Source organism: Renibacterium salmoninarum ATCC 33209 (assembly GCF_000018885.1).
In the GTDB taxonomy this organism is placed as follows: domain Bacteria; phylum Actinomycetota; class Actinomycetes; order Actinomycetales; family Micrococcaceae; genus Renibacterium; species Renibacterium salmoninarum.
Map to the genome: position 1 here is coordinate 2,282,449 of NC_010168.1, position 111,868 is coordinate 2,394,316.

The window sequence follows — 111,868 nt, forward strand, 5'->3', positions numbered from 1 at the left end:
AATCTTCGAGGTATCGATAAAAACGATCCAGAATCCAGAAAAGCTCCCAGATCACCGTTACGTGGTCGCTTGGACAACCGGTCCAGCCGACCTTGAAAGGAACCCATCATGACAATCGACCTGCCAGCAAACGCCCCGACGAGCGACGAAGTCCTTGCCGAAATCACCCGCCTCATTGGCGAGCTTCTGGACGAATATAGCCTGGACGACGTCGAGGTAACCCGGGAGACCTTGTTCCAAGACGATCTGGAACTAGAAAGTATTGACCTCGTCTCGCTCGGCGGCCAGTTGCGCGAGAGCTATGGCGAGCGAATCAACTTCGCCGAGTTCATCGGCTCGATGGATCTTGACGAAATCATCAATATGCGGGTCGGCCAATTAGTCGATTACGTTACCGATCGATTGGCAACTACTTCATCGGAGGGCGCAGCATGAGTTTCAGCACGATTAATGGTCACCGGCTGCACTACGAAGTCTTGCCGGCCGCTGGCGTCCGCCCGGGTGAGCCCCGGGAAACGCTCGTTTTGATTCACGGAATGTTGTTCGACAACCTCTCCAGTTTCTACTTCACCGTGGCACCGGCTTTTGCCGAGGCTGGCTTTGATGTGATAATGTTCGATCACCGCGGGCATGGTAAGAGCAAGAAAATTGAGTCCGGCTACCAGCTGCATAATGTGGTTGATGATTTAGCCGCGCTACTCGATGAGATCCACGATGGAACTCCGGTCCATGTGATTGGCAATTCCTATGGCGGCACGCTAGCATTTTCCTTCGCGCTGCGCTACCCAGAACGCGTGGCCACGATGACCTCGATTGACGCCGAGCCACCGACCAAATCCTGGCTAAAGATGATTGATGATGGCATGGCCGAAGCCATGCGAGTCATCGACAAGCCCGAGGTGCAAAGCGATTTCCAAGCACAGTGGGGTCAGCAGGGAATGCGGTTGGGCCGAGCCGCAAAAAAGATCCTCGACGATACTCGATTCATGTACGAGATGACTGACACTCCGGCGGTTGCAGATGATGCGATTGCCAATCTGGATATGCCAGTTCTTGCCTTTTATGGCAGCGAATCCGAAGCTTTCAAACTAGAGCCGTTGATCCGTGAACTGGTACCGATCAATAAGACCGTGGTCGCTCAGGGCATTGGGCATATGGTGCTGATGGATGTCCCTGAACTCGTCGAGACTGAGGTCATCTCCTGGGTGCGCGAGCACCCCGCTGCAGAAATTGTGGCCCGGCGCGCACATGCCCAAGTTCCGGAAAATTCGATCTGATCGGTTGCTCATGCGCATTCTCATCGTCGTCCCGCCTCTAGTGGGACACAGCAGTCCGCCGCTTGCCATTGCTGAAGAACTCGAACGTCGGGGCCACCAGGTCGCCTGGGCGGGAGTGTCTGATTTCCATTCACGGTATGTACCAAATTCAGCAACCTTCTACGACTGCCGCACTGGTTGGGGTGAATCCGGCATGCCGGAGCGTCCCGCAAAGTTGATGGGTCCCGGCGCCCTGAAGTTTTTCTGGGAAGAACACGTGGTTCCGTTCGCTGACGGCTCAGCTGCCGACGTCGAAGCCGCCGTGCTTGATTTTGGGCCAGACTTGATGTTTGTCGATCAACAAGCTCTAGCCGGCTCGATGGTCGCCGCACGACTTGGCGTGCCGTGGGTTACCTCGGCAACGACTATGATCGAATTGATCAATCCAGTCTCTCGGCTGCCCAAAGTGCATGCCTGGCGAAACGAACTCTTCGCGGGTCTTCGACGTCGAATTGGCGATCCGTTAGCCAGACACAATCCGCTCTTCTCCCCCACCCTCACTGTGGCTTTTGGTATTGCTGGCCTCTTCGGCACTCGGGCTGACGTTGGCTCGCCGGTGGAATTTGTTGGCCCAGTGTTCCGGCCAGTTGTTGCCTCCGCGGAAAAAGCCGCTGAGAACGAACGAATTCTAAATTGGGCCAAGGCGTCAGTGAAGCCAACAGTGCTGATTGCGCTTGGTACGACCAATATCGGCGCTGGGGACAGATTTCTCCGTGCGGCCACCGAAGGGGTGCTGAAGGCCGGTTATCGGGCAATTGTTGCGGATCCGTCCCAGGCGCTGGCCGGTGTCAGCGATCCTGACCTACTAGCTGTTCCGTATGTGCCGCAGCAACAGTTACTTGCCCATGTGGATGCTTTTATCAATCATGGTGGCTATAATAGCGTCTGTGAATCGCTCTGGTACAACGTGCCCATTGTGCTTGCTGGCATCCGAGATGACCAGCCATTGATTGCGGAGAAAGCAGATGAATACGGCGTCGGAATCGCGGTTCGCTTTTCCCGGGCCACCCCGGCAAAAATATCCGAAGCAACTCGCACCGTCATTGAGGACAATTCTTATCGGGAGAACACTAAGCCATATGGCGATGCGCTCCGTGGCTCCGGTGGCGTGAGCGCCGCTGTCGATGCGATTGAGCGAGTCACCGCGAACAACCCGGTATTAGCTTGAGAATACTTATTTCGAGGAGGAATTTCAGATGCCGATCACTGTGATCAATGGACTCAAAATGAACTATGAGATTCTGCGAGCCACTGATCGCGGGCCAGAAGTTCCTCGGGAAACGTTGGTAGTCATCCACGGGATTGTCATTGACAATCTTGCGAGCTACTACCTCACCATTGCGCCAGCGATCGCCGCCTCGGGCATCGATGTAATCATGTTCGATCACCGCGGGCATGGAAAAAGCGAGAAGATCGTCAGCGGATATCAGCTCGAAAACATTGTTGATGACTTGGCAAAGCTTTTGGATCAAATCCATGACGGCACCCCGGTTCACTTAGCCGGAAACTCCTATGGCGGCACGGTGGCTTATGCCTTCGCGCTGAGTTTCCCGGAGCGAATCGCTTCGCTGAGTTCGTTGGAAGCGGAACCACCAACCCAGTTCTGGTCGGACAGCATCGCGCACACTTTCCGGCAAAACGACCAGGAGATGAATGAGGTCAGAACCATGGACCGCGTTTTCACTGACTATGGTCAGGGCGGGACAAAAATGCTGAAAAATGGCCGCAGAATGGCCGCAGAGACCAAGTTCTTCGAGGAATTGCCCTATCCACAATTAGTTGCGGATGATGCCATCAAGGATCTTCAGGTTCCGTTACTGGCCATCTATGGCAGCGAAAGTAGTTTAGTAGCGCAGGAACCCAAAGTACGCGAGCTGGTCAACGACGTGAAGACGGTAATTTTCCCCGGGGTAGGTCATTCCGTGCTAACCGATGCGCCCAGGCTGCTTGAAAGAGAATTGATTGATTGGGTTCTCAGCCACCCAGTCGGTTCGGCACAGGGGCAATTATTACAAGCGCAATCGTGAACAACGCCGCAGTTATTTGGCTTTAACCGGCGGCAAGTAAGCCGAGCCCGGGAACAATTTCGACGCCGGCCACCTGGGCCAGCACCTTGCCCGGCAAGATGCGCTTAGACTTGCGAATTCCAGAACCGATCAAGGCCAGCGGCAGCTCCAGCACCTCGGCGTCGACCAAGATCGGCCATTGCCCAGGCAGCCCCAAAGGCGTAATGCCGCCAAACTCCATCTCAGTCAGTTCGGTGGCTCGTTCACGCGATAAGAACGACGCCTTTCGCACATCTAGCCGGCGCTTGACCGCGTTATTTAATATCAGCGCGTTTGGTGAAGGGCACCAGACAGGCAGCAATCCGTTCCACACCCTCACGCTTACCCGCGACGATGACGCAATTGACCAGCATTTCATTGCTCAGCCCGTAGGCATCCTGGGTTGCCGCGGTATCAGAGAGTTCCGGATCGATTTCGACGACGCCGACCTGCGCTGCTGCAGCAAATCCTTGCAGAAACTGGGCCGTCGGTGTCGCGACCAAATCAAGCTGATCGAGTACCGAAGCTTTTTCCAAGCTGCCCGCAGTGTAATTTGCCATGGCTCAATCCTAAACAGTTCCGGCCAGGTCCCAGCTTTGCTAGATCACAAATAGTCGCGAGGGACTTTTACTGACATACTGTCGTCAAGATCAATTTTTAGTACTACGCTAGAACTCTAGCAAAGGTTAGCCTTACCTAATAGACTTTCTCTGTATCATTCTCACTCCAAGGGTATCCATGACCAGCAACACTGATTTTTCCCATGCTCTCCGCGAATCAACCCACGTCATGCATCAAAATGCCCACGATTCGCCATTTATTGCTGAACTGATGACCGGAAAACGAACGATTGCGGACTACACCGCGTTGGCTACCCAGCAGTATTTCTTTTACCTGGCCCTCGAAGAGACCGCAGCCAAGCTGCAAAGCAATGAAATCGCCGGCGGATTCCACTGCACCGAGCTGAGCAGAGTGCCGGAGATCGAAAAAGATCTAGCATTTTTGATTGGACCGCATTGGCGTGACGTGATCTCCCCTTTGCCTGTTACTCGCAGGTACACCGAGCAGATCGCTCAAACCGAAGCGTGGCCAGCAGGCTTTGTCGCTCATCACTACACCCGCTACTTAGGCGATCTCTCCGGCGACCAAATCATGCAGCGACTTTTGCAACGCCAATTCGGCTTAGACGTCGATGGTGTGCACTTTTACGCTTTCCCCGCAATCCCCAAAACCAAACCGTTCAAAGACCAATACCGGGCCAAGCTGAACACTCTGAGCTTCAACGCAGCAGAGCAAAAACAATTCATCGACGAGGTGACCACAGCATTCAGCCTCAACATCGCGGTATTCACTGATTTAGCAAAAACTACGGCAACCGCAGCTTGATCCAGTTATCGTGACCGAAACACCCGTGCGCCGCACTGCTCTACGTCGAATATTTAGCATTGCGTTGCCAGTATTGCTCCTTACCGCTGTGGTGCTATCTGCCATGCTCGGCCAAGTTATCACCGGACCCGAGCAGGTCATTGGCTCGGTACTTCGCGCTATTGGTCTTAACAATGATTGGGCTCCACAAGACCCACTGATCGAAAACACGCTTTGGTTGGTTCGCTTCCCGCGCATCCTGATGGGCATCGGCGTCGGCGCAGCCTTGGCCGTATCAGGTGCAGCCATGCAAGCGGTTTTTGGTAATCCGCTGGCGGAGCCCGGCGTCGTCGGGGTCTCCTCCGGTGCGGCTTTCGGTGCTTCGGCCGCTATCGTGGCGGTTCCGCTTTTGTTCTCTACTGCGGGTCAAAGTTCCGCTGGCCAAGCCGCGGCACCAAGTTGGCTCATCGCTGGTTTCGCTTTTTTAGGCGCGCTTGCCGCTGCGTTATTGGTCTATCTGGTCTCTCGATCAAATGGACGCACCGAGGTGACGACGCTTTTACTCACCGGCATCGCGATAAACGCCTTTGCCGGCGCTGGCATCGCCTTTATGCTGTTCTTAGCCAAATACCTCCAGCAGAGAACAGATTGTCTTTTGGCAGCTTGGCTCGCTCAATGGTTCACTGTGGCCGCAGGCAATACTGGTCGCCGTGGTGATGTTGCTAGGAACCCTGGCTGCTTGGGCGTTGGGTAACAAGTTCGATGTCCTTTCGCTCGGCGAACGCAGCGCTCGACAAGTCGGCATCGACGTTGAGTCGCTCCGAATGGTTTCAATACTGCTGGTTGCTTTACTCACCGGAGTTGCGGTGGCTTTTGCCGGAATCATCGCCTTCGTTGGTCTGGTGGTACCGCACATCATCAGGATGGCGATCGGGCCGGCACACCGACCACTGATTTTAGCCAGCGCTTTTGGCGGCGCCCTATTGCTTGTGGCTGCAGACCTTTTTGCCCGGACGCTGATCCGAGCCGCCGATCTGCCCCTTGGGATGTTGACCTCTTTGGTTGGTGGACCGTTTTTCTTCTATCTCTTGATCCGGCAACGACGCCGTCAAGGCGGTTGGTCATGACCGCGGCAGCGCTGAGCGCACATAACATCAGTCTCGCCTGGACTGGGCGGAAGATTCTGGACGATGTGACACTTACTGTTGAGTGCGGCGAAGTGCTCGCATTGATTGGCCCAAACGGTGCGGGCAAATCCACCTTACTCGGCGTACTAGCAGGCGATATTTCTGCAGACTCGGGCCAAGTGACCATTAGCGGCAAACCAATCAAAACGTTCAACCAGTTAGCGTTGGCGCGGGAACGAGCGGTCCTGCTACAGGACAACGCGGTCAGCTTCGCCTTTCGCGCCGCAGACGTGATCGCGATGGGGCGCACACCATGGTCACGCGCTCCACAACGCGAAGCAGACGAGGCGGCCATCGCGGCGGCTATTCAAGCCACCGATGTCACGCACCTACTCGATCGTCCGTATACCCAGCTCTCCGGTGGCGAGCGTGCGCGAGTGAGTTTGGCCCGGGTCTTGGCTCAACAGACCCAAATAGTCTTTCTCGATGAGCCAACTGCCGCTTTGGACCTCCGCCATCAAGAAGAGGTGATGGCCCTTGCGCGCAAACTAGCTGCGGCAGGCCGGGCCGTCGTCGTAGTCCTACACGATTTGTCGCTGGCAGGGGCTTTTGCGAACCGGATCGCATTGCTAGATCAGGGGCGGCTGATCCACTGCGGGACCCCAGCCGAAGTGCTGCAGCCGGCACAGATTACCGCTGTCTACGGACTCGACGTTGAGGTTATCGAACACCACGGCAGCTTGGTGGTTCTCCCTGTTCGCTGAAGTTGTTGCCTTATTCCGGAGCATAAACCGCTCGGGCAAGCGCATCCAAGATCTCGGCGCTGCGCGGGCCGAAGGAGAGAATGTCGCTGTCGGCCATATCGACAAACCGCTTATTCTTACCGGCATTACTCAAGGCGAGCGCAGGTTTTTGCGCTAATAGCCCGTCTACACCGCCAACAGAGGTGATCCCACCGCTCATCACCAGGATCAAATCCGGATTCATTTGTGCAAGTGCTTCATCCGTCATTGGTTTCATACCTTGCCAATTGATCTCCGCTGCAACATCGATGCCGCCCAGACCGGAAATAAGCGCATCTGCCCCGGATCCTTCACCGAACAGGTAATAAACTCCGCTACCGCCACGCAGGTAGAGGAAAGCCATTCGGAGTTTTTGTGCTGAAACTTTCGGTGCTATCGCGGCAATTTCAGCCTTTTTCTCGTTGACCGAGCTGCCAAGTTGCGCTGCCAGCTTGGCTCCGGAGTCCGGTACGCCCAGCGCTGCGCCGACTTGTTTGGCTAGCTCTTGTGCGCCCTCAAATGACGGCGCGTTCTTCACGAAAACTACCGGAATTCCAGATTGGCGCAATTGCGTGATGATATCGAGCGGCCCAACAGTGCCGTCTGTGATCACAACTGATGGTTTGAGCGCCAAGATGCTCTCCGCATTGACGGACTGCCCGTTAGGGGAGGTAACCAGCGGTAGGTTTGCTGCCTGCGGCAACGTCGTCGCAACATCCCGACCCACCAGTTTCTCGCCCAATCCCAGGCCGTAGACCGTGCCCGCTATTGAACCGGAAAGATCGAATGCCACAATGCGCTCAGTGCTCGTTACCTGCACGTCAACATCACCACCGCGATCGTGCGAAGCCACGCTGGCTGGCAGAGTCTGCCTCGGATTCGCCTCAACCGGGAGCACGGAAGCATCCGATAATTTTGCCGTTGAAATGCCCTGGAATGACTTTGGTTCGCGCAGCAGCTTCAGCGAAGACAATGCGGGCAAACTCGCCGAAGTCACTGCCGACGACGGGCTCCCGGAGTTGGCATCACCGGAACCCAAACCGCAAGAGCTCAACGCAAGGCTCAGCAGCGCTACCCCAGCTAAGCCAACTTTCGACCGCCGGTTCATCGTGTACTCACACTCAGCCGACGTCGGAGGAACAGAACCAGCAGCAGAACCAGGGCCGCCGCAATAATGGCCACGGGAATAGCCCAGAGTAGCCACCAGAGATCGCCCGGCTGAGCAGCACTACCGCCGTCCAAGCTGTTGACCGGCGGCGCTACGACGGGCGTTTTGGCCTCAGTTGGTTTGCCGCAGTCTGCCGGAACCGGGAAGCTGAAACTCACCGGATCGAAGGCAGCGCCTGACTCATAGTTCGGGAAAGCAATATGTCCTGCCGGCGTCAATGCCGACGGCGCAGCGGTGACTTTCATGGTGCCACCGTCAAACGAAGTGCTCACCGCTCCCAGATCTAACTTCACAAACGACGAGGCTTTATTATCGATCATCGCGCCGTCCATCGTGGCTCCGGAAACATCGAGCAGTAAGAACGCAGTTCGATCGTCCACGAGTTGGATCTGCGGATTGGCCACCGTGGTGTTCAGCACGCCGTCGTGACCAGTGAAATTGACCGAGCCGGTGAACTTCACCAAACCGGCTTTCGTGCTGGGGTTGATCGCACCGCTGCCTTGTGACCAGGCGAAATTCGGTGTCTGATAGCTTGCCCCGTTTGCTGTGGTCCAGTTACCGTTCGCGATAGTTGATTGGATGTAGGAGCGGAAAGACTCTTTGAACCCCCAACTCAGGTTTGCCCCATCAACCTTGCACTGGCCAGCCAGGTCTTGTTCGCCGATTTTCAGCGTCACGCCACGGTTGACGCTGCCTTGGAAGGTCAGGGTGTGCTCCCCCGTTAGATCAGCGGGTAAGGCCCCTGTCCAGCTGACATTTCCTTGTCCATCCGCGACAAGGTCATCTGCGAGCACTCGTGGCTCGGAGTAGATGACCGCTTTGATGTACTTTTCATTCGGCTGGAATCCGCTCGCGGTTGCCGTAATGGTGCTACCGGCTTGAAGCTTGAGCGGATCAGCGCCTTGCAGGGTAATACCTTCCTTAACGGGCGCTTCTGCCGGTGGCTTCCAGTCCTTGTTCGAGAATGCAGCAACCGTGGTCTTACCAGTTCCCGCTTTCGTGCCGTCGGGCCCGATAGCCGTACCTGGCGCTGGCGGCGATCCCACGGTGAAGGTCACCGGATCCATTACTTGGCCTGGCTGATAAAACTGGCTACTGCCGTAGCTGAACATCCGAGCTCCAGTTGCACTCAAAGTGACTGGCGCATTCGCATAGGAAACACCGCCGTCGAGTTCGGTTTTTGCCGCTGCCTCGAGGTTTACCGCAGCAATTGCCACAGGCCCTGAACCGTTGGCTGAAACAAACAGAGTGCCAGCGGTTGCGGAATCAATACTGAGCTGCGGGTTGCTAAAAGTTAGATTCAAAATGCCGCCGTGACCCCAGAACTGTACTGAGCCCTGATACCCGGTGCTGCCCGTGCCGCTCGCCACGTTCCACGTGCTGGTGCCGGTTTGGGCGAAAGTGAAGTTTTCCCGCCCGCTGGCACCGTTACTCGTAGCAATCCAACCCCGAGCGATCGAACCTGAGATATAGCTACGGAAACTATCTTTGACGCCCCAGGTCAGAAAACCTGCCACAGTGCTGCCCGGCCTGCTCGTCGCAGTTGGGTCAATGGGTAGTTGTGGTTCTGGAGCCTTTTCTGTAGTCACCGACAGCGCAGCAGGTTTCGTCGCAATAGCACCGGCCGGATTAGTGAACACTGCCCGGTACTGCACGCCGTCATCGAGCTGGCGAGCGCTAATGTTTAGCTCGGCTGCGGTAGCGCCGGGGATGTCTTTGAACGCCAGCACTCCCCTGGCTTTGGCTTGCCACTGCACGCTCGGCGCAGGTGAGGCGGAGGCCTCGACACGAAAAGTGGCTTGCACAGTTTGACTACCGGTTGGCACGTTCAGCGTCAGCGGAACCGGCTGCATGGAAATCCTTGGTGAACTAGCTAAGGAGAACGAAGCAAAGCCGAATAGCCCTTTACCGTCGTTTTCAATGCCTTGCTGCCTGCCATCGAAAGTTGCCGCATAAACCGAGTGATCAGCCGCGACCAAGGGTGGAAAGGGATTTTGGCTCAGGTAGGGCGAAGACAACGTGGTCAGCACGCCGCCGTTACGCACCGCACTCAGTGTCTGCGCGTTGCCGTCTTGAGCCCAAAGCGTGGCATTCTCGGGATCAATCGCGAACACCGAGGCCTTAGCTAAATCCGCCACAGGGTTGGAAACATAGAGTTGGCCGTTACCAGAACTATTGAGATTCTGAGCCAAGGCAGTGCCCGTTCGGGACGCTGCGCGCGTGAGATAAACACTGTTACCAGCTGCAAACGCGCCGTTGTAACCAGTATTGTTCTGCGTGCCAACGTCAGTTCCAGCAATCTCCTCAACAACCGCGGTACCGGGTGCCGGCAGCGTGATGCGTTGCGCTAACACCTTTTCCGGAACGCTCCCGCCTGGAAGCGGGTTAAGTTTGGCTCGGGGCAACAGTAAGGAGCCGTCGCTCAGCACAACACCACCAGCTAGCCGATACCAGGTGCCACCTCGGTCGGACCCGACTAGCGCTTTAGGCAATGCGTATTCGGTTGCCGTTGCAGCGCCGTTAGCGTTGATAACCCATTTGGTCAGCGTCCGTTGCCTGTTGTTTTGGTCTTTATCCCCCGGGGGTAGCTTTCCAGCTAACTGAAATGCTTCGCCCCGTGCCCCGCTCCACAAGAACTGCCCACTTGGAATGGGAATCGACAGTCCTTTCAACACGGAATAGGTCTGCCGAGCTGCATCCCATTGCAAAGCCGAGTCTATGTTGGCTCCTGGAGCCGTTGACGAGCGGAAATAGAGTCGTCCCGCAGCCGGATCGGCCATCGCCAAGCTGCCAATCTGGCTACTTTCCGCCCAGCTCAACGTCAACGAGCTGCCAATAAAACTGCGTTTGGCCAGATCGTAAGCTCGGTAAATTTTCGTCTGCGTTGTGTCATCGTTCGCCACGGTGTGGTAGATCCCCGAGCTGGGATCGGCCCAGAGCGTGCTGAGGTCGCGACCATCGATGAGCCGATTTTCAGCCATCACCAATTTGGGACTGCCCGGTAACGTCCAAGATTCGCTGACCACCGGTGCACCGCCGGGACCGGCGTAGCTGAATCCAACAGGATCAACTATTTGGCCAACCGTGTAACCAACCGCGTCGACTCCTTGCTGCGTCCAGGCTGTTTGAATCTCGGACCACGAGGTGTTTCCACTGTCCAGGACCGGCTTTTTCTCCGAAACATCGAGCTGCACTAGTGGCACGCGACCAAAATCGACCATTTGCCAGGTGTTGATGTTGCGTGAAACAACTTCCATACTCAACGTTGCACCATCGGCTCCGATAGTTACTGAGGGGTTAGCGAATGTCACATCCAGAACGTGAATATCTAATGGACCATTAGAGCCTGGCGGCGGCGAGATGAGGTTCTTCTCGTCCGGGTAGTAGTGACTTTTCCAATGCAAAGAACCGGAGAAATTCACTATGGTGGTGCCGCTAGTCGCATCAAAGCTGCCAGACGTTAGGGGGAACGTGAAATTGCCCCCGGGCGTCGGCTGGGCCGAGCCGCCCGCCAGTGCAGCAGGGCCAGCGTACTGTCGCCAACTTGCTTTAACTCCCCAGTTCAACGAACCCTTGCTGAGTTGAACTGCTGCCGCTGGGATGTTTTCCTGTTTGTCACCTGGTGCCGCGGTTGCAGGTGAGGTGGTGAGGAAAAGACCAGCAAACGCCAAGGCGATCGCCAAGACGCTAGCAAAAAATCGTTGGGTGGACGGCGAGTGTGCAGGCACAGAAAGCTCCAAAGGATACGAAAGATCAAGCGGCGAAAGCGAAGGCGACACCCTCTTGAGTGTCGCCTTCGCCCGTTAGTCGATCAACGGCATCGAAACCGGGTCGAGAAGCAGTCGAAATTAGTCGACGTAGACGTTCACAACGTCCGGCGCGCCCACCGGGACGTACTGTCCGGCCGGGGTTTTGCCGTAGTAAGAGACAACGATGGCGCACTGCTCGCCGCCATTGTCCTTAGCCGTGTTCAGACAGGTGGTGCTGCCGACGCCGGGCTGGCGAGTGGTGAAGTCAAAGTTATTGAAGTCGCCATCGATGATCACGGAGTTGGAGTAGCTGCTTGCCGCGGCGGTTAGACGAGTAGCCCGACCGGATTCACCGTTGCAGGCAGTTCCCGGAGTCTTAGCGACGTTGCAGCTAGAGATTGCATAAAAACCAGCCCCGGTAGGTACGGTTCCCTGCACAGTAACGGAGCTTCCGCTAACGACGGAAGAACCATTGACCGGGTTGGTTACGGCTGCCTGAGCAGGCATTGCACTGAGCAAACCCAAAGCAACTACGGCGACAGCGGCCGCTGGGACAGCGAACAGACGGGACTTCTTTTTGGCGTTCGAGGAGGTTTCGGCCAGCAAGGTGCGAGTCATCTGAGACCATTCTTTCTGCGATAGGCTGGCCTCGCAGCCTAGCCCTATGAAGGTGCCGCATTCGCGGCTCTATGTGGGTCGTACGGCGTCCGGGGCGGGATCCTTCGACAGTTTTCGCCCCGGTTCGCTGCACATCTAACAAGGTCGTAAACCTTGAGTTCGGCCATTGCATGGAATCTGTTCGACCGACAGATTCGAGGCTAATCGACAGCCTTTACTTAGGCAAGGCAAGGCTAAGCTAAGCTAATTAAAAGCTGATGTGATGCTCGTCGCATTTCGATACTTGAGCACATTTCTCACTGCTGCCAGAACGCAAAGTTGCGGTGCCAAAGGCACCGCCACTTCAGAGTAAAACTGAGCTAATTAGTTGCTAAATCAGGCCTTAGTAGTTCGCTAAAACCAGATCCGTTTTGAAGGCATTTTCATGCAATAACCGGCCAAGGCCATCAAGGGTTTTGATGACGTCAGAGCGAATCGCCGTCGCATCGCCGAGCTTGGTCGCATCCGCGCTGACCTCAAGATAGCTGTACGAGCCATTTTGGGACTTCATCGGCGTCAGCTGAAGATCAACAGCGTGCCCGCCAATGGTCGCCGAGTAGTTTGACTGCCGTACCGGACCATAGATCCGCGATTTGTCGATCACGGAGCTCACCCAATTATTCGACCGCCATTTGCTCAACTTTCCGGGAAGATTCGACTGAACTACGTCGATAGAATCCGCACCACCGGGCAGCTGGTCGTCATTGAGGCTGTCCGCAGAAGCCTTCTTTTTATTAGAGAAATCCAAGGTGGAAATTGTGTAGCTCATGTTTACTTGCGCATCATAATTAGTGTCCGAGGAGCTGAATCCCGAGTCATTGGCGGTATCCAAAGTGGCATTGATGTCCTTCGCAGCGGTGCCTCCATTGGCAATACTGAACCGCTTCTTATAGGTCAGTTTTTGATCGCCAGCGCCGTTGTCCCGCTTGATTCGCATGCTCCAACCTTCGCTTGCAAGGTCCTGCGCACTGTCATCAATGTACTGGGCCAGCTCATATCCTGACTCTGAGCTAATGCTCAGCTTGCTGCTCGACGTCGCGGTGAATTTGCCGTTTGAGTCAAGCACCTTTGCCGGGTCCAAACGCAATTTGATCTGGTAGGTAGGGCTGGCATTAGAGGCTGCCCGAGCCGAAAGCGGTGACTCGAGGGCCGCGGGGCCGCTGATCGTTGCCGCGACGACCGCAGCTGCAGCAAGTAATGCAGTCCAGCGCGGAAGCCGCCGCTGTGCTGCTGAAGTGGTTTGAATATTCGCAAGTTCGATAGACATGAATTTATTTTCACTAACCAACACGTCCGGAGGCTCTCAACAGAGTGAACGTTTAATGACTCCAAGCTGGGAATTCACCCCAAATCGACCCACCCCACAATAAACGCTGCACCACTTTTGGTCGTTATGAAGGCCGTATAACGACCAAAAGTGGTGCAGCGTTTTCGATTAGTTCAGCGTGATGACGATTTTGCCGCGCAGATGCCCGCCTTCGGCACGCACATAAGCTTGCTGAACCTGGTCGAAGGGGTAACGCGAATCAATAGGAACTTCGACGTCGCCAGCGGCCACCAAAACGGCAAGCTCGGCAAGATTTTCGTTACTTGACTGAGCACCGCCAACAGAATTCGCGCCTTGCAACTCATCACCGTGCGCTGCTGCCGAAGAGATTCGGTTCAACGGAATGCCCAGCTCCAAAGCTGCCGAAATCGTCGCTGCCCCCTGAGCATCAATCACGCCGGTAATCCCCTGCGGCGCTGCGGCACGGATCCGGTCCGCCTGCCCGTCGCCGTAGCTGACCGGCACGACGCCGAGTCCTTGAAGGTACGCATGATTGGCTTCGCTAGCGGTACCAATTACTGTCGCACCCTTACGCTTTGCCAGTTGTGCTGCGATGACGCCGACGCCACCGGAAGCTGCACTGACCAAGACCGTATCTTGCTCACCCAAATCGAGGGACTCCACCAACGCCCAGGCTGTTCTGCCCGCAATCCACAAGCTGCCTGCTATCTCCAAGCTGAGGCCCGCCGGCACTGGGAGCACCGAAGACACTGGCACCACCGCGAAGTCCGCGATTGCCTCATTTCGAGCTGCCGCAAATACCTCATAACCTACTGCGAACTCTGAAACACCCTCGCCAACCTGATCCACAACTCCAGCAAGATCATTGCCGACGCCGGATGGCAGCGAGACACCGAACGCCGCCGCAATAGGACCGCCATGGAAAAGCTTGAAGTCCGCTGGATTCAGCCCGGCATAAGAAACCTTAATCCGAATTTGTCCCTCCCCAGCCTGCGGCTCCTCGACATTAACGACTTGCAGGACCTCGGGTCCACCAAACTCTTCGTACTGAACGAACCTAGACATCACAACTTCCTTCGCAATAGGACTCGCGCAAGCTCCTGCGCTCACTGAGGCTAACCGTCATGAGCCAGATTTCATTTCCGATTCCGTCCCCTGCAAACGCTGCACCACTTTTGGGCCTTAAACCCATGGAATAAGGCCCAAAGTGGTGCAGCGTTTGGATACGGGGTAAGCCAGATTTGACTATGCAAGTAATTGCATATGAAACTTGATGCATGGCATTAAAGCATGCAGTTCTGGTTTCACTCGCAGAAAAGGTCGCGAGTGGCTACGAGCTGGCCAACCGCTTTGATAAGTCCCTTGGCTTCTTCTGGAAAGCAAGCCATCAGCAGATCTATCAGGTGCTTGCGAAATTAGAGGCTTCCGGCGAAATTAGCTCGGAAGTACACCCCGGCGATGGCAAACCCGATCGAAAAGTTTATCAACTGACTGAGTCCGGAAAGTTAGCGCTCACGGCATGGACCGCAGAGCCGACGCCGGTTGAACAGCAGCGCAGTGAATTCGCGATCAAGGTTCGCGGCATGGCGCATGGTAACCGAGCCGCCGTCATCAAAGACATTCGACGTCAACGTGAAGCGTATCGAGAGCGACTCAATTACTATCTGGCCGACGCCGAACGAAACTTCCCCGAACCACGCAAACTCAGTGCCGAGAAGTTACCGCTTTATCTAGTGCTCCGGGGCGGAATCCGCACCGAGCAAGGCTATCTGGACTGGTGTGCAGAAATGCTCGACCTGCTCGACCAAGCTAGCAATCCCCACGAACTGGAGAACCCATGAACTCCCCCCAGCTGCTCTCACCGTTGGACTTGGGATCGCACACGCTGCGCAATCGGGTCGTGATGGGTTCAATGCACACCGGCATGGAAGACCGCGCCAAGAACTTCCCGGAGCTCGCCGCGTATTTCGCTGAACGGGCTGCTGGCGGTGCAGCTCTGATCATTACTGGCGGCTTCTCCCCCAATATTGAAGGCTCTCTCTCCGGGAGGCTCCACCTTGCGCACCGGCCGGGCCGCGGACAAACACCGCGTGATTACCCGATGCGGTGCACGCCGAAGGCGGTCTGAGTGCGCTACAGATCCTGCACGCTGGCCGCTATGGTTACACGCCGCTCAACCGCGGCGCGTCCAACCTGAAGTCACCCATTACGCCTTTCAAGCCACGAGCGCTTTCTAGCCGAGGCGTCGAACGAACCATTGCCAACTATGTACGCGCGGCGAAACTGGCTCAGCTCGGTGGTTACGACGGCGTAGAGATTATGGGTTCAGAAGGCTACTTGATCAATCAATTCCTGTCTGAACACACCAATAATCGCAGTGACTCCTGGGGCGGCAGCGCCGAAAACCGGATGCGTTTCCCGGTAGAAATCGTACGCCGGGTGCGCGAAGCAGTTGGCACCGAGTTCATGATCAGCTACCGAATTTCATTGCTAGACCTGATTCCCAAAGGGCAAACCTGGGATGAAACGGAAGAACTCGCGCACAAGATTGAAGCCGCGGGTGCATCGTTTTTCAACACCGGCATTGGCTGGCATGAGGCGCGTGTACCCACGATTTTCACCTCAGTTCCTCGTGTGGCATTCGCGAGCTGGAGCGGGAAACTGCGATCCCAAGTGCACATCCCGGTGATGGCTTCCAACCGAATTAATACACCGGAAACCGCTGAGCAGATCCTCAGCGAAGGCAATGCTGACCTCATTTCCATGGCACGACCATTCCTGGCCGATGCCGAGTTCGTGAATAAAGCCGCAACCGGTCGGGCTGACGAAATCAACATTTGTATTGCGTGCAATCAAGCTTGCCTTGACCACACGTTCGCGAACAAGAAGGCCAGCTGCATGCTCAACCCTCGAGCGGGCCGAGAAACGACGCTCCGGTTGTTGCCTGTACCACCACAGCGACGCAAATCAATCGCCGTCGTTGGTGCTGGCCCGGCTGGCCTCGCCGCGGCAACCGGCTTAGCCGAGCGCGGCCACGCGGTAACGCTTTTCGAAGCTCGCGCAGAGCTTGGCGGCCAGTTCCGGCTCGCAATGTAGATTCCGGGCAAAGAAGAGTTTGCGCAGACGCTGAAGTTTTACACCAGACGCTTGGAAGTCCTGGGCGTGACGTTCAGACTGTCCACCAAGGCTGATCTCACCGCACTTGCCCCGTTCGACGACGTCGTACTCGCCACCGGCGTGCGTGCCCGAGTGCCAAAGATTCTCGGCGTCGAGCACCCGTCCGTGATTCGATACGACGAGCTGCTGCGTGGCGAAAAAGCCGCCGGTCCCCGGGTAGCGATTATCGGCGCTGGCGGCATCGGTTTTGACGTTGGCGAGTACTTGCTACACGATCCAGACGAGTCGATTCCAGCTTGGCAAGAACGCTGGGGTATCAGTAAGGATACCGACGTCGCTGGCGGATTAGGTACCGCAGTGCTTGCGCCGCCGCGACGCGAGTTGTATTTGTTGCAACGAAAAACCACGTCGTTCGGTGCTGGCCTCGGTAAGACTTCGGGTTGGGTACACCGGGCGGCCTTGCGAGCTGCTAAGACTGAAATGATTGGCGGCGTTGAGTACCAAAAGATCGACGACGCCGGACTACATATCCTGCTGTCCGACGGCAGCACTCGGATCATCGAGGTTGATTCGATCATTTTGTGCGCTGGACAGGACTCGGTTCGTGACCTGGTGGCCAATGAACCCGGAGATAAGGTCCACGTCATCGGCGGTGCTGACGTGGCCGCCGAGCTGGATGCCAAACGGGCTATCAAACAAGCAACTGAGTTGGCCGCGAGGCTATAGCCGGACTCTATGCCACGTCCGATTTCCGCGAGTAAATGTGCGCCAATGCCAGCAGAATAAACGAATGAGTATTCCGCAAAACCATCTCCGGATTCAGCCTGCCATCTTGTATTTCGGTACGCCGGTCGTGCTGATCAGCACACTCAACCCGGATAACACGGTCAACGTGGCGCCGATCTCTTCGATATTTTGGTTAGCCCAGCGAGCGGTGATCGGCATCAGCGCTAGTTCACAGACTGCGCAAAATCTCTTGGGATCAAAGGAATGCGTGCTCAATTTGCCTGCTGCCGAGCAAAGCGAACTAGTCAATGCCTTGGCTCTGACAACAGGAAACCCGGAAATCTCAATCAACAAAACGCGCCGCGGATATCGCTATGTTTCGGATAAGGCAGCCCGCGCAGGGATAAGTTTCCAAGCTTCCGAAGAGATCAAAACGCCGCGTGTAGCGCAGTGCCCGGTGCAACAGGAGGCAAAGCTGGTCCGAAGCGAGTCTTTGATGGCCGACGTCGCAGCGCAGGCTGGAAAAATTCTCACCATGGAGCTTGAGATTTTGGCCGTGCATATCCTGCCAGAGCTACGTATGGCCGCGAATCAGTGAATCGCCCCGGTGTGTCCGGAGACTTTCTTGTTTGAGAGGATCAGGACATGGCAGGGAAAACTACGACACGGTATCCGCAGGAGTTGAAGGATCGTACGGTGCGCATGGTGGCGGAGATGGAGGGTGCGTCTTCGGAGTGGGCGGCGATGCAAAAAGTTGCCCAGCTTTTGGGTGTGGGTGTGCCGGAAACGGTGCGTAAATGGGTCCGGCAAGCCGAGATCGATGTTGGTACTAGAACTGGAACAACGAGCACGGAATCGGCCGAGCTGAAACGGTTACGGCGTGAGAACGCTGAGCTGAAACGGGCGAACGCGATCCTTCGGAGTGCTTCAGCTTTTTTCGCGGTCGAACTCGACCGCCACAACACTGATCGTGAAATACATCAAGGACCATGCCGGTCACCGCGAGAATAATGGATTGCGGTGGGGTGTCGAGTCGATCTGCCAGGTGCTTACTGGGACGGGGTGAAGACCACCCCGTCCACGTACTACGAATGGGTGGATAAAACACGATCTCACCGAGAACAACGTGATGAGGTGCTCAAGCCCGTGATCCAGAAGGTGTATGCCGCTAATTACGGGGTTTACGGCACCAGGAAAGTCTGGTTGGCGATGAACCGTGAAGGTGTGCCGGTGGCCAGGTGCACGGTAGAACGGCTCATGGGGTTACTTGGCATACAGGGTGCGGTCCGTGGCAAGGTCAAACGCACCACGATCAAAGACTCGAAGGCAGCCCGAGCGAAGGACTTGGTCCGCCGTGATTTCACACCAACGGCACCGGATCGGCTATGGGTAGATGATTTCACCTATGTTTCGACCTGGTCCGGGTGGGTCTATGTTGCCTTCGTGATCGATGCCTACTCTCGGAGGATCCTGGGCTGGTCAGCGAGTGCTTCTATGAACACCGTGCTAGTGCTCAACGCAGTTAATCAGGCAATCTGGAGTCGTGAACGGGCCGGGGCTGAGATTTCCGGGGTGATTCATCATCACGATGCCGGGGCTCAATACGCCTCCTTGGCCTTCACCGAACGCCTGGCCCAGGCCGGTATCCGCCCCTCGATCGGTTCTGTGGGTGATAGTTACGACAACGCCTTGGCGGAAACCATCAACGGGCTTTATAAGACCGAGCTGATCAAACCCGGCAAGCCCTGGCGGACTCTAGAAGAAGTCGAAATCGGCACCGCTGAATGGGCCGATTGGTACAACCACCGAAGGCTCTACCAGTACTGCGGAGACATCCCACCAGTAGAGCTAGAAAACCACTACTACAATCACTACCAGAGCACGGCAGCCGCCGACAGGCTCATCGTCTGAGAAACCCTCCGGACACACCGGAGCGATTCAGAGCGGGGCGATTCAACCCGCCCCACCATCCCTGCCGGCGCCTATGCCCTGTCCGAACACCAAATTTTCTCCGGCTCCACCGCGACTAACGCCAACCCAAACACAAGCACACAGGTTTGGCGCTATACGGCGCTCCGTGGAACACCAATTCCCGTCCGGTCCGTTTCCGAGCGATCAGAGCTCATAGCATTCAATGGCTTACAAGTGCAGCGGCTCGACATCAACGGTCAACCGATTGAAACTTGGAACGGGACCAATTGGATTAGCGGACGCCTAGAAACGATGATCTTTTCCAATGGAGGATTCAGCTGGGGTGCAAACTCTTCTTGGGATGCTGGCACGTTGTCAGTTGACTCCTCGGCTGGGGCGTCATCTCAGCAGCTACCACCAGTAACACCATTTTCAGCTCCCGGCTCATTATCCGGAACGCTTAAATTTCTGATACCCGGCATCTACGACATCCGCTGGTATCACGCCCCTGATCGAGAGGTAGGAAATGGGGGCTATCGAATCAATATCTCAGGAACCTGGCCTGGGCCTCCAGACGCACCAAACGGAATCTCTGGCCATAACATGCACATGAACGGCGCTTCCTTCTATGAAACACAGATAGACGCGAATAATCTCGTAGTTCCGCAAGCAAACTTGGAAATCAGATTTACTGGCGCTCAAAACGTGGCTGCCACTTGCGTGCCAAGAATCAAAGTAACCCTCAAGCAGCGGCTCTGACGGTCCCATGCCTCAAGTGATCATCGACCTACTCATCTCCTGCATACCAGCCACCATCACCGCAATCATCGCCTACCTTGCCGGATCGAGCCGTCGTAAGCACGACATTATCGACCAGCTCCAAGAGGAACGCGAAGTACGAGAAACACAGATTGCGGCTCTTCAGACCCGCATCGACGCTTTTTACACGGACAAGCACGCCAGCCGAATCTACGTAGCCTCGCTACTCGATCACATCTGGCAGCGGAAGCCGCCACCACCACCAGACCCGCCCGCTGGTTATATCCCCTAAGCCCCAGACCTGGGCATTTTTTATGCCCAATTTGAAAGGCAAGAACATGGCATATACCGCCCAAACCCAATACACCTCTAGGAACTTTACCCCAGCAGCCCAGGTCCCAGCTGTGTTCGGAATGCCCCGCACTATTAGTGGCATCACGATTCATCATTGGGGATCGAACGGTCAAGACTTCGACAACGTGCGGAACTGGCTGTGCACTAATAACACCCCAACCAGCGCCCATTACATCGCACAAGCTGGGCTAGTTGCGTGCATCGTTGATCCAGCAAACGCAGCATGGCACGCAGGAAACCCTCGCGGAAACGCGACCACGATTGGTATCGAATGCCGACCAGAAGCAACCGACGCCGACTACGAGACAGTGGCCGAACTCATCCGTGAGCTACGGGCAGCGTATGGTGATCTGCCCCTCTACCCGCACAAGTACTGGACCTCGACGGCCTGCCCTGGAAATTGGGATCTAGCCCGGCTTGATGCACTCGCGCGCGGAACCGTGACGCAACCACCGGCTATCGTGCCACCCACTCCCGACGTCGTCACACCTCAGCCATCAAGCGAGGATATCCAATGGCTAGTCGAGTCCGGCGAGACGCTTTCGCAGGTGGCCGCATACTACAACGGGCCCAGCGCCGAGGAGATTGCCGTCGCGAAAGGGATCGCCGACCCGAACGCGATTCAAGTCGGACAAGTGCTCACCATCCCCGGCCCGCTGCAATGGGTAGTAGACCCCGGCGACACTCTTTCCAGCATCGCCGCCTACTACCACGTAAGTCCCGACTACATCGCACAACGCAACGGCATCAAGAACCTCAATTACATCCCCGCCGGGCAAGTCCTCACCATCAAATGAACCGCCCACCGAGCCCAGCAGCAATCGCAGGCTTGCTAGTCGTCCTGGCTGTACTTGGCGCTGCGTCCGCGTGGATCATCTACACAATCCTCGAAACCATTGGCGCGGCCATCGTCCGCACACTCGAGATCTCCTCAACCCTTTAGGAGCAATCGACCCATGATCACATTCGACCTACCACTATGGATCATCCTCCAAGCGCTCGCCGCCACCTTCTTACCGTTGCTCGTGGGTCTGGTCACCACACGAACCACGAATGCCGGAGTCAAAGCGGTCTTACTCGCAGCACTCGCAGTGGTGATCGCACTAGTTTCGCAAGTTGCAGACGCTCTGCAGTACGGCAAGCCGTACAACCTCGGCATTGCGCTGGTGACTGCCGCAGTGAGCTTTGCGATCAGCGTCGGGACCCACTTCGGCATCTGGAAGCCAACAGGAACCGCTCATGCCGCGCAGCGCGTCGGCACCGGGCGCCACGTCAACTAACTAACAAAAAAGAAATTCCCTCTTCTGCTACGTAGCAGAAGAGGGAATTTCTTTTTTGTTAGTTAGTTGCTTCGTCCTTGTTATCGATTCCAGCCTCTGCTGCCCGATTTTTTCGAGGAAGGTCGACCACGAACTTCACAATCCCAGCTATCACTACGAGGAGCCAAATCCACGCAACTATGCTGAGTATGTAAATAATTGAGAAAAATGTTGGCTCTCTCATCGAAGATTTCATCATGAGCGGCAAGCACAGCACGATGAGATTGAAAACTATGAAGCCTGCTACGCCGATAAATATGAGGCGCAGTCCCACGTTTTTCTTTTGTTTCGACAATTTTTCGACCATAGAAGTCACCCTACTGGCTTACGGGTTGGTATCCCAGCGATCCCCGTTACGCACGTAGAAAGTTACTGAAAGCGTTGTACCAGCGACACCACCAGAAACAGTGAAAGACCACCGGGCCCGAGCTGGATTGTCTCCCACTTGGTACTGTTCAAATATTTCTCCACGGCCTTCACCCGGGTTACCAGCCCCAACATACGATCCTCCGTAAACACGATCAATGCTCGCTGCAAATGCTTGGTTGCTGCCGTTAGATCTCTTACGCCCATCCGCGTAAAATTCGATCATGTAGGCGGAAACCTGGCTGGTTATTTTGCAGGCAGTGAACGGGAACACTCCTACACCATCCTGGTCCCGGCATTCCCCAATGCTTCTGGGCTGAACCGATCCAGGCGTTGAAGCTACAGGAGTCTGGAAAACTGTCTTCGACTTCGAACCATCAGCATAGGTCTTTAGCGATACATCGTCTCGACCCTGCTTTACCTGCTGTTCATCAACCACTACTCCTCCAATGGCGGACTGCGGCCAAATACCTTTTTTGAGGTTTTCAACAGTCGTATTCTGAACCTGGATTTACTCACCGAGAGCATTCGAGCGGTCTCTAATACCTTGAATTTGCTCATCACTCAGCCAAGAAACCTGCTGATTGGCATATGCAGTATCAGATGCTGGCGATGCGTGCGCAACGCCCGTCATACCCAATAAGGAGATTAGAACCGCGCCACCGACGATCGTTTTTGTTAGGACGTTCTTCATTCGGGTCAACCTTTCGGTAATTTTCACGTCTGTTTCGTAACAACAAAATCAAACCTATGGAACGGACAACAAGAAAGTCCATGATTTGGAGGAAACTCCCAGGTTTGTTATACCTCCAAAAACGGGGGTAAGGGTATCTGCGCCCCAATACCAGCGACGCGAATTGGCCACGGTGGACAAACGGCCCCAAAATCGAGAAGTGCTGAATTTTATCCACCCTTTAGGTTAAAATGATTTCAAGCGTTCCTATCTCGGCTACTGACAATGCCCCAGGCGAAAGAGCGCTCGATGCGCCCATCGGCCCCATACCCTTCCCCGGGTATGGGGCCATTTTCGTAGTTAATGGGGTGTAGAGAAATTGGTTCATTTTTGTAGCGGTTTTGTGGCGGTTCACTTCTGTCTGAACATTTCTACTTGTTGCAATCTAGGGCGGTTCAGACCGCCACAAAACCGCTACAGAACGACAAAATCCCCGCCATTCGGAACCTTAGTTCCTTGAATTGGCGGGGATTCTTACTGGTCGGGCTGACAGGATTTGAACCTGCGACCCCCTGACCCCCAGTCAGGTGCGCTACCAAGCTGCGCTACAGCCCGAACGTCGGCCTCGTCCCAGGAAAACCCGGCGAAAGCCAACTTGAAAATCATACAGTACGCCCGGCTCCAGTCCGTAACTGCGCCGTCGCTTCTACCCCAGCCACATACAATTCGATCGACACCCGATAGTACTCCTCCACGTCGTCGACCTCGGTCAGCGGCCCAGCTGCCGCGCTAATCCGCGGGTACTGCTCCTGCGAGAGCTCACCAATCCGCTGCAGCTTCATCGCTAATAACGCCTCCCGCTCCGCACCAGAAACGCCCGCTTCAGCACCCGGCTCCCCCGCGACGATCGTCGCGGCCAGCTGCATGCCATTCCGGGCAATCGCCGCCGCCTCTTGCACGGTAAATCCGGCCCACGCCAGTATCTCTAAAGCGCGCTCAGCCACCGCAAGCCCGCATTCCGAGGACAGCATCTGCGTATCCGCCAACGCCGCAACCGATGGATGCGCCCGCAATGCCCCCACCAGCACGGTCAACAACTCCCGCAATGACGCGTCCGGATCTAACTGCACCGAATCCAACAAGCTTTGACCCAAGGCCGCGAGCAGCTCTTCCTTATTTGCAAAGTGCCAGTACATCGCCATCGGCGTCACGCCGAACTCCCCCGCGATCCGGCGGATCGTCACCGCTGGCAGGCCCTCCTCGTCGGCAATAGCTAACGCTCGCAGCAGAATGGCTTCTCGACTCAAAGCGGTCTTGTTCACAACACAACTTTACCATGTATATTGACTCCTATGCAGCGTACAACAACCCTAAAGGAGCCGTCATGGCTAAGGCACTCGATTTCAGCAACCAAACCATCTTGATCACTGGCGCTTCCTCCGGCATCGGCACCGCTTACGCTGAGGCCTTCGCGCAAAGGAAAGCCAATCTGATCCTGGTCGCACGCAGTGGCGCGGTGCTCCGCCAGCTCGCCACCAAACTGGAACAGCAGCACAACATCCAGGCCGACGTGGTCGAACTAGACCTCTCGGTGCCCGGCGCTGCGCAAAAGCTCAAAGACCAACACCCGAAAATCGATGGCCTGATCAACAACGCCGGCTTTGGCACACACGGCTTCCTGCAGGATCAAGACCCGGAACGAGTCAATCAAGAAATCCAGCTCAACTGCGGCGCCCTGGTTGACCTCACCCAGACTTACTTGCCCAGCATGTTGACCAATAAACGCGGCTTCATCATCAACATCGCCTCCACGGCAGCCTTCCAGCCGATACCCAAAATGGCGGTCTACGGCGCCACCAAAGCCTTTGTCCTCTCCTTCACCCAAGCGCTCTGGAGCGAACTGCAAGGCACCGGCGTACATGCACTTGCCGTCTGCCCAGGGGCGACCTCCACTGAGTTCTTCAACGTGGCCGGCGCTGACGCCGCCGCAGGCAGCATGCGCACAGTCGACGACGTCGTGAAAACCACGTTCAAAGGCCTCGCCAAAAACTCACACACCGTAGTAGACGGCACCGTCAACGGCACGCTCGCATTCTTCGGCCGAGTCACACCACGCAAGATGATTATGCCGGTCGTTAGTCGAATGATGTCCGGCAACAAATAAACTCAAGAGTTCCCGGCTGGGGGTCATCGGCCAAGATTTACTAACCAACAGCTTTGACCCGAATCCACTCCCCGATACCCGGCACCGAGGCGTTGATCGCACCCAAGTGGTCAACGCCCGGAAGCACCGTCACCGAGGCGCGATTCGGTCCAGAGCTAGCCCCGTGAATGAAGTCAACAACCTTATCCGGATTGAAAACCTCGTCCTGCGCACCGATCCACACCCCAACGGGCCGGTTCATTGCGCCCAGCACGGCGGCAGCCGATGTTGGATTCTGCGCATTTTCCATCGTCGGTGTATACCGATTGACCCGCCCGGCCGAGGCAACGCTCTCCGCGGTATAGGCAAATTGCAAGGCCGGCACATGCGCGTCGACTAGGCCGTGTGAAAGCTTCTCCGAGACAAACGCTCGAGTGCAAATACTGGCGAAATTGGCCGCCCCGGAAGTCTGCGTGGTGGCCGAGTTCAAGCCCAGATCCGGCGAAACAAGCACATAGCCAGCGACCTTGTCCGCGACCAGCTGTTCACTGTTGATCACAGTGCCGTCCCCGGCCGAATGCCCGCCCAAAAACAACGGCAACGCTGGTTGCAAGCTCCGCACGGCATCCACAGCGCTGAGCGTATCCCGCCACACCTGATCAGTACTCGGCGCATCCCCACGCGGACCAGCCGAATTGCCGTGCCCGCGCAGATCAAACAAATACACTGCCACGCCATAGTCAGCCGCCAAAGACCTGGCAAAATCCAGGTACCCGGCATTGCTGTTCGCCCCGGAGCCATGGTAGAAAACCAAGCTCGCCACTGGCTTTTGCGGCACAAAAGCGTAATAGGCCAATGCGGTTCCATCACTCGCTGTGGTCGTACCCGTTGGCGGCATGTGTTCAGTTTGCGTGGTCGATTGTGAATTCAGCCCGGCGCTAGTCACCTCAGGAAAGCTACAAGGCAGTGCGGCAGCCGCCACTGCCGAACCGCCGACGACGACGAGCAACCCGGCTGCCAGCCCCACCGCACCAATCGCTGCACTCAGCCGACGGAACCAGCTCTGGCCACGTACCGCGGATTGCCGAGCATCCCGCAGATTTTGCCAGTCCCGCTGCGACATCTTCAGCCAGCGGCGCGCTGAACCCGAAAACAGCAACAACAGAGCGACCGCCGGAAGCGCAACCGTACCGAGCAGCCCGACCGTCAGCGCGGCACCACCGGCATCGAGTAGTTGTAGCAGCCGGAGAACAAGCTGCGCCAAGGTCGCGACGCCGATTCCAACCCAAGCCCGTCGCATTGGTCGACGAATCAACCACACCAGCAGCCAACAGCAAAAGCCGGTCACCAGCAACAACGCCCCGAGCGCCCGAGCAGCGAAAGCAGCCTCCGGGCCAAGGGCTAAAACACCGGTTAGTACCGCAATGAATCCGGAAAACAAAAGCAATAGCCGGGCTGCGGTCACGGTACGAGGTCTCATTTTTGCTCTTCCCGCGCGGACTCAGCCAATGCCTGGTCCGTCGGCGCAGAATCCTTCAGGGCCGAAATCAGTTCCTCGCACCAACTAATCGCATTGTCCGCAAAGCTTCGACCATACTCACGAATAGCCGCTGGAATCGTGGCTTCGTCCATTGGTTTATCGGATTGATCAGTTCCGCGCCGAATCACGATATTTTCGGCGAACCATTGGTAGCTCTGCTTGCGTTCGGCCAGCAATCGCCAGGCAATCTCGGGCTGGGAAGGCGAAGCGAAGAGCAATTTCACCAGATTCTCATCACGCATCCGTAAATGCTGAGATGGAGCTGCCAACCATTCGTTCAAGACGTCTCGGCCAGCACTAGTCAGTTCCCAGGCAACTCGAGCTTTCGGGCCAGCCCCGGATTCCCCTGGCAAGGAGGCAATCAAACCCTGCTCATCAAGCACCCGCAACATCGGATAAAGCTGCCCATCGCTGACTCCCCAAAAGAAGGCGGCCGAACGCTTTGCCGCTTCCCTGATCTCATATCCACTACGCGGTTGCAAGGCAAGATACCCCAACACGGTGTACGCCGTCGGGCTCAAGGCCTTCTTTTTTGGAATGATTTTCTTCACAATCTCGACTCCTATCTCTCCCAGAGATAAATGTACTTCTGGGAGAGATAGAAATCAACGATTAGGATACTCACATGCGAAGAAGCAGCGCGGCAAAGACCGGGCAGCCCCAGACAATAAAACCCGCCCAGGCCAGCAGAATGTCCAAGGGCGTCTTTTGGTTCTGCATTGGCACCGCGATTTTCTTGCTGCTTCTTGGCCCCGGCACGCTACTGATACCTAACCCAGAGCCGGAAAACCCAGACGCTCCTGCGATTACAGCGGTCGTGATCTCGGTAATTACTGGCCTGGCAGCGCTAGGCATCATCGGCGCAGCGTTTGCCGGCCGCAGTCAGGATAAACAGCTAGCGGCGCACGACGTTCCTGGCACTGGAATCATTCAAGAGATTCAACTAGTCAGCCGGGGCGACGGCGTGGACAACGTCATGAAGCTCTCGATATTGATCAGCCCACAACACCCCGGCGCATTTGAACCATTCCACGCCGAAGCGGAAAAGGACCGCGATAACTCGCTACAGATTGGTCACCAGCTAGCCGCCGTTGTGGACCCACGCGGCAAGCATTGGCTTTATGCCATTAAATGAATTGTTAAGCCAAAATTCTCAATTCGTCTTATCTTGAAATATTTCACAAAAAGCGTTTTGGAGTTAATTTATATTTCGCATAATTTTCTAATTATTCGTTTTTTCCGTTGGCTCCTATGCATGTCGAAACAACTTGAGCTCTCTTTCACCCGGCGCACCGCAATCCTCGGGGCACTCTCTGGCCTCGCCCTTGCCCTGTCTGCCTGTGGCGGCTCAAATTCGGCCGCCTCCCCCACCGAGCTGCGCTACCAAGGCGCAGCCAACGAAATTACGCTGCCTGAACTCGCGGCTGACCTAGGATTTCTTGGATCGCTGAAGTTGAAATGGGTTGGCAACACCATTAGCGGCCCGCAAGATATTCAATCAGTCGCCACCAACCAGACCGACTTTGGCGGCGCCTTCGCCGGTGCAATCGTGAAACTTGTTGAAGCCGGTGCTGCGGTGACCGGCGTCGTCAATTACTACGGCGAGGATCAACAAACGTTCAACGGCTACTTCGTCAAAGACGATGCACCGATCCGCAATGCCCGAGATCTGATCGGCAAGAAAGTCGCGGTCAACGCGCTCGGCGCGCACTTGGAAGCAGCGCTCACCACTTTTCTGCTCAAGAACGGCCTAACTGAGGCCGAAGCAAAAGAAGTCCAGCTTGTGCCACTCGCTCCGAACGATACCGAAAGCGCTATCCGGCGCGGCCAGGTCGACGTCGGCGCGCTGGGTGGTCCGCTGCAGTACCGAGCAATCGACGCCGGTGGCCTACGCCCACTCTTTAGCGACGTGGAACTCTTTGGCACCTTTGCCGGCGGCCAGATCGTCTTCCGCAACGACTTCCTCGCGAAGAAACCGGACACGGTTAAAACCTTCGCAACCGGGGTGGCCAAAGCAATCAAATAGTTAGGCCAACAGCCCAAAGCAGAAGTCATTGCCAGATTCACCGAGATCATTGAAAAACGCGGACGCAGCGAAAGCACCGCAGCCCTGAAATACTGGCGCAGCATTGCCGTGCCAGATAACGGTGCCGTACATAACCAAGATTTCAGCCGATGGGCAGACTGGCTGAAACTCGTTGGCGCAGTCAACGGACCTCTGGACCCCACAAAGTACTACTCCAACAAATTAAACGAGTTGGCGAGTGCATCCTCATGAGCGTAAAAATCAGCGTACAAAACATCAGCAAATCATTTGGTGGCCGTGCAGGAAAGCCCGCTACACAAGCTCTCGACCAGATCAGTTTGGACATTCACGACGGCAAATTCCTAACCTTGGTCGGCCCGAGCGGCTCCGGTAAAACCACCCTGCTTGACCTTCTCGCCGGGCTCAATCAGCCAAGCTCCGGCAACATTCTGATTGATGGCAACCCGATAACCGGCCCGGGCAAAGACCGCGCGGTGGTCTTTCAGCAGTACGCGCTCTTTCCTTGGCGCACCGCGGGCGCAAACGTCTCCATCGGCTTGGAAGGCAGCGGGCTTAACGGTGTCAGATTGAACAGGCGCGAGCGCCGAGCTGAAGCCGAAAAATACCTTGAACTGGTAGGACTTGCCGGTAGCCATGACCGTTACCCGGACGAGCTTTCCGGTGGCATGAAGCAGCGCGTTGCGATTGCCCGCGCCTTGGCCTATCAACCGGACATTTTGCTGATGGATGAGCCATTCGCCGCGCTCGATGCGCAAACCCGCGAACAGCTCCAAGACGAGCTGCTGCGCATCTGGCGCGCTACCGCTAAGACCATCATCTTCATCACGCACGGCGTCGAAGAAGCGGTCTACCTAGGCCAACGCGTCGCAGTGCTCAGCGCATACCCTGGCCAGCTGCATTCGGTGATCGACATTGACCTGCCCGCTCGAGGCGATGCCAGCCGCGATATTCGCTCTGACGCTGCATTCGCTGCGCTACGTCATCAAGTCTGGCAAGCGCTACACAGCGAATCCCCCGCTCGAAAGGCCGCTTGATGACTCTCGTTTCTGAGACGCGCGACGCCGTTCAGCAGCCCATCGCGCAACTGCTCCGACCGGTAGCGCCGCCACAAACCGGTGCCGCTACCAGCACCCGAGCCTGGCCCGTAAGAGTCCGCCGACTCGCTTGGGGATCGATCGCCGTCGTCGGCTTCTTTGCGCTGTGGGAATTTGGTCCCACTTTCGCGGACCCCACCAGCCGGGTGTTCCTGCCACCGCTGCATGAAGTAATCCAAGCCGGGATCAAACTGACATTAAATGGCCAGCTAACCACCCATATTGGCGCGAGTTTGTTCCGGGCGGCAATTGGCTTTGTAATCGCCGTCGCCCTAGGCGTCTCGGCGGGGTTACTCATTTCCTGGTACCGGCCGTTGCGCGAACTGCTCAATCCGCTCTTAGAACTGTTCCGCAACACGGCAGCCTTAGCACTACTGCCGGTCTTGACCCTGCTGCTGGGCATTGGTGAGGAATCAAAAATCACCATCGTGGTTTACGCCGCGTTTTTCCCGGTACTACTCAACACCGTGGCGGGCGTCCGCACAGTAGATCCTTTGTTTCTCACAGCGGCACGATCGCTCAATATTCGCGGCGTGGATCTGTTCCGTAAAGTCATTCTGCCCTCAGCCGTGCCAACTATTTTCACCGGAATTCGAATGGCCGGCACCAGTTCCATTCTGGTGTTGATTGCCGCCGAAATGGTGGGCGCAAAAGCCGGGCTCGGGTACTTGATTATCAATGCACAAAGTAGCTTCCTCATCCCAGACATGTACGCCGGCATCCTCGTCGTCGCACTACTGGGTTTGCTCACCAACACCTTGCTGATAGCGCTAGAACGCCGATTCTCGCGATGGCGCAGCGCAGTCGGCAACAAACTCGTCTAACCCATACCAAACTAAGGAGTAGCTATGAACCTCACCGCAGATGCCCCGATTGATACCAACAGCAATCAGCTCGTGTTCCGCAAACTCACCGCCCGGATCGGCGCCGAGATTCGCGGTTTAGACCTCACATCCGTTACCGAGGAACAGATCAAGCAGATCCGTGCCGCGCTCAATGAGCACAAGGCGCTGGTCTTCCGCGAAGCCAATGTGCACAGCAATGAAGAGCAAGTCGCCTTCGCCAGCAACTTTGGCCCCCTGACGCAGGCGCACCCGACCACCTATTCGGTTGACGGCGCACCGGAGGTGCTACCAGTTGATAGTGAAATCAGCGTGGCCAATACCTGGCACACCGATGTCACGTTTGTGGTCAATCCGCCACAGGCTTCCACACTGCGCAGCGTGACCTTGCCGGAGTATGGCGGCGAAACGCTCATTGCCAGCACGGTTGGCGCCTACGACGATTTACCGGTGGAACTGCGCAGTTTCGCGGAGAGTTTGTGGGCAATTCACTCCAACGATTACGACTACGTGAACCCTAAAAATCTGGAACACAAGAACTCCGAAGAGCAACGGAAAATCTTCACCCGGATCAAGTTTGAAACAGCACATCCGGTGGCTCGGGTACACCCCTTGACTGGCAAGCGGAACCTCTTCATCGGCGCCTTTGCGCAGCGGCTACGCATCCTTGGCGTATCCAATACCGAGTCCCGCGACCTGTTGCGCCTGCTGCAGGCGTATGTCACTCGGCCGGAAAATATCGTCCGGGTCAATTGTGAGCCCAACCAAGTAGTGCTGTTCGACAACCGGGCAACTCAGCACTACGCCCAGACAATTACGACGGAAAAACCCGGGCACTCACTCGCGTCACGATCGCGGGCGACATTCCGGTCAACGTCAACGGCGAATCAAGCTACTCCATCGAAGGCGATTCCTCGACCTACTCAGTGGTGGCACCGATCTAACTTGCCGCAAGCGCTGGTCCGGAGACCGCTCGCTCCGGGCCAGCGCTTGCGTTAACGCGGTTGAACTTAACGACGCCGCGCAAGCCAGGCAGTGCGACTCACCTTGGCAGTAAGATCAGCGGTCTGAAGCAAAGCGCTCGGGTCAGTACCGGCCAGCAGCGCGTCCAGTGTGACTAAGTCGTCGGCGGCAAGATGTTCCTGCACCGTGGGCCGAATCCGCTGCAAATACGTTTCCGCGTAATGCCGGGCTACCGCCGCGTCCTGTTGACCGGCGCTAACAAAGCCACGCCGTTCAACCAGCTCGAACCCGCTCTGCTCAATGAGCTCTTCCCATGCCAGCTGCTTGTTCCAGCCCAAATTGGTGAGTACCGCATGCACTCGACTTTCCAGACCTGGCTTGCCCAGCCCGACGTCGGCCGGCAAGAAACTGGGCAGGCTGTCCAACTCCAGAATCGCCAGTAGGCCGCCAGGCTTTAGCGCCGCATGGATATCGGCAAAGACCCGCGCCGGACGGGCAACTTCGTGTAGCGAGGAGGAGGCCCAGACAAGGTCGAGATTAGCCAAGCCGGGCCAGGCCAGGTCCAAATCGACCGAGACCGGCGTGACTCGTTCGCTGAGCCCGCGCTCAATTGCTGCGCCGCGCACCCTGTCCAGCATTAGCTCCGAGCGGTCGAACGCAGTCACCTTTGCGGTAGGAAACTGCTCCGCCAAGGCGAAGCTGCCGCCGCCAAGTCCTGTGCCGACGTCGACAATCAGCTGGGGCTCACTCACTACCTGCCACCGTAGCCAAGCCGTCGCGTCTGCTAGATAAGATCCGAGCAGCGTGGCATCCAACTCGAGGATCTCCAAAAGCCAGGTTTCGTTGTGGTCGTGGTGCCCGGAATGCGCTGAAGAAGTCATATGCTTTGAGAGTAATCGCGCCTTGCCCCAATAGCATATGATTTTGCGTATGACGCAAGATTTAGACGCCGTGATCCGACAACGTATTCGCGCTGCGCGGCTGGCTCGTGGCTGGTCGCTGGACTCGCTAGCCGCAAAATGTGCGCTCAGCCCCTCTACTTTGAGTCGAATCGAAACGGGAAATCGTCGGATCGCGCTCGACCAGCTGGTCCCGTTAGCAAAAGCGCTGGGCATGACGCTTGATGAATTAGTTGAATCCACTGATGAAGACAGCGTGGTGATTCGACCAGAGCCAGAACACACCCAAGGTCTGACTACTTGGCTGCTTTCACTCGAAAATATGCTCAACGGTGCCACGGTGGCGAAAATGCGAATTACTGCTGAGCGCCCGGCCGAGCGGCAACATCAAAAAGTCCACCCAGGCCGCGAATGGTTTGCGGTGCTTTCTGGCACCGTTCGGCTGCAATTGGCCGAGCGCACCGTTTTGGTACACACCGGCGAGGCCGCAGAATTTTCCACCATGGAGCCACATGTGATCGGCGCGCATGGCGGTCCGGTGGAGATTATTACGATCTTTGATCACGACGGCGAGCGCGCTCACCTACATGGCAAGCAGAGCTAGCTGAGCTCTTTGCTCCGAAAGCGTGGCAAAAATAGCCCACGAGCCTTAAGGTCAATCAGCATGATGTAAATCGCGGCTACGGCACCGATCAGCCCGGCGGGTATCAAGGCGTTGCCGATGCTCAGCCAACCGCCATTCTGGCCAAGATACGGGTAGATACTCAGCTGATCTGAAACCAAATACACCGCGAAGAAGGCCAGCACAAAGTACAGCAATTTCGTCTGCCAACCGTCCCGGATGCCGGTCACAGCAAAGAGCGGGATGAGCCAAGCTACGTACCAAGACTGAACCATGGGCAACAGGAAGACTATGCCGGCAAACGCCAAAGCCAATCGGCGCACGATGTGCTGGTAATTGCCGCGGAACATCAGCCAGATTGCCAGCAGCACGGCCAGGACTTTCGCCGCGTCCCAGAATAGATGCGTTGCGGCCCAGCCATCGCCGCCCAGGCTTGAAACCACTGCCATCACCAGATAGCAGAAGGCACCCATCGGAGCGTACCAAATCGAGGCGCTTCCTGGCGCAGAAAGACCCTTGATCCAGCCAAAACCGAAGCCGTTGAGCCAGCCCATCAGCGTCAGTAATGCCAGCGAAATCATCGCTGTGAAAAACCAGAAACTTAATTTCCTTAGCCAGCTGGTTTGTTTACCGGCCCATAACAGGCCAGCAAAGGGCAGCAGAATCACGGTGATCGGCTTGACCGCAATGGACAGGCTGATCAGCACAATACCGAGCACACCGCGCTTTGTTGCGGCGTAGTACAACCCAGCGAGCGCTAGGCCAATCATCAAGCCGTCGTTGTGCCCAGCGGCAATGAAATTGATCAGCATCAGTGGATTGGCTACCGCGAGCCATAGCGCCCGGTTGGGGTTGACGCCATGCAACTCGGCTAGCCGAACCACGTAGAAAGCGCAGAGCAAGATGCCCAGGGCGGAGACGACGCGAAACAATAAAATTGCCAGCTCGGGACTGCCCCCGCTGACCGCAACAACAGCTTGTTCAATCCATAAAAACACCGGGCCGTAGGGCGTAGGCGCCTCCGCCCAGAATCTATCCGTACCTAAGCCCAACCAGTTGGGTACGGACGAAATGCCATTGAGATAGGGATCCACACCTGCTTGGACAAGCCTGCCTCGCGCAATGTAGGCATAGACATCGCGGCTGGACAGCGGAATCGCCAACATCATCGGCAGGCCCCAAAGCACGATTACCCACCGAACAAGGCGCCCCGAGGCTGGCGGCCAAGTTTTGGCATATTGACCCAACCTGAGCCAGGACCGGAACAGCAGCAAACCACCAACGGCCAGGCAACAAATCGCTAGCAGCACACCGGATTGTTCCGTGCGAAACCAAATCAGAATCGGGCTCTGCCACAATACCGATGAGCTACCCAACCAGCCGATACCCAGCGAACCGATCATCAACAGAATTGCGCCGACGAAACCGGCAGTCAGCGGTTTCCAAGTAGCAACAAGTTGCTGATCAGCGTCGTCTCCGCGCGCAACGGCGTTCCTCTGAGTTGTCATCAAGGAGAATCCGATCCTGCTTTTCCGGGCAGCGGCCGAACGGGACCACTAGTTTAGCTCCCCTTACTCTACCGGCGAGCTACCCTACTGACCCTGACCTGCTGCCAGGCCTTGACCCGCAGCCCAGATAATTTCCACCGGCCCTTCTTTTTACCAAGGCAGCTCACCTTCAGCGTAGAAATAGCCGCCAGTGGGTCCATCCGCATCAATCTGCGCCATTTTCACGATGATTGCCGCGCCTTGCGCAACGCTCTGGTGCCCAGTGTTACCGTTGAGATCGGTTTTGGTAAAACCTGGTTCTACCGAATTGATCCGCCTCGTGGGAAAGGCTTTTGCGAACTGCACGGTGAGCACGTTGACCACGGTTTTCGACGCCGGGTCGCCACCCCAGGGTAGCTATAGCCAGGGGTCCCTGGCGTGCTCAAGACCGTGAGTGAACCCAAGCCGCGGCTCACATTGACCACCACGGGCGCGGTTGATTGCTGCAGTAGCGGCAAGAAGGCGTGCAGTACCCGCACCGTGCCAAAGACATTTGTCTCAAAGGTTTCGCGCATGATCTCCGCGGTAACACTCGCGGCATCGATTACCGCGTTGCCTTCGGCTCGTGCTTCGATGCCAGCGTTATTGATCAACACGTCCAGTCCGCCGTCGGCTTCGATGCTCCGCACTGCGGCGGCCACCGATGCGTCGTCGGTGATATCAAGCTGGACTAATTGTGCACCTAGCTCCGCAGCGGCCGCGGTTCCGCGCGCCACGTCACGGCTGCCCAGGTAGACCGTGTGTCCGGCGGCAATCAACTGCCGCACAGTCTCAAATCCGATGCCTTTATTTGCTCCAGTTACCAGAATCTTTTTCATGCCTTCAGCTTGCTGCCAATCAGTCGGCACAGCCACCCCCTCAATCTTCCTGGGGCTGGCAGGGCCAGGACGGCAAACTGGCTGCGGAGTACGCTGGCAAGCATGACGACGCCGGAATTCGGCAATGCAGTAAGGCAATGGCGCGATCGTGTGGCGCCAGGGGCTGCCGGTCTACCCAGCACCGGACACCGACGAGCCGCCGGCTCGCGACGCGAAGAGCTAGCCTTCCTGGCGGGGATTGCAGTGGACTACATCACCCGACTGGAGCAGGGCCGAGCGACCAACCCTTCCGGTCAAGTCGTCGAGGCTTTGGCCCGCGCGCTGCGCTTGTCCGGCACCGAGCGTGAACGGCTATTTCACACCTCCGGGCTCATGCCACCAGGGCAGGGCGCCGTGCCAGCATTTATCACCGCGAGCGTCCAGCGGATGCTGGATCGATTGATTGGCACCCCGGTTGCGGTATTCGATGCCGCTGGCAACATGCTGCTAGCGAATCCGATGTACGTCGCGCTCATGGGCGAACAGCTCGGCAAAGAACGCAATGCGGTCTGGCGAAATTTTCTCGGCTCGGGCACCCGCGTCCGGCATACGCCAGAATCCCAACTTGAACTGCGAGCAGCTCAAGTTGGCGACCTTCGCGCCAGCTCCAGCCGGTATCCCGCCGACGCGCAATTGCGGAGTCTAATTGCCGAGCTGCAGACAAAAAGTAGCCTCTTTGCGCAAATGTGGGAGGCCAATGAGGTAAGTTCACACCAATCGGCACGCAAAGCCATTGACCATCCACAAATTGGCACTTTGACGCTGGACTGCGACATGCTCGCCGTCATCGGTAGCGATCTACCCATCATGATTTACACCGCAGAACCAGGAACGCCAGATGCGCAAAATCTTGCGTTACTTGCCGTATTTGGCACCCAGAGCCTGGTTGGCTAAGACGCCTGCCCGTCATCGAAAGTCACATGGCAAGAAAAAGTAGATTCCTCAGGCAACTTTCTGCTCTTTCGTAGACATCAATCCTAATTTGATCCTCGGCACGCGTGTGTGTCATCTCACATTTTTGAGAGGATTAAGATGTCATCATCCCGAATTGCTAAGGCCGGACTCAGCGTCGCGTTCGCCTTGGGAATCGCACTGGTCGGCTCTGGTGCTGCCGTAGCAGCACCGCAACATACCAACAACGACGGCGGAGTCAGCACCGCTAGCCAGCCAAGTCACGAAAGTCATGCCGGCAATGGCACCAGCACCAACTGGTCCGGCGAAGTTTTCACGAACGCCAATTTCAGCAGCGTCACCTCTAGCTGGACGGTCCCCACGCTCAACTGCCCAAGTTCCGGCTTCCAGTCATCCTATTTTTGGGTCGGCTTGGGCGGCTGGAACGGCAACCGCAGCTTGGAACAGCTAGGAACCGCGCAATGGTGCGATAACGGAGATCCACATTACGGTCTGTTTGCTGAATTCTGGTCAAGCCCGCCTATCGCTGGTGACGGCGGCGAATACCCTGGATATCCAGTTGCTGCGGGCGATACGGTGACTGCGACGGTCACAAAGCTAAGTAACGGAAAATACCGAATTTACGAGACGTCAAGCCAGGGCTGGACCTACAGCAAGGACGGCAATGCGCCGGGAACCGACCCGGGTAACCTGACGGCCGAAGTTATTGCTGAAGCTCCTGGAGATGCAGGAACACCGTTAGCTAACTTTGGTAACAGCGGATTTAGCAATATCAGCTACAACGCCGATCAAAATGCCAACGCTGCCCTGTATGACATTAAGTACAACGGCGTGAAAAAAGACTCCACAAGCTACGACGGCTCAGACGGCCTTCAGGTTAACTGGCTGCATTCCTAATTGGCTGCACTCCTAGCCAAAATTAGCCCGCGGAGTTTTTCAGCCAATCGTCCATACCAACTTCTTGGAAATTGACCTGATCAACGTCAACCACTTTGATGTAGTCCGCGGGCAGAGTCCGTTCCGGTAGTGCAGCAAATTTGCTCACTGCCGGGGCGGACTCTTCTGGCGTTACTGGATTTTGCTCCATGGACTCAGATTACGGCCGACTGGCCTAGAAATCGCTATGTTTGCCCTGAGACTAAGCTAGCGCCGAATCATGCCGGCTTGGATCAATGCCATTCGCTGTTCCGGCAGCGGAATCGGCCCGCTCAACATCTGCACTGGCGAATCAGGATTCCGCAGACCCGCGAGCAATAGACTCAAATATCGCCGCCAAAGCTCCGTGCCAGCTTCTCGACTCATGTCGACTGCTGGTCCCAACATCACCAAAATCGCCGCAACATCTTCCGGCACGGCATCGGCACGAATCTGCTCGCTCGCTTGAACAACCTCAAAAAGCTCGGCTACTGCCCGGAATACGCCAGGCCAAATTTCAGACTGCAATTTGTCATCGCCTTGCCGCGACAATGACTCGTACAGTCCGCGATCTGCCGCCTGCCGGGCGGCCGTCGCGCTGAAAAACTGCACTAATCCTTGCCAGGGGTCTGCTGCGGCTAAAGCGGCCTGGGCGTCATCGGCAATAGCCTGGGTAGCTCCTGCAAGAACCACGGCTGCCAGCTCTGATTTATTGGCAAAATGCCGATAAGCAGTGCCAGTACCCACCCCAGCCTTTCGGGCCACCTCATCCAACGTAACGTTGAGCCCGCGCTCCGCAAAGAGCTTCTGTGCCGCGGCGACGAGTTTCAGCCGATTTGCCGCTGAATCTTTGCGCGGTGCGCGATTGGCGCCAGGCATTAGACGATCCCTCAATGCTGCAGGCCACGCGCAGCAGCCAACACCGTCTCCTGGGCAGGCCGGGCGTGCCAGCTCAGCAGCCACTGCGCCTTTGCGGTTGTGTGCTGATTTTTCCGGCCTAACGACGGCGTAACGGCCCGCATGCCGGAATCGAACAGCGCCACCGTTCGCACTAAAATATCTGGCAACTGCCGGGTCGAAACCTTTGCCCCGACCGCACCTAAATCGTCCCGAAGAATCTGTGCCATCTGGCGCATCCAGATAAAGTCCCCGGTGGCCAAGAAACGCTCACCAGCAGCTTCGGGGGCGTTCATGGCCCGAATATGGATATTCGCCAGATCTCGCACATCGACGACTTCCAGGCCTATGCGCGGCGCACCACGAAGCTTTCCTTGAATCATTCGAGCGATGATTTCCACCGTACCCACGCGGTCTGCGGCCAGGATTGGGCCAAAGACCGCACCGGGCAGGATGGTTACTAGCTTGTCCCCTCGACCCTGCGCGCGCATACTCCCAAGCAGCGAGCTCGGCCACCGTTTTGGATTTACGGTACGGGATCAGCTTCGGGTCCTCAGTGTTGGTCCATAATGTCTCATCGGTCACGCCTTCTTCGGCATATGACGATGGGCTGGCGGCATTGGCCGCCGAGGTCATCACCACACGCTTTACGTTATGACGTAGCGCCGCCCCGATAACCCGTAAGGCACCGTCGCGCGCAGAGACGATCAGCGCTTCAGCATCCTGGGAACGCTGATCCCCTAGCGGCGAAACTACGTGTAGCACGTAGTCAATGCCGGCCATTGCCCCATCCCAGCCGGCGTCGACGGTCAAATCCGCCTCGGCAAAACTCAATTTCGCCGGATCCGCTGCGCTGCTGACCCGCTGTACCACCGCAGCGCTCTTCACTGCGCTCCGTACTGTGGTGCGCACCTCATAACCGCGGTTGAGGAGTTCCACGATGCACCAGCTCGCCACATAACCAGTACCACCGGTGACGACAACTTTTTCTGCCATGATGCGCCTCCAGAACTCCAAGTGTTAAGTGGAGATTTGATCTCCGCTTAGTTTAATGCTAGATCGGCAAGAATATCCCACGGCTAAAGGCATCCCGGTGGGATAAAGCAGTTCTTCCCGCCGAGTATGGATACTCGACGGGAAGAAGTTGTAGCAAAATTAAAGAGCCTAGCGGGTGCGTTTGCGCTTTTCGCGCACGCGCATCGAAACTTCGATCGGCGTTCCCTCGAAGCCAAAAGTCTCACGCAGACGCCGAGTAATGAAGCGGCGATAACCTGGATCCAAGAACCCGGTGGTAAACAGCACGAACTTAGGCGGCCGGGACGATGCTTGGGTACCAAACAAGATGCGCGGCTGCTTACCACCACGAACCGGGTGCGGGTGCGCTGCAACGAGCTCACCCAGGAACGCGTTCAAACGACCGGTTGCAATGCGACGATCCCAGGATTCCAGCGCGGTGTCCAGCGCCGGTACCAAGCGGTCTTTGTGCCAACCGGTCTTTGCCGAGATATTGACCCGCGGCGCCCACTCAACGTGCGCTAAGTCCTGCTCGATCTCCCGCTCCAAGTAACGGCGGCGCTCATCGTCCAGCAGATCCCACTTGTTGAATGCCAGCACCAACGCCCGGCCGGATTCAATCGCCAGCTGCAAGATGCGCACGTCCTGCTCAGAGAGCACCTCATCAACGGCCAACAGCACGACGGCGACCTCGGCCTTTTCCAGAGCCGATTGGGTACGCAGCGAAGCATAGAAATCGGTACCCTGCGCCATATGCTGACGACGTCGGATACCTGCAGTATCCACGAAACGCCAAGTACGGTCGCCTAATTCGATGAACTCATCGACCGGGTCACGCGTGGTACCAGCCATCGGATCCACCACGACGCGCTCAGATCCAGCAAGTTTGTTCAAAAGCGACGATTTGCCCACGTTCGGCCGGCCGATCAAGGCAATTCGACGCGGTCCACCGCGACGGTCAGTCGTCTCCACCTCGGAGAACTCAGGCAGAATTTCCATGATCTTGTCAAGCAAATCGGCAACGCCACGACCATGCTGCGCGGAAACGGACCACGGTTCGCCCAGGCCCAAGCCCCACAACGCAGCAACGTCAGAATCAGTACGCGGATCATCGGCCTTATTGCCCACCAAGATGATCGGCTTCTTGGACCGGCGCAGCATCTTCATCATGGACTCGTCCATCGCGGTTGCGCCAACTGTCGCGTCAACAACAAAGAGCACAGCATCGGCCAGCTCAATCGCCATTTCAGCTTGCTCAGCAACGCGCTGGTGAATGCCTTTAGCGTCGAATTCCCAACCGCCGGTATCCACCACGGTGAATTCGCGGCCGTTCCATTCGGCGTTGTACATCACACGATCTCGAGTGACACCGGGAGTATCTTCCACCACGGCCTCGCGACGACCCAGGATGCGGTTGACCAAAGTGGACTTGCCCACGTTCGGTCGGCCAACAATGGCAAGCACCGGGTTAAGGCCACCTTCGACGTCGTCGAAATCACCGGAGTCCAGGCCTGCCAGCAGTGCGGCATCCTCTTCGTCCAGCTCGTAGTCCGCCAACCCGGCGCGCAATGACTCGGCCCGCTGATCAGCTTCGCCCTCATCAAGAGCCGCGAGTTTTTCCAGGATCTGGTCGTCGCCGGTGGGAACGTATTCTTCGTCAGTCATTGTCAACCTTGTCATCTGCAGGCAGCTCTTGCCCGGTCTGTTCGATCGCTTCGCGTATGTTTCGCGCGAGCGCCGCACGGATCTGCTCCGCCGCCGCATCCATTGAAGCACGCCCGGAAAGGCCGGGCACCCGTTCGATCCGCACTGGATCGCCAAAAGTCACGTACAACTGTCGGCGCAAGCGCGGGATATTGTCTTTGTGTTCACCGGTCACTCGGGTACCCAGCACCGCAACAGGCACTACTAGCGCGCCCGAGTTCAGCGCCAACCAGGCCACGCCGCTGTTCATCGACGCGGCATCACCGCTGCCCCGAGTTCCCTCCGGCAAGATACCGATGCAGTCTCCACGCTCCAGCACCGCTTTAGAGGCCTGTAGCGCTGCTCGATCACCGGCCCGGTCGATCGGAATCTGCCCCGAAGATCGAAGCACCCAACCGAGGAATCCCTTGAACATCGAGTCCCGTACTAGTACGTGCATATAGCGCGAGCTTGCGCCGACCATCACCGGGCCATCCAAATAGCTCAAGTGATTTGCCGCGAAGATTACCGCACCTTTGCGCGGAATTTTCTCGCGTCCGTAAACCTTGGTCCGGTACGTCACATGGTCCAAAACCCTGCCCAATGGACGGGACCACCAAGTACCCCAGGCAGCCGGGGTTCGCTTAATGCTCTCAGTCATCCGTTCCACCTACCGAAAAGCTCTCCTGCACTAAGCGCAGTACCGCCGCGACGGTCTGTTCAAAGTTCAGATCTGAGGAATCAATGGTCACAACACCGTCAGCGGCCCGTTGGAAATCCACCACGGTAGCATCTTTCGCGTCCCTCGCCAGTACCTGTTGCACCAGTTCTTCCGCACTCTGCTGCTCACCAGCAGAAGCTAACTGCGCGCCGCGTCGAGCCAGTCGGACTTCTTCCGATGCCGTCAGCAGTAACCGAATCTCAGCATTTGGCGCCACAACCGTGGTGATGTCGCGACCTTCAACAACCATTCGGCCGCGTACTGATTCGATTGCAGCGCGTTGTCTGCGGATCAGTTCAGTTCGGGCGCCCAAGTTGATGGCTACCGCCGATACTGCGGCCGAAACTTGTGGTTCCCGAATCTCATCGGTAACGTCTAAGGCGCGCTCGAAGTCGAGACCCGCCGCGACCATATCGATGCCCGGATCAAATGACTGTTCAAAGTAAAACCGTTTGGCGAGTTCTTCCACCGCGGCCTGGTTTTGCACCGCTACCCGGTTCTCTAGGCAGACCAAGGCAAGGGACCGGTACATTGCGCCGGTATCTTGATAAGCCAAGCCCAGCCGGTTCGCAATTTCTCGGGCGACTGAAGACTTCCCGGAACCAGACGGCCCATCGATCGCAATAACCAGCGACTTGCCAATTCGCAACTGCGAAGAAGCACTCATTGCAACACCTTCCAGCCTCGGACCGTCAACTCATCGATCAACATTTCCCGTTTGCCTGGCAGCACTGAAATCTCCACGATGCCGGCGTTACGACCAGATGAGTGATCCAGGCGTAAATCTTCTAGGTTCACGCCGATCTCGCCGATTTCAGTGAGTAACTGCGCAATTTGGCCGGGCTCGTCGTCGACCAGCACGCTTAGCCAGACATAAGGCTGCGCAGGGCCGCCGTGCTTGCCTGGAATCCGAGCTTGGCCAGCGTTGCCAGCACTGATCACTTTGGCCATCGCTAGACTGGCGCCCGGGGCGCTAGGTGCAGCCAATGTGCCAATGAGCTTAATTAAATCCTCGTGCAGATTGTGCAGGATTGCCACAATCGGCTCGGCATTGGCGGCCATAATCGGCACCCACATGCCAGCATCCGAGGCCGCGATTCTGGTGACGTCACGCAAGCCATTTCCGGCGAGCGACAACGCGTGCGGCTCCGCTTCCTGTAAACGCGCCGCAACCAGCGAGGACATCATTTGCGGAAAGTGCGAAACCAAAGCCACCGCGGCGTCGTGCTCGTCCGGGCTGAAGCTGCTGAGTACCGCTCCCAGATCCAAACCAAGGTTTTGCGCGGTCTGCACGGCAACTGGGCTGCCGCCCTCAGGCGCACAAACCACCCAGGGCATGGCATTGAAGAGCTCACCGCGCGCAGAAACCGCACCAGCTCGCTCGCGGCCAGCCATCGGATGCGTTCCAACGTAGCGGCTCAAGTCCAAGGGAGTCTTTACCGAAATCGCTTCCAGCTCGCGCAGGATCGCGCCTTTGACGCTAGAGACGTCAACGACGACGGCGGCTGGGAACCGCTCCAGCGCGTCCGCCACCACCCGGGCACAGACGTCCGGCGGCGCGGCAACAACTACTAGCTCCGGCCACGTTGTTGGTGCGTCCTTAAGCGGCGTACCCGCACCGATATCCACCGCGACCGAAAGCGCGGACGGCGAAGGATCGTCAAGCAGCACGGAAATACCGCGATGGCTCAGACCAAGACCGATGCTGGTGCCCAGTAGGCCCGTGCCGAAAACGACCACGGGGCCCTTGAGGTAGGTATCGCGGAGATTTGTGATGTGTTCAGCCATTTCGGCTCACACTCCGTTCTGGATCAGAGTCCAACGGAAGCGAGCAAATGACCCACTTCCTGTTGGCCAAGCGCGCGGATGCTGCCTTGTTTCTGATCTCCCAAGCGGATGGGGCCAACTTGCAATCTAACCAAGCGCTCTACCGGGTAGCCCACCGCATCAAACAAGCGACGCACAATGCGATTCTTGCCGGAGTGCAGTACTACCTCGACCAGCACGTGGCCCGGGGTGGAGTCAACGAGTTTGAACGCGTCAATTTTGGTGACCCCGTCTTCAAGTTCGATGCCTTTTCGCATCTGGTTACTGACGCCAGTTTCCATCGGGCCCTTGGTCTGTACCAAGTAGGTCTTAGGCACTTCGTAGCTCGGGTGCGTCAATCGGTTGGCCAATTCGCCGTCGTTAGTCAGCAGAAGTAAGCCTTCAGTTGCCTGATCGAGCCGGCCCACATGGAACAGCCGCTCGTGGGCGTACTTGTTCTTCAAGAAATCGCTGATGTTTCGGCGACCCTCCGGGTCATCCATCGTGGAGACCACACCGCGCGGCTTGTTGAAAACGAGGTAGATCATGTTTTCTTTGAGCTGCAGTCGAATGCCATCGACTGAAATCACTGCAGTCTCAACATTGACGCGTAATCCGAGCTCGGTGACGATGCTGCCGTCAACTTCAACTCGGCCATCTTCGATCATCTCTTCGCAGACTCGACGCGAAGCAACTCCAGCAGCGGCCATCACTTTTTGCAAGCGGACGCCCTCGGGATCGTGCATATCTTGGCCGGCATTCGGACGGCTGCGCGTGGGCGGATTCTTTACCGGGCCAAGGTTCTGGCCAAAGCGTTCCTTGCCGAAAGGACGCGACTTCGGCGCGAATTTTTTCGCGGCACCTGATTTGCCAGCGTCAGCTTTACCAACCGGTTTGCCGGCTGCACTGGCACGCTTTGCCGAACGCTCACCGAATGACTTGCTACCGGAGGTGGCAGACTTGCCACCAGATTGTGGACGCCTAGGACGTCCTCCATCGTTGCCACCTCGGCCTTGGGCACCTGAACGGGGGGTCGGGGTCATCCTACGTCCTTAATCTCGCAACTTCTCAGCTGTGGTTTTCCGGCTTCGCTTATTCGGCAGTCCGGGTTACTTCATCAAAATCTTCTAGGTTTTCTACTCCTGGCAAATGCGGTGCAATCTTGGGAAGCTCATCGACGCTGCCCAAGCCCAACCGCTCCAGGAAATAGCTGGTGGTTCCATACAGAATCGCCCCGGTTTCCGGGTCGGTTTCCAGCTCAGTTATCAATCCACGTTGGGTCAATGTCCGCACTACTGAGTCCACATTGACGCCTCGGATCGCGGAGATCCTGGCCCTAGATACCGGCTGCCGGTAAGCAATTACCGCCAGCGTTTCCAACGCTGCTTGCGTTAGTCGCGCCGTCTGACCTTCGAGCACAAACCGCTGTACCAAGGGTGCAAAATCGCTACGCGAATAGAACCGCCAGCCACCGGCAATGCTTCGTAACTCAAAGCCACGCGGTTGCAGATCTTCGTCAAAATCTGCATCAGAACCGCTACCAGTATACCCGTCGTACTCGCGTTGCAGCGCCACGAGCGCTTCAGTCACCTCGATAACGGGCCGCCCGACGGTGCTGGCGAGGTTCAGTTCACTGATCGGCTCATCCACCACCATCAGTATTGCTTCAAGGGCCGCAGGTAAGCCACCGGGCACCGAGCCGACGTCGAAAGTCTCCGGTTCTGGTTGGCTCAGGGCCGGTTGACTTGCCTCTGGCTGGCTGGCTGAATCTTCACTCATCGGCACCATCCTCGTCATACTCTTCAGTCATACTCTCCGCGCTCCAATCTTCCTGCGCTCCGGTCCAACGCACGGTGAGATCGCCCAACGGACTCGCTTGTTCAAAGGCAATAACCGCGTCCCGGAACATCTCCAATAATGCGAGGAATCGCGCAACAACCACCAAAGTTGTCTCGGCGTCTTGTACCAAAGTCCGAAAAGATAGCGCCTTGCCTGCTTTGAGTCTGCCGCCAATAATTTCGGCCTGTTCTTTGACGCTAACCGCTGGTGCGTGCAAATGGGCTAAGCCAACCTCGGTGGGCAACGGTTCGCGGGGCATAAGGGCTTTTGCCGCCAAGGTGGCAAATTGCTCTGGCGTGTACTTCCAAATTAGCTCAGGCAGTAGCGCGGCAAAAGGGGCCTCAAGGCTAACCTGGCGGGGAGAACATTGGCCTTCCTGCTCAAAGGTTCGCCCGAATAAGGTAGCCACCTGCTTCAATGCTTTGTATTGCAATAAGCGAGCAAACAGCAGATCTCGAGCCTCTAGCAGCGCAATATCTTCCTCATCCTCAACCTCGCCCTGTGGCAAAAGTCGGGCGGCTTTGAGGTCAAGAAGCGTCGCGGCAATGACGAGGAATTCACTCGCCTCATCGAGGGCGCCGATGGTCAGTCCAGCACCGGTCTCACCATCCGCCCGCTGCATTGCGCGGATGTAGGAGATGAATTCATCGGTAACGGTAGCCAGTGCCACTTCGGTGATATCCAGTTCATGCTTACCAATCAAGCCAAGCAGCAAATCAAAGGGGCCGGTGAAGTTATTCAGCCGGACTTCGAACCGAGTCTTGCTGACTGGCTCGGTAACCGGATCTGACAGCTCTAGGTCCCCGCGCTTTTGGTCAGGGAGCACCGCCACGGGCCACCAGCTCTTTGGCCAGGCGGCGATATGCCTCCGCACCCTGGTGGTTTCCGGCATAGGTAGTAATCGGCTCCGCAGCAACCGTGGCGTCAGCAAACTTGATGGTCCGCTTGATCACTGTTTCGAAGACTTTGTCACCAAAGGCCTCAACCAATCGAGAAATCACTTCGCGGCTGTGTAAGGTCCGCGCGTCATACATCGTGGCCAGCACGCCGTCGATCTGCAACCTCGGGTTGATCCGGTCCTGCACCTTTTCGATCGTCTCAACCAGCAACGCCACGGCGCGCAGCGCAAAGAATTCGCAGATCGACGGAATGATCACGCCGTGTGCAGCAGTAAGCGCGTTAACCGTGAGCAAACCCAGCGAAGGCTGGCAATCGATCAGAATAACGTCGTATTCGTCTTCAACTTTGCGCAGTGCGCGGTCCAGTACTTGCTCACGGGCCACTTCGTTAACCAACTGAACTTCAGCGGCGGAAAGATCAATATTGGCCGGTAGCAAATCCAAGTTTTCGGTTTCCGTGCGCTGGATGGCATCTTTGACATCAACTTTGCGATCCATCAGCACGTTATACACAGTGAGATCCAGCTCATGCGGATTGGTGCCAAGACCCGCTGAGAGGGCGCCCTGCGGATCAAAGTCGACCAACAGCACTCGCCGCCCTAGCTCTGCCAGTGCCGCACCAAGGTTAATCGTCGAGGTGGTCTTACCCACGCCGCCCTTTTGGTTGACCATCGCGATAACGCGGGCCGGACCATGCGAGGTCAGCACGGGAGGTTCAGGGAATTCTGTCATCGGCCGGCCTGTGGGGCCCAACACGGCTTCCAGATCCGTTCCGTCCAACGTTTCGCTGCTCACCTGTTCACGCTTTCTTCGTTGTTGCTGGTTCTTAGTGCAACGTTACCGCTCCGGAATGTGCAGACAAGGCAATTACCACAGAAGCAATTTCGAGCCTTTACCCTCCAGCTGAACTAGAAGGTTGGGCAGTGAGATCGGCCTACAGACTGATCCCACCGCCCAACGGCGTGTACTTGGAAACTCGAACGCTACTTCTTCGCCTCAGCAATGATGCTTTGTGCTTTGGACTTAGCCGCGTCGTAGCGGTCTGGGTAGGCAGAGCGTTGTACCTTCTGTGCCAGCTCGCCAGCAGCGACGCTTGAGCCAAGCTTCTTGTCCTGGGCGATTGCCTGGTCAAGGAACTTATTCGTCGCATATTTCACGTTAGTCACTTGAGCTTTGGTTCCCCAGCCCTGCGACGGACGCTGCTGGAAGACGCCAAGCGAATCCGAATCACCGCAGTTGAGATTGTTGACGTGCGATTCAACCCAAGCAGTTTCAAAGGTTGCCAAAAGTACCCGAGCGGAAACTTTGCGCTCTTGAGTGATTTTGTAGATTTCCTTGGCTACGCTGAGGTTTTCCTTCGAGGGAACTGCACAGCTGGCGGCGAGCGAAGCATTGGCTGCATCGCCCATGCTCGTCGCTACCGGAGCAGCCGAAGCCGCCGCTGCACTGCCAGCCAAAAGCCCAAGGGCCAAAACCGCGGCCGCTGCAGGCTTGACGAAAGCAGCCTTCATTGTTGATGCAGAAGTCACGAGAATTTCCTTTTCTCCGAAACAGTTCGCGTCCACTGATTGGGCCGCTGGAGCGCAAAGGCGATTGCCTATCGCGATAAGTCCGAGATCACCTTAGAGACTGTTAATCAGCAAAAAACCGAATTCCCAGTGAACTGCCAGTTTCATTTAGCTGGCAATTCACCGGGAATCGGCGGAAAAACTCTCTTTCAGGGCAGGTTCAGCTACGCACTAATGCCTCTGTAGGCTCAACTGCGGTATGCGAATCAGCATCCAAAACGGACTCATCGAAGGGTTCAGTTCCGGCCAGTACACGATCCACTTTCGCCCGATCGATCCATTTTACCCAGGTAACCATCAGCACCGTGGCCACGGCATTGCCGGTGAAGTTAGTCAGGGCGCGCGCCTCAGACATGAACCGATCGATGCCAACAATAACGCCGACGCCGTTGAGCAGCTCCGGTCGGTGAGCTTGCAAGCCGGCGGCCAAGGTCGCCAGCCCCGCACCGGCAACGCCGGCGGCACCTTTGGAAACAATGATCATGAAGACCAGCAACGAAATCTGCTCACCCAAGCCCATGTGCACACCGATCGCATTCGCCACGAAAAGCGAAGACATCGTGAGGTAAATCGCGGTTCCATCTAGGTTGAAGGAGTAACCGGTGGGAACCGTCACGCCAACAACCGGTCGAGAAACACCTAGATGCTCCATCTTGGCAATCAACCTGGGCAAAGCCGCCTCTGACGATGAGGTGGAGAAGATCAACAAGTACTCGCGGCCCAGGTACTTCATGAGCTTGAAAATAGTGACCCGGGTCACTAGGTATAGCACCGAGCCCAGCACCAACACGATGAAAGCAATGCAGGTGGCGTAGAAACCGAGCATCAAAAATAACATCGATTTAACTGCTTCAAAGCCAGTAGCGCCAACAACTGCAGCAATTGCCCCGAAAGCACCAATCGGCGCCACCCACATCACCATCATCAGGATGCGGAACACCAAGCCTTGCGCCGCCTTGACAACGCGCAGAATCGGCTCGCCAGACTTACCCATCCGCTGGACCGCGAAGCCAATCAGAATCGCGATAGATAGCGTCGGCAGCACTGGAATTCCCAGCGGAATAATATCGATCACAAAGTCGAATAGCGCATTGCCGGTGCCGCCGCTGGCTGCTGGTTTATAAGCCTGAAGTTTGAGTCCCTCGCCCGGGTGGAGGTAGTTGCCAACCACCAGGCCGATTGCCAACGCGAAGGTAGACATCACCAAGAAATAGACTAGGGCCAAGCCGCCAACTTTTCCGATCGTGGCGGCTTTCGCAATGGAGCCGATGCCGGTCACGATGGTGCAGAAGATGACGGGCGCGATGAGCATCTTGATGAGGTCAACGAAGATATCGCCCAACGGCTTCAGCGCGGTGGCGAAGTTTTTAGTCTCTTGGCCCGGCGTCGCCGTCGTCTGGGCTATCAAGCCAACAATAACGCCGAGAACTACCGCGGCAATTACCGCCATATAGAGCCATTGCGTCTTGTCTATCCGTTTCGTGCGCTTAGTCCCCTGCGCTGCAGTCTCTCCACGTTGAGAGCTCATTTTCATCCTCCGACATCCTTGGACGGCGACCGCCCGCCAGTCATTGCAAGACTAAGACTGCCTAGGATTGTGACTGAGGTCACTGTTGCGGTCATATTGTTCATAGAGACAACCCGTCGCAACCAGAAAATTTCCGGTAGCAGAAAGCGAGACTAGCGTGCAAGGTTGGAGCATCGCCCGGCGCCTCTTTCTCGGTCAGCTGCTTTTCATCATCATCTTGACCGCCTTTGTGGTGACGGCAGCCTTCATCGATTCGCGCGACCGCGCCTATACCCAAGTAACTGAACGGACGACGGCGATAGCGGTCACAATCGCCGACCCGAGTAGAATCTTGCAGCCCTATGCCACTGCGGTAGATCACGAGACAAAAGTTGATTTCATCACCATCATGGCCCCGGACCGGACCAGATGGACGCATCCCAAACCCAGCCGAATTGGGCAAACCCTATATCGGCTCGATCACTCAAGCACTTGCTGGGCACAGTTACAGCGAAGTCACCACTGGCACGCTAGGGCCCTCGGTGCGCAGCATCGTGCCAGTCAAAGATTCCGATGGGCAGGTCAAAGCGATGGTCGCCGTCGGCGTAACCGTCACCACGGTAGACATTGCGTTGAGCGGGCGAATTCCGGCATTACTTTTGCTGGGCCTGGTGTTGCTGGTCGCGGGCACCTTAACTTCCTGGCTTTTAGGCCGTTATTTGCGCCGGATCACTTTGGGCTGGGGACCAGAACGCTTGGGGCAGTTATTTTCCTACTACGAGTCGGTGAATCGCCCCGGCGTGTCCGGAGGGTTTCTCAGACGATGAGCCTGTCGGCGGCTGCCGTGCTCTGGTAGTGATTGTAGTAGTGGTTTTCTAGCTCTACTGGTGGGATGTCTCCGCAGTACTGGTAGAGCCTTCGGTGGTTGTACCAATCGACCCATTCAGCGGTGCCGATTTCGACTTCTTCTAGAGTCCGCCAGGGCTTGCCGGGTTTGATCAGCTCGGTCTTATAAAGCCCGTTGATGGTTTCCGCCAAGGCGTTGTCGTAACTATCACCCACAGAACCGATCGAGGGGCGGATACCGGTCTGGGCCAGGCGTTCGGTGAAGGCCAAGGAGGCGTATTGAGCCCCGGCATCGTGATGATGAATCACCCCGGAAATCTCAGCCCCGGCCCGTTCACGACTCCAGATTGCCTGATTAACTGCGTTGAGCACTAGCACGGTGTTCATAGAAGCACTCGCTGACCAGCCCAGGATCCTCCGAGAGTAAGCATCGATCACGAAGGCAACATAGACCCACCCGGACCAGGTCGAAACATAGGTGAAATCATCTACCCATAGCCGATCCGGTGCCGTTGGTGTGAAATCACGGCGGACCAAGTCCTTCGCTCGGGCCGCCTTCGAGTCTTTGATCGTGGTGCGTTTGACCTTGCCACGGACCGCACCCTGTATGCCAAGTAACCCCATGAGCCGTTCTACCGTGCACCTGGCCACCGGCACACCTTCACGGTTCATCGCCAACCAGACTTTCCTGGTGCCGTAAACCCCGTAATTAGCGGCATACACCTTCTGGATCACGGGCTTGAGCACCTCATCACGTTGTTCTCGGTGAGATCGTGTTTTATCCACCCATTCGTAGTACGTGGACGGGGCGGTCTTCACCCCGTCCCAGTAAGCACCTGGCAGATCGACTCGACACCCCACCGCAATCCATTATTCTCGCGGTGACCGGCATGGTCCTTGATGTATTTCACGATCAGTGTTGTGGCGGTCGAGTTCGACCGCGACAAAAGCTGAAGCACTCCGAAGGATCGCGTTCGCCCGTTTCAGCTCAGCGTTCTCACGCCGTAACCGTTTCAGCTCGGCCGATTCCGTGCTCGTTGTTCCAGTTCTAGTACCAACATCGATCTCGGCTTGCCGGACCCATTTACGCACCGTTTCCGGCACACCCACACCCAAAAGCTGGGCAACTTTTTGCATCGCCGCCCACTCCGAAGACGCACCCTCCATCTCCGCAACCATGCGCACCGCACGATCCTTCAACTCCTGCGGATACCGTGTCGTAGTTTTCCCTGCCATGTCCTGATCCTCTCAAACAAGAAAGTCTCCGGACACACCGGGGCGATTCACTTCGGCCGTTGCAGTGGACTACCGTTGGAATTGGTTTCGCGGCTGTTATTGAACTGACAATCGCCTACGGTCAACTGCCGTGGATTGCCCTGGTGCTTGCTTTCAGCTTTGGTGTTTACGGATTTGTGAAAAAACGAGTCGGTTCGCAAGTCACCGCAATGACTTCTCTAAGTGTTGAAACTGCGGTGCTGACGCCGTTCGCGATCGTCGTCGTTTCGATCATCGCGCTCAGCGGCGCCAGCACAATCGCCAGCGAAGGGCCAGCACACTTCTGGTGGATGGCCGCCTCCGGCGTCATTACCGCGGTGCCGCTGCTCTTCTTTGGTGCATCAGCACGACGGCTACCCATGACGACGATCGGGCTCTTGCAGTACTTTGCCCCGGTGCTGCAGTTTCTCATCGCGGTGCTTTTCTTGGGTGAACACATGGGCCCAGAACGTTGGATCGGATTCGGCATCGTCTGGCTCGCGCTGTTGCTGCTCACCACAGACATGGTGCTGTCCGTTCGCCGCAATGCTGGACTGCGAAAAGCCGCGTTGGTTGTTTAGACCTGCGAGTTAACTCGCTCGTAGTCACGCGGCACGACGACCATCGGCGCCGGCAACGCGCGCAAGACTTTGTTCGCTGTGCTGCCAATGAAAAGTAAGTTATTCTGCGCAAGTCGCGACGATCCGACAATCACGAGTTCGCCGTCGTCCCAGCCAATCGAATCTATCGCTTCTTCAATGCTGCGACCGTGTGCCACGGTAACGGTAGCTTCGCCAGCGGGCAGTTGCTCACCGGCTTTGGCCAGAATTGAATTCGCATGCTGACGTGCCGGGCTAAGGGCATTGTCCAGGTCAAAGTCCTGTTGGGTGAGCTCATCAAGTTCCACGAGTGAAACAAGCCGGAGCGGGATGGTTCGGCGACCAGCTGAATCGATAGCAACATCAATCGCCGCCTGCGCGCCCTGCCTAGTCCCCACCATCAAGGTCAGCCTGCTCAGCGTTTCCTTGCGTTGGTAGCCGCGGGGCGCAAGGGCCACCGGTACCGGTGAAGCGTGTAGCAAAGCATTAGCTACTGAACCGACAGTAAAGCGTTTGAAAATTCCATTGTTTGCTGCGCCGACGACGATCAACCCGGCTTCGTATTCGACGGCGGCCTCAATCAAACCATTGGCAAAAGACTCAGCTTCACGCACATGGAATTCAGCCTCGATGCCTTCCGGCACGTGCTTGAGCGCTTCACGACGTGCGGTGAGCACCTCTTGCTCTGCCGCGCTGACCCGGTTGCCCTGTGGGTTCAGCGCCACATACGGTGCGCCATCCTTCACCACATAAACCAGATCCAAATGTGCGCATTGTGTCTTCGCGATGACGGCGGCTAACGCTACCGCATCTGCCCCACGTTCGTTGGGGGTGTAACCGACTACGTACCGCATTGAATATCCTCCATCGACGCAAGACAAAACCACTAGACGCACAACTGCTCACACTTTACACAGAGCGCGGCTCCAAACGTCAGATAGACATTTGGAGCCGCCTACGTGCCTGACGATTCGTCTTACGAACGGAAAGGATCGTCAACGTGACTACTGCCGCAAGACCCTGGACAACTAGCCAGGCCATGCAGGCGAAAAAGCCCAGAGCCAAAACAACACCAATTCCGGCTATCAACGCATGTTTCGCAATAAACATGAGAAGGCCTGTAATGGCTAAGAAAATCATGTCTGGAGCCTAGCAGAATTCAGCCCCAACCCGAGCTCTGCTTAGGCGTTACGAATGGCTTTTTCCAGCACATCCAAACCATCGCTGAGCAGTTCTTCACCAATCACCAACGGTGGCAAAAGCCGGACCACGTTGCCGTACGTTCCACAAGTCAAGATGACCACGCCGGCTTGCAGACAGGCTGCTGCAATAGCCTTGGTAGCCTCTGCATTTGGCTCTTTGGTCGTGTGTGCGGTTCCCGGTTTGACCAGTTCTACTGCCAGCATCGCGCCACGGCCACGAATATCGCCAATGATGCTCTGCTCACCGAGTTCCTCGGCAAGCTGACGCAGCCGAGCGAAGACAATATCTTCAATTCGCTGTGCGCGCGCGTTGAGGTCGTATTCCTCCATAGTCCGAATCGCGGCGAGCGCAGCGGCACAAGCAATTGGGTTGCCGCCATAGGTGCCACCAAGGCCACCAGGGTGTACCGAGTCCAGCAACTCCGCACGTCCGGTAACGGCGCTGAGTGGCAGGCCACCGGCTATGCCTTTAGCGAGGGTGATCAGGTCCGGGACGACGCCTTCGTGTTGGCTGGCAAACCAGGCTCCGGTGCGGCAGAAACCGGATTGCACCTCGTCGGCAATGAAAACGATGCCCTTTTCCTTGGCCCATGCAGCCAGGGTGGGCAAGAAGCCTTCGGCTGGCACAATGAAGCCGCCTTCACCCTGCACGGGTTCGATCAAAATTGCTGCGACCTGATCGCCACCGATCTGCTTCTCAATCATGGTGATGGCGCGTTGGGCAGCTTCTTCGCCCTTGATATTGGCTTCTTCGCGGTACGGGTAGCTCATCGGCACTCGGTAGATTTCCGGCGCAAACGGACCGAAGCCAGTTTTGTACGGCATGGCTTTGGCGGTCAGCGCCATAGTCAAGTTGGTGCGACCGTGATAGGCATGGTCAAAGGCGACGACGGCGTCCCTGCCGGTAGCTAAACGTGCGATCTTGACGGCGTTCTCCACTGCCTCAGCGCCGGAGTTGAACAATACCGATCGCTTCTCATGGTCACCAGGGGTCAACCGCGCCAGCTCTTCAGCGAGCTCAATGTAACCCTCATAAGGGGTCACCATAAAACAGGTGTGCGTAAAGTGTGCGGCCTGCTCTGCAACTGCGCCGACAACAGCGGCATCCGAAGCGCCCACTGACGTTACCGCGATACCGGAGCCTAGGTCGATAAAAGAATTGCCGTCAACATCATGGATGATGCCGCCGTCGGCGTCGGCCACATACACCGGGACGCTAGAGGCAACGCCGCCGGCGACGACCTTCTTCCGACGCTCGGCCAGAGCGGCTGACTTTGGTCCAGGGAAGTCCCCCAGCACCCGACGCTTCTGTTCCAGACGATATTGAATTTCAGCCATGATGTTGCCTTTCACAAATACAAAAAAATTCTACTTGAGTCATAGCGGTGCTGAAGCCTTAGGCGTCGAGCGCACTCATGACGTGTTTGATCCGGGTGTAGTCTTCGACGCCGTACATCGAGAGATCTTTGCCGTAGCCAGACTGCTTGAATCCGCCATGCGGCATCTCGGCAGTGAGTATGATGTGTGTGTTGATCCAGACCGCACCGAAATCCAAGTCGCGAGAGACTCGCATCGCGGTTCCGTGATCGGTAGTCCAGACCGACGAGGCCAGGGCATACTCGACGTCGTTCGCCATCGTGAGCGCTTCTTCTTCGGTACTGAAAGTCTGCACGGTGATCACTGGGCCAAAGGTTTCCTTCTGCACAACGTCGTCGGTCTGTTTCACATCGGCGATCACGGTCGGCGCATAGAAGAAGCCCTTGTCTCCTGCTCGGTGTCCGCCGGTCACAACGGTTGCGTATTCAGGCAGCGACTCCACGACTTTACTGACCGCCGCGAAGTGATTCACGTTGTTGAGCGGGCCATAGTAGTTTTCGCTATCGTCCTGGCTGCCAGTGTGCAAACCTTCCGCAGCGGTTTTCAGCAAGCTCAAGAATTCGTCCTTGGCCGCGTATTGCACCAAAATGCGGGTGACTGCCGTGCAGTCTTGGCCGGCGTTGAAGAACGCGAATTCGGCCAAAGCCTGAGCGGTTTTGGCCAGATCAGCATCCGCGAAAACGATGGCTGGCGCTTTGCCGCCCAGTTCCAAGTGCGCCCGTTTAAGCCCCGCGGCGGCACCCGTTGCTACCGCAATACCTGCTCGAACCGAGCCAGTAATAGAGACCATCGCCGGCGTGCGATGTGCCACCATTGCGGCACCGGTTTCGCCATCGCCGAGTACCACGTTGAATACGCCAGCTGGGAAGATCTCATTGATCAGCTCTGCCAGTACCAAGGTGCTTTCCGGCGTAGTGTCCGACGGCTTGAGCACAATGGTGTTGCCCGCGGCCAATGCCGGGCCGATCTTCCAAATGGCCATCAGCAACGGATAGTTCCATGGCGTCACCTGGGCAATCACGCCAACAGCTTCGCGGCGCACGTAGGAGGTGAAACCTTCCATATATTCGCCAGCGCTTTTGCCTTCAAGCAATCGAGCAGCACCGGCAAAAAAGCGGATCTGGTTGGCCCCTGCAGCAACTTCCTCGTCAGCAATAAGCTGCTTTACCTGGCCAGTGTTGCGGTGTTGCGCTTCTACCAATTCATCATTGCGAGCTTCCATGGCATCGGCCAACTTGAGCAACAGCATTTGCCGTTCGGACGGCGTGGTGCGCTTCCAACTAGTGAAGGCTTTGGCGGCCGCATCCATTGCCGCGTCAATATCAGCCGGGCTGGAGATCGGCGCATGTGCCACGATCTCTTCGGTGGCCGGGTTAACCACGTCGAGCACGCCGTTACCGGTAGGTGCAACAAATTCGCCATTGATGAAGTTCTGCAAGGTGTTGACCACGGTGTCCAACCTCTGATTTCTGTGTAAGTTCGGTGATGAAGTCCGGATTGATTGGGAGCCTATGACACCTGGGATTTCCTCGGAATGGACGACTGCACTAGGAATCTTGCCATAAATAGTGCGTTTGTCTAGTACGCAAACTAGCCTAGAGGTTATGGCGATCACGCTTACTGACTTACTTGACGACTCGCGTCTTGCCCTGCGGACCATGGGCTCTTCGGCAAGCACGGTGCGCACACCAATCGAATGGGTTGCGGTGACCGAAGTCGAAAATCCGCAGCCGTTCCTCACCGGAGCTGAATTGGTCTTGACCACAGGGGCAAGGCTGGCAACAGCTGATGCGCAGCGAATCTTTGTCCGCCAGGTCAAACGGGCTGGCGCGGTAGGCATCGGCTTCGGTATTGGCTTTGGTCATGATGCCGTGCCACAACCGCTGGTTTCAGAGGCTAACCGGTGGAGCATCCCGATTATCGAAGTCCCGTACCAGACGCCATTCATCGCCATTGGTAAGTTGGTCGCAGATGCTTTGAGCGCCGAGCACGTCGCTGAGTTGCAAAAACTACTGGCTGGCCATCAATCATTGGCACAGTCGTTGTTGACGGCGAATCAAACTGCCGGTTCCGGTTTGGCCAGCCTCTTGGCAACTTTGCGCACCATGGTTGGCGCCGACGTCGTGCTGGAGCAATTCCACGCTCAGCTTTACAGTTCAATCCCGCACGCGGAGCCTGAAGACGACGGCTGGCTGCCGGTCCCGGTGCCCACCGGTAAGCGTGACGCGTGCACATTGTGGTTACGCAAACCGTTTCGAGATGCGGGCATTGTTGATTACGCAAAAAGCCTCATCAGCTTGGAACTTGCGAATCAGTGGCAGCGCCGTAACGACGGACGGTATGTAGCTGGACAAGTTATCCAAGACGTGCTGAGATCAGCCCTTCCAGCGGCCGATATTTCCGCGAGATTACGCGGAATTCACATTGACCCCTCGGTAAAAAACGTCATCCTTTTGATTCAAGTAACGGAAAAGAAATTCGCCTTATTGAGCGGCATCGCACTGCCTCCGGCGTTAGAAGCTGGCGTTACCGCCGTCGTCGAGCAGGAGTTTTTGGTCGTATTGCCCGCCGCAGTTGGAGACCCCGCTGCTTTGGCGACTCGGCTGTCACGGTATTTGCACGGTGCTGGGATTCCGGCGTCGGTTGGTGTCGGTGGCGCCTACGCGCGAGCAAATGGGTTGCGCTGGAGCTATTTCGAAGCGCGGGAGGCTGCCAGTCGCGGGCTTGAGGTCAATGAACCCGAGCGACTTTCACTGACTTCGTTGCTATTAGCCAGCGAAGATGTACCCATCGTGGATATGGCCACCGAGACGCTCGGGCCGCTGCTGGAGTTCGATGAGTTGCACGGTGCGGAGCTCATGAACACCCTGGAAACCTACCTTCAGCTCAACGGTTCCTTGGCCGCCGTCGCCGAAGAGTTGTCGCTGCATCGGAACACGGTGCGCTACCGGCTGGGCCAAATCACTGAGCTGACCGGATTTGACCCTTCGCTAACTGCGGATCGAGTACAGCTATGGCTAGCGCTCTCAGTCCGAAAGCTCCACTAACCACAAACGCTGCACCACTTTTCGGGCTTAAACAGTGGGTTTAAGCCCGAAAAGTGGTGCAGCGTTTGGAAAAAGGGTTAGACCTTGGCGTTAATTGCTCGGGAAATGTTCACCATCTCTTCGCGGGCTACAACTTTGACCCGCTCTCGGCTCAGCTCCAAGCCCAGGGCTGCCGCATCAAAGCCTTCGCCCAGCAACTTTTCATGCGCGTCGAGCGCGTGCCAGCCTTCCCAGCTGGTGAATTCGACGCCGCGCGCATCCAACAATTCGACAATCGCCGCCGCAGCAGGTGCCTCAGCGGCTGGTAGTGAATCCAAATCCTCAAGCAGGAATGTAATGGTTTCCAGGGCGTCGCCTTTAGTGTGGCCGATCAAACCGACCGGACCACGCTTAATCCAACCCGTCGCATACAACCCCGGAACATGCTCACCATCAACACCCAGAACCCGACCACCAACATTAGTGACCACACCACGCTGCGCGTCGAACTCCACCTCAGGCAACGCCGAACCAAAATAACCAATCGACCGATAAACAGCCTGCACCGGATACTCCAAAAACTCCCCCGTACCACGAGCGTTACCAGTGCCATCAAGCTCAGTACGTTCAAACCTAATCCCACTAACTTGACCATCTACACCCAGAATCTCCACCGGATTATGCAAAAAATGCAAATGCAAACGACGCGACGCCGTCGAATCCTCAGGCTGGCTACCTTCTTCAGGCTGTTCGGCCGACCAGTTCGTCAACGTATTCACCATCGTCTTGACCTGATTATTCGACTTCACCGCCTCATCAGAAGCCGCATCAAACTCAAAATCCTCCGGATACAAAATAATGTCCACATCCTTCGAATGTGACAACTCACGCAACTCCAACGGCGTGAACTTAATCTGCGCAGGCCCCCGACGACCAAAAACATGCACATCCGTCACCGGAGACTTCTTCAACTCCGCATAAACATTCTCCGGGATCTCGGTCACCAACAAATCATCAGCATGCTTAGAGAGCACTCGGGCAACATCCAACGCCACATTCCCATTACCCAGAACCGCGATTTCCTGCGCATCCAAAGGCCAATCACGCGACACATCAGGATGACCGTCATACCAAGAGACAAAATCTGCCCCACCAAAAGAACCCTCAAGATCAATACCAGGGATATTCAGCGCCGCATCATCAATCGCACCAGTCGCAAAAATCACCGCATCATAATGCTTCCGCAAATCCGCCAACGTCAGGTCAGTACCGTACTCAACATTCCCAAAGAAACAGATATCACCACGGTCCAGCACCTTATGCAAAGCCTGAATAATGCCCTTAATCCGCGGATGATCCGGCGCAACCCCATACCGAATCAAACCAAACGGCGCCGGATAACGATCAAACAAATCAATACTGACCTCCAGCTCGCCATTTTTGACCAGATCAGATTTGGTCAAAATATCCGCTGCATAAACACCTGCGGGGCCGGAACCAATCACGGCAACCCGTAGTGGACGCTCAGCGGTGCTCCGTTGAAACAGTTCGGTGTGGCTAGACAACAGTTCGTTCTCCTTCTGAATACGAAGCTCAACGAGCTGCGTGCGCTACTTCGCTGATAGGGGCCGGCCGAAAATGTGCCAGCCTAAAATCGTTGGGGGCAAAGGGGCTAATTCGCGCCACGTCACCAACGACGACGACGACGGGCGCAGCAACACCGACGGCCTCAGCCTGGTCTGCGATGCTGCCCAAAGTACCGATCGTGATGCGTTGACCTGCCCCGAAACCATCTTCGATGATAGCAACTGGGCAGTGCACAACACGCTCCTTTGTGGTCAAGGTCACCGCGGATTGGCGCAGCGTAGCAACGCCCATCAGCAGCACCACAGTGTGGTCGCTACCGCTCGGCACCTCCGCCAAGTCTTCATGTTGTGCAGAGACTACGGTGAAGCCACGAGCTAGCCCTCGATGAGTTACTGGAATGCCAGCGGCGGCGGGCACCGAGATAGCTGAGGTGACGCCAGGAACCACTTCAACGTCAACATCGTGATCTCGGCAGAACTCTGCTTCTTCACCGCCACGGCCTAAGACATTAAGGATCGCCGCCCTTGAGCCGGACCACACGTTTACCGGCTTTGGCTTCACGGACCAGAATCTCGTTGATTTCGGCTTGCGGGACGGGGTGGTGCTGCGGACTCTTGCCCACTTCAATGATTTCGGTGGCACCGTCCAGCTGGGCAAGCAGCCCGCGCGGACCGAGTCGGTCAGCAACCACGATGTCGGCCTGGGCCAGAAGTTTCCGGCCGCGCACCGTTATCAGGTCTTCGGCACCGGGGCCGCCGCCAACTAGAGCAACCGAACCTTTAGCACTGCGATGGTGCTTCAACGGAATGGAACCGGTCTCTAATCCGGCAACAATCGCGCGGCGAATTGCTAGCGCGCGGCGTGGGTCACCGCCAGCTTTCACTGCGACTGTGACGTCATCAACGCGAGCAACGGCCGGGGTCCAAGCCGCAGAGCTCTCATGATCGGCAGCATTGACACACCACACCCGGTTCAGCTCGGCATCCGCGGCTACTTGGGCGTCTACCTCGGGGTTTCCGGTCGCGGTTTGTACAAACCATTTACCATCTTGATCCGCGGGTAGGTAAGCTCGCGGCTGCCAACTGAGCAGTCCGGCGTCGTGCATCTCTGACAGTTCTGTGGACACTTCCGGCGCCACCACGGTGACTACCGCTCCGGCGTCGAGCAGACCTTTGGCCCGACGAGTCGCAACCGGCCCACCGCCCACCACGAGCACGGGGCGGCCAAGTAAACGCAGCGAAGTCGGGTACAGGTCACGAACGGTCATGGATCGACTTTAGCTTTTGCGGTGTGAGCGCAACGAACGTGTATTACGCCGCAGTTCATCCGGAGTAACTCGGCCTCATCTTCAGCCGGGCAGCAGGCCGCGGCCGCGAAGCAATTTGCGTTCGATCGGCGCAAATACGGCAAGTTCAACCACAATCCCCACCACCAAAATCGCCAAGATTGCGGCCATCACCACGCCCATATCGGACAGATCGCGGCCGCGTTGCAGCAGGGACCCTAGACCAAATCCGAAGTTGCCACCCACTGCGATGATCTCTGCGGCCATCAGCAAGCGCCAGGAAAATGCCCAGCCCTGTTTGAGCCCCGAAAGGTAACCGGGAAGTGCAGCCGGCCAGATGATCCGGAAGGCCATCTCTAGCTTTGAAGCGCCTAAAACGGAGCCCATTGAGCGGAACTGCGGTGGCACTTGATCCACGCCAGAAATGAGACCGTTGATGATGGACGGGATTGCACCCATCAGCAAGACGAAATAGACCGTGCCGTCAGAGAGTCCAAACCAGATAATCGCAGCTGGCACCCAAGCAACACTTGGCAGCACTTGTAAGCCGGAAATCAGCGGACCGAATGCGGTAGGGAGCGGTCGAACTTGCGCCAAAAGTTAAGCCCAAAGCGGTGCCGATGACGGCGCTGCCCACGAAGCCGATCACGCCACGCTGTACCGAAGTCCAGACCGCCTCTTGCAGCGTGCCTTGAGCCCAAAGTTGGCCAAAGGTACCCGCCACGTCAAGCTGGCCGGGGACGACGTCGGGCCGTTTGCCGCTCAGGAGCACATAGATCTGCCAAATCGCGATCAACACCACGACGGCGGTAAGCGGCGCAAATACTCGAACCAGGCTTGTTTTCAAGCTTTTCTGCGAGCCGACGTCGGTCTGCAGCTTATCTAGGCCTTCGAGCTCGGCATCTTTTTTGTCGAGGCTGAGAGTGCTAGACATGTCGACTAATTTCTTGACGCAGCGCGGCGCTCATTTCATTGGCAAGCAACGCCGCCTGTTCGGGTTGCTTTTGCGCTTCATCGACTCGCCATTCCCGGATGACCTTGCCTGGTCGCGAGGAGAGCAACAGCACGCGTTGGCCCAATCTGACTGCTTCGCCGACATTGTGGGTGACAAAAACAATCGTCCGGCCAGTGTGCTGCCAAATTCGAGCAAGTTCATCATGGAGCAGATCTCTTGTAATGGCGTCCAGGGCGGCGAATGGCTCATCCATCAGCAGTACATGCTTGTCCTGGGCGAGCGACCGGGCCAAAGCGACTCGTTGACGCATACCGCCAGAAAGTTCGTGTGGACGTTTGGCACCGGCATGCTGCAAATGCACTAAGGCCAAGAGCTCTTCGGCTTTGATCTTTGCGCTCTTCGGCTGGAACGCCGCGAAGTTTGAGCGCGAGTTCGATGTTAACCTGCGCGGTGAGCCAGGGAAAAAGGGCGGCGTCCTGAAACATGAAGGCGACGCCGTCGGCAGGGATTTCCATGCTGCCAGCGGTGGGAGTTTCTAGTCCGGCAATTAGATTGAGCAGCGTGGACTTGCCGCAGCCTGAAGCGCCAAGAAGTGCAACAAATTCGCCCTGACCAATAGTCAGATCCACATCTTCCAGCACGGTATTCAGACCTTTAGCACCACCAAAAGTCTTGCCCAGCTTGTTCAGCACAACGACTGGGCGTGCCGGCGTTGGGGACGCCGCTAGCTGCTCTTGTGCGGTGGCTGTCACTGTCATTCCTCAACGCTAGGTAGCTAGAGCCGTTCACTCAATAAAGCGGCAACGCGAAGTCATGCGGGGTAACCGGAAGTCACACTTACGCTGGTTGCTCCGGGGCCAGCCTAAGTCGCTTTGCGAGCCCGTTTGCGATAGCTAGACGACTTTCCGATAGCCAGAGTTCAGGTCGTCTAACTATCGGAAAGTCATCTAACTATCGCGAAATTGTTGCTTAGCTCTGACCTAGATCGCCAGCGCTGATAGTTGGCTTATTACGGTCCTTCAGAATTTGATTGAGCAGCCGCAAATCAAAGATTCCCTTGATGTCGGCGTCCTGGGTAACGCCCGCTTTGACGCCGTTCGCGAGGAGCTCGGGGTAGCTGGCCGCGATTGGGTCTGCGGTAAAGGTGAGATTATCCAACGACCGCTTGAGGACGGCGTCGGCAAGCGTTGCTCCCGCAGCTTGTTTGATCCCGTCATTGACAGCTTTGACGGCCTGGTCTTTGTTATTAGCGAGCCAGTCCTGGGTATTGAGCTGCGCAGTGAGTAAGGCCTTGACCGCGTTGGGGTGGTCTTTGAGGAAGGATTTATTCACGATCAGAATCGTGGTGGGAAACTCGCCGTCTTTCCAGAGATCTTTCTCGTCTACCAAGACTTTTGCCCCGGCGTCCAGGACCAGCCGGGAGGCCCAGGGTTCGGGGAGCCAGGCGCCGTCGAGTTTTCCATCTTGGAAAAGTTTCAAAGTTTGCGCGTTGTCCGTGGGGTTGATCGTGACGTCGTTGCCGCCGTTGGTGGCGACCTTCAGGCCGTTGTTCGCGAGCCAATTGCGCAACGCGACGTCTTGCGTGCCGCCGAGTTGCGGAGTAGCTAAGGCCTTGCCCTTGAGGTCTTGCGCGCTGTTGATGTTGGGTTTGGTCACCAGCTGAGCGCCACCGGAAACGGCGCCAGCGACGATACTGATGGAGGCGCCTTTGGACTTCACATAAGAGTTGATAGCCGGGTTCGGGCCAAGATAGGCGGCGTCAATCGCACCGGCGTTGAGCGCTTCAACGGCGGCAGGACCTGCGTTGAAGATCTGGGTTTGGAGCTCATTTTTGCCAAGCTCCTTGGAGTAAAAACCTTGCTGAACGCCAACAACCGGCAAAGCGTGTGTGACATTGCCAAAGTAGCCAAGTTTCAGCTCTTTGAGATCGTCAGCTGTTTGGGCGGTCTCGGCCGGCTTGTTGTTTGAATTGGCCGCGATAGTTGCCGTTGCGGCGCCGGCGACAATGACGGCGGCGATGCCGATAGCCACCGAGACTTCGACCGTCCGGCGCTTCTTAGCTTTGGGCTTTTTCGGCGCTTTTTGTCCAGCCACAATTTTAGTGTTTTGGATTTCTTCGTTGTTATCTGACATGGCGGGATCTTTGCTGCGAGTGAGTGCATTGGGCTGACTAATTGCGTTGAGTCAGCACATTCGACATCGCTGATTTGCGCGCTTGGCAGGCAAGGTTTTAGTGACCATGCGTCAACGGTAGTTTCGCTGGGCTTGCGCCTCAATTGTGCGGAAACAGGGGGTCACGCTGGGTAACGAAGAGTCATATTTGTGCTGGCCGGTTGGCTGAGTTATCCACAGGTAATTCAGCTTCTCTTCAGACTGTGCGGTTTCACTATTACTCTGGGAAACCATAAACCCGTTGGTGCAGCGATCAGGAGCAAGCCTTGGTTTTGATGAAAAAGCTCGTTAGTGGTTCGGCCGTTTCAGCTGCTTTGTTTCTGGCTTTGGTCGGGTGTAGCGGTGGCGGGCCAGCGCCTTCGAGTTCCGGCGGCTCCCCTAGTTCCACGCAGAGTTCTGCATCCCCGACACCGACGCCGGTGTACAAGCCTGCAGATGCGAAAGGTCCGGCGCAAAACGTGCCGAAGCCCGAGAAACCCGCACTGGCGGATGAGTTTTCCGAGAAGGGGCTGGACGCGTTTACCCGGTATTGGTACGCGGCCTATAACTACGCAGTTGAAACTGGGGACATCGCAGTTGTCACCCAAATCACCCAAAGTTCTTGCTCTTATTGCAACAAAGTGCTCGGCAATATAGATGCACAATACAAGGCCAAACGTTGGTCAGTCGGTGATCAGATTCTGGTCGCCCGCGCCCAGATTGCCAATCTCGGGTTCAAACCCGCCTCAAATGGTGCCTATCAAATGATGTTGCAATTAAACCTACCTGACGCAACTTCGTACAAATCAGACGGGACCGTTGGCGAGACCAGGGCAGCGTCAGTTGCCAATGGTGCGATCTTCAACGCGGCCTATCAAGACAGCAAGTGGTTCGTATACGACATCGGTAAGATCGGCTAACTCCATGCTGAAACTTCTGAACAGTCAAAAATTAGCAATTCTGTTCTCAGTATTGCTTGGTTCTCTGGTCTGCTTTCCTAACTTAGCTCATGCCGACGATGGGGGAGTTTTTTTGGCGAAATGACGATGGTGGAATCGGGACATTCATTCAGGTTCCAGGCAACAACGGATGGACCTCTGGTTCCTCGATCACACCAAAAGAATCCCAAATCTATAAATACGCTCAGGAATGCATTACGGGAACCACCGACAATAGCAACTCTGACGCAGCACATTGCGGAGCGATCTCGGCAAGCCAGTGCAAAGACGGTGAGCACGGCCAAATGGTCCAGTGGTACGTCGCAGGAAAAGGCTTCGATCCACCTGACTGGCAAAAATCTGGCGCCCTAACCTGCGTCTACGATCAGAAACCCGTCGACGTCCTCGAACAGATCGCGGCGCAGATTCAGACCGCTTTCCAACAGCAGCCGATCAACGCAGGAGCGCTAACTTCGCAACCCGGAATCAACACGCTGAAAGGCGCGCAAACCAACTTCGTCGTCGACACCAAACCGCAAACTTTCGATCTGGTCTTACTCGGTCAAAAGGTCCACATCACCGCAACCCCAGTCGCCTACAGCTACGACTATGGCGATGGAACTAAACTCGGCCCTACCCAAGCAGCAGGCATCACCCTGAGCACCGATAACATCGGCCAGAAAACACCGACGTCGCACGCCTACCAAGACACCCTCGACTACACCGCCGGCGTCACCACAACGTTCACCGGCACCTACTCCGTCAACGGTCACCCAGCAGTTCCCATCCCCGGCCAAGGCAACTTTGCGACCAACAAAGTCGCCATCAAAGTCTGGCGAATCACCACCAAATTGGTTGACCAAAATTGCCTACAAAACCCAGCAGCTTGGGCCTGTCCCGCGAACACCGCAACAAAATAGGCAGCGCGCAGGTAATAGAACCACCGATACATGAAAGGCAACAAGCAGATCGAACTGTTAACTCTAAATTAGTAGTTCACCCTGGTAGACAGCACGATGGTCAGTTCATCGACAGTAGGGAGTGCCTTGGCTAATCTGGATCCGCGATGCTTGATCTTCCTGAGGACCAAGCATCGCGACAAACTTCTGTACAGCCTGCCCTGTTCCTAACCGTCGCTGCTCAACGGTAGATATTCACTATGAGAACCAGACCCAATACAATCAAACCCAACGATCCGAAAAATTTCGATACGGCTGCCCTCTTGAGGCTTCCAGATCCAGAAGACCTTGCGAAGTATGAAAGGTTCGACAAGAACCAACGACGTCAGGTGTTGTCAAAAATGAAGAGAAAATCAGAGGCGCTCAATCACGGTTGGTTCGCAAATTCTGCACAGTTCCTTGTCGCCTCTGATTTATCCATGCTTACTGTATTTGGCATCAGTTTGACCTTGCTAAATGCCGCATATCATAAGGCTGATCTTCCCGCTTCCGATTAAAAAGACTTAGTCTCTGGGTCCTTCGAATCTGGTTTCTTAGTCACGTTTCCACTTTTAGGTTTGTGGGTGACCAGTGTCCTACTGGGACAACAAAGAGTGAAACGTCGCGAACGGCTCGGATTCTGGATTGACGAACTCCAACACATTTGCGATTCCAAAGCGCCAGGACGTAAACCCCTACGCTGGTTCCCGTCGCCTTTAAATCACGTACCGCTCGTCCTCGGAATCCCCCGGATGTTCGCCGACCATCCCAGCGGCCAAAGTGTTTCCGTCTACCGGATCGATCACCAAGAATGCCCCCGTACGACGATGCAACGCATACGGCTCCAGTGGCAACGCCGAGGCCAACCGCAGCCGAACCGCGCCAATATCGTTGAGTTCCAACGAAGATGCCGACTCTAAAACAAAAGTATCCAAATCCAGCTTGCCGCTAATTGCCCGCACCAGCGCCTGAACGGTCCGAGTCCTGTGTTTCACTAAAACCTTAGAACCTTCCCGCAACGGCTTTGGTGACAACCAGCTCAATGAAGAATAAAGATCCTGCGACGGCTCGCGCACAGTCCCCGCAGCGGCAATCAATTCTCCGCGCGCCACGTCCAACTCATCTGCCAATCGCAGCACCACCGATTGCGGGGCCGTCGCGGAATCAAGAAAAGCGCCGCCTGGCCCATCAATTCCCACCACCGTCGTCGAACGGCCAGTAGGCAACAACTTGACCAAATCGCCAACTGCAACCGAACCTGAAGCAACCTGACCTGCATAGCCGCGATAATCCCGAAACTCTTCAGCAGCCAGCCCAGATGCCAAGCCACCCTGCGGCCGCAAAACCAATTGCACCGGAAAGCGGAACGGTTCAGCTGTCTCAGATAACGACTCCAAATCATCGGTCGAAGGCAACGATTCCAACACTTCTAACAACGAAGCACCCGAATACCACGGTGTCTTCTCTGACACCGTCACCACGTTGTCACCCTCTAAAGCAGACACCGGGATCACCAACGGCGCAGCCAGCCCAATCGACCCAGCCACTGCAGCAACATCGTCCGCAATCGAGGCGAACACGGCCTCGGAAAAATCAACCAGGTCGATCTTGTTCACGGCAACAATCACATGCGAAACGCGCAGCAAATGCAGCACGGACAAATGCAGCCGGGTCTGCTCCAGCACACCCTTGCGCGCATCAATCAGCACGACGAACGACGGCATCCGCAGTGGACGCGCCCGTCACCGTGTTCTTGGTGTACTGAGCGTGCCCGGGGCAATCCGCCAGAATAAACGAGCGCTGGTCCGTGGCAAAATACCGGTACGCCACATCAATCGTGATGCCTTGCTCACGTTCGGCCCGCAAGCCATCTGTCAACAAGGCCAAATCGATTCCACCAGAAGCCCCGCCAAAGCCGCGTTCCGCCGAGGTCCGCGCCACCGCGTCCAAGGTATCCGCGAGGATCGCCTTCGAATCGTGCAGCAACCGACCCACCAAAGTCGACTTGCCATCATCCACCGAGCCAGCCGTGGCAACGCGGAACAATGTCCCAGTCAGCGTAGAACCAACACCCATCAGAAATACCCGTCCTTTTTGCGGTCTTCCATTGCCGCTTCAGAAATCCGGTCATCGGCACGCGTTGCACCGCGCTCAGTCAGCGTCGAGGCGGCAACTTCAACCACAACATCCGCTACCGAAGCAGCTGAAGACACAACCGACCCAGTGCAGGACATGTAACCCACCGTCCGGTACCGCACAGTTTTGGCAACTACAGTCCCGGAACCACGCGGCTCGGAATACGGCCCGACCGCCATCCACATGCCATCGCGGTCAAATACATCCCGCTCGTGCGCATAGTAAATCGACGGTAACTCGATGTTCTCCCGCTCGATGTACCGCCAAATGTCCAGCTCAGTCCAGTTGGAAATCGGGAAAGCTCGCACGTGCTGCCCCACGGTATGCCTGCCGTTGTACAAATTCCACAGTTCAGGGCGCTGATTGCGCGGATCCCACTGACCAAAATCATCGCGCAGCGACAAAATCCGTTCCTTGGCCCGGGCTTTGTCTTCGTCACGTCGCCCGCCGCCAAATACAGCGTCGAACTTCTCCGCAGCAATCGAGCCAAGCAATGGCGCGGTCTGCAATGGATTTCGCGTTCCATCGGCCCGCTCGGCCAACTCACCGCGATCGATGTATTCCTGCACACTGCCGACAACCAATCGCAGCCCTAACCGCTCAACCGTGCGATCGCGGAAATCCAGAACTTCCGGAAAGTTGTGCCCGGTATCAACGTGCAACACCGGAAACGGCACTCGGCCTGGCCAGAACGCCTTCGTGGCCAAATGCAGCATCACCACGGAGTCTTTGCCACCGGAAAACAACATCGCCGGCCGTTCAAACTCCGCAACGACTTCACGCAATATGTGAATGGATTCAGATTCGAGCACATCCAAGCTCGACAGCCGTGAGGCGTCGGCCATGGGGGCGCGTGGCGGGCGGGCATCGCGAAGCGGGCACGCGCCCCCTGGCCGACGCTCACGGCGACGCTAGTTTCAGTGCTCATATGTGGATCCCGCATTCTGTTTTGTCGAACCCGGCCCAATGACCAGCCCGCGGATCCTCACCGACGGCGACTGGTCGGGTGCACGGCACACAGCCAATCGAAAGGAATCCGCGCGACATCAGCGGATTGACCGGAATGATGTGCTCTTCGGTGTAGGAAACCAAGGCGTCCAAGCTCCAGGCCGCCATCGGATTCACTTTCACCAAACCATGCGCCTCGTCCCAGGTCACCAAAGGCGTGTTGGTACGAGTTGGAGCTTCATCTCGGCGAACACCGGTAAACCATACTTCGTAGCCAGACAACGCCTTTTTCAGCGGATCCATTTTGCGCAGTTGGCAGTATTGCGCAGGATTACGCGCAAATAGATCCTTACCTCGCGCTACTTCTTGCTGAGCGATGGTCTGTTCGGGTAGCACATCGACAATGTTGACGCGCAGATTTTCCGCGACCTCGCGTCGAGTGTCATGGGTTTCTGGGAAGTGATAACCGGTTTCCAGAAACAGCACGTCGACGTCGGGCAGCTGGTCCGCAACCAAGGCCGGCAGCACGGCGTCGGCCATGGAACAGGCGACGGCAACCGAGGGCAGCGCAAAGTTCTCAGCTCTCAGCTACCCAGGCAATCACGTCCGACGTCGGCGCATCCCAGCCAAGCTGCTCAGCACCGGCTAGAGCCAGAGCCTTCAGGTCTTCTTGAGATCTCAGTGCGGTAGTCACTTCAACACCTCTTCGTCCGATCGATGTGCCCATTCGGCAAACGTTTCGTTCTCAGCACGCGAGGCAACAAAAGTCCGCACCACGCGTTCCACATAGTCAGGTAGATCCTCAACGGTGACTTTTAGGCCCCGAATCGTCCGGCCCAAACCGGCTTCTTCTCGGTTCGACGACGCCAATCCGCCGCCAAGATGCACCTGGAATCCGGGAGTCGGATCGCCACCGGGCGTCGGCAACATCATGCCCTTCAAGCCAATATCTGCGGTCTGAATCCGGGCACAGGAATTCGGGCAACCGTTGATGTGCAGCGCGATGGGATCAACCAAATCGCCAGCATCAACCAGATCGGACAATCGCTTTTCCAACTCGGCAATCGCCGCCGCGGCGGTCACTTTGGTCTCCACAATCGCCAATTTGCAGTACTCAATTCCGGTGCAGGCGATGGTGCTGCGACGGAAAATCGACGGCTTGGCGGTCAGCCCGAGCGGCTCTAAACCGGTAACCAGCGAATCAACGCGGTCACCGGGAACGTCCAAAATCACTAGTTTCTGGTGCGGAGTGGTCCGCAGCCGCGCGGAGCCGTGCTCCTCGATAAGGGCAGCCAACGCCAGTAATTTATCGCCAGATACCCGACCGACGGTGGGGGCTACGCCAATGTAGAAGCGGCCGTCCTTTTGTTCGTGCACACCCACATGGTCACCGGGCGACGTCGGTTTGGGCGACGTCGGGCCATCAGGCAAGGCATAACCGAGGTACTCAGTTTCCAAAACGGACCGAAACTTCTCCGGGCCCCAATCGTTCATGAGGAACTTCAAGCGCGCCTTCGTCCGCATCCGCCGGTAACCATAGTCACGGAAAATACTGGTCACACCAAGCCACACTTCGGCAGCTGCTTCAGGCGAGACAAAAACACCAAGCCGCTCAGCCAGCCGCGCGCTGGTAGACAAGCCACCACCGACCCAAAGGTCGTACCCGATGCCCAGGGTAGGGTGCACGACGCCGACTAGAGCGAAGTCATTGATCTCGTGCACCACGTCCTGCGAAGGGTGCCCCGTAATTGCGGTTTTGAACTTCCGCGGCAAGTTCGCCAGCTCCGGATCGCCAATGAACCGCTCGGCTAGCTCGTTGATCAACGGAGTGGGATCGATAATCTCATCTTTGGCAATACCAGCAACCGGCGAGCCAAGAATGACGCGCGGCACATCGCCACACGCTTCGGTGGTAGATAGCCCGTTAGCTTCTAAACGCCGCCAGATTTCCGGGATGTCTTCAACCCGGATCCAATGCAATTGAATGTTCTGTCGGTCAGTCAGGTCTGCCGAACCACGGGCGAAATCTACCGAAATCTGCGCAATAACGCGCAACTGCTTGGTAGTAAGCGCGCCGCCATCAATCCGAACTCGAAGCATGAAGTACTTATCTTCAAGCTCGTACGGTTCAAGGGTTGCGGTCTTGCCGCCGTCGATCCCTGGTTTGCGCTGCGTGTACAGGCCGTACCAACGGAATCTGCCGTGTAGATCGGTGCCATCGATCGAGTCAAAACCTTTCTTCGAATAGACCTGCTCAATTCGCTCGCGGACGTTGAGTCCACCGTCTTCCTGTTTCCAGGTTTCATTCGCATTCAGCGGCTCGGTGCCGTCAACTTTCCACTGCCCGTGCGGCTTCGCAGCAGGGCGCGCTGGCCTCGATGTCCTGGCCGAAGGGTCAGCAGCGGTCTGAGTCATATATCGAGATTAGGCTTGCACCGGGACCGCCCCCGAACGAAAACGACATGCTAAGTCACGCGCAGCAATACTTCGTCATACACATCGTCAGCAAAAACGAAATCATTCTTCAGGCTCTGTACAGCAACTATTCAGGCTGGTAACGTTTCCAGCTAATCAGAGCAGATTCACAGCTGACGCATGCCGGCGTCATTGGATAACCCTCCGCCAGACCGAACCCACCAGTGAACAGCACGATCAAAACCGTCTAAGTTGCCTTCGAAGGAGCCGCATGAAATTCAGAAAGTCCACAGCCCGCGCCACGTTGTCCTTAGCCACTGCCCTCTCGCTGCTGTTAGCCGCGGGATCGACTTCCGCAATGGCCGACGTCGGCCTGCTCGGGAAACCCATGCCGAGCGCGGACGCTGAGCAATCGAGCACCGATCAGGCGCCTAGCGCTGCCGCATGGGATGGCGTCACGCCGCAGCAACCGGTTTTCACTAACGGTGAGGCGCAGCCGGTCTATAACGGGCATCCCTTGGTGAAAGACGAAGTATGGATTCCAGTCCCTGGCGTGGATACCGATCGTGACGGTAAAGACGATCAGATCCGCGCGACCGTTTATCGCCCGAAAGATACTGACCTTGGTGCAGCGTGAATCGCTCCGGTGTGTCCTGAGGGTTTCTCAGACGATGAGCCTGTCGGCGGCTGCCGTGCTCTGGTAGTGATTGTAGTAGTGGTTTTCTAGCTCTACTGGTGGGATGTCTCCGCAGTACTGGTAGAGCCTTCGGTGGTTGTACCAATCGGCCCATTCAGCAGTGCCGATTTCGACTTCTTCTAGAGTCCGCCAGGGCTTGCCGGGTTTGATCAGCTCGGTCTTATAAAGCCCGTTGATGGTTTCCGCCAAGACGTTGTCGTAACTATCACCCACAGAACCGATCGAGGGGCGGATACCGGCCTGGGCCAGGCGTTCGGTGAAGGCCAAGGAGGCGTATTGAGCCCCGGCATCGTGATGATGAATCACCCCGGAAATCTCAGCCCCGGCCCGTTCACGACTCCAGATTGCCTGATTAACTGCGTTGAGCACTAGCACGGTGTTCATAGAAGCACTCGCTGACCAGCCCAGGATCCTCCGAGAGTAAGCATCGATCACGAAGGCAACATAGACCCACCCGGACCAGGTCGAAACATAGGTGAAATCATCTACCCATAGCCGATCCGGTGCCGTTGGTGTGAAATCACGGCGGACCAAGTCCTTCGCTCGGGCCGCCTTCGAGTCTTTGATCGTGGTGCGTTTGACCTTGCCACGGACCGCACCCTGTATGCCAAGTAACCCCATGAGCCGTTCTACCGTGCACCTGGCCACCGGCACACCTTCACGGTTCATCGCCAACCAGACTTTCCTGGTGCCGTAAACCCCGTAATTAGCGGCATACACCTTCTGGATCACGGGCTTGAGCACCTCATCACGTTGTTCTCGGTGAGATCGTGTTTTATCCACCCATTCGTAGTACGTGGACGGGGTGGTCTTCACCCCGTCCCAGTAAGCACCTGGCAGATCGACTCGACACCCCACCGCAATCCATTATTCTCGCGGTGACCGGCATGGTCCTTGATGTATTTCACGATCAGTGTTGTGGCGGTCGAGTTCGACCGCGAAAAAAGCTGAAGCACTCCGAAGGATCGCGTTCGCCCGTTTCAGCTCAGCGTTCTCACGCCGTAACCGTTTCAGCTCGGCCGATTCCGTGCTCGTTGTTCCAGTTCTAGTACCAACATCGATCTCGGCTTGCCGGACCCATTTACGCACCGTTTCCGGCACACCCACACCCAAAAGCTGGGCAACTTTTTGCATCGCCGCCCACTCCGAAGATGCACCCTCCATCTCCGCCACCATGCGCACCGTACGATCCTTCAACTCCTGCGGATACCGTGTCGTAGTTTTCCCTGCCATGTCCTGATCCTCTCAAACAAGAAAGTCTCCGGACACACCGGGGCGATTCAGCGAGCATCAAGGTGCCTTCTGTGGTGCATATGAGCCCCTACAACGGCGGATTTAACACAGAATATTTTTTGCATGACATGAAGCAAAAGGCCTGGGACCCCAGTCAACCCGTACCTGTAGGCACGATCGGCACGGTAAAAGACACCGGCAGCCCGTCAAATAATAGATCGAACAGCGCCTTCTATACCGACCGAGGCTTTGCTTACATCTCGGTCGACGCTTTGGGCACCAATGAATCCACGGGCTGCCCGACGATGCTTGATGGCAATGAAGCGGCCTCCACTAAGGCTGTAGTTGATTGGCTCGCCGGCCGCACCGTGGGCCGTGATACCACCGGCAATGAATCCCGCAGCAACGCCTGGTCAAGCGGGAAAGTTGGCATGACCGGCGTTTCTTATGACGGCACGCTGCCGATTCTGGCCTCCACCACCGGTGTACCCGGTTTGGAAGCGGTGGTACCAGTCTCCGCACTCACCAATTTCTACGACTACTACCGTGTAGGTGGCACCGTCGTTGAGCCTGAGGGGTATCCGGGCGAGGATCTAGACAACTACGTTTCCGCGCTGTTGAGCACCAAGAAGCTACAAGGCTCCTGTCATTACCTGGCTGACGACTTCGCGAAAAAAGAAGACCGAGCCACCGCACAATACAGCGATTTCTGGGCGGAGCGCGACTTCTTCAAAAACGTTGACAAGGTCAAAACGCCTACCCTATTGGCAGCTGGTTTGGCTGACTGGAATGTGCGCTTGGATCAATCCACCGAGTGGTATCAAGCCCTGAAAGAACGCAACGTACCGGTGAAACTGGTGCTCCATCAGTATGCGCACCAAACTCCGCCGAGCTCGGGAGATTTCAACTGGCGATCATTGATCAACAAGTGGTTCTCACATTATCTTTTCGGCGTCGATAATGGGGTTGAGAAAAACTCAGAGGTAAGCATCCAGGATCAGAACAAAGACACCTGGAAGTATGTGTCATCCTGGCCACTCCCAGGAAGCAGCGTTACCGATTTGAACCTTCGTCCGGGTACCGCGGATAAACCTGGTTTGGTAGCCTTCAACCCCGCAGCGCTGCCTGGCGCCCCGGTCGCAGGTTCAGATCCGATTCAGACCCTCACTGACGACGGCAAGACCTCACATCAAGATCTATCCGCTAATCAGTCAGATGGACGTTTGCTTTATAGCTCGAACCCCGCCAAAGAAGACATCACACTCAGCGGCTTCGCCTCAGCCAAACTCAATCTGAGTTTCAGTACGCTGGCACCGAATTTGTCGCTGCAATTAATTGATCGTGGCACGGACGGCAAAGCGAAGGTAGTGACGAGGGCGTGGCAGGATCCGCAGAATCGGGAATCGTTGACCAGTTCCACGGCCGTTACACCGGGGACCTTCTACGCCATGGAGCTGCCGTTCATCTCAACTCAGTATGTGCTTGCGAAGGATCACAAACTGGAGCTGATGGTCTACTCAACCGATGTTGATGGCAAGAATTGCGCCACCTTGTGTGGGAAGGCTGGGACGAAGATCTCGATCGACCTCAGCAAGAGCAGCATTTCGGTGCCATTTGTTGGCGGTAAAGTTCAAGCATTCAAGGCCTTTGGCTCCGAGGTACCGCCGCTCCCGGTCGTCACCCCGCCGGTCGTGGTGCCGCCGGTCGTGGTGCCGCCGGTCGTGGTGCCGCCGGTAGACAAGCCGACGACGCCGACCGCCCCGGCAACTGTGCCGGTCGCAGGCCAAACTGGCAATACCGTCAGCGCACCCGCGACTGCACGCCCCGGACAGACTATTAATGTCACGGTGTCTGCTGCAGGGATTGGCCAAAAGCTCGACACCTGGTTGTTTAGCGATCCGTACTTCTTAGGCAGCAATACGCCGGCTGCGGACGGAAGTTACCAGGTAACAATCCCGGCTGAGGTTCCTGTTGGCCAGCACACCATCGGTGTTTATCTGCAGGACGGGATGCTATTTGGTTCTACCACCCTGACCATCGGCACGGATACTGGTCAGGTCCTGGCCAACACCGGCGTCGATGGCGCTCCGAACATCCTGTTGGCTGGCGGAGCGGCCTTGGCGGTAGGCATCCTCATTCCTGTTCTTCGGGCTGCAGCGGAGACGTCAGCACTAATTCGCAAGCACCTCTGACTAGTATTGGCCCGGTTCCTAAACTTAGGAACCGGGCCACTACTGATTAACGCCTAAGCGTTATTCCACCAACTTTCCATCCACCGAATCATCAGCTGCGGCATAAGCCAAGTCCCAGAACGACTCAGGGGCTTCCTTCGCTGCTTCAAAACTCACGCCGCCACCCAGGCTCCAGACCATGTTCCCCCTCAGAGCGTCATCCTGCGCTGGGAAGTCCTCGCGGTTGTGGCAACTCCGCGTTTCGCGGCGTTCCAATGCGCATTCCAGCGTCGCGCGCGCGGCCAGGATTGAACCAAGCAAATCGAAGGCATGCGCTAGATCATCGAAACCAGCGATATCCGGGTACGCGGTCACCTTGGGCAGCCGAGCTTCCAGCTCCGCCAGTTTCGCCAGCCCGGCACGCAAACCAACTTCGCTGCGCACCACGCCAGCGTGCTCAGTCATCAAGTCTCGAATCGCCCGCTGCATCCTGCGCGGCGTCTCCTTACCCTCGCCAGCCAGCAGACCTTGCATTTCCGCTCGCGCCACAGCGACGGCGTCGGCGCTGCGAGCCACCGTGCCGCGAGCGCGCGAGTACTCAGCCACCTCTTCACCAACAATCCGGCCGTAAACCATCAGTTCAATCAGCGAGTTCCCACCGAGCCGGTTAGCCCCGTGCAGGCCTCTGGACGCCTCGCCAATCGCATAAAGACCTTCGACGCCGGTCCCGTGATCTTCCGGTCGCACCCAGACTCCACCCATTGAGTAGTGCGCGGTCGGGGCCACTTCAATGGGCGTCTCAGTGATGTCCAGCATCTGTAGATCAATCAAATCTCGGTAAAGCCGTGGCAGCTTAGAACGAATCTGCTCTTTAGGTAGATGCGATACATCTAAGACGCCGCCATTCTCCGAACCTCGGCCCTCGGCAATCTCGGTGTAGTTGGCCAGCGCAACCCGGTCACGGGTGGACAGCTCCATCCGCTCTGGATCGTAGCGATCCATTAATCGCTCCCCTTAGGGCATTGCGCAGGATGCCGCCCTCACCGCGCGCGGCCTCCGAAACCAGCGTGCCAGCGGCGTCCTCAGGCTCGATCAAACCCGAGGGATGGAATTGCACCAGCTCGGCGTCGCGAATCTTTCCCCCCGCGAGCGCGGCAAGCCGGAAAGAATCACCCGTGTTTTCGTCACGGCGCGAAGAGGTGTAGCGCCAGATCCGAGTGTGTCCACCGACAGCCAAGATCACCGCATCGGCGTGGATCACCACGGGCGTACCATCCACAACGTCAAAGCCGTACGCACCGAAAACCACGCCATCGCTTGCCAGGATGCGCGTGATGTAGATGGTATCCACAATCTCAACACCAGCGGCTACTGCGTGGCTGACCAGGGTTCGCTGCATTTCCAGTCCGGTGTAGTCGCCCGTAAAACAGGTACGGCGGTAGGTGTGCGCGCCAAAGAATCGCTGGCTCAACCTGCCATAATCTTCGCGAGCAAATGGCATCCCCCACCGTTCCAGTTCTTCGATACCGCGAGCAGCATTGCGTGCCACAATTTCAATAATTTCCGGATCCGCCAAGAAATAGGATTCGCGCAACGTATCTGCAGCGTGTTGTTGCCAGCTGTCTTCCGGGTCCATCGTGCCCAAAGCTGCGTTGATTCCGCCCGCCGCCAGTGAGGTGTGCGCATCATGTTTCCGGCGGTTGCCGACGGCGAGCACTTGCACACCTCGCTCAGCCAATTCGATCGAAGCTCGAAGACCGGCACCGCCGGTACCGATGACAAGAACATTGGTGGCTAGCTGACGTTCAGTGACACTCTGCGTATTCATATTTCCATGCTAGAAAGCGTTGCTTGATTACTCCAATGAATTATTTGACTCTTGACGATGCGTTTATGCTATTGATGTGAATCTGGAACAGCTCCAAAGTTTCGTCGCAGTCTCGCAAATCGGGCCTTTCACCCGTGCCGCAGAGCAGTTGCATCTCGCCCAACCTTCATTGAGCAGACAAATCGCCACGCTCGAACATGATCTTGGCGCGGAACTGTTCCACCGCGCCCGCGGCCACATTCGGCTCACTGACGCCGGCGAGAAATTGTTACCGTTGGCCCGCCGAATGCTGGCCGAATGCTGGCCGACGTGAAATGGCCGAGCTTTCTGGCTTACAACGGGGTCGTGTGCGGCTCGGTGCCACTCCTACACTGTGCATTAGCTTGGTCGCCGAGGTGCTCAGCGCTTTCCGCAACGCGCATCCGGGGATTGAGCTACACATTATGGAGCGAGGATCGCGAAGTTTGATCCAAGAATTGAGCGACGGCGCCTTAGACCTGGCTATCATTACCGCCACGGACGGGCTGCGGGAAGCTGGCACAAGTTTGGCTCGCACCCCACTGCTGGCTGAAGAACTCGTGCTGGTCTCTTCGGCGGCGAATCCACCCGTCTCAGCTCAACAGGAAATCTCGTTGACAGAAGTGGCGAAAATGCCGCTGGTCACCTTTCACGAAAGCTACGATCTGCGCATCACCACCGACGCCGCCTTCCGGGTCGCCGGAGTTGAACCGAACAGTGCCGTTGAAGGTGCGGAGATGGACGCGGTACTCAGGTTCGTCGAGCGCGGCATCGGCGTCGCCGTCGTTCCGGCTATGGTGCTGCTGGACCGGCCAACATTGAGGTCAGTCCGCCTACACAAACCTCAATTGACTCGCACCATCAGCTTGGCGCATCGAGTTGATGTAAACCCAACACCGGCGGCACAAGCGATGCAAAACATGATCACCGCCGTCGCCGATGCGCTGAGCACCGGCGAAACCCCGCTTGCGCGCCTGGTGACCAGGGCCTAACGAGGATTACGGTGCCAAGCTGCGCAACGCAGCGTCATAGCGATCCAAAGCGATCTGCGCGATCACCCGACTTGGCAGAAGGGCAGGTGTAACCGTGTCAGCGCCAGCCTGCGCCAGCCGGTCATGAAAAAATCCTGGCGCCAACAGATACGAGGAGATCGTCACGTTAGCTTTCTTCCGCCGCATAATGTCGACGGCGGCCGGTACCAGAGGCTCGGCTCCCGCACCATATCCAGCCAAAACGGAATTTGGTACCAGCTGCGCAAGTTGCGCCACCATCACTTCGACGGCGGCCGCAGCCTCGGCCCGGGACGATCCTGCCGCTGCCAGCACCACACCCCAGTCGGGACCCAACTCCCCCAGACGATCTTTCAGCAGCTGGGCCAGACGTGGATCGGGGCCCAACGGCGCCGCTGCCACCGTTAACTCACGAGCAGCCACCGCCTTGGCAATATCTACCTGCACGTGATACCCCACGGAGAGCAAAAGCGGAACAATGACGGCAGATGACCCGGCGGGCAACCCGGCCACAACATCAGGCAAAGCTGGTTGCTGCACGTCGACGTACGCCTCGCGCACCCCTAAACCAGGCCGTAATGCCGCAATTTGCGAGCGCAATAAAGTAATCTCCGCCTGGCCGTCAAGATTGTCTGTGCCGTGCGAGCACGCAACGAGGATCGGCTGAGTCATGCAAGGAAGTGTAATCTGCTCCGGTGAGCATCGAAATTCTTCCGGACTTATTAGGCGTCTTTTTCTTTGCCGTCTCCGGTTCACTACTGGCTGGCAGAAAAGGCTTTGACCTCATTGGTTCGCTGCTGCTCGGTTCGCTCGTCGGCCTGGGTGGCGGCGTCGCCCGTGACTTGATCTTGGGCCAAAGCCCGGTCGCTTTTACTAATCCCGTGTACCTCATCCCGCCGGTACTGGCGGCGCTCCTTGTTTACTTCCTCTACTCTTCGGCAGAAAAAATTGGCCGGCTACTCACTGTCTTCGATGCTGCCGGATTAGCGCTGTTCTGCATCACTGGCAGCACAAAGGCCCTCGAGGCCGGGCTCAATCCAGTTGCCTCGGCGTTACTGGGCGTGACCAGCGCGGTCGGTGGTGGCTTGCTCCGCGACGTCGTCGCCAACGAAGTGCCTAGGCTGTTTAGCCCGCACGATATTTATGCAATTCCAGCTTTCCTTTGTGCAGCATTGACAACTCTCTGCTGGCTCAATGGCTTGCTGAACCTGGGCACCGGGGTGGCAATCGCCGTCGTCGTCTTTGTCTTCCGCCTTGTCGCCTGGCATTTTCGTTGGCATGCGCCGTTAGCGGCCTGGCGCTCCACTAGACTGGACAAGTGAGCGAAATGTTCCTGCAGAAGTTCCGAGATGTCATTCCCAACCTAATAGGCGAGCCATGGCAGGAAGAGGACGGCCTGACCGAGGCCGATCTGGCCGCCGATCTCGACGTCCAGATCCCCGTTGTGCTGCGCGAGTTCTACTTAGCGTTGGGCAATAGCGAGTTTATGGAAGCACACCACTTCTTTTGGGACCCCGATGAGTTGGAGTTCGAAGACGGCTATTTGCTGTTCCTAGAAGACGAAGAGGAACTCTACACTTGGGGCTTTCGGGCCGATCAGCTCGACGTTCCAGACCCGCTGATTTGGCGACGCAGCAATGCTAAAGGTAACTGGGTCTGCGAAGAAGGAACCTTTAGCGAGTTTGTCTTCGACTACTTCGAATGGGTCTTTAGCGACGAAGACGACTGAGTCGGCTCGGTCTTCATTGCTGGCATAGCCGCTATTCGGTTTCCGCTAAGCCACACGGTCAATCACCTAGGTGCTTGAGATCGCCGTCGAATACTCCACTAGCTAAACAGGATTGACCAGTTTTCAGCCGTCCAATGCCAAGCATCAGAGCAGCTCCTTCAATGTTAGAGCTAAAACTGGTCAAGCCTGTTGCCATAGTTGGCGCCCCATTGTCAGCAACTTGGTGATTTGAGCCAGCATTTTTCCAGGGTTGTGCACGACGTCGTCGTAATAGTAGCGCAAGACCAAGTACCCTCCCATGGCCGAGGCATTATCCCGGCGGCGGTCTTTCTTGATCTGCTGCGCCGCAAAATGCGTAGCACCGTCGAGTTCAATAATGAGGAATCCCTCCAGCAGGAAATCCACCTCGCCGACGCCGGGAAGCAGTACGTGCTGCTCAAAACGGATGCCCGCTCTGATAAAACTGGCTCTGGTCAATACCTCGAGAACTGAATCAGCACGGCCTCCGGCCAAATCAAGCACTCCTCTGGCCTTGGCGTTACGCCTGCCCGGCAGATTTACCCGGAGAAACTCGCGGTCGATGTCACCGCGCCCTACCGCAGACTGCACCATTACCAACGACTCAGCTTCGGGTAAGCACCGTAAAGCGTCTAAAAGAACGTCAGCCAATGAAGCCAAGGGCATCAAGGCTTGAGTTGGAATCCGAGTTGTCCGGTGAGCGACTACACCTTCTCGTGGCACTCCAGATTTGACTTGCAAATGAACTTTGCTGTGTTCGGTCAGTTGCCACAAGTTGTAATACGCGGCGGCAGAGACGCAGGTCAATCGACCCGCATGAAGCGATGCCAAAGCTACTGATGCATCGGCCGCCGGCAATTGGTAAATTCCAACCGCTGTACGTAGAACTAGGCCGCAACGAACCGATTGCTCAATCTCAGCTCGATTAAACCCCGCCGCCCGCAAAGCCTGATACCGGGCTACGCCGCCTCTTCGAGCAAGAAATGGAACCATCGTCATAGTTCAATCTGACGAGGCTTTCCATTTCGCGGATAGGCCTTGCGCCAGAATGTGGATAACCTCGCCAGAGCTCGAAACACAGTTCACCACTTTCTGGTTGAACCTTGGTCTTAGCCCTTGAATTCCAGGCAAACCACTTCCATAAAGTGGTGAACGGTGCCGCAGCTAGACTTCGCGGTTCACCACGGCTAAAGCAAAGTTGGCCAAAGCAGACTTCACCACGCCCTCCGGAAGCGGAGCAAGCGCAGCAACAGCCTCATCCGCCCACCTGCGCGCCACCACCCAAGACTCTTCGGTGACAGGATGCTCTCTGAGCGCAGTTACCGCGGCAGCCAAAGCCTCATCAGAGCTCAAATCGCCGTCAACTAATTCCAAAACCGCTGCAGCAGAGGGATCGGTGCTAGCTGCCTTACGCAATAGCAGCACGGGCAGCGTTGGCACGCGTTCACGCAGATCGGTTCCCGGTGCTTTGCCAGAGACCTGCTTGAGCCCGGTGACATCAATAACGTCGTCAGCCAGTTGGAAAGCGACGCCAACCTTCTCGCCGTATTCCACTAAGACGTCTTGAATCGGCTCCGGCACCTCGGCAAAGATTGCGCCAAGCTGCCCAGAGGCGGAAACTAGCGAACCCGTTTTGTCTGAGACCACGGAAATATAGTGGTCCACCGGATCCTCGTCGGGGCGTGGACCCACAGTTTCATGTAGCTGACCCAGGCAGAGCCGTTCAAAGGTCCGAGCCTGGATGCCTAGCGCTCGTGGGCCCAACTCAGAAACCAGAATCGATGCCCGGGCGAAAATCAGATCACCGGTGAGAATCGCAACCGAGTTGCCCCAAACTTCATGAGCGGTGGGCGCACCTCTGCGGAATGGCGCCGAATCCATCACGTCATCGTGATACAAAGTGGCCAAATGAGTCAGTTCAACAACGACGGCGGCCCGGATGACTTCGGGGCGGCTGGAATCACCCAAGTGAGCAGCAAGTAGCACCAGCAGCGGTCGGATCCGTTTGCCACCGGCTTCGATGAGGTGCCGCGACGTCGCATCTGCCAAAGGATCAGAGTTCGCGATTGCCTCGCGCAACTGCTTTTCTACCTTGGCTAAGTTGTTGTAAATTGCCGGACCCAGCTCGGGATCATCCGCAATTTCTGCGAAGGCGGCAGGCAGCTTAATGCCCATGGCAATGGCGCTCGTCGGCGGATCAATCTCCATGGAATCGGGCAGGCCATGGCCTGCATGGGTCCAGGTGGAATTGCCGGAGTTGCTTGGGGTGCCGGTGCTTGCAGTCTCGCTCACGAGTTAACCCTAACCCGGCCATTGCTGGTTGCCGGAACCAACCGCTCCAACAAGTGCGCAGTGCGGTCCATAGCGTCCTGATCAACACGGTCGGTGAGGTTGGCCATCAGCCGGACCACAAAGCGCATTATCAGCGGAACAGGCATTCCAGTACGCAAAGCAAACTTCATCACAGCGGGCCTGCCAATAAGCCCGGCAAAGCCTCGCCCTAGCGTGAAATGCTTTCCCCATTTTTGGCGAATCTGGTCAGCGTATCCAGCCATGCTGGCATCTAAAGCAAGCCTAGAATCGGTCAACGAAGCCCGTTGCAGCATCTCCGCAGCGAAACGTCCTGATTCCATCGCATAGGAGATTCCTTGCACCATTAAAGGGGCTTACCATGCCGCCCGCATCGCCCAGCAACAACATCCCCGGGCTGTAATGCGGAGTTCGGTTGAAGCCCATCGGTAATGCGGCGCCGCGGATCTCGCCCACCTGGTTGTCAACAGAAAATCCCCACTCCGGCGGCATCGACTCGGTCCATTCGCGCAAGACTTGGCGGTAATCAAGATGACCAAACTCACGTGAGGAGTTCAAAATGCCTAAGCCAACATTGCACGTGCCATCCCCTACGCCAAAGATCCATCCGTAACCCGGCAACGGGCCTTTCGGACCGTCTAGTTCCAGCCAACCTTCCATCCAGTCCTCCTCATGTCGCGGCGAGCTGAATATAGGTACGCACTGCAACACCAAGCGGTCGGTCGTCCCGTTTTGCCAGCCCCAAAGACAAAGCCGTGCGGGTTGAGTTACCGTCCGCCGCGAGCACGACGTCGGCCATGAAGTCTTGCTGTTCTCCGGTCTTTCGGCCATTCGCATCGAGCAGCGCAGCCCGCGCACCAGTGACTCGACCGTCGTCGGAACTGATTGCGGAGAGCACTGAATGCCCTTCCAGGATTTGCGCTCCTGCTGATCGGGCATGAGCGGCAAGTTCTTCATCGAACCCCAGCCGAGTGCGGATCAAACCATAATTCGGAAAGTCAGTGAGCTCGGGCCACGGCACTTCGACGCGTCGGCCACCAGCAATAAGTCGAAGGCCACGAGTCCGCCGCCATTGTTCAGCGGAATGCGGTAGGCCAAGGAGCTGAATCTCCCGTACCGCTCGCGGCGTCAGCCCATCACCGCAGACTTTTTCCCGCGGAAAATGAGTTTTTTCTAGCACCGTGACGTCCACGCCTGAGGCGGCCAGATAGTAGGCGGCCAGATAGTGGGCGGCCGTTGAGCCTGCCGGACCAGCCCCGACAATCAGAACTTTCATGGCTTGGCTTCGAGCTTGCCTTCTTTGAATGCCCGATGCAGTGCGACCAGCCCGCCGTTAAGATTCCGGTAGCTCACATCAGACCAACCGACGTCAGCTATCCATTGCGCCAGGTTGTCTTGATCCGGCCAAGCCCTGATCGACTCGGCCAAATACACGTAGGCCGATGGATTCGATGAGGAACGGTTCGCAATCGCAGGCAGCGCCCGCATCAGATATTCGGTGTACACCGTTCGGAAGGGGCCAAATGTTGGGTGCGAGAACTCGGCAACCACTAGCTTGCCGCCGGGCTTTGTCACTCGCAGCATTTCGGCGAGCGCCTTTTTTGGCTCGTTGACGTTGCGCAATCCGAACGAGATTGTCACCGCGTCAAAGGAGTTGTCGGCAAACGGCAGTGCTGTTGCGTCGCCGGCAATGAAATCAATATCTGGTCGACGTCGTTTGCCCACTTTGAGCATTCCGAGCGAGAAGTCGAGCGCAACGACGTCAAGACCGGCGTCGGCATAAGGCTCACTTGAAGTACCCGTGCCGGCGGCCACGTCTAAGACCCGCTGGCCAGGAACAGCACCAACGGCATCAACAACAAGACGGCGCCAACGCCGAGTCTGCCCCATCGACAAAACGTCATTCGTCACGTCATATTTCGGTGCGACGTCGTCGAACATTGCGGCGACTTCGTCCGGGCGCTTATCCAAAGATGCACGGCTCATCGTCCTATTCTCTCAAACCCTGGAGGATGAAGTGAACAAAGCCAATCAACAGCAGTCCTGCCGGGCGGGTACGCTTGGATTCGTGCTGCGCAGTCTGACCGTCCCGTTGGCGGATGTTTCCTCCTCTAATCCGCCAAGCGGACTTCTCGCGGGCCTCTTGACGCAGGATTCGTTGTGTTGGGTCCGGAGGGATGAAGGCCTGGTGGGCATCGGTACCGTGGCAGAATTCACTGTCCGCGGGCACAACCGATTTGATGAAGCCAAAACCTGGTGGGCGGAATTAACCGGCAACGCCGAGATTGAAAATCCAGTGGGAATTGCTGGTAGCGGACCGGCAGCTTTTGGCAGTTTCACCTTTTCCAAGCTTTCCAAACAAGATTCGACCTTGCGGCTGCCTCGACTAGTCGTTGGCCTACGCGACGGCGTGGCCTGGCTAACAATCAATAGCACTCAGGCTGAAGTAACCGAGCAGATGGCGCATGAAGAGTTAGCGCGCTGGCGGGAGTCAATCACCCCTAGCGAAGCGCCCGGAGGCAGCTTTGAAATTGCCACAGGCGCGCTGAGTGAACCGGAATGGACTGAAGTAGTCGCGGAAGGAATTCGGGCAATCAAGGAACGTTCCTTGGAAAAGGTCGTCCTTGCCCGAGACATCGTGGTCCGTGGCTCACGTCCGATTGACCGACCAACAGTACTAAGCCAGCTAATGAACCAGTATCGAGAATGCTGGACGTATGAGGTGGGGAACTTTATTGGTGCCACACCAGAGATGCTCATTAAGGTCGAGGCTGGTGTGGCTCGTGCCAGGGTACTTGCCGGCACAGTCGATCGCGCGGGAGCGCCCAATTCCAGCAGCTACGCACAAGAAATGCTGATGGAATCGGCCAAGCAGCGGCAAGAACATGAGATCGCGATTAAATCGCTAATCGGCCAATTAGCCCCGTTTTCCATCGACCTTCACTTCCCTGCTGAACCCTTTATTTTAGAGTTACCGAATGTTTGGCACCTAGCTTCTGATGTCAGCGCGGAGCTAGCCGCTAGCAACCATCACCTGCCAAGTTCTTTGGCCTTGGTTGAAGCACTACATCCAACAGCGGCAGTGTGCGGAACACCGCGGCTTGAGGCCGGCGCACTCATTCGAGAGCTAGAGAACTTTGATCGTGGGCCGTACGCCGGGCCAGTCGGCTGGCTGGATGCGGCTGGAAACGGTGAATGGGGCATCGGGCTGCGGGGGGCCGTGCTTGAAAACGAATATGAAGCCCGGCTTTATGCTGGCTGTGGCATCGTCGAGGCTTCGGACCCAGAGGCTGAGTTGGCTGAGAACTGGGCGAAGTTCCGCCCAATGCTGCAGGCACTTGGTGCCCAAAAGTAATTTGTTTCCTCAAGGTCAACAACTGTTTACAAAATTTGATGTGCATTACTAAGGTATAGTTTTGGCCTGCAAGAAATGTGACGGGCTGTTGCTGGGGACAGTTGAGTAACAGACTCAAACACGCACCTTGATTCGAACAGAGGAATTCCATGAAAGTAGCTCCAACGGCAATTGCGAAAATGCTCGCAATTCTCGCTGTCGGCGCCCTTGCGCTGAGCGGATGCACGTATGAATCCGAAAAACTGGACCGACCGGCAAGCGGTGCCACTGCGGCACCATTTGATCTTGACAGCGTCAAGACCAACGCAGTACTAACTGCCCAACTGCCGGAATCGATTAGAAATCGCGGCACGCTGATCGTTGGCTCTAACACCGAATATCCACCGGCCGAGTTTCTTGATGCTAGCGGCAAACCTACCGGCTATGACATCGAAATGATTACAGCCATAGCAAAGAAGCTCGGGCTGAAAACCGAAGCGCAAAGTGCCGAATTCACCGCAATTCTGCCTGCCCTTGGGCCGAAGTACGACGTCGGCATATCGTCGTTTACTGTGACGCCGGAACGATTGAACAACGTCAACATGGTGAGCTTCCTGAACGTTGGCACCACCTGGGCGGTGCAAAAAGGAAACCCTAAAAAGGTCGATCTGAACAATATTTGTGGATTATCCATCGGCGTACAAACGGGCACCACCCAGGAAGACCCCGATCTGAGCGGGCGCAGTGCTAAGTGCAAGGAAGACGGCAAAGCTCCGATCAACATTGTGACGCTGAAAAACCAGACCGATATCACCACCCGACTGATTGGTGGCACGTTGGATGCTATGGCGGCAGATTCGCCAATCACTGGCTATGCGATAACGCAAACAAATGGCAAGATCGAGCGGCTGACCGACGCTTACGACCAAGCACCACAAGCCATCGCAGTTGCGAAAAGTGATACCACTTTTGCTGAATTGATCAAAAAGGCGTTAGACGCACTCAAGGACGATGGCTCCTACAAGAAAGTCCTCGACTCCTGGGGCTCAAGTGATTCAGCAGTCGATTCCTTTCAAGTCAATCCAGAGGTGAAGTGATGACGACCGAACGCATAGATCGAATCAAAGCGGTACCGGTGCGTCATCCTGGCCGCTGGGTTGGCATTGTTATTATCGCGATCATTGTTGCGATCATCATTCAGTCGGTGGCTACTAACGAAAATTTTCGTTGGTACATCGTCTGGCTCTACTTACGTGATGTAAAGGTCATCCAGGGCGTCGGCTGGACGCTAGTGCTGACTGTTGCCTCCATGGTCCTGGCTATTGTGCTGGCCATCCTGCTTGCGTTCATGCGGCAGTCAGATAATCCGATCTTCCGCTGGGTCAGTTGGTTCTGGGTTTGGTTCTTCCGTGGAACCCCGGTTTATACCCAGCTAGTTTTCTGGGGCGCCATCGCAGTGCTCTACCCGAAAATCGTCATCGGCATTCCGTGGGGCCCCGAATTCCTGAGTTACAACACCCAAGACGTCATAAACTTCTTTGTCGCTTCAATCCTAGGGCTCGGGCTCAACGAGTCAGCCTATTTGGCGGAAATCTTCCGTGCTGGACTGAAATCCGTCGATAAGGGACAAATTGAAGCTGCAGATGCTTTGGGTATCCGCAAAAGCAAGATACTGCGGAGAATTGTTCTCCCACAAGCCATGCGAGTCATTGTGCCTCCTACCGGTAATGAAACGATTGGCATGCTCAAGACGACCTCGCTTGTTGTCGCGGTTCCCTTCCTATTTGGCGAACTTACTTTTGCAACCACCGCGCTAGCCAATAAGACCTTCCTGCCCATTCCCTTCCTGCTTATTGCGGCCTTCTGGTACTTGCTCATCACTAGCATCATGATGGTGGGTCAGTACTACATTGAACGCCACTACGGCAAAGGTGTGGATAATCTTTCGCCTGCACCGGTCCGCGCTCCAGACATGAACGGAGGAAAGTGAATATGAGCACCGAAACCAACGCCAAACCTCTGATTCGCATCGAGGGAGTACACAAGTTTTACGGCAGTCACCATGTGCTAAAAGGCATCGATATGACCGTCAAACAAGGCGAAGTTTCTGTTTTGATTGGACCATCCGGCTCAGGAAAATCGACTCTGCTGCGTTGCGTCAACCTTCTGGAAACTATCGACGCCGGTCGGATTCATGTTGGCGATGAGCTCATTGGCTACAAGGAAATCGATGGCAAACTTCACCAGCTCAAAGTGAAAGAAATCGCTGCGCAACGCTCCGAAATTGGCATGGTTTTCCAGCGGTTCAATCTCTTCGGCCACAAAACCGCAGTAGAGAACATTATCGAAGCCCCGACTCAAGTCAAAAAGCAGTCCAAGAGCACTGCTAAGAAGCGGGCTCTGGAACTGCTGGATCAGGTCGGTTTGGCTGATCACGCCAATCACTATCCGGCACAGCTTTCCGGCGGTCAACAGCAGCGGGTGGCAATCGCCCGCGCGCTGGCCATGGATCCGGAATTGATGCTCTTTGACGAGCCAACGTCAGCGCTCGATCCTGAGCTAGTTGGCGACGTCCTGCAAGTTATGAAGGACCTTGCCAAGTCCGGCATGACCATGGTCGTGGTAACTCACGAGATTGGCTTCGCCCGCGAAGTCGGAGACACACTCACCTTCATGGATGCCGGCGTCGTTGTGGAGTCCGGCGACCCTAGCGAGATTATTGCGAACCCGCAGCACGAGCGGACTAAAGGGTTCCTCAGCCGCGTTTTGTAATCGACTCTGTTAGATGGTGAGCGCCGCAGATATCGCGGCCCTAACTCGATCATGCAAGCCCCGCAACGCGGTCCGTTCAGTGCGAATTTCCAACACTGAACGGCCGCTGACCGGGGCTTGCAACATTTCAACTAGTTGCTCGGTGCTGGAGACAAGCTGGTATTCCAAACCATACGCAGCAGCTAGCGACGCCAGCTCCGCGTCGTGCGCAGTGCCAAAATAACGCTCGACGGCGGCCTGGTAAGCAGGCTCGTCCCCCAGAGTGCCATGCTCCAACAGCGTAAAGATTCCGCCACCCGAGTCGTTGAGCACCACTATCTGCAAATCAGGCACCTGCTCACCACGTGGCAGAAGTAAACCTCCCACATCATGTAAGAAGGTCAGGTCTCCAACGAGTAAGCGAGTCGGCCTAGCCGTTGCCAAGGCAATCCCCGTCGCCGTCGAAATGGTGCCATCTATCCCGGCAAGCCCACGGTTCGCATGGACTCGTGGACTTTCCGACCGTGGCCGACCGGCCAAATCAGCGTCCCTGATGGGATTTGACGAGCCAATAACCAAATTCTCAGAGCTGCCCCAGAGTTCACGCGCAAGCCGTAATCCGCTGAGCTCTTCGCCCAAGGCATCGTCTAAAGCCGCCTCGGCCTGAATCTGCGCAGCGAGCCAGATTTCCAACCAGCTCGCAGACCCGGAGCCAGTAAACTCACTCAGCGCAGCCCAGTCGCTGATGATCTGCTCGCTACGCTTACCTTCTTCAAACCAGGTCGCCGGTCGCGGCAAATAAAGCGCGCGAGGCAAATCGGCGCGGTTCATAAGCGCCGCCACCGGACGAGAGAGCGTAGGGCGGCCAAAGATCACCACTCGCTCGATCAAAGCCTCAAAATGCTCCAATAAAAGCCGATAAGGCCCTACCGCGTTCGGACCAAACCGCGCATTCGACGACGGTTCGGCAAGCAACGGCAAGCCATGCCTGCGGGCAAACAATTCCGCTTGCGGGCCAGCCCCGTGTCCAGCAAGTACCACCGTTTGGTACCGATGCTCGGACTCTTGGTGTTGCGGAATGATCGTTTCTATCGCGGCATCAACCGGTTGCGAGCTTTTTAGCGGCCGAAAATCGGAACCGTCTAAGGCCGGAGTCAGCGGATCGCGGAAGGCGAAGTTCAGCTGAACAGGTCCGGTTGCGACGCCGTCGAGCCTGCCAAGTGCAGCGTCTAGACCCGTCCTAACTGCCGGTTCTGGTAGATCACCAGCGGCGACGTCGGCGGCAAACCGGACATGCGAGCCAAACAGGTCGATCTGGTCGGTGGTTTGATTGGCACCAGTGCCGCGCAGTTCCTCAGGTCGATCCGCAGAAAGTACTAAGAGCGGAACCCCGGCGTGATCAGCTTCCATCACAGCGGGCAGCAAATTGCCCACGGCAGTTCCGGAAGTGGTCAGCACGGCCACCGGAGAGCTGGAGCCAATAGCCAGGCCTAGCGCAGTGAAGCCAGCACTACGCTCATCAATTCGCACTACAACATGGATTGCTTGCTGAGCTTCAGCCAATGCATAAACCAGAGGTGCGTTACGGGACCCCGGCGAAACAACGACGTGTTGAACCCCGCCCCGGATCAATGCCTCGACGACCCGACGTGCAGATTCCATCGAGCCGATCCCAGTTACCGAAGCATTCACCACCCAAGTCTAGGCGAACCGGCAAGCTTAGCCAGCGTCCGGCGAAGCCGCTCGTGCCACCAGGCAACTCGCTCAGGTGCCGCCTGGTAGCGGTCCATCAACTCGGGATCCGGTTGGGCATCACGCAAGACGATGTTGCCGTCGGCCGGCAGCAAGGGATCAGCCCAAACATCGGCCGCCAAAAGCGAGACCGTACCCAAGCCACAGGCGAACGGCAGCTCAGGTAACGCAGCGGCCAACGCTAATCCGGCCCGAATACCCGCCGACGAATCCAGAGCAGAACTGACGACGGCGGGTAACCCGGCTTGAGCGACCAAATCCAGTACATTTCGCACCCCGCCGAGCGGGGCTACTTTGACGATGATCAGCTCAGCGGCACCGGCGCGAGCCACTGCCAGCGGGTCGGATTCCTTGCGCACACTCTCATCCGCGGCAAGTCGAATCGGCAGCCCTACCGCGGATAATGCTTCACGCAGCCGAGACAATCCATCGATTCCAGCAACAGGCTGTTCCGCGTATTCGAGGTCATATTCAGCCAAACCACGGAGCGCTTGCATCGCTTCCGCATGCTGCCAACCAGCGTTTGCATCGATTCGAAGCCCGGCATTCGGCAACGCGCGCCGCACGGCGGCTACCCGGTCCAAGTCGTCTTGAAGCGACTGTCCCGGCTCGGCAACCTTGACCTTAACAGCTGGAACCTCACCAAAAGGCGCCAAAACTGAAGCAACCTGAGCTGCCGGCACCGCCGGCACCGTCGCGTTTACTGGAATCGAGTTCCGCAACGGCTGGGGGAAGCCCTGCCACGCCGCTTCAACGGCGGCCCGTAGCCATCGCGAAGATTCGGCGTCGTCGTATTCCACAAAAGGTCCAAATTCTGCCCAACCAGCTGGACCACGCAACAACATGGTTTCACGCGTCAGAATGCCACGGAACTTGACTCGCATTGGCAAGGAAACGACCCGCGCCGAGGCACGGAGCTCTTCAAATTCAGGCAAGTTCACGCTACGAGCCTACTCTCCAACGCCAAGGGCCAAAGCGCGCTCACAGAATTCACTGACAAAGATTTCGGCGCGAACACGTAGGGTTACTGAATGGGATTCGGTCAAGCACAGCCTGGCGCAGCGCCAGCACGGCCAGGGCGCTTTCCACTACATCCTGGGCTATTTTTTCTTACCGCTGCGTTGGCGGTCCTGGGCTTGATCAGCACTTACCTCTACTTTGTTCGGACAACTACCGGACAGTACATTGACGACATTGACGAGTCCGCGCTCGTTGAAGTTGCGGCAGCAAAGCGCGGGGTCGGTGAGCAGACCTCGCATTTTCTGGACGCGTTACCGGTCACCTCGGTGGTAATTGGCGCGCTATTGGTCTTGCTGATTACCATTTGGCGCAAGCGCTGGTTGGCAGCCGCAATCGCGTTAATAGCAATGGGTGGGGCGAATCTGAGCACCCAGCTATTGAAAGCTTCATTGCCGGACCGTCCTGATCGGGGCGTGCCAACGCTCGATCTGAACTCGCTCCCTTCCGGGCACAGCACATTAGCCGCAAGTTCCGCAGTCGCCGTGTTTCTTGTTGCCAGTCCGCGCTGGCGGCCATTCGTAGCCTTTGCCGGCGGTAGCTACGCCGTCGTCTCTGGTACATCGACCTTGATCAATCAATGGCACCGCCCCGCGGATGTACTGGCTGCCTACCTTATGGTTGGCGCGTGGAGCGCTTTAGCCGGCTGGGCGATCCTGCGTTGGGGTAAAGACTGGAACTCGTGGCAGGGCTTTGGCCAGTATTGGGTGTCTTCGCGGATCTGGCCGTTGCTTTCAGTGTTGATAGGAATCGGTGCTGCCGCTGTCGCAGTATTCTCCCTGCAGGCACTAGCCGCGCCGAAAGCGATAAGTAGCAACAACTACTTTCTCGCTGGTGCCGCAATGATCGTGATTTCCGGATACTTGATCTCCGTTGCCGGAGTATTGCTTTTTGGCTGGGAGCCTCGACGGCGATCAGCGAAGCGCTAGCGCCGCTCGGCTAATCGGTTTCGGGTCAGACCCTCTTACGTCTAGCGATCTGGTCAGCGAGCTGCTGCACCTGGGCGGGGTCCGCGTCCCGAGCAAGGGCAACGTAGTGATCCATGACGGCCGGCCGGTAGCGCACCGGAAACGTCTGTCCCGGGGCGAGCCGGGTGAGCTCGGTGATCGTGAAGCCCTCGTCTGCAATACCGCGGAACGAGATTCCGTTGGCGGTCTCCACATCAAGCATCAGGACTAAGCGGGGATTGCTGTTGACTTCCCGCCAGTCGACCAGAACCCCGAGCGCGAGCGCCCCCGTCCGCAGTTCTGCATTGCGCTTGCGTGCATCGCTGCTTAGGAGCGGGTTCGGGGCGACACTGGGGAAAGCGGGCCCGATGCCAAGCGCTTCCCGGCCCAGGTCGGGTCTGAGATGCTCCATCATATTGTCGCGCTTCTTCTTCGAACCGAACATCTTGTCCCTCCCCCACAGCGCTACAGGATTCTCTGCCTGGCGCTTCGCCTCAACGCGATTGTATCTCGTGACCATTCCCGACCTTAGTAGCATTGCCAGGTCCCGGCAGGGTCGCTGTCTGCGGTCGGGCTGATGCCACCCCCCCTAGTTCAGCTCAGGTTTTCGCACGCGCGGAATCCAGTACCAAAGCACTGCCGCCGCCGCGAAACCGAGCAGACCAGTTGCACCAATGCCTAAGCCAAAGGTGGCTATCGCGGTAATTCCCGAAAGCAATGCGGGTCCAGAAAACGAGCCCAAATCGGACAAAAACCGCCAAATACCAAGAAATTGCGCTCGCCCAGCATTCGGTGAGTAATCAGCTCCCAGCGTCATGATCATGCCGGCTCCAATTCCGTTGCCAAAGCCGATCAGTAGCGAGACGAGAAGCAAACTCACCGCACCCACTGTCAATGGCATCACGATGAGCGACACCGCCATAATCACCATCGACGGCACCGCGACCCAAGCCCTTCCGCGGCGGTCCATCACTTTCCCCGCCGGGTAAAAGACGAGCATGTCTATCGCGCCGGAGAGACCGTAAATCAAAGAAGTCGTTGTTGCGTCTAAGCCAAGCCCTTCAGCCCAAAGCGGGATCACTACTTGCCTCGAGGAACGCACGGCACTGACTAAAAGCACGCCGAGGCCCAGGGTGAGGAAAACATGTTTGTGCGAGGTGAGGATCTCGCGGAGTTTTGGCGAGGGAAGCTGCGCACCAGCACCACCTGCATGCACGAGGTCCGGCATACTCAGCGCGATCGTCCCGGCCACGATAACTGCTCCTACGCCAACCCAATAGGCGCCAGAGAGGTGTAGAAAATTGATCGCCAGCGCGCCAATAAACGGACCGATAAAAACACCAATACGCATTACGCCGCCCAATGTGGACAGCGCTCGAGCTCGGTATTTTACGGGGACAGCTTCGGTGAGGTATTTCTGCCGGGCCAGGTTAAAGACTGCAGAGGCTGCGCCAATTAACAAGATTCCTAATCCATAAACCCAGAGATTCGGCGCAACCAGACAGAGCAGCATGGCCACCATGCTCAGCACAGCGGCACCGACTATTGCCCAACACTCGCCATATTTGTCGGTGATGATCGACGCCGGAATGTTGCTCAGCAAGGAGCCAATGCCAATCAGCGTCACGATGAGGGCTGCGATTGCCACTGATGCGCCAAGATCTCTGGCGCTCAAGGCGATTACCGGCAGGATTGCGCCTTCGCCAATTCCAAATAATAACGATGGGCCAAAGGCCGGGAGGGCAATCTTTTTGAAGCTAAATTCGGCTCCGCCGCTGGCTTGACTCACTCTGGCCACCCTACTCCGACCAGGTCAAGGGTTCGAAAATTCTCGCTACGATGCTTGCTAGTGCGGAGCCAACGAACTAGTTAAGCGCTCTGCCGCAGTCTGGTGATAAACCATCGGGACTGTTCCGGACCATAAGGCAAAATCGGAATCGCCTTGGTGGCGTCATTTGGTGTTTCTCGAGCCGCCTCCCGCGCCATTCGAATAGCGGTAGACATCGTCTTCGCCATGGTTTTGACGAAGTCGTCGTCGCCCGGCAGTCCATGACCAGGTACTAAAAATTCGTAGCGATGCCGCAGCGCAGAGAGCTGCCGCAAGGTATCCGCCCAATCTGCCGGATAGGAATCCTCAAAAGAAGGTTAGGAACCCTGCTCCACCAGATCGCCAGAAAACACTGTGCTCGAAGTGCCCACCAACAAATCTCCGTCAGTATGGCCGCGGCCAAGCGAAAATAGCGTCGCCGCGCTTCCGCCCAAATCAACTAAGACTGGCTGATCTTTCACTAAAGCATTCGGCAGCACAAGCCTGGCCGCGACGCCTTCATTGGCTGCCATCTCCGGCTCAGAGCTAGCGTTAACACACTTGCGTTGCGCTTCGCCGCTTTGCGCCATGGTGTTGGCCGCATTCTCGTGCGCCCAAAATTCCAGCGCCCCGGCATCGGCAAAAACGGCGTTGCCAAAGAAGTGGTCATAATGCGCGTGGTTGTTCACTACGACCAACGGCAAGGCCGTGATTTCGCGAACGGCAGAGAGTATTTCAGCACCTTGCCTTGGACCACAGCCAGTGTCGATAACCAAGGCCCGCTCGTTTCCGACGACTAAACCTGTATCGAGTAATTCGCCAGAAGTGCTCAACACAAAGTTATGAGAACCGAGTTCACGCCAAGATGCCATGGCCCAATTCTGCCTCACTAGCCGCTAAAGATCGGCCAAGAGCGTCCCAGGATTCTCAATCGCGTCAGCCACGTAGCGAAGGAACCCGCCTGCCGTCCCGCCGTCGCACACTCGATGATCGAAGACTAAAGTCAGCTCCGTCAGTTTGCGCACGGCCAACTCACCGTCCACAACCCAAGGCTTATCGATGATTCGGCCGACGCCCAAGATCGCTGATTCCGGGTAGTTGATAATGGCGGCAGATCCGTCCACACCAAAGACGCCATAGTTGTTCAGCGTGAAGGTGCCGCTGGCCAATTCCGCTGGCGTAGCTTTGCCAGAGCGGGCGACGGCGGTCAACCGCCTGATCTCGGCGTCCAGTTCGCGAGCGCTTAGTTTTTGCGCTGCGCGAACCGACGGCACCATCAAACCGCGCTCAGTCTGGGCCGCGAAGCCGAGGTTCACTCCATCGACCGCGACGATTTCGCCATTTTCGATCCGAGTATTCAGCTCGGGGAATCGAGCCAGTCCGGCCAACACAAATCGAGCAATAAAAGCCAGAATCCCAGGCGTAGTCTCCGGATTGATCTTCTTGAGCGAATCACGCATTTGCAGCAGAGCCGTGGCATCTACATCGACCCACACCGTTGCTTCCGGGATTTCCGTCCGGCTTCGGCTCAAGTTCGCTGCTATGGCCTTACGGATGCCGGTCAGCGGAGTCCGCGAAAGTACCGAGAGCCCCGATCGGGGGTCCAGGCCAGCGCTTTCGGTTGGTGTTGTTGAACCTGTTTCCGCTGCGGTTACGGCGGCGCCGGTTAGCTGGAGATCCTGACGCAAAATCAAACCGCCAGGACCTGAGCCAGTGACGCTGTGCAAGGAGATACCTGAATCACGCGCCAGTTTCCGGACCAATGGTGAAATAACCAGTGGTGCGACTGAGCTCACTCCGACTGCTGCCGCCAAAGCTGGGGCTGCAGGAGTAGCTTCGGCTTTGCGGGGCCTGGAGCGCGCAGTGGCTGTTTGGCCACTAGTGCCATAACCAATAAGCACATTCCCACTGCCCGCACGCTCTTCTTCACGGTAGCTTTCGTGCGGATCACGGGCTTCACCGGGCTCTATGGCACGGGAAACCGTGAGGAAAGGCTTTCCCACATCCATCAATTGCCCCTCGGAACCATGCAAGATGGCTACGAAGCCGGCAAACGGCGAGGGAACTTCTACGAGCGACTTGGCCGTTTCGACTTCGGCAATCGGCTGATCGATCACCAAGGTATCCCCCTCGGAGACCAACCAGCGAACAAGTTCAGCTTCGGTCAGCCCTTCGCCCAAATCAGGGAGCAGGAAGACCTGCTGGTTGCCAGTGCTTTGCGTACTAATCGTGGCACTCACAACGAGTCCTCCCATTGCAACTCGTCAACGGCGTCAAGAATCCGGTCGGCACCGGGCAGGAAGAAAATCTCAAGCTTGGGGGCCGGGTATGGCACATCAAAACCAGTTACCCGGCGCACCGGTGCCGCCAACGAATGGAAACAACGTTCTTGCACCCGAGCCACAATTTCGGCGGCCATTGAGGCAAAGCCAGGCGCCTCAGCAATAACCACGGCTCGACCGGTCTTGCGCACCGAAGCGCACACCGTCTCGTCGTCAAACGGAGTCAGCGACCGGACGTCGATAACTTCGAGCGAACGGCCCTCGCCCGCAGCGATATCAGCAGCGGTAAGCGCGGCAGCAACCGAAGGCCCGTAGGCGATGAGCGTCGCATCGGTGCCTTCGCGCGCAACAACGGCTTTGCCGATGCTTTGTTTGGCTTTGCCCGGCCACTCAGCAGCCAAAGCTGCTAGATCTACGGTGTCCTTGGAGAAATAGAGCTTCTTGGGCTCAAGGAAAATAATTGGATCGTCAGAAGCAATTGCGTCGCGCAGCATGGTGTAAGCATCAGCAACCGTCGACGGCGTAAGCACCGTCAGCCCCGGTGTATGGACGTAGTACGCCTCGGACGAGTCGCAGTGGTGCTCGACGCCGCCGATGCCGCCCGCGTAGGGAATCCGGATCACCATGGGCAGCCGAACTGAACCTCTGGTTCGATTAGCCATCTTGGCAACATGGCTGACTACCTGCTGAAAGGCCGGGTAAGCGAAAGCATCGAACTGCATTTCAACAACAGGACGCATACCGTTCATGGCCATACCAATCGCCATGCCCACAATGCCAGATTCCGCCAGCGGGGTATCAAAGCAGCGCTGGTCGCCAAAGCGCGCGGTGAGCTCGTCCGTGATGCGGAAAACACCGCCCAGGGTGCCAACGTCTTCGCCAAGCATCAAGACTGACTCGTCCAGGACCATCGAATCAGCGAGCGCCTGGTTGAGCGCTTTCGCAAAAGTCGTAGGGACTGCCTGACTAGTTTGTGCCTGTGCGGCATCTGCGACGGCGGTCATGAGGCGTTTCCTTCGCGTCGGAGTTCTTCCGCGAGCTGAGCTGATTGCTCATCGAGCTGCGGGTTTGGTTCGGTGTACAGGAATCGGAAAAGATCTTGCGGGTCAATGTCCGGCTCCGAGTTCATGCCGTCACGCAACTGCGTGGCAACGATTTCGGCGCGAGCGACGATCTCGGCCTCGCCGTCGTCGTCAAGCAGCGCTTCAGCGCGCAAGAAAGCACGCATTCTGGCCACTGGATCTTTCTCTAGCCATTCGGCAACTTCGCTGTCTTGACGGTATCTCGTGGCATCATCGGCATTGGTATGCGATTGAATCCGGTAAGTATTGGCCTCTACCAATAGCGGGCCAGAGCCTTCCCGGGCTAGGGCAACCGCGCGCTTCAAAACGGCGAGCAGGGCGACGACGTCGTTACCGTCTACGTGTTCGCCTGCCATCCCGTAACCCACGGCTTTGTGCGCCAGCGACGGCGCAACTGACTGCTGAGCGAGCGGAACCGAGATTGCGTATTTATTGTTTTGCACAAAAAAGATCACCGGCAAATTGAACACTGCGGCAAAGTTCAGCGCCTCGTGAAAATCGCCTTCACTCGTGGCCCCGTCACCGCACAACGCCATCACTACAGTGTTTTCACCCCGCAGTTTCGCCGCATGCGCTACGCCGACTGCGTGGAGTAGCTGGGTGGTTAGCGGGGTGCATTGGATGCCCACCTTGTATTTCATCGGGTCATAGCCACCGTGCCAGTCACCGCGGAAAAGTGTCATCGCCTCCACCGGATCAACGCCACGGCTCATCACGGCCACAGCGTCCCGGTAGGTTGGGAAGAGCCAGTCGCCCTCATCAAGGCACAGCGCGGCCGCGACTTGGCAGGCTTCTTGGCCGTGGCTTGACGGGTAAACAGCCATTCGCCCTTGCCGAACTAAGGCAGAGTTTTGGTCGTTGAATCGACGTCCGATGACCAGCTGAGCATAGGCCTCTAATAGTGCGGCATCGTCGGGCACCGGGTACTCGTGCCCAGCTTGGCGTAAACCAGGCTCCGAGCGGCGCCCTTGCGGGTCCACCATTTGGATCTGTTCATGCGCCGGGAGCATGTAGTCCTCGACACTGATGCCAAAGGCCTGACTCACGCTCTTCAGCTGATTTTCTTGCTCTGCGGAGATCGTCATCGTTCCGTCCATTCGTCGCGCTGCTAGATTGCAGTATGACTTCCAGTATGACTTTTTTTAGACTTTATCCGCTAGCTGAGACTCAATGAGAAGACGAAATGAATCAAAAGGTGTGTTTTTGAAGATAGACTGTTAACGTGACTCACATTACAGCCGCTGTTCTGGACATATCGCTGGCGCAACATCATGACTGAGCTGCCAGTATCGGCCCCGCTGGATGAAGTAGACCGGCAAATTCTCGCCGAACTCACCCAAGATGGCCGGATTTCAATTAGTGCTTTAGCTGAAAAAGTTCACATCAGCCGCGCACACGCTTACCACCGAGTAAGCCAGCTGAGCGAGCGTGGCGTGTTGACCAAGTTTGCCGCCGTCATTGATCCAATCAAGGCCGGGCTCAAGTCCTCCGCCTATGTGACGCTTAAAGTGAAACAGCATTCTTGGCGTGAGCTGCGCGAGTCGCTAAAGACGATTGACGAGGTGCACCATATTGCGCTGGTCGGTGGCGACTTCGACGTGATACTGCTGGTCCGGGCCGAGGATAACGAGCACCTGCGCAGGCTTGTTTTTGACCGGCTACAGTCGATGCCCGGCGTCTTAGATACCCAGACCTATCTGATTTTCGACGACGTAGATTCGTGCTGATTGCAACGCCGACGTGGCTGGCTGGAAGCAAGTCACCTCGAGCGGCGCAGAAGTAAGCCCCCTATCTGGCTCAGATGTAATCGGATGCCGGCGCTTCACCAGTTCTCGATACAGTTGTCAAAGAATGGGATACCGGGGCTGGAAAGGTCGCCATGAGAGAGTTTAAACTTGCCGTTGATTGGGGTATGGGATGGCCGCTCAACGACATTATGTCCATCGAGCCCCGACCAAATTGGGATTCTCTCATCACTCCCGAGCTCAAGAAACGCATGTTCGCTTGGGGTAAGTACTTCAATGATCACGCGGATCTCGAATCAGGCAGCTTTCTTAGTGAAGAAAAGCGTAAATGGTTTGACCTTGAAGGCGTGCGCATCCTCAACGACCTTAATGATCAGGCGGGACATCTATATAAGTTCAGGCTCGAACTCTGGTTCTAAATATCTCAGCCCGCTACCGGCGCATTCCGACGTCGGGTTTTCGCACATCCGACCACTTTTACGCTCCAAATCCTGGCAGCAGCGCGGTCAACGATATGGATTTCTGCCAAAAAGTGGTGAGCGGTGTACAGGCACCCGTGACTAAGCATTAGTCGACGCTCTCCAGCGGACGCTAAAGATACACTGTTGCCGTGACCGACGTTGTCTTGAAACTGATCGATCGCGAGCTGGCCGAGCGGGTGCTGCAGAACGCTCCACTGCCAACAGATCGTTGGGCACCGGACTATCCATGGCCAGATGAGCTTGATGCGATGCGGATGTTTTTGGCCCAGCCCCTTCCGGAGCCAGCCGTCTTTGGTATTTACACCATCCGGGATCAACACAGTGGTCTCGCGATTGGCGGCATTGGTTTCTTCGGCCCGCCGGATGACGACGGCGCGGTCACCATTGGCTACAACGTGGTCCCTTCAGCGCGAGGCAATCACATGGCAAGCAACGCGGTAGCTCGGATCATCGAGATTGCCACGCAGGCAGGCGCGCGCTGTGTTCAAGCGGTGACCGATCTAGACAACGCAACCTCGCAAGCCGTGCTTCTCAAGAATGGCTTCAACGAAGTCCGCCGAGACGAGGTACAGGCCTATTTCGAGCGCTTTACGGTGTGAAGTTCGGAGCGCGTTTTTCCAAAAACGCGGCCATACCTTCTTTGTAGTTGTCCGTGCTCACAATTGCGCCTTGGGTTTTGTTCTCTAGGTCCAGTGCGTCCCAGAATCCGAGCCGTTGATCGCGGATCGCCTCAACGAGCTTTTTGCCATCTTGGTAGGCGTTAATCGGACCGCGTGAAACTCGTTGCACGATCTTACGAGTTTCTTCTAAAAGCGTCTCGGTAGGGAATGCTCTGCTGAAGAGCCCGGAACGTACCGCTTCAGCGCCACTCATGAGATCTGCGGTGTAGATCAGATCCAGCGTCCGATGTGTGCCCAGCCGTTCAGTGAAAAGCCAGTGTCCGCCCGCGTCCAACACCATGCCCAGGTCCGCAAAAGGCGAACCGATCTTGGCATCTTCGGCGAGATAGACGACGTCGGCCGCGATCAGCAAGCCTAGCCCGGCACCTAACGCTGCCCCCTGCGCCGCGGCAAAACTCGGTCCAGGAAAGTTCATAATCGCCTGCATCGCAGGCACGATCTTCTCTTCCAGAAAAGCTAGCGCGTTGTCGTTCTCAATATCGACGCCGCCCAAATCGCGACCGGCACAAAATGCCCTACCTTCACCACGCAATAGCAGCACTTTCGCTTGCCCGTCGGCGGCAGATGCCGAGGCACGTTCAACGGCCGCACGCAGGTCGACGAAAGCCTGGGCACTCATTGCGTTGAGCTTCTTCGGTGCGTTCAGAACCACCTCAGCTACGCCGTCGGCTATGGTCAGCTCAATCATGCTGGTCTCCATCGAATTCCCTTCTGGTTTTCGTGCCGGATTTTCGTGCCGAATTAGACGTCGTAATCAACCGTGACAGCGCCGGACGTCGGATGTGCTTGGCAGGTCAACACGTAGCCCCTAGCCAACTCATCCGGCTCCAAGGCATAGTTTTCCACCATCTCTACCGTGCCGTAGACCACTTTTGCACGGCAAGTGCCACAGACTCCGCCAGCGCAAGCGAATGGCACGTCTGGTCGGACCCGCAATGCGGCGTTCAAGATTGACTCGCGAGCATGCGTCGGGCTTTTGACCGAGCCCTTGAGCCCGTCCAGAGTAAAGGTGATGTCGAAACTATCGTCCGATTCGTCAACGACCACTGGCCGGCCAACCTGGCCTTCCGGACGTTCTGGTTTGCCGGTCGTAAAGAGTTCAAATCGAATCTTCTCAGCAGCAACCCCACGCTCAGCAAGCGTGTCGCGGCACAACTGCACTAGCTCAAAAGGACCACACAGAAACCATTCATCAATCTGGTCTACTCGCAGCACATTACTCAAGATGCTCTGCAGTGTTTCAGCGTCGATCCGACCGGACAGCAAAGGCGCAATGCGTTGCTCGCGCGAAAGCACATGGTGCAAAGCAAACCGCGCCGGGTATTGGTCCTTCAGATCTGCAAGCTCTTCCAAGAACATCACGTCCATCGCCGCTTTGTTCGCGTAGATCAAATCGAAGCGGTTCCGGGCATCCACAGCCAAAAGCGTTCGCGCAATGGCAATTACGGGAGTGATTCCGGAGCCGGCCGAAATCGCAACGAAGGAGCCACCGTCTTGCGGAAAGCCCGGAATTGCCGCCAAATCTTCTGGGCGGTTCAAGTCAGTGAGTACGTTGTGGTGCTTCGAAGTAAAAGCACCCATCGGGCTCATAACATCGAGGCGATACCCTGCCGCAAGTTCCGAGTTAGCCCAGGTGGAAAACCTGCCACCCAAGTTTTTTTTGACCGCAACTCGAATTTCGCTGCTGCCGTCGTCGAACGTCTTTGGCTCAGTGCAAATTGAATAGCTACGGCGAAGCTCTTTCAACTCCCCCGAATCGTCCGGCAGTTCGGTACGCAGCGCCACATATTGGCCCGGTAAGTAGTCGAACTGTCCGGTCAAATCAGCTGGAACTTCGAAGGCAACTTCGATCGCGTCTGCGGTGAGCCGACGGACTTCTTTGACCGTCAACGAATGAAAACTAGCCCGCCGATTCGCTGGCTTGCGGATAACCGCCATAGTTAATGCACCTTGAAATAGTCGAAGGGCTCCTGGCAGTCCTGGCACTTGTACAGCGCCTTGCAGGAGGTAGAACTGAAGCGCGTGAGTTCGCGAGTATTGAGTGAATTGCACAGCGGGCACTTCACCGCCAGACTGAGCCGAACTGGCCCACTCTGGCTGCCAACCTGCGAGGTGCCACTGGGCGGCGCAATTCCGTACTCAGTGAGCTTCGCCTTGCCAGACTCCGTCATCCAGTCGGTAGTCCAGGCTGGCGCAAGTACCGATTCCACGCTGGCCTCAAGGCCTTCACGCCCGAATTCGGTGATCAAATCTGCCCGAATCGCGTCCATCGCCGGACAGCCAGAATAGGTAGGCGTGATGGTGACCTTGACTCCATGCTCAGTCGTTTCGACGGCGCGCAGGATGCCCAGCTCAGCAATGCTGAGCACCGGAATTTCTGGATCGTTGATGCTTGCGGCGATTTCCCACAGCTCGTGTTGGGCCAATTTCTTTGTAAGAGTTTTCACCAGCCAGCTCCCGGATGCTCTCGAGCCAGCACCTGCATTTCAGCCAAAAGGTAGCCCAGGTGTTCGCTGCGCTGACCGCGGCGCCCGCCGCCGCTAACGCGTGACGTTTGCGGAATTTCAAGCTCCGCCTCGGTCAAAACAGCAGCAATAAAGGCGTCGAATTCGGCCCGGAACAACGACGGCGGTACCGAAACTCCGCCGTCGGCTATCGAGCCAAGTTCTTGATACAAAGCATCTTCGTCAAAAAGCTCTTCAACGTACGGCCAGGTCAGCGCCAGACCATGAATCATCCGACGCCGAGACTCTTCCGTTCCAAAAGCAAGTCGGAGCACCCATTGGCTCGCGTGATCTCGGTGGTAATCAACCTCTTTGACCGCCTTGGCAGCAATCGCAGCTAGCGTGGAATCACTGGAATTCTGCAGCCTGGAGTACAGCTCAAATTGGTAAACCGAAACAACCAGTTGGCGCGCGATAGTCCGCGCAAAGTCGCCGTTGGGTTGCTCGAAGAGCTGCGCACAACGGAACTCGGTTTCGCCACGCCAGTAAGCCAAATCATCTTCGGTCTGTGGCGTACCGTCCGGGCGGTCGAAAGCACCTGCGGCGTAGCTCAAAAAGGAACGCGCATGTCCGAGCTCATCCAAGGCGATATTGCCCAGTGCCACGTCTTCTTCAAGCTCGGGCGCGCGCGAAATCCACCAACCAAGTCTTTGCGCCAATATCAACCCGTCGTCGCCCAGCCGCAGCGCGTACTCGGCGACCGTAGCGCTTGGCCTCGCACCGGCGTCGGCAATGTCCTCCGGACGCAGCGCGTTGCCGGGCGTGATTCGAGTTGCTGATTCTTGCGCCATTAGAGGTGTTTCACCCCTTCACTCTTCGTGTAGTACGTGGCGTGGCGGTAATCCTTGCCTTGCGGCGATTCAAAGAAAGCGCCCTTCGATCCCGGATCCGAGGCAGAAATAGCATCTGCGGGCACTACCCAAACAGACACGCCTTCATTGCGGCGGGTATACAAATCGCGTGCGTTACGCAGCGCCATTGAGGCATCCGGGGCGTGCAACGAGCCGGCGTGCACATGCGAAAGGCCACGAGACGACCGGACGAAAACTTCCCACAACGGCCAGGGCTGATTTCCCTCGGACTGCGACATCAGGCGGCTCCTTCTTGTTCAGCGTGCTTTCGAGCAGCGTAGGCGGCAGCCGCCTCACGTACCCAGGCACCATCTTCATGGGCTTCTCGACGGCGTTCTAGCCGCTGCGAATTGCATGGTCCACGGCCTGCTAGTACCTCTTTGAACTCGTCCCAATCAAGCGAACCGTGTTCCCATTTATTAGTTTCGTCGTTGAACCGGATCTGGTCATCTGGCAGTGTCAGCCCAAGGACTTCAACCTGTTCAACCATCATGCATACGAAGCGCTGGCGAAGTTCGTCATTAGAGAACCGTTTGATATTCCAGGCCATGGACTGGATCGAGTTCGGCGAATCGTCATCCGGCGGGCCAAACATCATCAGGGAAGGGGTATACCAACGATTCACCGCATCCTGTGCCATCTGCTTCTGCGCCGGGGTGCCATTGGCCAATTCGAGCAGGATTTCAAAGCCCTGTCGCTGGTGGAACGACTCTTCTTTACAAACGCGAACCATTGCGCGACCATATGGTCCATAGGAAGCGCGGCAGAGCGGAACTTGATTGCAGATTGCGGCGCCGTCAACCAGCCAGCCGATTGCGCCGACATCCGCCCAGCTCAGCGTTGGGTAGTTGAAAATCGAGGAATAGCGCGCTTTGCCGGCGATGAGGTCTGTCGTCATCTTCTCGCGCGGCGTGCCAAGCGTCTCGGCGGCGGAGTACAAGTACAGTCCGTGACCGGCTTCATCTTGCACCTTTGCCATCAGAATAGCTTTGCGTTTGAGGCTCGGCGCACGCGAAATCCAATTCGCCTCAGGCTGCATGCCAATAATCTCCGAGTGCGCGTGCTGGGAAATCTGCCGAACTAGTGTCTTTCGGTAGGCCTCTGGCATCCAGTCCCGCGGTTCAATGCGTGAATCCGCGGCGATGACCCGGTCGAAGTTCTCTTTGCCGGCTGCCTCTGCAGATCTGCCAGCCTCAGTTGAGACCGACTCGAGTGTGTGCGCCATTGCTGCTCCCTACGGGGTTCGGATTCCGCGTCCGGAATCGAATTACTGACCGTTCGTTCAGTATATCCAGGATGCTCGGCGTGGGTCAACGCCGCTCGCATTAGGCTGGGCTTATGAATCACGCAGTTATTCTCGGCGGCACCGGAGCATTGGGCCGGGCGACTGCTAGCAAACTTCTTAGCGAAGGTTGGACAGTCGACGTCGTCGGGCGGAACGCCGAAAATTTTCCTGCTGAATTGCGCGAAGCTGGAGCCACATTCCAATCGGCCGATCGCTACAACAGCACCGATCTTCAAACCGTCTTCGGAGCAGGTGCGGATCTATTAGTAGATGCGCTGAGCTTCAACGAAGCGCACGCCAAGATGCTGCTACCTCACCTCGCCGGGTTTTCCAGCACCGTGATGCTCTCCAGCAAAGCCGTTTACCAAGATGAGCAAGGACGGCATGCCAACTCCGACGAGCCTCCGCAGTTCTCTGGGCCGATCTCCGAAGAGCAAGCCACCCTGCCCGCGCAGAATTCCGACTTTGCGAGCCGTGAAGGCTACGGCCCAAACAAAGTCGCGGCCGAGTAACTATTACTGGACAGCAGCTATCCCGTAACCGTGATTCGAGCCTCAAAGGTACACGGAATTGGCACTGCGCAAGCACGGGAATGGGTCTTCGTGAAACGTATTCTCGACGAACGCAAGACAGTCTTCCTTGCCCGTGAGGGTCGCGATATCAACCACACCACTGCGGCGGCGAATACCGCAGCCCTGATCGAACAAGTGGCTAGAATCCCAGGACGGCGAATCCTCAATAGCGCTGATCCGGACGCTCCTAGCGCGCTGGAGATCTGCCGAACCGTGGCGCAACATTTTGGGTCTCAGTGGCAAGAGATATTGCTGGCGGACGACGTCGACCCCGAGCTCGGCGCGCATCCCTGGACAGCAGTCCATCCAGTTGTCCTCGAAACCTCAGCCTCGTTGGCACTCGGATACCGCCCAGTTGGCAACTATGCCGAAACAATCGGCGCTGAGCTGGACTGGTTGATTGCGAACCCTGCAGAACGACCAGATGATGATGACCCGTTTTTCACTGGATTGTTCGACTACGCCAGTGAAAATCGGCATTTAGTCTAAAAGGGCGGCGGACACGACATGTGTCCGCCGCCCTTGGGCTAAGACTAGACGCTGGTCTTAGCCCAAGAAATCCTAGCTACCAAGCAGCTCGGACCCGCATCAGTGAATCGATATCCTTACCCAGCTTGCCGATCTTTTCAGTATTAATAACTGGGAAGAGACCAGGGGTATCGTCCGGACGATACGCGTCGACGTAGCGAGAGCTGAGGTTCGAGGTAAACACGACAATGTAGTTTCGCTTGTCCTTGCCCGGTAGTGAATTGACAATGCCGGCCTCCGTGCTGTTGATAGGAGTTGAGCCGTTCTTATGGGAGAACTTCACCTCAGCTTTGTCGTTGCAAGGACGCACGTCCCGGCCAAATTCACCAATTTCCGGAAGTTTGACGGTGCCGGTCAGCGGATCAACCCAGCGATTGGGTGCAGCAGTCGGAATCCCCGGTGCGGGATACTTTGCTCCGCACCGATTAGTTGTCGAAAGCATGATGTTGAGACCTTGATCGCCCAGTTCTGACATGAAGAAGTCCCGGGACGATTGAGACAACAAATCACGGGTGACCTTGGTCCCATTGGGCGCCGTCCAAAATGTTCCCGGCGATCCAGAAATTACCAAGAGCAATTTTGCGGTATCCAAGGAACTCATCTGACTTGAGATCCACGTTCCGCCATTCGCCGGATTCGTGCCTACTAAGCGGAGTAGATCCAGGCCGTTGTCTTTGAACGTTTAGTTCAGTGACGCAATTGCATTGTTGTCATGCAATATCTTGATCAACGCACACGTTGAATGATTATCTGAGTAGGTGATCATCTCGTCAAAATACTGTTTGACTGGCTTCGAGGTATCACCGGTGCAAGTAGCACTGCTACCAGTCGGTTTGTAGTCATAATTGCCGTCAAGAGTGATTTTTCCTTGATCTACCAGCTGGAGAACACCGAACCCCACCATGACCTTCAATACCGAGGCCGGATACGGCAGCATGAAGTCGATAGGTGAGTTTTCAGTGCCTGGCTCTAGATCAGTCTTACCAATTCCGCCATTGAAGTCCCAGAGGGCGTCATCCCAGTCCCGCCACCGAACCGCTTTATCGGTGGAGAAGTTCTTATCGATCGGAACCGAGACACCATAAGGGTTCTGAGGGCTAAGAATTACATTCGCAGCGCTGACGGGCGCACCACTATCATCGAGCTCGATAACAGTCGCGTCCATATTCGGCGTCTGCCGAATCTAGTCATATTTCGGCTTCGCAGATAGGCCAGTAGCTGTGCTGGGGGCCGCCAAAGCCTTACCAGGAATTTCCAATTCATCCGGGATGAAAGTCGATTTCCAGGACGGTTGCTGGCCAAATCTTGCACTGAAGCTGGCTGCCGTGGGCTTATTCGAATCTGGATCCGAATCAAGAACATCTTGAAACCGCTGTTTAGCAATCAAAACCCTCAATTGGGCAGACAAACTAGACGAAGCGAAAGACGATCCAATGTCACCATTCGAACTCGAAGATGCGGATGCGACAGGAGCGGCTTGTGCCGCTATTGGGATACCTGCGACGAGGAGCGCGCTAACGCCAATCGCAATAGCCCTATTACTCAATTTAGACACGAAAGACCCCAACCTTTGATAAGTACTGTTTTGGGTGGATGTTCCGCGAAGAAGCCGTGAACAATTAATCCACACTCGGATCTAATTAGACGGAGCGAGCAGCTTTCTGTCAAGAACCTGTGGAGTGATTCTTCAGAGACATCCCGATGCGCAGGCTCAATACTGCAACCTGCCCGGTAGCGGATCAGAGGTAAGCACTCCGCAAGGGCGATGAGCTGGACTTGAGGCATCGCCGTCGATAAAAGATTGCAAGTGAACACTCCAGTCGGTCATGACAGCTTGGCCTCGGAAAACACGAACCCTTATTTCGAAATCAACAGCGCCTGATAATCGCAATGCGACTTGCGGTCCGAGATCCAGATCGGGTCCAGCGAAGCAGCCTCAGAGACCCTGGTCGAAGAAGCGACTTCATCTAGATAGACAGACAATATAGTTGTGGAAGAAGAGGTCTGGCCAAATGATTGGCTGCGCGGCGCTTTGAGCCTGTGCGTCATGCAGACCCTGTCTACCGGGCCAACATACGGCTATGCCATTGCGGCAGCCTTGCAATCTGCTGGCTTAGGCGCGGTCAAAGGCGGCACGCTCTACCCCTTGCTAGCGAGACTTGAAGCGGCCGACTTACTCAGTAATGAGTGGCGCGAGGGCGACGGCGGCCCCGGACGCAAATACTTTTCGCTCACGAGAGCGGGCTTCGCCGAACTAGATCGACAGCGTCGCTTGTGGAATGAGTTCGCGCACCGCACAAGCGAACTCTTGAATAGCAAAATCATCGGAAAGGATCGCGATTAATGACAGCGTTCTGGCTAAGTTGAAGCTTGAGGACTGGCAATGGCGAGCGGACTGCATTAACGAACTCCGCGCACTTGGCGTAGCTGGATCAAAAATCGGCACGGCGCTCAACGAGACCGACCAATTCTGCCAAGACAGTGGTGAATGGCACCAAAAGACATTCGGTGATCCCGCTGAGTACGCAAGGGGGCTAGGACTCTCACCAGACGAGATAAAACTGTGGACGAGTATGGTCAACGCCATGCCGCTGACCCTTCAAATCCTTGGATTTTGGATCCTTTTCCCGAGCGCATTGAACCTTTTGAGCCCGGGAAAAGTGACAGTGCAATGGTTCTGGTTGTTAATCCCAGTTACCTACTTCGTAGCCACATTGATCAATGGCGACTACTTCAAACAAAAGCGTCTTCGAGTCGCGAAAATCTGGATTAAAGCCGCAGCCTTTGTCGTCATAATCGTTGCCATAATAGTTATCGGCGCTCAGCTTAGCCAAGACCCGCGAAGCTCAATTCAAGCACCAGCCTCGTTGCTCTTAGCTCTTGGCTTAGCGCTCGGGCTAGCTGGCTCAGTCTGGGCTCAGTTCGGACTTGCCCCAATAGAACCCGTCTACAGCCCACATGACACTCCCAAAGAGTACTTGACGGCGGAACTCGGTAAACAGTGGCAAACCAGATTGCGAAATTGGGGATTCACCGCAGCCTCATTGATCTTTCTCGCTATTTGCGCCGTCTTCCTATGGCGCTATTAGATTCCCGCTGCCAGCGAAACCGCTTCCTGTCCCGGCATCCTTGGCCATAAAGTGAACAGCATGACCAGTGCTCCGATTGCTAAGAAAATCCCAGTCACCCGAAGCCATCACGGCGATGTCTTCACCGACAATTACGAATGGCTCCGCGATAAGGAAAACCCCGAGGTAGTGGCACACCTTGAAGCAGAGCAGAGTTACACGGATCAAATCACCGAACATCAAGAACCGCTGCGGCAAGCCATCTTCAATGAGATGAAGGACCGCACCCAGGAAACTGATCTTTCCGTTCCGTACCGTCGCGATTACTGGTGGTACTACGTGCGAATGGAAGAGGGCCAGCAATACGGAATCCATTGCCGAGTAGCCGCATCGGAGACTGGCGACCAGATTGCGGACTGGACGCCGCCCGCCGTCGAAGCTGGCCAGCCCATTGCCGGCGAACAAATTCTGCTCGACGGCAATGCTGAGGCTGAAGGAAAACCGTTTTTCTCCATCGGCGGCCAGGCGCTAACTCGCGACCACAACCTCTTGGCATACGCCGTGGACAATGCCGGCGATGAGCGGTTCACCTTGCGCATCAAGGACCTCCGAACCGGAGAGTTGCTTGCCGATGAGATTGAAAATATCTTCTACGGCGTAGCCTTCTCCCCCGATGGCACCGAGCTCTTCTACACCGTCGTCGACGATTCCTGGCGTCCCTACCAGGTCAAATCTCACATCCTTGGCACACCCTCGAGCCAAGACACCGTGCTCTTCCAAGAAGACGATCTAGGTATGTGGACTGGCTTCGATCTTTCGGCTGATCGCAGGCAATTGCTCATCTCGATCGGTTGCTCCGAATACAGCGAAACGCACCTCCTTGATTTTGACAATCGCGAGGACGGCCTCACTTTGGTAATCTCTCGCGACGAGCGTGTGCTGTACGACGTCGACCCGGTCACCATCGAGGGCAAGCGTCAGCTGATCATCACGCACAACCGTGACGCACGTAACTCGATGGTTTCACTAGTTTCCGTCGATGAACTGAGCAAGCCGTTGGCCGACCAGCAATGGACAACCGTAGTGCCGCATAGCGAATCCGTGCGAGTGAATGGAACGGGTTCCAATGCAACGCACGCTTTCATCTCGGTACGTAAGGCCACCACCGACAAGGTGCAAATCCTGCCGCTGAAAGATTTGTTGTCCACTCCTATCGTGCCGAGTTTCGACGAAGAGCTTTACACCGTTGAACTGTCGTTGGCTGAATTCAATGCCCCGCAGATCCGTCTCAACTACACCTCGTTCGTCACCCCGCCAAGGGTCTATGACTACGTTTTGGCCAGCGGCGAGCTAATTTTGCGGAAGGAAACGCCTGTTCTTGGCAATTTCAACGCTGAGGACTACGTAGCGGAACGCGAATGGGCCACGGCAGCCGATGGCACGAAGGTTCCACTGTCGGTGATCCGCCGGGCTGACCTGAAGCGCGATGGATCTAACCCGGCAGTTGTTTACGGTTACGGCAGCTACGAGATCAGCATGGATCCTGGCTTCGCGCTGCCCCGGCTCTCGCTTTTGGATCGCGGCATCGTATTTGTCATGGCACACATCCGTGGCGGTGGCGAGCTGGGCCGCACCTGGTACGAAGACGGTAAAAAGCTCACGAAGAAAAACACGTTCACAGACTTCGTCGCCGCCACCGATTGGCTCGCTGGCTCGGGCTGGGCAGACCCGGCTCGGATTGCAGCTATGGGCGGCTCTGCGGGTGGATTGTTGATGGGTGCGGTGCTGAACTTAGCCCCGGAGAAATACGCCGCCGTCGTCGCCCAAGTTCCATTCGTTGACGCGCTGACCACCATCTTGGACCCGGATCTGCCACTTTCCGCTCTGGAATGGGAAGAATGGGGCAACCCGATCACGGATCCCGAGGTTTACCGATACATGAAGGACTACACGCCGTACGAGAATGTGCGTCCGGTTGCGTATCCAAAAATCGCCGCAGTAACCAGCTTCAACGACACACGAGTGCTCTACGTAGAACCGGCCAAATGGGTTCAGGTGCTGCGCGAAACCAGTACCGGTAGCGAACCAATTGTGCTGAAGGTCGAAATGGATGGCGGCCATGGCGGCGCTTCCGGTCGCTATGAAGGCTGGAAAACTCGCGCCTGGGACTACGCCTTCTTAGCTGATGCGCTTGGTGCTACGACCCTGGTGAGTTCTGCGACTGCCACTCGCTAAGCAAGATCGAATAGATCGCCTCGGAAGTCCACTCTCCTTTGAGATACCAGTTGTCTCGGAGCGTTCCTTCAAGTGTCATGCCGAGCCGTTCGCACAGTTTCCGCGAACTCGGGTTTTCGACGTCTAATCGTGCTTGGACGCGCTGGAAGCCTAAGGATTCGAAGGCAAGTTTGAGCACCGTACGGGCGGCTTCGGTTGTGTAACCTTTGCCCTGGTTTTCCGGGGCAAAGGTCCAACCAATTTCGCCGACAAAGCCATGCTCGGCATCGCCGCCGTCATCCCATTTCAGAGAGATATCGCCCAGCAGCCCGGGCTCGGCTCGCCGTTCGACGACGAAACTGGCCCACTCACCCGGCTCGTTGAACTCTGCTCGGTAGAATTTGCCGACCCGTTCCATGGATTCAGCCAAACTACGTGCCTCGTTCATTAGGAATCATGCGGTCTCGGGCAGCGACTGGTAAGCGTGGTAAGCCGCGAGATCTTCCGGGACATAGCGACGGAGTGTTAAGCGCTCAGTGTGCAGCGGGTATGGGATGGCGGGCATCTGAGACATATCTGCACCATACCTGCTCTCCTACCCGAAAGGCATGCCCACCAAGTGCGCGCGCTGTGTGGGGTATAATTACTCCTCCCCACAAAAATGCTAGCTACGTGGGGAGGGCTATCAGGAGCTCACCCAGCGGCGGCCGCCGTCGCCTCCGCGATGGCTCGCTCCTCATCTGTGGGCACCACCAATACCGGAATTTTCGAATCAACTGCGCTAATCAAGCGAGCTTCCTCCGACCGCACTGCATTGGCTCCGGCATCGAGCACAATACCGAGTGCACCGAGTCGAGCCACTACTAGCTCACGAAATCGGCTCGAATTTTGACCGATACCGGCGGTAAATACCAGCGCTTTCGCTCCATCAACAGCCACATGATACGCACCGACGTACTTAGCCAATCGGTAGCTTGTCACCGCGAGCGCCATTTTGGCTCCCGCGTCACCTGACTCGGCAAGTTCCACCACAGAACGCATGTCATTGTCGCCGGCCAACGCCAGTAAGCCTGACTCCCGGTTGAGCATCGTGTCCAGGGCATCCGCGTCGTAGCCCTGCCGTGCCAGGTAAACCAGGATTGACGGGTCAAGATCACCGCTACGGGCGCCCATGACCAGACCTTCGAGCGGAGTGAAACCCATTGAGGTGTCGATGCTTTTTCCCGCCTTGACCGCGGTAATCGAAGCACCGTTGCCGA

General features: G+C 56.7%; 108 protein-coding genes, 1 tRNA gene and 16 pseudogenes (2 of these 125 running past the window's edge). 53 read left to right on the forward strand and 72 right to left on the reverse strand.

Annotated features, from left to right (window positions below; translation table 11 throughout):
* The 5 genes in view from RSAL33209_RS11245 to RSAL33209_RS11265 are tightly spaced (at most 28 nt apart) and all read left to right on the forward strand, a layout consistent with a single transcriptional unit that may run on beyond the window.
* A protein-coding gene (locus RSAL33209_RS11245; protein ID WP_199533170.1) for a type I polyketide synthase crosses the window boundary here: on the forward strand, positions 1-112 show its final stretch. Its footprint begins 4,613 nt before the window's first position; only the last 112 of its 4,725 coding nucleotides appear in the window; its start codon lies beyond the left edge, outside the window; it ends in the stop codon at positions 110-112.
* Positions 109-435 (forward strand): acyl carrier protein, encoded by a 327-nt coding sequence (locus RSAL33209_RS11250; protein WP_012245927.1) that lies wholly within the window; start codon positions 109-111, stop codon positions 433-435. The genes RSAL33209_RS11245 and RSAL33209_RS11250 overlap by 4 nt, the downstream gene beginning before the upstream one ends.
* A complete protein-coding gene (locus RSAL33209_RS11255) occupies positions 432-1,277 on the forward strand; it encodes an alpha/beta fold hydrolase (RefSeq protein ID WP_012245928.1) in 846 nt (281 codons plus the stop codon). The genes RSAL33209_RS11250 and RSAL33209_RS11255 overlap by 4 nt, the downstream gene beginning before the upstream one ends.
* Positions 1,249-2,484, forward strand: coding sequence for a glycosyltransferase (locus RSAL33209_RS11260; protein ID WP_244862346.1), 1,236 nt, complete (start codon positions 1,249-1,251; stop codon positions 2,482-2,484). Before RSAL33209_RS11255 ends, RSAL33209_RS11260 begins: the two co-directional genes overlap by 29 nt.
* A 28-nt stretch (positions 2,485-2,512) precedes the next feature.
* Entirely contained in the window at positions 2,513-3,343 is an 831-nt protein-coding gene (locus RSAL33209_RS11265) for an alpha/beta fold hydrolase (protein ID WP_012245930.1), read from the forward strand.
* A 22-nt stretch (positions 3,344-3,365) separates the two neighbouring features.
* Here the strand turns inward: RSAL33209_RS11265 and RSAL33209_RS19700 are convergent, their stop codons facing one another.
* Positions 3,366-3,614, reverse strand: a complete 249-nt coding sequence (locus tag RSAL33209_RS19700) for a YbaK/EbsC family protein (protein ID WP_325050036.1) — start codon at positions 3,612-3,614, stop codon at positions 3,366-3,368.
* 22 nt (positions 3,615-3,636) lie between these two features.
* The gene (locus RSAL33209_RS19705) at positions 3,637-3,921 is read right to left on the reverse strand and encodes a YbaK/EbsC family protein (protein ID WP_012245932.1); all 285 of its coding nucleotides are present in this window, start codon (positions 3,919-3,921) and stop codon (positions 3,637-3,639) included.
* Positions 3,922-4,099: 178 nt separating this feature from the next.
* Between RSAL33209_RS19705 and RSAL33209_RS11275 the strand changes: the two genes are divergently transcribed.
* The 3 genes and pseudogenes from RSAL33209_RS11275 (at position 4,100) to RSAL33209_RS11285 (ending at position 6,617) form a co-directional block, all read left to right on the forward strand.
* Complete coding sequence (locus RSAL33209_RS11275; RefSeq protein WP_012245933.1) at positions 4,100-4,747, forward strand: biliverdin-producing heme oxygenase; 648 nt, start codon at positions 4,100-4,102, stop codon at positions 4,745-4,747.
* 7 nt (positions 4,748-4,754) lie between these two features.
* Positions 4,755-5,853: pseudogene (locus RSAL33209_RS11280) on the forward strand (FecCD family ABC transporter permease).
* On the forward strand, positions 5,850-6,617 hold the full coding sequence (locus RSAL33209_RS11285; protein ID WP_041684721.1) for a heme ABC transporter ATP-binding protein: 768 nt from the start codon (positions 5,850-5,852) through the stop codon (positions 6,615-6,617). Before RSAL33209_RS11280 ends, RSAL33209_RS11285 begins: the two are co-directional and overlap by 4 nt.
* 10 nt (positions 6,618-6,627) lie before the next feature.
* On the opposite strand, the gene RSAL33209_RS11290 is transcribed toward RSAL33209_RS11285, so the two are convergent.
* From RSAL33209_RS11290 to RSAL33209_RS11305, 5 genes are all read right to left on the reverse strand, one after another.
* Entirely contained in the window at positions 6,628-7,743 is a 1,116-nt protein-coding gene (locus RSAL33209_RS11290) for a heme/hemin ABC transporter substrate-binding protein (protein WP_012245937.1), read from the reverse strand.
* Entirely contained in the window at positions 7,740-11,531 is a 3,792-nt protein-coding gene (locus RSAL33209_RS16375; protein WP_158539313.1) for an HtaA domain-containing protein, read from the reverse strand. Before RSAL33209_RS16375 ends, RSAL33209_RS11290 begins: the two co-directional genes overlap by 4 nt.
* Before the next feature lie 120 nt (positions 11,532-11,651).
* The gene (locus RSAL33209_RS16380) at positions 11,652-12,170 is read right to left on the reverse strand and encodes a hypothetical protein (RefSeq protein ID WP_012245939.1); all 519 of its coding nucleotides are present in this window, start codon (positions 12,168-12,170) and stop codon (positions 11,652-11,654) included.
* A 382-nt stretch (positions 12,171-12,552) separates the two neighbouring features.
* The gene (locus RSAL33209_RS11300; protein WP_145962074.1) at positions 12,553-13,476 is read right to left on the reverse strand and encodes a hypothetical protein; all 924 of its coding nucleotides are present in this window, start codon (positions 13,474-13,476) and stop codon (positions 12,553-12,555) included.
* Positions 13,477-13,644: 168 nt separating this feature from the next.
* A complete protein-coding gene (locus RSAL33209_RS11305; protein ID WP_041684722.1) occupies positions 13,645-14,562 on the reverse strand; it encodes an NADP-dependent oxidoreductase in 918 nt (305 codons plus the stop codon).
* Between the two features lie 212 nt (positions 14,563-14,774).
* Here RSAL33209_RS11305 and RSAL33209_RS11310 point away from each other — a divergent pair, with 212 nt between their 5' ends.
* The 10 genes and pseudogenes from RSAL33209_RS11310 (at position 14,775) to RSAL33209_RS11350 (ending at position 21,644) form a co-directional block, all read left to right on the forward strand.
* The gene (locus tag RSAL33209_RS11310) at positions 14,775-15,338 is read left to right on the forward strand and encodes a PadR family transcriptional regulator (RefSeq protein WP_012245942.1); all 564 of its coding nucleotides are present in this window, start codon (positions 14,775-14,777) and stop codon (positions 15,336-15,338) included.
* Positions 15,335-15,625, forward strand: coding sequence for an oxidoreductase (locus RSAL33209_RS19710; RefSeq protein WP_012245943.1), 291 nt, complete (start codon positions 15,335-15,337; stop codon positions 15,623-15,625). The genes RSAL33209_RS11310 and RSAL33209_RS19710 overlap by 4 nt, the downstream gene beginning before the upstream one ends.
* Positions 15,604-16,593: a 2,4-dienoyl-CoA reductase FMN-binding domain-containing protein gene (locus RSAL33209_RS19715; protein ID WP_012245944.1), complete on the forward strand. Its 990-nt coding sequence runs from the start codon at positions 15,604-15,606 to the stop codon at positions 16,591-16,593. The genes RSAL33209_RS19710 and RSAL33209_RS19715 overlap by 22 nt, the downstream gene beginning before the upstream one ends.
* A 66-nt stretch (positions 16,594-16,659) precedes the next feature.
* On the forward strand, positions 16,660-17,340 hold the full coding sequence (locus RSAL33209_RS19720) for an FAD/NAD(P)-binding oxidoreductase (RefSeq protein WP_325051557.1): 681 nt from the start codon (positions 16,660-16,662) through the stop codon (positions 17,338-17,340).
* Positions 17,341-17,404: 64 nt separating this feature from the next.
* On the forward strand, positions 17,405-17,938 hold the full coding sequence (locus RSAL33209_RS11320) for a flavin reductase family protein (RefSeq protein ID WP_012245946.1): 534 nt from the start codon (positions 17,405-17,407) through the stop codon (positions 17,936-17,938).
* Between the two features lie 47 nt (positions 17,939-17,985).
* Positions 17,986-19,251 (forward strand): annotated as a pseudogene (locus RSAL33209_RS11330) (IS3 family transposase).
* Between the two features lie 766 nt (positions 19,252-20,017).
* Entirely contained in the window at positions 20,018-20,302 is a 285-nt protein-coding gene (locus RSAL33209_RS11340) for a hypothetical protein (protein WP_041684724.1), read from the forward strand.
* A 22-nt stretch (positions 20,303-20,324) separates the two neighbouring features.
* A complete protein-coding gene (locus RSAL33209_RS16385) occupies positions 20,325-21,161 on the forward strand; it encodes a LysM peptidoglycan-binding domain-containing protein (protein ID WP_012245948.1) in 837 nt (278 codons plus the stop codon).
* Positions 21,158-21,307, forward strand: coding sequence for a hypothetical protein (locus tag RSAL33209_RS17590; protein ID WP_155116082.1), 150 nt, complete (start codon positions 21,158-21,160; stop codon positions 21,305-21,307). The genes RSAL33209_RS16385 and RSAL33209_RS17590 overlap by 4 nt, the downstream gene beginning before the upstream one ends.
* 13 nt (positions 21,308-21,320) lie before the next feature.
* Complete coding sequence (locus RSAL33209_RS11350) at positions 21,321-21,644, forward strand: hypothetical protein (RefSeq protein ID WP_041684726.1); 324 nt, start codon at positions 21,321-21,323, stop codon at positions 21,642-21,644.
* A 58-nt stretch (positions 21,645-21,702) separates the two neighbouring features.
* On the opposite strand, the gene RSAL33209_RS11355 is transcribed toward RSAL33209_RS11350, so the two are convergent.
* The 5 genes from RSAL33209_RS11355 to RSAL33209_RS11375 all read right to left on the reverse strand — a co-directional run bounded on the left by RSAL33209_RS11355 (position 21,703) and on the right by RSAL33209_RS11375 (position 24,044).
* The gene (locus tag RSAL33209_RS11355) at positions 21,703-21,990 is read right to left on the reverse strand and encodes a hypothetical protein (protein WP_041684728.1); all 288 of its coding nucleotides are present in this window, start codon (positions 21,988-21,990) and stop codon (positions 21,703-21,705) included.
* Positions 21,991-22,008: 18 nt separating this feature from the next.
* Positions 22,009-22,488, reverse strand: a complete 480-nt coding sequence (locus RSAL33209_RS11360) for a hypothetical protein (protein ID WP_012245950.1) — start codon at positions 22,486-22,488, stop codon at positions 22,009-22,011.
* A gap of 72 nt (positions 22,489-22,560) precedes the next feature.
* Positions 22,561-22,770, reverse strand: coding sequence for a hypothetical protein (locus tag RSAL33209_RS11365; protein ID WP_041684730.1), 210 nt, complete (start codon positions 22,768-22,770; stop codon positions 22,561-22,563).
* 490 nt (positions 22,771-23,260) lie between these two features.
* Positions 23,261-23,337 (reverse strand) — tRNA-Pro (locus tag RSAL33209_RS11370).
* A gap of 47 nt (positions 23,338-23,384) precedes the next feature.
* Positions 23,385-24,044 (reverse strand): TetR/AcrR family transcriptional regulator, encoded by a 660-nt coding sequence (locus RSAL33209_RS11375; protein ID WP_012245952.1) that lies wholly within the window; start codon positions 24,042-24,044, stop codon positions 23,385-23,387.
* Between the two features lie 62 nt (positions 24,045-24,106).
* Between RSAL33209_RS11375 and RSAL33209_RS11380 the strand changes: the two genes are divergently transcribed.
* The gene (locus RSAL33209_RS11380; protein ID WP_041685669.1) at positions 24,107-24,886 is read left to right on the forward strand and encodes an SDR family NAD(P)-dependent oxidoreductase; all 780 of its coding nucleotides are present in this window, start codon (positions 24,107-24,109) and stop codon (positions 24,884-24,886) included.
* 40 nt (positions 24,887-24,926) lie between these two features.
* On the opposite strand, the gene RSAL33209_RS16390 is transcribed toward RSAL33209_RS11380, so the two are convergent.
* Together RSAL33209_RS16390 and RSAL33209_RS16395 are read right to left on the reverse strand one after the other, a co-directional pair.
* Positions 24,927-26,345 (reverse strand): alpha/beta hydrolase, encoded by a 1,419-nt coding sequence (locus RSAL33209_RS16390; protein WP_012245954.1) that lies wholly within the window; start codon positions 26,343-26,345, stop codon positions 24,927-24,929.
* Complete coding sequence (locus RSAL33209_RS16395; RefSeq protein ID WP_012245955.1) at positions 26,342-26,956, reverse strand: PadR family transcriptional regulator; 615 nt, start codon at positions 26,954-26,956, stop codon at positions 26,342-26,344. Before RSAL33209_RS16395 ends, RSAL33209_RS16390 begins: the two co-directional genes overlap by 4 nt.
* A gap of 74 nt (positions 26,957-27,030) precedes the next feature.
* On the opposite strand from RSAL33209_RS16395, the gene RSAL33209_RS11395 reads away from it, so the two are divergent.
* From RSAL33209_RS11395 to RSAL33209_RS11415, 5 genes and pseudogenes are all read left to right on the forward strand, one after another.
* Complete coding sequence (locus RSAL33209_RS11395; protein ID WP_012245956.1) at positions 27,031-27,540, forward strand: hypothetical protein; 510 nt, start codon at positions 27,031-27,033, stop codon at positions 27,538-27,540.
* A gap of 120 nt (positions 27,541-27,660) precedes the next feature.
* Positions 27,661-28,431: an ABC transporter substrate-binding protein gene (locus tag RSAL33209_RS11400; protein WP_233494190.1), complete on the forward strand. Its 771-nt coding sequence runs from the start codon at positions 27,661-27,663 to the stop codon at positions 28,429-28,431.
* Positions 28,432-28,679: 248 nt separating this feature from the next.
* Entirely contained in the window at positions 28,680-29,486 is an 807-nt protein-coding gene (locus RSAL33209_RS11405) for an ABC transporter ATP-binding protein (RefSeq protein WP_041684734.1), read from the forward strand.
* Complete coding sequence (locus tag RSAL33209_RS11410) at positions 29,486-30,370, forward strand: ABC transporter permease (protein WP_080503816.1); 885 nt, start codon at positions 29,486-29,488, stop codon at positions 30,368-30,370. The genes RSAL33209_RS11405 and RSAL33209_RS11410 overlap by 1 nt, the downstream gene beginning before the upstream one ends.
* Before the next feature lie 24 nt (positions 30,371-30,394).
* Positions 30,395-31,332, forward strand: a pseudogene (locus tag RSAL33209_RS11415) (TauD/TfdA dioxygenase family protein).
* Positions 31,333-31,398: 66 nt separating this feature from the next.
* On the opposite strand, the gene RSAL33209_RS11420 reads toward RSAL33209_RS11415, so the two are convergent.
* Positions 31,399-32,103 carry a class I SAM-dependent methyltransferase gene (locus RSAL33209_RS11420; protein ID WP_158539314.1) on the reverse strand — a complete coding sequence of 235 codons (705 nt, stop codon included), beginning with the start codon at positions 32,101-32,103 and terminating at the stop codon, positions 31,399-31,401.
* Positions 32,104-32,281: 178 nt separating this feature from the next.
* Here RSAL33209_RS11420 and RSAL33209_RS11425 point away from each other — a divergent pair, with 178 nt between their 5' ends.
* On the forward strand, positions 32,282-32,854 hold the full coding sequence (locus RSAL33209_RS11425; protein WP_041685674.1) for a helix-turn-helix domain-containing protein: 573 nt from the start codon (positions 32,282-32,284) through the stop codon (positions 32,852-32,854).
* Here RSAL33209_RS11425 and mptB read toward each other — a convergent pair.
* From mptB to RSAL33209_RS11435, 3 genes are all read right to left on the reverse strand, one after another.
* Positions 32,851-34,380: a polyprenol phosphomannose-dependent alpha 1,6 mannosyltransferase MptB gene (gene mptB, locus RSAL33209_RS11430; RefSeq protein ID WP_080503817.1), complete on the reverse strand. Its 1,530-nt coding sequence runs from the start codon at positions 34,378-34,380 to the stop codon at positions 32,851-32,853. The two genes, RSAL33209_RS11425 and mptB, sit on opposite strands and share 4 nt — an antisense overlap.
* A 150-nt stretch (positions 34,381-34,530) precedes the next feature.
* Entirely contained in the window at positions 34,531-34,725 is a 195-nt protein-coding gene (locus RSAL33209_RS18825; RefSeq protein ID WP_233494192.1) for a Rossmann-fold NAD(P)-binding domain-containing protein, read from the reverse strand.
* Positions 34,680-35,273 carry an SDR family NAD(P)-dependent oxidoreductase gene (locus tag RSAL33209_RS11435; protein ID WP_012245965.1) on the reverse strand — a complete coding sequence of 198 codons (594 nt, stop codon included), beginning with the start codon at positions 35,271-35,273 and terminating at the stop codon, positions 34,680-34,682. Before RSAL33209_RS11435 ends, RSAL33209_RS18825 begins: the two co-directional genes overlap by 46 nt.
* Before the next feature lie 66 nt (positions 35,274-35,339).
* Between RSAL33209_RS11435 and RSAL33209_RS11440 the strand changes: the two genes are divergently transcribed.
* Positions 35,340-36,170 carry a helix-turn-helix transcriptional regulator gene (locus RSAL33209_RS11440; protein ID WP_012245966.1) on the forward strand — a complete coding sequence of 277 codons (831 nt, stop codon included), beginning with the start codon at positions 35,340-35,342 and terminating at the stop codon, positions 36,168-36,170.
* 138 nt (positions 36,171-36,308) lie between these two features.
* Entirely contained in the window at positions 36,309-37,085 is a 777-nt protein-coding gene (locus RSAL33209_RS16400; protein ID WP_049758973.1) for a G1 family glutamic endopeptidase, read from the forward strand.
* Positions 37,086-37,107: 22 nt separating this feature from the next.
* On the opposite strand, the gene RSAL33209_RS17595 is transcribed toward RSAL33209_RS16400, so the two are convergent.
* From RSAL33209_RS17595 to RSAL33209_RS11505, 14 genes are all read right to left on the reverse strand, one after another.
* Positions 37,108-37,275, reverse strand: coding sequence for a hypothetical protein (locus tag RSAL33209_RS17595; protein ID WP_012245968.1), 168 nt, complete (start codon positions 37,273-37,275; stop codon positions 37,108-37,110).
* Between the two features lie 56 nt (positions 37,276-37,331).
* Complete coding sequence (locus RSAL33209_RS11450; RefSeq protein ID WP_041684736.1) at positions 37,332-37,982, reverse strand: TetR/AcrR family transcriptional regulator; 651 nt, start codon at positions 37,980-37,982, stop codon at positions 37,332-37,334.
* 11 nt (positions 37,983-37,993) lie between these two features.
* Positions 37,994-38,296: a hypothetical protein gene (locus tag RSAL33209_RS18195; RefSeq protein WP_199533171.1), complete on the reverse strand. Its 303-nt coding sequence runs from the start codon at positions 38,294-38,296 to the stop codon at positions 37,994-37,996.
* Entirely contained in the window at positions 38,271-38,996 is a 726-nt protein-coding gene (locus RSAL33209_RS11455) for an NAD-dependent epimerase/dehydratase family protein (RefSeq protein ID WP_199533172.1), read from the reverse strand. The genes RSAL33209_RS18195 and RSAL33209_RS11455 overlap by 26 nt, the downstream gene beginning before the upstream one ends.
* Positions 38,997-39,164: 168 nt before the next feature.
* A complete protein-coding gene (gene der / locus RSAL33209_RS11460) occupies positions 39,165-40,679 on the reverse strand; it encodes a ribosome biogenesis GTPase Der (RefSeq protein WP_012245971.1) in 1,515 nt (504 codons plus the stop codon).
* On the reverse strand, positions 40,672-41,358 hold the full coding sequence (locus tag RSAL33209_RS11465) for a lysophospholipid acyltransferase family protein (RefSeq protein WP_174258548.1): 687 nt from the start codon (positions 41,356-41,358) through the stop codon (positions 40,672-40,674). Before RSAL33209_RS11465 ends, der begins: the two co-directional genes overlap by 8 nt.
* Positions 41,351-42,085, reverse strand: coding sequence for a (d)CMP kinase (gene cmk / locus RSAL33209_RS11470; protein ID WP_012245973.1), 735 nt, complete (start codon positions 42,083-42,085; stop codon positions 41,351-41,353). Before cmk ends, RSAL33209_RS11465 begins: the two co-directional genes overlap by 8 nt.
* Positions 42,082-43,206, reverse strand: coding sequence for a prephenate dehydrogenase (locus RSAL33209_RS11475; protein WP_012245974.1), 1,125 nt, complete (start codon positions 43,204-43,206; stop codon positions 42,082-42,084). Before RSAL33209_RS11475 ends, cmk begins: the two co-directional genes overlap by 4 nt.
* Before the next feature lie 23 nt (positions 43,207-43,229).
* Positions 43,230-44,267 carry a pseudouridine synthase gene (locus tag RSAL33209_RS11480; protein WP_012245975.1) on the reverse strand — a complete coding sequence of 346 codons (1,038 nt, stop codon included), beginning with the start codon at positions 44,265-44,267 and terminating at the stop codon, positions 43,230-43,232.
* 49 nt (positions 44,268-44,316) lie between these two features.
* On the reverse strand, positions 44,317-45,003 hold the full coding sequence (gene scpB, locus RSAL33209_RS11485) for an SMC-Scp complex subunit ScpB (RefSeq protein WP_012245976.1): 687 nt from the start codon (positions 45,001-45,003) through the stop codon (positions 44,317-44,319).
* Positions 44,996-45,895 carry a segregation and condensation protein A gene (locus RSAL33209_RS11490; protein ID WP_233494193.1) on the reverse strand — a complete coding sequence of 300 codons (900 nt, stop codon included), beginning with the start codon at positions 45,893-45,895 and terminating at the stop codon, positions 44,996-44,998. The genes scpB and RSAL33209_RS11490 overlap by 8 nt, the downstream gene beginning before the upstream one ends.
* A complete protein-coding gene (locus tag RSAL33209_RS11495) occupies positions 45,879-46,757 on the reverse strand; it encodes a ParA family protein (protein ID WP_012245978.1) in 879 nt (292 codons plus the stop codon). The genes RSAL33209_RS11490 and RSAL33209_RS11495 overlap by 17 nt, the downstream gene beginning before the upstream one ends.
* A gap of 188 nt (positions 46,758-46,945) precedes the next feature.
* Positions 46,946-47,491: a hypothetical protein gene (locus RSAL33209_RS11500; protein WP_145962075.1), complete on the reverse strand. Its 546-nt coding sequence runs from the start codon at positions 47,489-47,491 to the stop codon at positions 46,946-46,948.
* 199 nt (positions 47,492-47,690) lie between these two features.
* Positions 47,691-49,058, reverse strand: coding sequence for a cation:dicarboxylate symporter family transporter (locus tag RSAL33209_RS11505; RefSeq protein ID WP_041685682.1), 1,368 nt, complete (start codon positions 49,056-49,058; stop codon positions 47,691-47,693).
* Between the two features lie 232 nt (positions 49,059-49,290).
* Here RSAL33209_RS11505 and RSAL33209_RS19725 point away from each other — a divergent pair.
* Both RSAL33209_RS19725 and RSAL33209_RS19730 read left to right on the forward strand, forming a co-directional pair.
* A pseudogene (locus tag RSAL33209_RS19725) lies at positions 49,291-49,416 on the forward strand (hypothetical protein); the annotation flags it as partial.
* A gap of 13 nt (positions 49,417-49,429) precedes the next feature.
* Positions 49,430-49,864 carry a sensor histidine kinase gene (locus RSAL33209_RS19730; RefSeq protein ID WP_012245981.1) on the forward strand — a complete coding sequence of 145 codons (435 nt, stop codon included), beginning with the start codon at positions 49,430-49,432 and terminating at the stop codon, positions 49,862-49,864.
* Here the strand turns inward: RSAL33209_RS19730 and RSAL33209_RS11515 are convergent.
* A pseudogene (locus RSAL33209_RS11515) lies at positions 49,854-51,119 on the reverse strand (IS3 family transposase). The gene RSAL33209_RS19730 and the pseudogene RSAL33209_RS11515 overlap by 11 nt on opposite strands.
* Positions 51,120-51,163: 44 nt before the next feature.
* Between RSAL33209_RS11515 and RSAL33209_RS11525 the strand changes: the two are divergent.
* Positions 51,164-51,718, forward strand: a pseudogene (locus tag RSAL33209_RS11525) (EamA family transporter); the annotation flags it as partial.
* Here RSAL33209_RS11525 and RSAL33209_RS11530 read toward each other — a convergent pair.
* The 3 genes from RSAL33209_RS11530 to RSAL33209_RS11545 all read right to left on the reverse strand — a co-directional run bounded on the left by RSAL33209_RS11530 (position 51,715) and on the right by RSAL33209_RS11545 (position 55,765).
* On the reverse strand, positions 51,715-52,590 hold the full coding sequence (locus tag RSAL33209_RS11530; RefSeq protein ID WP_041684740.1) for a universal stress protein: 876 nt from the start codon (positions 52,588-52,590) through the stop codon (positions 51,715-51,717). The pseudogene RSAL33209_RS11525 and the gene RSAL33209_RS11530 sit on opposite strands and share 4 nt — an antisense overlap.
* A 327-nt stretch (positions 52,591-52,917) precedes the next feature.
* Complete coding sequence (gene gabT, locus RSAL33209_RS11540) at positions 52,918-54,276, reverse strand: 4-aminobutyrate--2-oxoglutarate transaminase (protein WP_041685688.1); 1,359 nt, start codon at positions 54,274-54,276, stop codon at positions 52,918-52,920.
* A gap of 58 nt (positions 54,277-54,334) precedes the next feature.
* Positions 54,335-55,765: a gamma-aminobutyraldehyde dehydrogenase gene (locus RSAL33209_RS11545; RefSeq protein WP_041685690.1), complete on the reverse strand. Its 1,431-nt coding sequence runs from the start codon at positions 55,763-55,765 to the stop codon at positions 54,335-54,337.
* Between the two features lie 154 nt (positions 55,766-55,919).
* Between RSAL33209_RS11545 and RSAL33209_RS11550 the strand changes: the two genes are divergently transcribed.
* Positions 55,920-57,362 carry a PucR family transcriptional regulator gene (locus RSAL33209_RS11550; RefSeq protein WP_041684742.1) on the forward strand — a complete coding sequence of 481 codons (1,443 nt, stop codon included), beginning with the start codon at positions 55,920-55,922 and terminating at the stop codon, positions 57,360-57,362.
* A gap of 77 nt (positions 57,363-57,439) precedes the next feature.
* Here RSAL33209_RS11550 and RSAL33209_RS11555 read toward each other — a convergent pair whose 3' ends face one another.
* From RSAL33209_RS11555 to RSAL33209_RS11575, 6 genes and pseudogenes are all read right to left on the reverse strand, one after another.
* Positions 57,440-58,906, reverse strand: a complete 1,467-nt coding sequence (locus tag RSAL33209_RS11555) for an FAD-dependent oxidoreductase (RefSeq protein ID WP_012245989.1) — start codon at positions 58,904-58,906, stop codon at positions 57,440-57,442.
* A gap of 28 nt (positions 58,907-58,934) precedes the next feature.
* A pseudogene (gene cobA / locus RSAL33209_RS11560) lies at positions 58,935-60,195 on the reverse strand (uroporphyrinogen-III C-methyltransferase).
* A gap of 81 nt (positions 60,196-60,276) precedes the next feature.
* A pseudogene (locus tag RSAL33209_RS11565) lies at positions 60,277-61,147 on the reverse strand (ABC transporter permease).
* On the reverse strand, positions 61,140-61,421 hold the full coding sequence (locus RSAL33209_RS20055) for a P-loop NTPase family protein (protein WP_012245993.1): 282 nt from the start codon (positions 61,419-61,421) through the stop codon (positions 61,140-61,142). Before RSAL33209_RS20055 ends, RSAL33209_RS11565 begins: the two are co-directional and overlap by 8 nt.
* A 139-nt stretch (positions 61,422-61,560) precedes the next feature.
* Positions 61,561-61,776, reverse strand: a pseudogene (locus RSAL33209_RS20060) (ATP-binding cassette domain-containing protein); the annotation flags it as partial.
* A 361-nt stretch (positions 61,777-62,137) separates the two neighbouring features.
* A complete protein-coding gene (locus tag RSAL33209_RS11575) occupies positions 62,138-63,301 on the reverse strand; it encodes an ABC transporter substrate-binding protein (RefSeq protein ID WP_012245995.1) in 1,164 nt (387 codons plus the stop codon).
* 458 nt (positions 63,302-63,759) lie between these two features.
* Here RSAL33209_RS11575 and RSAL33209_RS16415 point away from each other — a divergent pair, with 458 nt between their 5' ends.
* The 3 genes from RSAL33209_RS16415 (at position 63,760) to RSAL33209_RS11590 (ending at position 65,713) form a co-directional block, all read left to right on the forward strand.
* Positions 63,760-64,239 carry a DUF6318 family protein gene (locus RSAL33209_RS16415; RefSeq protein ID WP_049758976.1) on the forward strand — a complete coding sequence of 160 codons (480 nt, stop codon included), beginning with the start codon at positions 63,760-63,762 and terminating at the stop codon, positions 64,237-64,239.
* A 98-nt stretch (positions 64,240-64,337) separates the two neighbouring features.
* Positions 64,338-65,177 (forward strand): hypothetical protein, encoded by an 840-nt coding sequence (locus RSAL33209_RS17600; RefSeq protein WP_145962076.1) that lies wholly within the window; start codon positions 64,338-64,340, stop codon positions 65,175-65,177.
* 239 nt (positions 65,178-65,416) lie between these two features.
* A complete protein-coding gene (locus tag RSAL33209_RS11590; protein ID WP_041684744.1) occupies positions 65,417-65,713 on the forward strand; it encodes a hypothetical protein in 297 nt (98 codons plus the stop codon).
* A 198-nt stretch (positions 65,714-65,911) separates the two neighbouring features.
* Here the strand turns inward: RSAL33209_RS11590 and RSAL33209_RS11595 are convergent.
* From RSAL33209_RS11595 to RSAL33209_RS11610, 4 genes and pseudogenes are all read right to left on the reverse strand, one after another.
* A pseudogene (locus tag RSAL33209_RS11595) lies at positions 65,912-67,271 on the reverse strand (sulfate adenylyltransferase subunit 1).
* Positions 67,271-68,191, reverse strand: a pseudogene (gene cysD / locus RSAL33209_RS11600) (sulfate adenylyltransferase subunit CysD); the annotation flags it as partial. The pseudogenes RSAL33209_RS11595 and cysD, both read right to left, overlap by 1 nt.
* 64 nt (positions 68,192-68,255) lie before the next feature.
* Positions 68,256-69,006: pseudogene (locus RSAL33209_RS11605) on the reverse strand (phosphoadenylyl-sulfate reductase).
* On the reverse strand, positions 68,970-70,694 hold the full coding sequence (locus RSAL33209_RS11610; protein WP_012246003.1) for a nitrite/sulfite reductase: 1,725 nt from the start codon (positions 70,692-70,694) through the stop codon (positions 68,970-68,972). The pseudogene RSAL33209_RS11605 and the gene RSAL33209_RS11610 overlap by 37 nt, the downstream one beginning before the upstream one ends.
* 271 nt (positions 70,695-70,965) lie before the next feature.
* Here RSAL33209_RS11610 and RSAL33209_RS11615 point away from each other — a divergent pair, with 271 nt between their 5' ends.
* Positions 70,966-71,331 carry a hypothetical protein gene (locus RSAL33209_RS11615; RefSeq protein WP_012246004.1) on the forward strand — a complete coding sequence of 122 codons (366 nt, stop codon included), beginning with the start codon at positions 70,966-70,968 and terminating at the stop codon, positions 71,329-71,331.
* A 27-nt stretch (positions 71,332-71,358) separates the two neighbouring features.
* On the opposite strand, the pseudogene RSAL33209_RS11620 reads toward RSAL33209_RS11615, so the two are convergent.
* Positions 71,359-72,624, reverse strand: a pseudogene (locus RSAL33209_RS11620) (IS3 family transposase).
* Positions 72,625-72,686: 62 nt separating this feature from the next.
* Here RSAL33209_RS11620 and RSAL33209_RS11630 point away from each other — a divergent pair.
* On the forward strand, positions 72,687-74,816 hold the full coding sequence (locus tag RSAL33209_RS11630) for a CocE/NonD family hydrolase (RefSeq protein ID WP_012246005.1): 2,130 nt from the start codon (positions 72,687-72,689) through the stop codon (positions 74,814-74,816).
* A 60-nt stretch (positions 74,817-74,876) separates the two neighbouring features.
* Here the strand turns inward: RSAL33209_RS11630 and RSAL33209_RS11635 are convergent.
* A pseudogene (locus tag RSAL33209_RS11635) lies at positions 74,877-76,623 on the reverse strand (FAD-binding protein).
* A gap of 76 nt (positions 76,624-76,699) precedes the next feature.
* On the opposite strand from RSAL33209_RS11635, the gene RSAL33209_RS19735 reads away from it, so the two are divergent.
* Positions 76,700-76,936: a LysR family transcriptional regulator gene (locus tag RSAL33209_RS19735; RefSeq protein WP_012246008.1), complete on the forward strand. Its 237-nt coding sequence runs from the start codon at positions 76,700-76,702 to the stop codon at positions 76,934-76,936.
* A gap of 1 nt (position 76,937) precedes the next feature.
* Positions 76,938-77,633, forward strand: coding sequence for a LysR family transcriptional regulator substrate-binding protein (locus RSAL33209_RS11640; protein WP_012246009.1), 696 nt, complete (start codon positions 76,938-76,940; stop codon positions 77,631-77,633).
* A 6-nt stretch (positions 77,634-77,639) separates the two neighbouring features.
* Here RSAL33209_RS11640 and RSAL33209_RS11645 read toward each other — a convergent pair whose 3' ends face one another.
* Entirely contained in the window at positions 77,640-78,323 is a 684-nt protein-coding gene (locus tag RSAL33209_RS11645) for a sirohydrochlorin chelatase (protein ID WP_012246010.1), read from the reverse strand.
* A 23-nt stretch (positions 78,324-78,346) separates the two neighbouring features.
* Here RSAL33209_RS11645 and RSAL33209_RS11650 point away from each other — a divergent pair, with 23 nt between their 5' ends.
* Positions 78,347-78,973, forward strand: coding sequence for a trimeric intracellular cation channel family protein (locus tag RSAL33209_RS11650; protein WP_012246011.1), 627 nt, complete (start codon positions 78,347-78,349; stop codon positions 78,971-78,973).
* Positions 78,970-79,380 (forward strand): hypothetical protein, encoded by a 411-nt coding sequence (locus RSAL33209_RS11655; RefSeq protein WP_012246012.1) that lies wholly within the window; start codon positions 78,970-78,972, stop codon positions 79,378-79,380. The genes RSAL33209_RS11650 and RSAL33209_RS11655 overlap by 4 nt, the downstream gene beginning before the upstream one ends.
* A 180-nt stretch (positions 79,381-79,560) precedes the next feature.
* Here the strand turns inward: RSAL33209_RS11655 and RSAL33209_RS11660 are convergent, their stop codons facing one another.
* From RSAL33209_RS11660 to RSAL33209_RS11675, 4 genes and pseudogenes are all read right to left on the reverse strand, one after another.
* Positions 79,561-80,397 carry an endonuclease domain-containing protein gene (locus tag RSAL33209_RS11660; protein ID WP_012246014.1) on the reverse strand — a complete coding sequence of 279 codons (837 nt, stop codon included), beginning with the start codon at positions 80,395-80,397 and terminating at the stop codon, positions 79,561-79,563.
* Between the two features lie 165 nt (positions 80,398-80,562).
* Complete coding sequence (locus tag RSAL33209_RS11665; RefSeq protein ID WP_049759097.1) at positions 80,563-81,606, reverse strand: polyprenyl synthetase family protein; 1,044 nt, start codon at positions 81,604-81,606, stop codon at positions 80,563-80,565.
* 80 nt (positions 81,607-81,686) lie between these two features.
* Positions 81,687-82,984 (reverse strand): annotated as a pseudogene (locus RSAL33209_RS11670) (geranylgeranyl reductase family protein).
* Positions 82,981-83,694 (reverse strand): demethylmenaquinone methyltransferase, encoded by a 714-nt coding sequence (locus tag RSAL33209_RS11675; protein WP_012246018.1) that lies wholly within the window; start codon positions 83,692-83,694, stop codon positions 82,981-82,983. Before RSAL33209_RS11675 ends, RSAL33209_RS11670 begins: the two are co-directional and overlap by 4 nt.
* A 31-nt stretch (positions 83,695-83,725) precedes the next feature.
* Here RSAL33209_RS11675 and RSAL33209_RS11680 point away from each other — a divergent pair, with 31 nt between their 5' ends.
* The 4 genes from RSAL33209_RS11680 (at position 83,726) to RSAL33209_RS11695 (ending at position 87,814) form a co-directional block, all read left to right on the forward strand.
* The gene (locus RSAL33209_RS11680) at positions 83,726-85,063 is read left to right on the forward strand and encodes an isochorismate synthase (RefSeq protein ID WP_012246019.1); all 1,338 of its coding nucleotides are present in this window, start codon (positions 83,726-83,728) and stop codon (positions 85,061-85,063) included.
* 149 nt (positions 85,064-85,212) lie between these two features.
* Positions 85,213-86,139 (forward strand): ABC transporter substrate-binding protein, encoded by a 927-nt coding sequence (locus RSAL33209_RS11685; protein WP_012246020.1) that lies wholly within the window; start codon positions 85,213-85,215, stop codon positions 86,137-86,139.
* The gene (locus RSAL33209_RS11690) at positions 86,139-87,032 is read left to right on the forward strand and encodes an amino acid ABC transporter permease (RefSeq protein ID WP_041684747.1); all 894 of its coding nucleotides are present in this window, start codon (positions 86,139-86,141) and stop codon (positions 87,030-87,032) included. The genes RSAL33209_RS11685 and RSAL33209_RS11690 overlap by 1 nt, the downstream gene beginning before the upstream one ends.
* Before the next feature lie 2 nt (positions 87,033-87,034).
* The gene (locus tag RSAL33209_RS11695) at positions 87,035-87,814 is read left to right on the forward strand and encodes an amino acid ABC transporter ATP-binding protein (protein ID WP_041684749.1); all 780 of its coding nucleotides are present in this window, start codon (positions 87,035-87,037) and stop codon (positions 87,812-87,814) included.
* Between the two features lie 9 nt (positions 87,815-87,823).
* Here the strand turns inward: RSAL33209_RS11695 and menD are convergent, their stop codons facing one another.
* Complete coding sequence (menD, locus tag RSAL33209_RS11700) at positions 87,824-89,455, reverse strand: 2-succinyl-5-enolpyruvyl-6-hydroxy-3-cyclohexene-1-carboxylic-acid synthase (RefSeq protein ID WP_041685700.1); 1,632 nt, start codon at positions 89,453-89,455, stop codon at positions 87,824-87,826.
* Positions 89,456-89,481: 26 nt separating this feature from the next.
* Positions 89,482-90,486, reverse strand: a complete 1,005-nt coding sequence (locus RSAL33209_RS11705) for an o-succinylbenzoate synthase (RefSeq protein ID WP_012246024.1) — start codon at positions 90,484-90,486, stop codon at positions 89,482-89,484.
* Positions 90,487-90,576: 90 nt separating this feature from the next.
* Between RSAL33209_RS11705 and RSAL33209_RS11710 the strand changes: the two genes are divergently transcribed.
* Complete coding sequence (locus RSAL33209_RS11710; protein WP_012246025.1) at positions 90,577-91,491, forward strand: phosphatase PAP2 family protein; 915 nt, start codon at positions 90,577-90,579, stop codon at positions 91,489-91,491.
* Positions 91,492-91,516: 25 nt separating this feature from the next.
* Here RSAL33209_RS11710 and RSAL33209_RS11715 read toward each other — a convergent pair whose 3' ends face one another.
* From RSAL33209_RS11715 to pdhA, 6 genes and pseudogenes are all read right to left on the reverse strand, one after another.
* Entirely contained in the window at positions 91,517-91,954 is a 438-nt protein-coding gene (locus RSAL33209_RS11715) for a hypothetical protein (RefSeq protein WP_041685702.1), read from the reverse strand.
* A 144-nt stretch (positions 91,955-92,098) separates the two neighbouring features.
* Positions 92,099-93,298 (reverse strand): MFS transporter, encoded by a 1,200-nt coding sequence (locus RSAL33209_RS11720; protein ID WP_041684751.1) that lies wholly within the window; start codon positions 93,296-93,298, stop codon positions 92,099-92,101.
* A gap of 80 nt (positions 93,299-93,378) precedes the next feature.
* Positions 93,379-94,188: pseudogene (locus RSAL33209_RS11725) on the reverse strand (MBL fold metallo-hydrolase).
* A gap of 24 nt (positions 94,189-94,212) precedes the next feature.
* Positions 94,213-95,571, reverse strand: coding sequence for a dihydrolipoamide acetyltransferase family protein (locus RSAL33209_RS11730; RefSeq protein ID WP_012246031.1), 1,359 nt, complete (start codon positions 95,569-95,571; stop codon positions 94,213-94,215).
* Entirely contained in the window at positions 95,553-96,602 is a 1,050-nt protein-coding gene (locus tag RSAL33209_RS11735; RefSeq protein WP_012246032.1) for an alpha-ketoacid dehydrogenase subunit beta, read from the reverse strand. The genes RSAL33209_RS11730 and RSAL33209_RS11735 overlap by 19 nt, the downstream gene beginning before the upstream one ends.
* Positions 96,599-97,765, reverse strand: coding sequence for a pyruvate dehydrogenase (acetyl-transferring) E1 component subunit alpha (pdhA, locus tag RSAL33209_RS11740; RefSeq protein WP_233494194.1), 1,167 nt, complete (start codon positions 97,763-97,765; stop codon positions 96,599-96,601). Before pdhA ends, RSAL33209_RS11735 begins: the two co-directional genes overlap by 4 nt.
* Before the next feature lie 186 nt (positions 97,766-97,951).
* Here pdhA and RSAL33209_RS11745 point away from each other — a divergent pair, with 186 nt between their 5' ends.
* From RSAL33209_RS11745 to RSAL33209_RS11755, 3 genes are all read left to right on the forward strand, one after another.
* A complete protein-coding gene (locus RSAL33209_RS11745; RefSeq protein WP_012246034.1) occupies positions 97,952-98,407 on the forward strand; it encodes an Lrp/AsnC family transcriptional regulator in 456 nt (151 codons plus the stop codon).
* 152 nt (positions 98,408-98,559) lie between these two features.
* Entirely contained in the window at positions 98,560-98,844 is a 285-nt protein-coding gene (locus tag RSAL33209_RS11750) for a hypothetical protein (RefSeq protein WP_012246035.1), read from the forward strand.
* A 191-nt stretch (positions 98,845-99,035) separates the two neighbouring features.
* Positions 99,036-99,506 (forward strand): GNAT family N-acetyltransferase, encoded by a 471-nt coding sequence (locus RSAL33209_RS11755; RefSeq protein ID WP_012246036.1) that lies wholly within the window; start codon positions 99,036-99,038, stop codon positions 99,504-99,506.
* Here the strand turns inward: RSAL33209_RS11755 and RSAL33209_RS11760 are convergent.
* From RSAL33209_RS11760 to paaA, 6 genes are read right to left on the reverse strand one after another with little or no spacing between them, the layout of a single operon-like run.
* Positions 99,496-100,287, reverse strand: coding sequence for an enoyl-CoA hydratase/isomerase family protein (locus RSAL33209_RS11760; protein ID WP_012246037.1), 792 nt, complete (start codon positions 100,285-100,287; stop codon positions 99,496-99,498). The two genes, RSAL33209_RS11755 and RSAL33209_RS11760, sit on opposite strands and share 11 nt — an antisense overlap.
* A gap of 41 nt (positions 100,288-100,328) precedes the next feature.
* Positions 100,329-101,525 (reverse strand): 1,2-phenylacetyl-CoA epoxidase subunit PaaE, encoded by a 1,197-nt coding sequence (gene paaE / locus RSAL33209_RS11765; RefSeq protein WP_012246038.1) that lies wholly within the window; start codon positions 101,523-101,525, stop codon positions 100,329-100,331.
* A gap of 2 nt (positions 101,526-101,527) precedes the next feature.
* Positions 101,528-102,034, reverse strand: a complete 507-nt coding sequence (paaD, locus tag RSAL33209_RS11770; protein ID WP_012246039.1) for a 1,2-phenylacetyl-CoA epoxidase subunit PaaD — start codon at positions 102,032-102,034, stop codon at positions 101,528-101,530.
* On the reverse strand, positions 102,031-102,882 hold the full coding sequence (paaC, locus tag RSAL33209_RS11775) for a 1,2-phenylacetyl-CoA epoxidase subunit PaaC (RefSeq protein WP_012246040.1): 852 nt from the start codon (positions 102,880-102,882) through the stop codon (positions 102,031-102,033). Before paaC ends, paaD begins: the two co-directional genes overlap by 4 nt.
* A complete protein-coding gene (paaB, locus tag RSAL33209_RS11780; RefSeq protein WP_012246041.1) occupies positions 102,882-103,181 on the reverse strand; it encodes a 1,2-phenylacetyl-CoA epoxidase subunit PaaB in 300 nt (99 codons plus the stop codon). The genes paaC and paaB overlap by 1 nt, the downstream gene beginning before the upstream one ends.
* Positions 103,181-104,167: a 1,2-phenylacetyl-CoA epoxidase subunit PaaA gene (paaA, locus tag RSAL33209_RS11785; RefSeq protein ID WP_012246042.1), complete on the reverse strand. Its 987-nt coding sequence runs from the start codon at positions 104,165-104,167 to the stop codon at positions 103,181-103,183. The genes paaB and paaA overlap by 1 nt, the downstream gene beginning before the upstream one ends.
* A gap of 113 nt (positions 104,168-104,280) precedes the next feature.
* Here paaA and RSAL33209_RS18200 point away from each other — a divergent pair, with 113 nt between their 5' ends.
* Positions 104,281-104,739: an NAD-dependent epimerase/dehydratase family protein gene (locus tag RSAL33209_RS18200; RefSeq protein WP_012246043.1), complete on the forward strand. Its 459-nt coding sequence runs from the start codon at positions 104,281-104,283 to the stop codon at positions 104,737-104,739.
* Between the two features lie 30 nt (positions 104,740-104,769).
* A complete protein-coding gene (locus tag RSAL33209_RS18205; protein WP_012246044.1) occupies positions 104,770-105,288 on the forward strand; it encodes a hypothetical protein in 519 nt (172 codons plus the stop codon).
* Positions 105,289-105,364: 76 nt separating this feature from the next.
* On the opposite strand, the gene RSAL33209_RS16420 is transcribed toward RSAL33209_RS18205, so the two are convergent.
* Positions 105,365-105,928, reverse strand: a complete 564-nt coding sequence (locus RSAL33209_RS16420; protein WP_012246045.1) for a hypothetical protein — start codon at positions 105,926-105,928, stop codon at positions 105,365-105,367.
* Positions 105,929-106,009: 81 nt separating this feature from the next.
* On the reverse strand, positions 106,010-106,492 hold the full coding sequence (locus RSAL33209_RS16425) for a serine hydrolase (RefSeq protein ID WP_012246046.1): 483 nt from the start codon (positions 106,490-106,492) through the stop codon (positions 106,010-106,012).
* Positions 106,493-107,317: 825 nt separating this feature from the next.
* On the opposite strand from RSAL33209_RS16425, the gene RSAL33209_RS11805 reads away from it, so the two are divergent.
* The 3 genes from RSAL33209_RS11805 (at position 107,318) to RSAL33209_RS11815 (ending at position 110,630) form a co-directional block, all read left to right on the forward strand.
* On the forward strand, positions 107,318-107,671 hold the full coding sequence (locus RSAL33209_RS11805) for a PadR family transcriptional regulator (protein WP_012246047.1): 354 nt from the start codon (positions 107,318-107,320) through the stop codon (positions 107,669-107,671).
* Positions 107,672-107,912: 241 nt separating this feature from the next.
* Positions 107,913-108,416 (forward strand): hypothetical protein, encoded by a 504-nt coding sequence (locus tag RSAL33209_RS11810; protein ID WP_145962078.1) that lies wholly within the window; start codon positions 107,913-107,915, stop codon positions 108,414-108,416.
* A 60-nt stretch (positions 108,417-108,476) separates the two neighbouring features.
* The gene (locus tag RSAL33209_RS11815) at positions 108,477-110,630 is read left to right on the forward strand and encodes a S9 family peptidase (protein ID WP_049758978.1); all 2,154 of its coding nucleotides are present in this window, start codon (positions 108,477-108,479) and stop codon (positions 110,628-110,630) included.
* Here the strand turns inward: RSAL33209_RS11815 and RSAL33209_RS11820 are convergent.
* The 3 genes from RSAL33209_RS11820 to RSAL33209_RS11825 form a co-directional block, all read right to left on the reverse strand.
* Positions 110,593-111,057 (reverse strand): GNAT family N-acetyltransferase, encoded by a 465-nt coding sequence (locus RSAL33209_RS11820; protein ID WP_233494195.1) that lies wholly within the window; start codon positions 111,055-111,057, stop codon positions 110,593-110,595. The genes RSAL33209_RS11815 and RSAL33209_RS11820 overlap by 38 nt on opposite strands.
* Before the next feature lie 6 nt (positions 111,058-111,063).
* The gene (locus RSAL33209_RS18830; protein WP_233496558.1) at positions 111,064-111,174 is read right to left on the reverse strand and encodes a GNAT family N-acetyltransferase; all 111 of its coding nucleotides are present in this window, start codon (positions 111,172-111,174) and stop codon (positions 111,064-111,066) included.
* Between the two features lie 128 nt (positions 111,175-111,302).
* Positions 111,303-111,868, reverse strand: partial view of an acetate kinase gene (locus tag RSAL33209_RS11825; RefSeq protein WP_012246050.1) — the end only. It continues 784 nt past the right edge of the window; 566 of the gene's 1,350 nt are visible here — the last part of the coding sequence; its start codon lies off the right edge, out of view; its stop codon occupies positions 111,303-111,305.

What these genes read in the sequence shown, in the direction of transcription:
- RSAL33209_RS11250 (WP_012245927.1), top strand. Translation starts at nt 109, where the DNA reads ATGACAATCGACCTGCCAGCAAACGCCCCGACGAGCGACGAAGTCCTT.
- RSAL33209_RS11255 (WP_012245928.1), top strand. Translation starts at nt 432, where the DNA reads ATGAGTTTCAGCACGATTAATGGTCACCGGCTGCACTACGAAGTCTTG.
- RSAL33209_RS11260 (WP_244862346.1), top strand. Translation starts at nt 1,249, where the DNA reads ATGCCCAAGTTCCGGAAAATTCGATCTGATCGGTTGCTCATGCGCATT.
- RSAL33209_RS11265 (WP_012245930.1), top strand. Translation starts at nt 2,513, where the DNA reads ATGCCGATCACTGTGATCAATGGACTCAAAATGAACTATGAGATTCTG.
- RSAL33209_RS19705 (WP_012245932.1), bottom strand. Translation starts at nt 3,921, where the DNA reads ATGGCAAATTACACTGCGGGCAGCTTGGAAAAAGCTTCGGTACTCGAT.
- RSAL33209_RS11275 (WP_012245933.1), top strand. Translation starts at nt 4,100, where the DNA reads ATGACCAGCAACACTGATTTTTCCCATGCTCTCCGCGAATCAACCCAC.
- RSAL33209_RS11285 (WP_041684721.1), top strand. Translation starts at nt 5,850, where the DNA reads ATGACCGCGGCAGCGCTGAGCGCACATAACATCAGTCTCGCCTGGACT.
- RSAL33209_RS11290 (WP_012245937.1), bottom strand. Translation starts at nt 7,743, where the DNA reads ATGAACCGGCGGTCGAAAGTTGGCTTAGCTGGGGTAGCGCTGCTGAGC.
- RSAL33209_RS16380 (WP_012245939.1), bottom strand. Translation starts at nt 12,170, where the DNA reads ATGACTCGCACCTTGCTGGCCGAAACCTCCTCGAACGCCAAAAAGAAG.
- RSAL33209_RS11300 (WP_145962074.1), bottom strand. Translation starts at nt 13,476, where the DNA reads ATGTCTATCGAACTTGCGAATATTCAAACCACTTCAGCAGCACAGCGG.
- RSAL33209_RS11305 (WP_041684722.1), bottom strand. Translation starts at nt 14,562, where the DNA reads ATGTCTAGGTTCGTTCAGTACGAAGAGTTTGGTGGACCCGAGGTCCTG.
- RSAL33209_RS11310 (WP_012245942.1), top strand. Translation starts at nt 14,775, where the DNA reads ATGGCATTAAAGCATGCAGTTCTGGTTTCACTCGCAGAAAAGGTCGCG.
- RSAL33209_RS19710 (WP_012245943.1), top strand. Translation starts at nt 15,335, where the DNA reads ATGAACTCCCCCCAGCTGCTCTCACCGTTGGACTTGGGATCGCACACG.
- RSAL33209_RS11320 (WP_012245946.1), top strand. Translation starts at nt 17,405, where the DNA reads ATGAGTATTCCGCAAAACCATCTCCGGATTCAGCCTGCCATCTTGTAT.
- RSAL33209_RS11340 (WP_041684724.1), top strand. Translation starts at nt 20,018, where the DNA reads ATGCCTCAAGTGATCATCGACCTACTCATCTCCTGCATACCAGCCACC.
- RSAL33209_RS16385 (WP_012245948.1), top strand. Translation starts at nt 20,325, where the DNA reads ATGCCCAATTTGAAAGGCAAGAACATGGCATATACCGCCCAAACCCAA.
- RSAL33209_RS17590 (WP_155116082.1), top strand. Translation starts at nt 21,158, where the DNA reads ATGAACCGCCCACCGAGCCCAGCAGCAATCGCAGGCTTGCTAGTCGTC.
- RSAL33209_RS11350 (WP_041684726.1), top strand. Translation starts at nt 21,321, where the DNA reads ATGATCACATTCGACCTACCACTATGGATCATCCTCCAAGCGCTCGCC.
- RSAL33209_RS11355 (WP_041684728.1), bottom strand. Translation starts at nt 21,990, where the DNA reads ATGGTCGAAAAATTGTCGAAACAAAAGAAAAACGTGGGACTGCGCCTC.
- RSAL33209_RS11380 (WP_041685669.1), top strand. Translation starts at nt 24,107, where the DNA reads ATGGCTAAGGCACTCGATTTCAGCAACCAAACCATCTTGATCACTGGC.
- RSAL33209_RS16390 (WP_012245954.1), bottom strand. Translation starts at nt 26,345, where the DNA reads ATGAGACCTCGTACCGTGACCGCAGCCCGGCTATTGCTTTTGTTTTCC.
- RSAL33209_RS11395 (WP_012245956.1), top strand. Translation starts at nt 27,031, where the DNA reads ATGCGAAGAAGCAGCGCGGCAAAGACCGGGCAGCCCCAGACAATAAAA.
- RSAL33209_RS11400 (WP_233494190.1), top strand. Translation starts at nt 27,661, where the DNA reads ATGTCGAAACAACTTGAGCTCTCTTTCACCCGGCGCACCGCAATCCTC.
- RSAL33209_RS11405 (WP_041684734.1), top strand. Translation starts at nt 28,680, where the DNA reads ATGAGCGTAAAAATCAGCGTACAAAACATCAGCAAATCATTTGGTGGC.
- RSAL33209_RS11410 (WP_080503816.1), top strand. Translation starts at nt 29,486, where the DNA reads ATGACTCTCGTTTCTGAGACGCGCGACGCCGTTCAGCAGCCCATCGCG.
- RSAL33209_RS11425 (WP_041685674.1), top strand. Translation starts at nt 32,282, where the DNA reads ATGACGCAAGATTTAGACGCCGTGATCCGACAACGTATTCGCGCTGCG.
- mptB (WP_080503817.1), bottom strand. Translation starts at nt 34,380, where the DNA reads ATGACAACTCAGAGGAACGCCGTTGCGCGCGGAGACGACGCTGATCAG.
- RSAL33209_RS11440 (WP_012245966.1), top strand. Translation starts at nt 35,340, where the DNA reads ATGACGACGCCGGAATTCGGCAATGCAGTAAGGCAATGGCGCGATCGT.
- RSAL33209_RS16400 (WP_049758973.1), top strand. Translation starts at nt 36,309, where the DNA reads ATGTCATCATCCCGAATTGCTAAGGCCGGACTCAGCGTCGCGTTCGCC.
- RSAL33209_RS17595 (WP_012245968.1), bottom strand. Translation starts at nt 37,275, where the DNA reads ATGGAGCAAAATCCAGTAACGCCAGAAGAGTCCGCCCCGGCAGTGAGC.
- RSAL33209_RS11450 (WP_041684736.1), bottom strand. Translation starts at nt 37,982, where the DNA reads ATGCCTGGCGCCAATCGCGCACCGCGCAAAGATTCAGCGGCAAATCGG.
- RSAL33209_RS18195 (WP_199533171.1), bottom strand. Translation starts at nt 38,296, where the DNA reads ATGAACGCCCCCGAAGCTGCTGGTGAGCGTTTCTTGGCCACCGGGGAC.
- RSAL33209_RS11455 (WP_199533172.1), bottom strand. Translation starts at nt 38,996, where the DNA reads ATGGCAGAAAAAGTTGTCGTCACCGGTGGTACTGGTTATGTGGCGAGC.
- der (WP_012245971.1), bottom strand. Translation starts at nt 40,679, where the DNA reads ATGACTGACGAAGAATACGTTCCCACCGGCGACGACCAGATCCTGGAA.
- RSAL33209_RS11465 (WP_174258548.1), bottom strand. Translation starts at nt 41,358, where the DNA reads ATGACTGAGAGCATTAAGCGAACCCCGGCTGCCTGGGGTACTTGGTGG.
- cmk (WP_012245973.1), bottom strand. Translation starts at nt 42,085, where the DNA reads ATGAGTGCTTCTTCGCAGTTGCGAATTGGCAAGTCGCTGGTTATTGCG.
- RSAL33209_RS11475 (WP_012245974.1), bottom strand. Translation starts at nt 43,206, where the DNA reads ATGGCTGAACACATCACAAATCTCCGCGATACCTACCTCAAGGGCCCC.
- RSAL33209_RS11480 (WP_012245975.1), bottom strand. Translation starts at nt 44,267, where the DNA reads ATGACCCCGACCCCCCGTTCAGGTGCCCAAGGCCGAGGTGGCAACGAT.
- scpB (WP_012245976.1), bottom strand. Translation starts at nt 45,003, where the DNA reads ATGAGTGAAGATTCAGCCAGCCAGCCAGAGGCAAGTCAACCGGCCCTG.
- RSAL33209_RS11505 (WP_041685682.1), bottom strand. Translation starts at nt 49,058, where the DNA reads ATGAGCTCTCAACGTGGAGAGACTGCAGCGCAGGGGACTAAGCGCACG.
- RSAL33209_RS11530 (WP_041684740.1), bottom strand. Translation starts at nt 52,590, where the DNA reads ATGCGGTACGTAGTCGGTTACACCCCCAACGAACGTGGGGCAGATGCG.
- gabT (WP_041685688.1), bottom strand. Translation starts at nt 54,276, where the DNA reads ATGGCTGAAATTCAATATCGTCTGGAACAGAAGCGTCGGGTGCTGGGG.
- RSAL33209_RS11550 (WP_041684742.1), top strand. Translation starts at nt 55,920, where the DNA reads ATGGCGATCACGCTTACTGACTTACTTGACGACTCGCGTCTTGCCCTG.
- RSAL33209_RS20055 (WP_012245993.1), bottom strand. Translation starts at nt 61,421, where the DNA reads ATGGATGAGCCATTCGCCGCCCTGGACGCCATTACAAGAGATCTGCTC.
- RSAL33209_RS11575 (WP_012245995.1), bottom strand. Translation starts at nt 63,301, where the DNA reads ATGTCAGATAACAACGAAGAAATCCAAAACACTAAAATTGTGGCTGGA.
- RSAL33209_RS17600 (WP_145962076.1), top strand. Translation starts at nt 64,338, where the DNA reads ATGGGGGAGTTTTTTTGGCGAAATGACGATGGTGGAATCGGGACATTC.
- RSAL33209_RS11590 (WP_041684744.1), top strand. Translation starts at nt 65,417, where the DNA reads ATGAGAACCAGACCCAATACAATCAAACCCAACGATCCGAAAAATTTC.
- RSAL33209_RS11610 (WP_012246003.1), bottom strand. Translation starts at nt 70,694, where the DNA reads ATGACTCAGACCGCTGCTGACCCTTCGGCCAGGACATCGAGGCCAGCG.
- RSAL33209_RS11615 (WP_012246004.1), top strand. Translation starts at nt 70,966, where the DNA reads ATGAAATTCAGAAAGTCCACAGCCCGCGCCACGTTGTCCTTAGCCACT.
- RSAL33209_RS11640 (WP_012246009.1), top strand. Translation starts at nt 76,938, where the DNA reads ATGGCCGAGCTTTCTGGCTTACAACGGGGTCGTGTGCGGCTCGGTGCC.
- RSAL33209_RS11645 (WP_012246010.1), bottom strand. Translation starts at nt 78,323, where the DNA reads ATGACTCAGCCGATCCTCGTTGCGTGCTCGCACGGCACAGACAATCTT.
- RSAL33209_RS11660 (WP_012246014.1), bottom strand. Translation starts at nt 80,397, where the DNA reads ATGACGATGGTTCCATTTCTTGCTCGAAGAGGCGGCGTAGCCCGGTAT.
- RSAL33209_RS11665 (WP_049759097.1), bottom strand. Translation starts at nt 81,606, where the DNA reads ATGGAGATTGATCCGCCGACGAGCGCCATTGCCATGGGCATTAAGCTG.
- RSAL33209_RS11675 (WP_012246018.1), bottom strand. Translation starts at nt 83,694, where the DNA reads ATGAGCCGTGCATCTTTGGATAAGCGCCCGGACGAAGTCGCCGCAATG.
- RSAL33209_RS11685 (WP_012246020.1), top strand. Translation starts at nt 85,213, where the DNA reads ATGAAAGTAGCTCCAACGGCAATTGCGAAAATGCTCGCAATTCTCGCT.
- RSAL33209_RS11690 (WP_041684747.1), top strand. Translation starts at nt 86,139, where the DNA reads ATGACGACCGAACGCATAGATCGAATCAAAGCGGTACCGGTGCGTCAT.
- RSAL33209_RS11695 (WP_041684749.1), top strand. Translation starts at nt 87,035, where the DNA reads ATGAGCACCGAAACCAACGCCAAACCTCTGATTCGCATCGAGGGAGTA.
- menD (WP_041685700.1), bottom strand. Translation starts at nt 89,455, where the DNA reads ATGGAATCTGCACGTCGGGTCGTCGAGGCATTGATCCGGGGCGGGGTT.
- RSAL33209_RS11710 (WP_012246025.1), top strand. Translation starts at nt 90,577, where the DNA reads ATGGGATTCGGTCAAGCACAGCCTGGCGCAGCGCCAGCACGGCCAGGG.
- RSAL33209_RS11715 (WP_041685702.1), bottom strand. Translation starts at nt 91,954, where the DNA reads ATGTTCGGTTCGAAGAAGAAGCGCGACAATATGATGGAGCATCTCAGA.
- RSAL33209_RS11730 (WP_012246031.1), bottom strand. Translation starts at nt 95,571, where the DNA reads ATGGGAGGACTCGTTGTGAGTGCCACGATTAGTACGCAAAGCACTGGC.
- RSAL33209_RS11735 (WP_012246032.1), bottom strand. Translation starts at nt 96,602, where the DNA reads ATGACCGCCGTCGCAGATGCCGCACAGGCACAAACTAGTCAGGCAGTC.
- pdhA (WP_233494194.1), bottom strand. Translation starts at nt 97,765, where the DNA reads ATGACGATCTCCGCAGAGCAAGAAAATCAGCTGAAGAGCGTGAGTCAG.
- RSAL33209_RS11745 (WP_012246034.1), top strand. Translation starts at nt 97,952, where the DNA reads ATGACTGAGCTGCCAGTATCGGCCCCGCTGGATGAAGTAGACCGGCAA.
- RSAL33209_RS11750 (WP_012246035.1), top strand. Translation starts at nt 98,560, where the DNA reads ATGAGAGAGTTTAAACTTGCCGTTGATTGGGGTATGGGATGGCCGCTC.
- RSAL33209_RS11760 (WP_012246037.1), bottom strand. Translation starts at nt 100,287, where the DNA reads ATGGAGACCAGCATGATTGAGCTGACCATAGCCGACGGCGTAGCTGAG.
- paaE (WP_012246038.1), bottom strand. Translation starts at nt 101,525, where the DNA reads ATGGCGGTTATCCGCAAGCCAGCGAATCGGCGGGCTAGTTTTCATTCG.
- paaC (WP_012246040.1), bottom strand. Translation starts at nt 102,882, where the DNA reads ATGGCGCAAGAATCAGCAACTCGAATCACGCCCGGCAACGCGCTGCGT.
- paaB (WP_012246041.1), bottom strand. Translation starts at nt 103,181, where the DNA reads ATGTCGCAGTCCGAGGGAAATCAGCCCTGGCCGTTGTGGGAAGTTTTC.
- paaA (WP_012246042.1), bottom strand. Translation starts at nt 104,167, where the DNA reads ATGGCGCACACACTCGAGTCGGTCTCAACTGAGGCTGGCAGATCTGCA.
- RSAL33209_RS18200 (WP_012246043.1), top strand. Translation starts at nt 104,281, where the DNA reads ATGAATCACGCAGTTATTCTCGGCGGCACCGGAGCATTGGGCCGGGCG.
- RSAL33209_RS16420 (WP_012246045.1), bottom strand. Translation starts at nt 105,928, where the DNA reads ATGAGTTCCTTGGATACCGCAAAATTGCTCTTGGTAATTTCTGGATCG.
- RSAL33209_RS16425 (WP_012246046.1), bottom strand. Translation starts at nt 106,492, where the DNA reads ATGGACGCGACTGTTATCGAGCTCGATGATAGTGGTGCGCCCGTCAGC.
- RSAL33209_RS11810 (WP_145962078.1), top strand. Translation starts at nt 107,913, where the DNA reads ATGCCGCTGACCCTTCAAATCCTTGGATTTTGGATCCTTTTCCCGAGC.
- RSAL33209_RS11815 (WP_049758978.1), top strand. Translation starts at nt 108,477, where the DNA reads ATGACCAGTGCTCCGATTGCTAAGAAAATCCCAGTCACCCGAAGCCAT.
- RSAL33209_RS11820 (WP_233494195.1), bottom strand. Translation starts at nt 111,057, where the DNA reads ATGAACGAGGCACGTAGTTTGGCTGAATCCATGGAACGGGTCGGCAAA.
- RSAL33209_RS18830 (WP_233496558.1), bottom strand. Translation starts at nt 111,174, where the DNA reads ATGCCCGCCATCCCATACCCGCTGCACACTGAGCGCTTAACACTCCGT.